This is a genomic window from Streptomyces gossypii (assembly GCF_025165795.1).
In the GTDB taxonomy this organism is placed as follows: Bacteria; Actinomycetota; Actinomycetes; order Streptomycetales; family Streptomycetaceae; genus Streptomyces; species Streptomyces gossypii.
The window spans coordinates 54,651-169,121 of the sequence record NZ_JAJAGO010000013.1; the positions used below are offsets into that span (position 1 = coordinate 54,651).

At 70.9% G+C, this 114,471-nt stretch carries 101 protein-coding genes, 2 pseudogenes and 1 riboswitch (2 of these 104 running past the window's edge); of the genes and pseudogenes, 52 read left to right on the forward strand and 51 right to left on the reverse strand.

The features are described from left to right. The 7 genes from aceE to LHJ74_RS25755 all read right to left on the reverse strand — a co-directional run. Positions 1-2,012 carry the 5' portion of a pyruvate dehydrogenase (acetyl-transferring), homodimeric type gene (aceE, locus tag LHJ74_RS25725; RefSeq protein ID WP_260220612.1) on the reverse strand. Its footprint begins 712 nt before the window's first position, so 2,012 of the gene's 2,724 nt are visible here — the first part of the coding sequence; the start codon lies at positions 2,010-2,012; its stop codon lies off the left edge, out of view. Positions 2,013-2,257: 245 nt separating this feature from the next. Then, the gene (locus tag LHJ74_RS25730; RefSeq protein WP_260220613.1) at positions 2,258-2,881 is read right to left on the reverse strand and encodes a GntR family transcriptional regulator; all 624 of its coding nucleotides are present in this window, start codon (positions 2,879-2,881) and stop codon (positions 2,258-2,260) included. Positions 2,882-2,980: 99 nt separating this feature from the next. Beyond that, positions 2,981-4,786, reverse strand: a complete 1,806-nt coding sequence (sucB, locus tag LHJ74_RS25735; RefSeq protein ID WP_260220614.1) for a 2-oxoglutarate dehydrogenase, E2 component, dihydrolipoamide succinyltransferase — start codon at positions 4,784-4,786, stop codon at positions 2,981-2,983. Positions 4,787-4,838: 52 nt separating this feature from the next. Further along, positions 4,839-6,227: a dihydrolipoyl dehydrogenase gene (gene lpdA / locus LHJ74_RS25740; protein WP_260220615.1), complete on the reverse strand. Its 1,389-nt coding sequence runs from the start codon at positions 6,225-6,227 to the stop codon at positions 4,839-4,841. A gap of 336 nt (positions 6,228-6,563) precedes the next feature. Continuing rightward, positions 6,564-8,150 (reverse strand): leucyl aminopeptidase, encoded by a 1,587-nt coding sequence (locus tag LHJ74_RS25745; RefSeq protein WP_260220616.1) that lies wholly within the window; start codon positions 8,148-8,150, stop codon positions 6,564-6,566. Between the two features lie 143 nt (positions 8,151-8,293). After that, positions 8,294-9,109: an adenosylcobinamide-GDP ribazoletransferase gene (locus tag LHJ74_RS25750; RefSeq protein ID WP_260220617.1), complete on the reverse strand. Its 816-nt coding sequence runs from the start codon at positions 9,107-9,109 to the stop codon at positions 8,294-8,296. A 97-nt stretch (positions 9,110-9,206) separates the two neighbouring features. Continuing rightward, positions 9,207-10,346 (reverse strand): nicotinate-nucleotide--dimethylbenzimidazole phosphoribosyltransferase, encoded by a 1,140-nt coding sequence (locus LHJ74_RS25755; RefSeq protein WP_260220618.1) that lies wholly within the window; start codon positions 10,344-10,346, stop codon positions 9,207-9,209. A 281-nt stretch (positions 10,347-10,627) separates the two neighbouring features. Here LHJ74_RS25755 and LHJ74_RS25760 point away from each other — a divergent pair, with 281 nt between their 5' ends. Then, positions 10,628-11,224, forward strand: coding sequence for a hypothetical protein (locus LHJ74_RS25760; protein WP_260220619.1), 597 nt, complete (start codon positions 10,628-10,630; stop codon positions 11,222-11,224). A gap of 607 nt (positions 11,225-11,831) precedes the next feature. On the opposite strand, the gene LHJ74_RS25765 is transcribed toward LHJ74_RS25760, so the two are convergent. Genes LHJ74_RS25765 through LHJ74_RS25800 form a run of 8 tightly spaced genes read right to left on the reverse strand, consistent with a single transcriptional unit; the run spans position 11,832 to position 20,430 of the window. Beyond that, positions 11,832-12,998: a nucleotide disphospho-sugar-binding domain-containing protein gene (locus LHJ74_RS25765; protein ID WP_260220620.1), complete on the reverse strand. Its 1,167-nt coding sequence runs from the start codon at positions 12,996-12,998 to the stop codon at positions 11,832-11,834. Between the two features lie 26 nt (positions 12,999-13,024). Next, positions 13,025-14,179 (reverse strand): nucleotide disphospho-sugar-binding domain-containing protein, encoded by a 1,155-nt coding sequence (locus LHJ74_RS25770; RefSeq protein ID WP_260220621.1) that lies wholly within the window; start codon positions 14,177-14,179, stop codon positions 13,025-13,027. A 17-nt stretch (positions 14,180-14,196) separates the two neighbouring features. After that, positions 14,197-15,219 (reverse strand): dTDP-glucose 4,6-dehydratase, encoded by a 1,023-nt coding sequence (rfbB, locus tag LHJ74_RS25775; RefSeq protein ID WP_260220622.1) that lies wholly within the window; start codon positions 15,217-15,219, stop codon positions 14,197-14,199. Then, the gene (rfbA, locus tag LHJ74_RS25780; RefSeq protein WP_260220623.1) at positions 15,216-16,103 is read right to left on the reverse strand and encodes a glucose-1-phosphate thymidylyltransferase RfbA; all 888 of its coding nucleotides are present in this window, start codon (positions 16,101-16,103) and stop codon (positions 15,216-15,218) included. Before rfbA ends, rfbB begins: the two co-directional genes overlap by 4 nt. After that, positions 16,100-16,726, reverse strand: a complete 627-nt coding sequence (locus tag LHJ74_RS25785) for a dTDP-4-dehydrorhamnose 3,5-epimerase family protein (protein WP_260220624.1) — start codon at positions 16,724-16,726, stop codon at positions 16,100-16,102. Before LHJ74_RS25785 ends, rfbA begins: the two co-directional genes overlap by 4 nt. A gap of 31 nt (positions 16,727-16,757) precedes the next feature. Next, complete coding sequence (locus LHJ74_RS25790; protein ID WP_260220625.1) at positions 16,758-17,867, reverse strand: DegT/DnrJ/EryC1/StrS family aminotransferase; 1,110 nt, start codon at positions 17,865-17,867, stop codon at positions 16,758-16,760. Between the two features lie 30 nt (positions 17,868-17,897). Further along, positions 17,898-18,914 carry an NAD-dependent epimerase/dehydratase family protein gene (locus LHJ74_RS25795; RefSeq protein WP_260220626.1) on the reverse strand — a complete coding sequence of 339 codons (1,017 nt, stop codon included), beginning with the start codon at positions 18,912-18,914 and terminating at the stop codon, positions 17,898-17,900. Between the two features lie 37 nt (positions 18,915-18,951). After that, complete coding sequence (locus LHJ74_RS25800) at positions 18,952-20,430, reverse strand: NDP-hexose 2,3-dehydratase family protein (protein WP_260220627.1); 1,479 nt, start codon at positions 20,428-20,430, stop codon at positions 18,952-18,954. Between the two features lie 402 nt (positions 20,431-20,832). Between LHJ74_RS25800 and LHJ74_RS25805 the strand changes: the two genes are divergently transcribed. Then, positions 20,833-22,083: an IS701 family transposase gene (locus LHJ74_RS25805; RefSeq protein ID WP_260220628.1), complete on the forward strand. Its 1,251-nt coding sequence runs from the start codon at positions 20,833-20,835 to the stop codon at positions 22,081-22,083. On the opposite strand, the gene LHJ74_RS25810 is transcribed toward LHJ74_RS25805, so the two are convergent. From LHJ74_RS25810 to LHJ74_RS25825, 4 genes are all read right to left on the reverse strand, one after another. After that, complete coding sequence (locus tag LHJ74_RS25810) at positions 22,009-22,629, reverse strand: response regulator transcription factor (RefSeq protein WP_260220629.1); 621 nt, start codon at positions 22,627-22,629, stop codon at positions 22,009-22,011. The two genes, LHJ74_RS25805 and LHJ74_RS25810, sit on opposite strands and share 75 nt — an antisense overlap. Beyond that, positions 22,626-23,765, reverse strand: a complete 1,140-nt coding sequence (locus LHJ74_RS25815) for a sensor histidine kinase (RefSeq protein ID WP_260220630.1) — start codon at positions 23,763-23,765, stop codon at positions 22,626-22,628. The genes LHJ74_RS25810 and LHJ74_RS25815 overlap by 4 nt, the downstream gene beginning before the upstream one ends. Before the next feature lie 208 nt (positions 23,766-23,973). Further along, complete coding sequence (locus LHJ74_RS25820; RefSeq protein ID WP_260220631.1) at positions 23,974-25,434, reverse strand: vanadium-dependent haloperoxidase; 1,461 nt, start codon at positions 25,432-25,434, stop codon at positions 23,974-23,976. 173 nt (positions 25,435-25,607) lie between these two features. Then, on the reverse strand, positions 25,608-27,887 hold the full coding sequence (locus LHJ74_RS25825) for an ATP-binding protein (protein WP_260220632.1): 2,280 nt from the start codon (positions 27,885-27,887) through the stop codon (positions 25,608-25,610). A 19-nt stretch (positions 27,888-27,906) separates the two neighbouring features. Here LHJ74_RS25825 and LHJ74_RS25830 point away from each other — a divergent pair. After that, a pseudogene (locus LHJ74_RS25830) lies at positions 27,907-28,248 on the forward strand (MMPL family transporter); the annotation flags it as partial. 104 nt (positions 28,249-28,352) lie between these two features. Here the strand turns inward: LHJ74_RS25830 and LHJ74_RS25835 are convergent. Further along, positions 28,353-28,562 (reverse strand): hypothetical protein, encoded by a 210-nt coding sequence (locus tag LHJ74_RS25835; RefSeq protein ID WP_260220633.1) that lies wholly within the window; start codon positions 28,560-28,562, stop codon positions 28,353-28,355. A gap of 85 nt (positions 28,563-28,647) precedes the next feature. Here LHJ74_RS25835 and LHJ74_RS25840 point away from each other — a divergent pair, with 85 nt between their 5' ends. Continuing rightward, positions 28,648-29,850, forward strand: coding sequence for a bifunctional adenosylcobinamide kinase/adenosylcobinamide-phosphate guanylyltransferase (locus LHJ74_RS25840; protein WP_260220634.1), 1,203 nt, complete (start codon positions 28,648-28,650; stop codon positions 29,848-29,850). A 50-nt stretch (positions 29,851-29,900) separates the two neighbouring features. Here LHJ74_RS25840 and LHJ74_RS25845 read toward each other — a convergent pair whose 3' ends face one another. Together LHJ74_RS25845 and LHJ74_RS25850 are read right to left on the reverse strand one after the other, a co-directional pair. Beyond that, positions 29,901-30,566, reverse strand: coding sequence for a class I SAM-dependent methyltransferase (locus tag LHJ74_RS25845; protein ID WP_260220779.1), 666 nt, complete (start codon positions 30,564-30,566; stop codon positions 29,901-29,903). 11 nt (positions 30,567-30,577) lie between these two features. Next, positions 30,578-31,171, reverse strand: a complete 594-nt coding sequence (locus LHJ74_RS25850; protein WP_260220635.1) for a DUF3043 domain-containing protein — start codon at positions 31,169-31,171, stop codon at positions 30,578-30,580. 260 nt (positions 31,172-31,431) lie between these two features. Between LHJ74_RS25850 and LHJ74_RS25855 the strand changes: the two genes are divergently transcribed. From LHJ74_RS25855 to LHJ74_RS25915, 13 genes are all read left to right on the forward strand, one after another. Next, positions 31,432-32,235 carry a PspA/IM30 family protein gene (locus LHJ74_RS25855; RefSeq protein ID WP_260220636.1) on the forward strand — a complete coding sequence of 268 codons (804 nt, stop codon included), beginning with the start codon at positions 31,432-31,434 and terminating at the stop codon, positions 32,233-32,235. A gap of 57 nt (positions 32,236-32,292) precedes the next feature. Then, the gene (pspAA, locus tag LHJ74_RS25860; protein WP_260220637.1) at positions 32,293-32,580 is read left to right on the forward strand and encodes a PspA-associated protein PspAA; all 288 of its coding nucleotides are present in this window, start codon (positions 32,293-32,295) and stop codon (positions 32,578-32,580) included. Between the two features lie 158 nt (positions 32,581-32,738). Next, positions 32,739-34,013 (forward strand): sensor histidine kinase, encoded by a 1,275-nt coding sequence (locus LHJ74_RS25865; RefSeq protein WP_446033491.1) that lies wholly within the window; start codon positions 32,739-32,741, stop codon positions 34,011-34,013. 93 nt (positions 34,014-34,106) lie between these two features. Continuing rightward, positions 34,107-34,784 (forward strand): response regulator transcription factor, encoded by a 678-nt coding sequence (locus tag LHJ74_RS25870; RefSeq protein WP_260220638.1) that lies wholly within the window; start codon positions 34,107-34,109, stop codon positions 34,782-34,784. Between the two features lie 200 nt (positions 34,785-34,984). After that, complete coding sequence (locus LHJ74_RS25875; protein WP_260220639.1) at positions 34,985-36,238, forward strand: cytochrome P450; 1,254 nt, start codon at positions 34,985-34,987, stop codon at positions 36,236-36,238. A 109-nt stretch (positions 36,239-36,347) separates the two neighbouring features. Further along, positions 36,348-37,703, forward strand: a complete 1,356-nt coding sequence (locus tag LHJ74_RS25880) for a cytochrome P450 (protein WP_260220640.1) — start codon at positions 36,348-36,350, stop codon at positions 37,701-37,703. Next, entirely contained in the window at positions 37,700-38,770 is a 1,071-nt protein-coding gene (locus LHJ74_RS25885; RefSeq protein ID WP_260220641.1) for a polyprenyl synthetase family protein, read from the forward strand. Before LHJ74_RS25880 ends, LHJ74_RS25885 begins: the two co-directional genes overlap by 4 nt. Positions 38,771-38,779: 9 nt before the next feature. Next, positions 38,780-39,952, forward strand: coding sequence for a terpene synthase family protein (locus LHJ74_RS25890; protein ID WP_260220642.1), 1,173 nt, complete (start codon positions 38,780-38,782; stop codon positions 39,950-39,952). Then, complete coding sequence (locus tag LHJ74_RS25895; protein WP_260220643.1) at positions 39,949-41,325, forward strand: cytochrome P450; 1,377 nt, start codon at positions 39,949-39,951, stop codon at positions 41,323-41,325. Before LHJ74_RS25890 ends, LHJ74_RS25895 begins: the two co-directional genes overlap by 4 nt. Continuing rightward, on the forward strand, positions 41,306-41,503 hold the full coding sequence (locus LHJ74_RS25900) for a ferredoxin (RefSeq protein ID WP_260220644.1): 198 nt from the start codon (positions 41,306-41,308) through the stop codon (positions 41,501-41,503). The genes LHJ74_RS25895 and LHJ74_RS25900 overlap by 20 nt, the downstream gene beginning before the upstream one ends. A gap of 384 nt (positions 41,504-41,887) precedes the next feature. Then, complete coding sequence (locus tag LHJ74_RS25905; protein ID WP_260220645.1) at positions 41,888-42,400, forward strand: response regulator transcription factor; 513 nt, start codon at positions 41,888-41,890, stop codon at positions 42,398-42,400. 152 nt (positions 42,401-42,552) lie between these two features. After that, positions 42,553-43,794, forward strand: a complete 1,242-nt coding sequence (locus LHJ74_RS25910) for a phthiocerol/phthiodiolone dimycocerosyl transferase family protein (RefSeq protein WP_260220646.1) — start codon at positions 42,553-42,555, stop codon at positions 43,792-43,794. Between the two features lie 70 nt (positions 43,795-43,864). After that, positions 43,865-45,073, forward strand: coding sequence for a cytochrome P450 (locus LHJ74_RS25915; protein ID WP_260220647.1), 1,209 nt, complete (start codon positions 43,865-43,867; stop codon positions 45,071-45,073). Positions 45,074-45,090: 17 nt separating this feature from the next. Here the strand turns inward: LHJ74_RS25915 and LHJ74_RS25920 are convergent, their stop codons facing one another. Further along, positions 45,091-45,852 carry an SDR family NAD(P)-dependent oxidoreductase gene (locus LHJ74_RS25920; protein ID WP_260220648.1) on the reverse strand — a complete coding sequence of 254 codons (762 nt, stop codon included), beginning with the start codon at positions 45,850-45,852 and terminating at the stop codon, positions 45,091-45,093. A 126-nt stretch (positions 45,853-45,978) separates the two neighbouring features. Here LHJ74_RS25920 and LHJ74_RS25925 point away from each other — a divergent pair, with 126 nt between their 5' ends. Then, the gene (locus LHJ74_RS25925; RefSeq protein WP_260220649.1) at positions 45,979-47,034 is read left to right on the forward strand and encodes a 3-oxoacyl-ACP synthase III family protein; all 1,056 of its coding nucleotides are present in this window, start codon (positions 45,979-45,981) and stop codon (positions 47,032-47,034) included. Between the two features lie 56 nt (positions 47,035-47,090). Then, entirely contained in the window at positions 47,091-47,873 is a 783-nt protein-coding gene (locus LHJ74_RS25930) for an SDR family oxidoreductase (protein ID WP_260220650.1), read from the forward strand. A gap of 58 nt (positions 47,874-47,931) precedes the next feature. On the opposite strand, the gene nadA is transcribed toward LHJ74_RS25930, so the two are convergent. Further along, a complete protein-coding gene (nadA, locus tag LHJ74_RS25935; RefSeq protein ID WP_260220651.1) occupies positions 47,932-49,122 on the reverse strand; it encodes a quinolinate synthase NadA in 1,191 nt (396 codons plus the stop codon). Positions 49,123-49,414: 292 nt separating this feature from the next. On the opposite strand from nadA, the gene LHJ74_RS25940 reads away from it, so the two are divergent. Beyond that, the gene (locus LHJ74_RS25940) at positions 49,415-49,768 is read left to right on the forward strand and encodes a HesB/IscA family protein (protein WP_260220652.1); all 354 of its coding nucleotides are present in this window, start codon (positions 49,415-49,417) and stop codon (positions 49,766-49,768) included. Between the two features lie 153 nt (positions 49,769-49,921). Here the strand turns inward: LHJ74_RS25940 and LHJ74_RS25945 are convergent, their stop codons facing one another. Then, the gene (locus LHJ74_RS25945) at positions 49,922-51,421 is read right to left on the reverse strand and encodes a hypothetical protein (RefSeq protein WP_260220653.1); all 1,500 of its coding nucleotides are present in this window, start codon (positions 51,419-51,421) and stop codon (positions 49,922-49,924) included. 105 nt (positions 51,422-51,526) lie between these two features. Continuing rightward, a complete protein-coding gene (locus tag LHJ74_RS25950; protein WP_260220654.1) occupies positions 51,527-51,760 on the reverse strand; it encodes a hypothetical protein in 234 nt (77 codons plus the stop codon). Between the two features lie 138 nt (positions 51,761-51,898). Here LHJ74_RS25950 and LHJ74_RS25955 point away from each other — a divergent pair, with 138 nt between their 5' ends. Then, on the forward strand, positions 51,899-52,873 hold the full coding sequence (locus LHJ74_RS25955; RefSeq protein WP_260220655.1) for a carbohydrate kinase family protein: 975 nt from the start codon (positions 51,899-51,901) through the stop codon (positions 52,871-52,873). 81 nt (positions 52,874-52,954) lie between these two features. Here LHJ74_RS25955 and LHJ74_RS25960 read toward each other — a convergent pair whose 3' ends face one another. Then, positions 52,955-54,367, reverse strand: coding sequence for a cysteine desulfurase/sulfurtransferase TusA family protein (locus LHJ74_RS25960; protein WP_260220656.1), 1,413 nt, complete (start codon positions 54,365-54,367; stop codon positions 52,955-52,957). A 281-nt stretch (positions 54,368-54,648) separates the two neighbouring features. Here LHJ74_RS25960 and ctaC point away from each other — a divergent pair, with 281 nt between their 5' ends. From ctaC to LHJ74_RS25980, 4 genes are all read left to right on the forward strand, one after another. Further along, positions 54,649-55,611, forward strand: coding sequence for an aa3-type cytochrome oxidase subunit II (ctaC, locus tag LHJ74_RS25965; RefSeq protein ID WP_260220657.1), 963 nt, complete (start codon positions 54,649-54,651; stop codon positions 55,609-55,611). Beyond that, complete coding sequence (ctaD, locus tag LHJ74_RS25970) at positions 55,608-57,353, forward strand: aa3-type cytochrome oxidase subunit I (RefSeq protein WP_260220659.1); 1,746 nt, start codon at positions 55,608-55,610, stop codon at positions 57,351-57,353. The genes ctaC and ctaD overlap by 4 nt, the downstream gene beginning before the upstream one ends. Then, a complete protein-coding gene (locus LHJ74_RS25975; RefSeq protein ID WP_260220660.1) occupies positions 57,350-57,748 on the forward strand; it encodes a cytochrome c oxidase subunit 4 in 399 nt (132 codons plus the stop codon). The genes ctaD and LHJ74_RS25975 overlap by 4 nt, the downstream gene beginning before the upstream one ends. Before the next feature lie 117 nt (positions 57,749-57,865). After that, the gene (locus LHJ74_RS25980; RefSeq protein WP_260220661.1) at positions 57,866-59,119 is read left to right on the forward strand and encodes a L,D-transpeptidase; all 1,254 of its coding nucleotides are present in this window, start codon (positions 57,866-57,868) and stop codon (positions 59,117-59,119) included. 162 nt (positions 59,120-59,281) lie between these two features. Here the strand turns inward: LHJ74_RS25980 and LHJ74_RS25985 are convergent, their stop codons facing one another. Further along, positions 59,282-59,695: a hypothetical protein gene (locus LHJ74_RS25985; protein WP_260220662.1), complete on the reverse strand. Its 414-nt coding sequence runs from the start codon at positions 59,693-59,695 to the stop codon at positions 59,282-59,284. A 180-nt stretch (positions 59,696-59,875) separates the two neighbouring features. On the opposite strand from LHJ74_RS25985, the gene ctaE reads away from it, so the two are divergent. The 6 genes from ctaE (at position 59,876) to LHJ74_RS26015 (ending at position 67,524) form a co-directional block, all read left to right on the forward strand. Beyond that, complete coding sequence (gene ctaE, locus LHJ74_RS25990; protein WP_260220663.1) at positions 59,876-60,496, forward strand: aa3-type cytochrome oxidase subunit III; 621 nt, start codon at positions 59,876-59,878, stop codon at positions 60,494-60,496. A gap of 74 nt (positions 60,497-60,570) precedes the next feature. After that, entirely contained in the window at positions 60,571-61,383 is an 813-nt protein-coding gene (gene qcrC, locus LHJ74_RS25995; protein WP_260220664.1) for a cytochrome bc1 complex diheme cytochrome c subunit, read from the forward strand. Continuing rightward, positions 61,380-62,468, forward strand: coding sequence for a cytochrome bc1 complex Rieske iron-sulfur subunit (qcrA, locus tag LHJ74_RS26000; protein WP_260220665.1), 1,089 nt, complete (start codon positions 61,380-61,382; stop codon positions 62,466-62,468). Before qcrC ends, qcrA begins: the two co-directional genes overlap by 4 nt. Then, the gene (qcrB, locus tag LHJ74_RS26005; protein WP_260220666.1) at positions 62,465-64,117 is read left to right on the forward strand and encodes a cytochrome bc1 complex cytochrome b subunit; all 1,653 of its coding nucleotides are present in this window, start codon (positions 62,465-62,467) and stop codon (positions 64,115-64,117) included. Before qcrA ends, qcrB begins: the two co-directional genes overlap by 4 nt. Positions 64,118-64,428: 311 nt before the next feature. Beyond that, positions 64,429-65,493 carry an anthranilate phosphoribosyltransferase gene (gene trpD / locus LHJ74_RS26010; RefSeq protein WP_260220667.1) on the forward strand — a complete coding sequence of 355 codons (1,065 nt, stop codon included), beginning with the start codon at positions 64,429-64,431 and terminating at the stop codon, positions 65,491-65,493. Positions 65,494-65,573: 80 nt separating this feature from the next. Further along, a riboswitch (SAM riboswitch) is annotated at positions 65,574-65,691 on the forward strand. 339 nt (positions 65,692-66,030) lie between these two features. Further along, positions 66,031-67,524, forward strand: a complete 1,494-nt coding sequence (locus LHJ74_RS26015; RefSeq protein WP_260220668.1) for an aminotransferase class V-fold PLP-dependent enzyme — start codon at positions 66,031-66,033, stop codon at positions 67,522-67,524. On the opposite strand, the gene LHJ74_RS26020 is transcribed toward LHJ74_RS26015, so the two are convergent. The 6 genes from LHJ74_RS26020 to LHJ74_RS26045 form a co-directional block, all read right to left on the reverse strand. Beyond that, the gene (locus LHJ74_RS26020; RefSeq protein ID WP_260220669.1) at positions 67,455-68,768 is read right to left on the reverse strand and encodes a glycerate kinase; all 1,314 of its coding nucleotides are present in this window, start codon (positions 68,766-68,768) and stop codon (positions 67,455-67,457) included. The genes LHJ74_RS26015 and LHJ74_RS26020 overlap by 70 nt on opposite strands. 11 nt (positions 68,769-68,779) lie before the next feature. After that, positions 68,780-70,213 (reverse strand): SLC13 family permease, encoded by a 1,434-nt coding sequence (locus LHJ74_RS26025; protein WP_260220670.1) that lies wholly within the window; start codon positions 70,211-70,213, stop codon positions 68,780-68,782. 57 nt (positions 70,214-70,270) lie between these two features. Continuing rightward, complete coding sequence (locus tag LHJ74_RS26030) at positions 70,271-70,933, reverse strand: response regulator transcription factor (RefSeq protein ID WP_260220672.1); 663 nt, start codon at positions 70,931-70,933, stop codon at positions 70,271-70,273. Then, entirely contained in the window at positions 70,930-72,573 is a 1,644-nt protein-coding gene (locus LHJ74_RS26035) for a sensor histidine kinase (protein WP_375546841.1), read from the reverse strand. The genes LHJ74_RS26030 and LHJ74_RS26035 overlap by 4 nt, the downstream gene beginning before the upstream one ends. Continuing rightward, the gene (locus LHJ74_RS26040) at positions 72,518-72,832 is read right to left on the reverse strand and encodes a small secreted hydrophilic protein (RefSeq protein WP_260220673.1); all 315 of its coding nucleotides are present in this window, start codon (positions 72,830-72,832) and stop codon (positions 72,518-72,520) included. The genes LHJ74_RS26035 and LHJ74_RS26040 overlap by 56 nt, the downstream gene beginning before the upstream one ends. A 106-nt stretch (positions 72,833-72,938) precedes the next feature. Further along, complete coding sequence (locus tag LHJ74_RS26045) at positions 72,939-73,220, reverse strand: Lrp/AsnC family transcriptional regulator (RefSeq protein ID WP_260220674.1); 282 nt, start codon at positions 73,218-73,220, stop codon at positions 72,939-72,941. Between the two features lie 435 nt (positions 73,221-73,655). Here LHJ74_RS26045 and LHJ74_RS26050 point away from each other — a divergent pair, with 435 nt between their 5' ends. The 5 genes from LHJ74_RS26050 (at position 73,656) to LHJ74_RS26070 (ending at position 79,231) form a co-directional block, all read left to right on the forward strand. Then, on the forward strand, positions 73,656-73,895 hold the full coding sequence (locus LHJ74_RS26050; RefSeq protein ID WP_260220675.1) for a hypothetical protein: 240 nt from the start codon (positions 73,656-73,658) through the stop codon (positions 73,893-73,895). Between the two features lie 21 nt (positions 73,896-73,916). Further along, a complete protein-coding gene (locus LHJ74_RS26055) occupies positions 73,917-75,275 on the forward strand; it encodes an NYN domain-containing protein (protein ID WP_260220676.1) in 1,359 nt (452 codons plus the stop codon). A 343-nt stretch (positions 75,276-75,618) separates the two neighbouring features. After that, positions 75,619-76,668, forward strand: coding sequence for a C40 family peptidase (locus LHJ74_RS26060; protein WP_260220677.1), 1,050 nt, complete (start codon positions 75,619-75,621; stop codon positions 76,666-76,668). 276 nt (positions 76,669-76,944) lie between these two features. Continuing rightward, complete coding sequence (locus tag LHJ74_RS26065) at positions 76,945-77,934, forward strand: C40 family peptidase (RefSeq protein WP_260220678.1); 990 nt, start codon at positions 76,945-76,947, stop codon at positions 77,932-77,934. Between the two features lie 28 nt (positions 77,935-77,962). After that, the gene (locus tag LHJ74_RS26070) at positions 77,963-79,231 is read left to right on the forward strand and encodes a Cif family virulence factor (RefSeq protein ID WP_260220679.1); all 1,269 of its coding nucleotides are present in this window, start codon (positions 77,963-77,965) and stop codon (positions 79,229-79,231) included. Positions 79,232-79,355: 124 nt separating this feature from the next. On the opposite strand, the gene LHJ74_RS26075 is transcribed toward LHJ74_RS26070, so the two are convergent. Further along, positions 79,356-80,591 carry a glycosyltransferase 87 family protein gene (locus tag LHJ74_RS26075; RefSeq protein WP_260220680.1) on the reverse strand — a complete coding sequence of 412 codons (1,236 nt, stop codon included), beginning with the start codon at positions 80,589-80,591 and terminating at the stop codon, positions 79,356-79,358. Positions 80,592-80,641: 50 nt separating this feature from the next. On the opposite strand from LHJ74_RS26075, the gene LHJ74_RS26080 reads away from it, so the two are divergent. The 3 genes from LHJ74_RS26080 to LHJ74_RS26085 all read left to right on the forward strand — a co-directional run bounded on the left by LHJ74_RS26080 (position 80,642) and on the right by LHJ74_RS26085 (position 84,074). Then, on the forward strand, positions 80,642-81,793 hold the full coding sequence (locus LHJ74_RS26080) for a glycosyltransferase family 4 protein (RefSeq protein WP_260220681.1): 1,152 nt from the start codon (positions 80,642-80,644) through the stop codon (positions 81,791-81,793). A 72-nt stretch (positions 81,794-81,865) separates the two neighbouring features. After that, positions 81,866-81,925 (forward strand): trp operon leader peptide, encoded by a 60-nt coding sequence (locus LHJ74_RS34505; protein ID WP_375546845.1) that lies wholly within the window; start codon positions 81,866-81,868, stop codon positions 81,923-81,925. 103 nt (positions 81,926-82,028) lie between these two features. Beyond that, complete coding sequence (locus tag LHJ74_RS26085) at positions 82,029-84,074, forward strand: anthranilate synthase family protein (protein ID WP_260220682.1); 2,046 nt, start codon at positions 82,029-82,031, stop codon at positions 84,072-84,074. Positions 84,075-84,156: 82 nt separating this feature from the next. On the opposite strand, the gene LHJ74_RS26090 is transcribed toward LHJ74_RS26085, so the two are convergent. Together LHJ74_RS26090 and LHJ74_RS34510 are read right to left on the reverse strand one after the other, a co-directional pair. Beyond that, entirely contained in the window at positions 84,157-85,185 is a 1,029-nt protein-coding gene (locus LHJ74_RS26090) for a 6-phosphofructokinase (RefSeq protein WP_260220683.1), read from the reverse strand. Between the two features lie 447 nt (positions 85,186-85,632). After that, positions 85,633-85,848, reverse strand: a complete 216-nt coding sequence (locus LHJ74_RS34510) for a hypothetical protein (RefSeq protein ID WP_375546842.1) — start codon at positions 85,846-85,848, stop codon at positions 85,633-85,635. Between the two features lie 23 nt (positions 85,849-85,871). Here LHJ74_RS34510 and LHJ74_RS26105 point away from each other — a divergent pair, with 23 nt between their 5' ends. Beyond that, positions 85,872-86,111 carry a DUF397 domain-containing protein gene (locus LHJ74_RS26105; RefSeq protein WP_260220685.1) on the forward strand — a complete coding sequence of 80 codons (240 nt, stop codon included), beginning with the start codon at positions 85,872-85,874 and terminating at the stop codon, positions 86,109-86,111. A 184-nt stretch (positions 86,112-86,295) separates the two neighbouring features. Here LHJ74_RS26105 and LHJ74_RS26110 read toward each other — a convergent pair whose 3' ends face one another. Continuing rightward, the gene (locus LHJ74_RS26110) at positions 86,296-87,816 is read right to left on the reverse strand and encodes an MFS transporter (RefSeq protein WP_260220686.1); all 1,521 of its coding nucleotides are present in this window, start codon (positions 87,814-87,816) and stop codon (positions 86,296-86,298) included. Between the two features lie 258 nt (positions 87,817-88,074). On the opposite strand from LHJ74_RS26110, the gene LHJ74_RS26115 reads away from it, so the two are divergent. Continuing rightward, positions 88,075-88,956, forward strand: coding sequence for an RNA polymerase sigma-70 factor (locus LHJ74_RS26115; RefSeq protein ID WP_260220688.1), 882 nt, complete (start codon positions 88,075-88,077; stop codon positions 88,954-88,956). A 32-nt stretch (positions 88,957-88,988) separates the two neighbouring features. Here the strand turns inward: LHJ74_RS26115 and LHJ74_RS26120 are convergent, their stop codons facing one another. The 3 genes from LHJ74_RS26120 to LHJ74_RS26130 are packed head-to-tail and all read right to left on the reverse strand — an operon-like array spanning position 88,989 to position 91,677. Next, on the reverse strand, positions 88,989-89,678 hold the full coding sequence (locus tag LHJ74_RS26120) for a response regulator (protein WP_260220689.1): 690 nt from the start codon (positions 89,676-89,678) through the stop codon (positions 88,989-88,991). After that, positions 89,671-90,855: a MacS family sensor histidine kinase gene (macS, locus tag LHJ74_RS26125; RefSeq protein ID WP_260220690.1), complete on the reverse strand. Its 1,185-nt coding sequence runs from the start codon at positions 90,853-90,855 to the stop codon at positions 89,671-89,673. The genes LHJ74_RS26120 and macS overlap by 8 nt, the downstream gene beginning before the upstream one ends. A gap of 36 nt (positions 90,856-90,891) precedes the next feature. Beyond that, positions 90,892-91,677 (reverse strand): lysophospholipid acyltransferase family protein, encoded by a 786-nt coding sequence (locus LHJ74_RS26130; protein ID WP_260220691.1) that lies wholly within the window; start codon positions 91,675-91,677, stop codon positions 90,892-90,894. A 182-nt stretch (positions 91,678-91,859) separates the two neighbouring features. Here LHJ74_RS26130 and LHJ74_RS26135 point away from each other — a divergent pair, with 182 nt between their 5' ends. Both LHJ74_RS26135 and LHJ74_RS26140 read left to right on the forward strand, forming a co-directional pair. Further along, positions 91,860-92,630, forward strand: coding sequence for an alpha/beta hydrolase (locus LHJ74_RS26135; protein WP_260220692.1), 771 nt, complete (start codon positions 91,860-91,862; stop codon positions 92,628-92,630). Then, on the forward strand, positions 92,617-93,261 hold the full coding sequence (locus LHJ74_RS26140; RefSeq protein WP_260220693.1) for a hypothetical protein: 645 nt from the start codon (positions 92,617-92,619) through the stop codon (positions 93,259-93,261). The genes LHJ74_RS26135 and LHJ74_RS26140 overlap by 14 nt, the downstream gene beginning before the upstream one ends. Before the next feature lie 6 nt (positions 93,262-93,267). Here LHJ74_RS26140 and LHJ74_RS26145 read toward each other — a convergent pair whose 3' ends face one another. Next, entirely contained in the window at positions 93,268-94,029 is a 762-nt protein-coding gene (locus tag LHJ74_RS26145; RefSeq protein ID WP_260220694.1) for an endonuclease/exonuclease/phosphatase family protein, read from the reverse strand. A 193-nt stretch (positions 94,030-94,222) separates the two neighbouring features. Between LHJ74_RS26145 and LHJ74_RS26150 the strand changes: the two genes are divergently transcribed. After that, positions 94,223-94,945: a L,D-transpeptidase gene (locus LHJ74_RS26150; RefSeq protein ID WP_375546843.1), complete on the forward strand. Its 723-nt coding sequence runs from the start codon at positions 94,223-94,225 to the stop codon at positions 94,943-94,945. Between the two features lie 89 nt (positions 94,946-95,034). Here LHJ74_RS26150 and LHJ74_RS34580 read toward each other — a convergent pair. From LHJ74_RS34580 to LHJ74_RS26160, 3 genes and pseudogenes are all read right to left on the reverse strand, one after another. After that, positions 95,035-95,169: pseudogene (locus tag LHJ74_RS34580) on the reverse strand (C39 family peptidase); the annotation flags it as partial. A gap of 213 nt (positions 95,170-95,382) precedes the next feature. Beyond that, on the reverse strand, positions 95,383-96,036 hold the full coding sequence (locus LHJ74_RS26155) for an ArsR/SmtB family transcription factor (RefSeq protein WP_260220695.1): 654 nt from the start codon (positions 96,034-96,036) through the stop codon (positions 95,383-95,385). A gap of 137 nt (positions 96,037-96,173) precedes the next feature. Then, positions 96,174-96,809 carry a TetR/AcrR family transcriptional regulator gene (locus LHJ74_RS26160; RefSeq protein WP_260220696.1) on the reverse strand — a complete coding sequence of 212 codons (636 nt, stop codon included), beginning with the start codon at positions 96,807-96,809 and terminating at the stop codon, positions 96,174-96,176. A gap of 125 nt (positions 96,810-96,934) precedes the next feature. Here LHJ74_RS26160 and LHJ74_RS26165 point away from each other — a divergent pair, with 125 nt between their 5' ends. The 3 genes from LHJ74_RS26165 (at position 96,935) to LHJ74_RS26175 (ending at position 99,503) form a co-directional block, all read left to right on the forward strand. After that, positions 96,935-97,810 carry an SDR family oxidoreductase gene (locus tag LHJ74_RS26165; protein WP_260220783.1) on the forward strand — a complete coding sequence of 292 codons (876 nt, stop codon included), beginning with the start codon at positions 96,935-96,937 and terminating at the stop codon, positions 97,808-97,810. Continuing rightward, positions 97,807-98,391 carry a carboxymuconolactone decarboxylase family protein gene (locus tag LHJ74_RS26170; RefSeq protein WP_260220697.1) on the forward strand — a complete coding sequence of 195 codons (585 nt, stop codon included), beginning with the start codon at positions 97,807-97,809 and terminating at the stop codon, positions 98,389-98,391. The genes LHJ74_RS26165 and LHJ74_RS26170 overlap by 4 nt, the downstream gene beginning before the upstream one ends. A 122-nt stretch (positions 98,392-98,513) precedes the next feature. Further along, positions 98,514-99,503 carry an alpha/beta hydrolase gene (locus LHJ74_RS26175; RefSeq protein ID WP_375546844.1) on the forward strand — a complete coding sequence of 330 codons (990 nt, stop codon included), beginning with the start codon at positions 98,514-98,516 and terminating at the stop codon, positions 99,501-99,503. A 160-nt stretch (positions 99,504-99,663) separates the two neighbouring features. On the opposite strand, the gene LHJ74_RS26180 is transcribed toward LHJ74_RS26175, so the two are convergent. Further along, positions 99,664-100,395 carry a GntR family transcriptional regulator gene (locus tag LHJ74_RS26180; protein WP_260220698.1) on the reverse strand — a complete coding sequence of 244 codons (732 nt, stop codon included), beginning with the start codon at positions 100,393-100,395 and terminating at the stop codon, positions 99,664-99,666. A gap of 154 nt (positions 100,396-100,549) precedes the next feature. On the opposite strand from LHJ74_RS26180, the gene LHJ74_RS26185 reads away from it, so the two are divergent. From LHJ74_RS26185 to LHJ74_RS26195, 3 genes are read left to right on the forward strand one after another with little or no spacing between them, the layout of a single operon-like run. Beyond that, the gene (locus tag LHJ74_RS26185; protein WP_260220699.1) at positions 100,550-103,915 is read left to right on the forward strand and encodes a molybdopterin-dependent oxidoreductase; all 3,366 of its coding nucleotides are present in this window, start codon (positions 100,550-100,552) and stop codon (positions 103,913-103,915) included. Positions 103,916-103,949: 34 nt separating this feature from the next. After that, positions 103,950-104,897 carry a bifunctional Delta(1)-pyrroline-2-carboxylate/Delta(1)-piperideine-2-carboxylate reductase gene (lhpI, locus tag LHJ74_RS26190; protein ID WP_260220700.1) on the forward strand — a complete coding sequence of 316 codons (948 nt, stop codon included), beginning with the start codon at positions 103,950-103,952 and terminating at the stop codon, positions 104,895-104,897. Then, positions 104,897-106,354 (forward strand): short-chain fatty acid transporter, encoded by a 1,458-nt coding sequence (locus tag LHJ74_RS26195; RefSeq protein WP_260220701.1) that lies wholly within the window; start codon positions 104,897-104,899, stop codon positions 106,352-106,354. Before lhpI ends, LHJ74_RS26195 begins: the two co-directional genes overlap by 1 nt. Before the next feature lie 196 nt (positions 106,355-106,550). On the opposite strand, the gene LHJ74_RS26200 is transcribed toward LHJ74_RS26195, so the two are convergent. The 5 genes from LHJ74_RS26200 to LHJ74_RS26220 all read right to left on the reverse strand — a co-directional run bounded on the left by LHJ74_RS26200 (position 106,551) and on the right by LHJ74_RS26220 (position 110,857). Beyond that, positions 106,551-107,492: an ROK family glucokinase gene (locus LHJ74_RS26200; protein WP_260220702.1), complete on the reverse strand. Its 942-nt coding sequence runs from the start codon at positions 107,490-107,492 to the stop codon at positions 106,551-106,553. 92 nt (positions 107,493-107,584) lie between these two features. Then, positions 107,585-108,085, reverse strand: coding sequence for a DUF5304 family protein (locus tag LHJ74_RS26205; RefSeq protein WP_260220703.1), 501 nt, complete (start codon positions 108,083-108,085; stop codon positions 107,585-107,587). Positions 108,086-108,152: 67 nt separating this feature from the next. Further along, positions 108,153-109,502 carry an ArsA family ATPase gene (locus LHJ74_RS26210; protein WP_260220704.1) on the reverse strand — a complete coding sequence of 450 codons (1,350 nt, stop codon included), beginning with the start codon at positions 109,500-109,502 and terminating at the stop codon, positions 108,153-108,155. A 5-nt stretch (positions 109,503-109,507) separates the two neighbouring features. Then, positions 109,508-109,990, reverse strand: coding sequence for an SRPBCC family protein (locus LHJ74_RS26215; RefSeq protein WP_260220705.1), 483 nt, complete (start codon positions 109,988-109,990; stop codon positions 109,508-109,510). Between the two features lie 105 nt (positions 109,991-110,095). After that, positions 110,096-110,857 carry a metallophosphoesterase family protein gene (locus tag LHJ74_RS26220; RefSeq protein WP_260220706.1) on the reverse strand — a complete coding sequence of 254 codons (762 nt, stop codon included), beginning with the start codon at positions 110,855-110,857 and terminating at the stop codon, positions 110,096-110,098. Positions 110,858-111,203: 346 nt separating this feature from the next. Here LHJ74_RS26220 and LHJ74_RS26225 point away from each other — a divergent pair, with 346 nt between their 5' ends. Together LHJ74_RS26225 and LHJ74_RS26230 are read left to right on the forward strand one after the other, a co-directional pair. Next, on the forward strand, positions 111,204-113,012 hold the full coding sequence (locus LHJ74_RS26225) for an AMP-dependent synthetase/ligase (protein ID WP_260220707.1): 1,809 nt from the start codon (positions 111,204-111,206) through the stop codon (positions 113,010-113,012). Between the two features lie 171 nt (positions 113,013-113,183). Further along, positions 113,184-114,471 carry the 5' portion of a class II 3-deoxy-7-phosphoheptulonate synthase gene (locus LHJ74_RS26230; protein ID WP_260220708.1) on the forward strand. The gene runs 65 nt beyond the window's last position, so only the first 1,288 of its 1,353 coding nucleotides appear in the window; the start codon lies at positions 113,184-113,186; its stop codon lies off the right edge, out of view.

A 114,471-nucleotide genomic window follows, 5' to 3' on the forward strand; every position in this document is an offset into this window, starting at 1 on the left:
GGGTTCGTCGAGGCGATCAGCGGTGAGTGCCCGTCGGCGTGCTGGAGACCCTCACCGGTCATCGTCGTACGGCCCGCGGTGGCACCGATCAGGAAGCCGCGGCCGAGCTGGTCGGCGAGCGCCCACATCTGGTCGGCGGTGCGCTGCCAGCCGAACATCGAGTAGAAGATGTAGAAGGGGATCATCGGCTCGCCGTGGGTGGCGTAGGCCGACGCGGCGGCGGTGAAGTCCGCCATCGAACCGGCCTCGGTGATCCCCTCGTTGAGGATCTGGCCGTTCTCCGCTTCCTTGTAGTACAGCAGCTGGTCGCGGTCGACCGGGTCGTAGGTCTGGCCGAGCGGCGAGTAGATGCCCGCCGACGGGAACAGCGACTCCATGCCGAAGGTCCGGGCCTCGTCCGGCACGATCGGGACCCAGCGCTTGCCGCTCTCCTTGTCCCGCATCAGATCCTTGATCAGGCGGACGAAGGCCATCGTGGTCGCGATCTCCTGCGAACCAGAGCCCTTGGCCAGCGCCTCGAAGGGCTTCGCGGCGGGCTCGGGCAGCCCGACCGGGTGCACCCGGCGGGCCGGAGCGGGGCCGCCGAGAGCGGCCCGGCGGTCCTGGAGGTAACGCACCTCGGGCGAGTCGGCGCCGGGATGCACGTACGGCACCAGCTCGCCGTCCAGCTTGCTGTCCGGGATGGGCAGCTCCAGCAAGTCCCGCATGGTGCGGAACTGCGCGCCGTCCAGCTTCTTCATCTGGTGGTTGGCGTTGCGCGACTCGAAGCCCGCACCCAGCGTCCAGCCCTTGACGGTCTGCGCCAGGATGACCGTCGGCGCGCCCTTGTGCGCGAGGGCGGCACGGTAGGCGGCGTACACCTTGCGGGGCTCGTGGCCGCCGCGTGAGGTGTGGAAGCACTCGGCGATCTTCGCGTCGGTCAGGAGCCTGGCCATCTCGGCGAGGGCCGGGTCCGCACCGAAGAAGTGCTCCCGGATGTAGGCGACCTCGCGCGTCGCGTACGTCTGGAACTGCGCGTCGGGCACCTCGCGGAGGCGCCGGACCAGGGCGCCGGTGGTGTCGAGTGCCAGCAGTTCGTCCCAGGCCGAGCCCCACAGCGACTTGACGACGTTCCAGCCCGCCGCGCGGAACTGGGCCTCCAGCTCCTGCACGATCTTGAAGTTCGCGCGGACCGGGCCGTCGAGGCGCTGCAGGTTGCAGTTGATGACGAAGGTGAGGTTGTCGAGCCCCTCACGCCCGGCGAGGGCGAGTGCGGCCGTCGACTCCGGCTCGTCCATCTCGCCGTCGCCGAGGAAGGCCCAGACGTGCGAGGTGGAGGTGTCCTTGATGCCCCGGCTGGTCAGATACCGGTTGAAGCGGGCCTGATAGATCGCGGAGAGCGGACCGAGGCCCATCGAGACGGTGGGGAACTCCCACAGCCACGGCATCCGCCTCGGGTGCGGGTAGGAAGGGAGCCCCTGGCCACCGGCCTCCTGGCGGAACCGGTCGAGGTCGCCCTCGCTGAGGCGTCCGTCCAGGAAGGCGCGGGCGTAGATGCCGGGTGAGGCGTGGCCCTGGAGATAGAGCTGATCGCCTGCCTCGGGGGAACCGTCGGAGCCGACGGTCTCCTTGCCGCGGAAGAAGTGCTGGAAGCCGGTCTCGTAGAGCCAGGCGGCGGAAGCGAACGTCGCGATGTGTCCGCCGAGGCCGAAGCGGCTGCCGCGGGTGACCATCGCGGCGGCGTTCCAGCGGTTCCAGGCGGTGATCCGCGCCTCCATCGCCTCGTCGCCGGGTATCTCCGGCTCGGCGGCGGTGGGGATCGTGTTGACGTAGTCCGTCTCCAGCAGCTTCGGCAGGGCGAGGCCGCTGTGTTCGGCGTGCTCAAGGGTGCGGCGCATCAGGTAGGTGGCCCGGTGGGCGCCGGCGTGCTGCGCGACGGAGTCCAGGGACTCGCGCCACTCGGCGGTCTCCTGCGGGTCGCGGTCCGGGAGCTGGTCGAGCTCGCTCGGATGGGGACGTACGGGTTCGGGCATGGTGGCCACCTTCCGGACGGGCGGACAGATGAGCTGGGGGTGTGTGCGGGATGGTCCCGATGACTGGGCAGGACAGGGGGACTCCCCAACGAGCCGACTGTACGCCTGCGATCGATGATCGATCAAAGCTTCCACTGAAATTGGCATTCCGTGCCATGGAAAGGGGCACGGGGTGCCCCGTATCAGGGGTGAAAGCCAGGGCTGAGCCCAGGGCCCGGGACCAGGGCCGGGGACCAGGGCCGGGGTCAAGGGCGGGGGGCGCAGCCCAGGACGTGGGACTTGACCAGGTCGCCGATGCGGGGATCGCGATGGCGGAAGGCTTCGAGGACGGCCTCGTGCTCCTCCGCGTAGGACTCCTGCACCGTGCCCAGCCAGCGGATGGAGAGCGCCGTCCACACCTCGATGCCCAGCGACTCCCAGGTGTGCAGCAGCACGCTGTTCCCGGAGGCGCGCACCAGCTCCCGGTGGAAGGCGACGGTGTGCCGGACCTGGGCCTCGCCGTCGCCCTTGCGGTCGGCCTCGTACAGGGCGTCGACATGGGGCGCCAAGCGGGAGACGTCGCCCGCGAGGTGGGGGGCGGCCAGCTCCGCGGCGATCTGCTCCAGTCCGGCGCGGACTGGGTAGATCTCCTCCAGGTCGGCGGCCGACAGCTCACGTACCCGTACGCCCTTGTTCGGCGCCGACTCGATCAGCCGCAGCGCCTCCAGCTCACGCAGCGCCTCCCGTACGGGCGTCTGGCTGACCTTGAGCTCCACCGCGATGCGTCGCTCCACGATGCGTTCCCCCGGCTTCCAGCGCCCGCTGACGATCCCTCCGACGATGTGCTCGCGGATCTGTTCACGCAGCGAATGGATGACGGGTGGGGTCATGCGCATGCTCCTCCGGGCCGGTTGGTCTCTCGACGATACGGCGACGACCCCCGCCCGGAAGGATCCGAAGCGGGGGTCGTCGTGCCTGCTGGGTGGTCCCTACAGGCCGAGCTCGCCCTCGAACTCGCCTGCTTCGAGACGCGTCTTCAGGTCTCCCAGGTAGCGGGCCGCGTCCGCGCCGTCGACCAGCTGGTGGTCGTAGGACAGGGTCAGGTAGACCATGTCGCGGACGGCGATGGTCTCGCCCAGCTCCGGGTGGTCGATGACCACCGGACGCCGCACGGTGGCGCCGATGCCCAGCTCAGCGACCTGCGGGTAGTTCACGATCACCGTGTCGAACAGCGCACCGCGGGAACCGGTGTTGCTGATCGTGAACGTGCCGCCGGACATGTCGTCCGGGCTCAGGCCGCCGCTGCGGACCTTCTTCGCCAGGTCGGCGGTCTTGCGGGCGATGCCCGCCAGGTTGAGGTTTCCGGCCTCCTTGATGACCGGGACCATCAGGCCCTTCTCCGAGTCCACCGCGATGCCGACGTTCTCGACATCGTGGTAGGTGACCGTGCCGTCGTCGTTGATCTTGGCGTTGACGGACGGGTTCGTCTTCAGCGCCTCGGCGGCGGCCTGCACGAAGAACGGCATCGGGGAGAGCTTGACGCCCTCCCGCGCGAGGAATGCCTCCTTCGCCCGGGCGCGCAGCTTCATGACCCGGGTGACGTCCACCTCGATCACGGTGGACAGCTGCGCCTGGCTGTGCAGCGCCCGCATCATGTTCTCGCCGATGACCTTGCGGATGCGGGGCATCTTGATGGTCTGCCCACGCAGCGGCGACGGCTCCGCCTTGGCAGCCGGGGCCCGCTTCGGGGCGGCTGCGGCCGGTGCGGGCGCCTGGGCGGCTGCCCGCTTGGCGGCCTCGGCGGCCTCCACGACGTCCTGCTTGCGGATCCGGCCACCGACGCCGGTGCCCTTGACGTCCGCCAGCCGCACACCCTGCTCGGCCGCGAGCTTGCGGACGAGGGGGGTGACGTACGCGCCGTCACCGGTGCCGGGGGGCTCCGTTGCGGCGGGTGCGCTGGGCTGCGCGCTGGGGGCGGGTGCGCTGGGTGCGGCGGGTGCGCTCGGGGCCGGAGCAGGAGCAGGAGCCGGGGCGGGAGCAGGAGCCGGGGCGGGTGCCTGGGTGGGCTCGGCCGGGGCCGGGGCGGGAGCCGCCGCCGGAGCGGCGGCACCGGTGCCGATCACGGCCAGCTTGGCGCCGACCTCCGCCGTCTCGTCCTCGCCCACCACGATCTCCTGCAGGGTGCCGGAGGCGGGGGCGGGGATCTCGGTGTCCACCTTGTCGGTCGAGACCTCCAGCAGCGGCTCGTCGGCCTCGACCGACTCGCCGACCGCCTTGAGCCAGCGGGTGACGGTGCCCTCGGTGACGGACTCGCCCAGTGCGGGCAGTACGACATCGGTGCCCCCCGAGGCGCCACCGGTGGGGGCGGCCTCGGGCTGAGCCGGCTGAGCAGGCTCTGTGGGCTGGGCGGGCTGCTCTGCGGCTGCCGGCGCCGGGGCGGGTGCCGCGGGCTGGGCCGCGGCCTGAGGTGCGGGCTCCGGCTGGGCCGCGGCTGGGGCCTGAGGCGCGGGCTCCGGCTGGGCCGCGGCCTCCGGCTGGGCCGGTGCCGGGGCGCCGCTGCCGTCATCGATGACGGCCAGCTCGGCGCCGACCTCCACGGTCTCGTCCTCGGCCACCTTGATGGAGGCCAGGGTGCCCGCCGCGGGGGCGGGGATCTCGGTGTCTACCTTGTCGGTCGAGACCTCGAGCAACGGCTCGTCGGCCTCGACATGCTCACCCTCGGCTTTGAGCCAACGGGTGACGGTGCCCTCGGTCACGCTCTCGCCGAGCGCCGGCAGGGTTACGGAAACCGCCATGGCTTCTGTTGCTCCTTACGAATGTGCGGATGCGGTCGCGCCCGGGTGAATGTCAGTCGTGTGAGTGCAGGGGCTTGCCCGCGAGGGCCAGGTGGGCCTCGCCGAGCGCCTCGTTCTGCGTCGGGTGGGCATGGATGAGCTGCGCGACCTCTGCCGGCAGCGCTTCCCAGTTGTAGATCAGCTGGGCTTCGCCCACCTGCTCACCGATCCGGTCACCGACCATGTGGACGCCGACCACGGCACCGTCACGGACCTGGACGAGCTTGATCTCGCCCGCGGTCTTCAGAATCCTGCTCCTGCCGTTCCCGGCGAGGTTGTACTTGAGGGTCACGACCTTGTCCGCGCCGTAGAGCTCCTTGGCCCTCTCCTCGGAGACACCCACCGACGCCACCTCGGGGTGGCAGTACGTCACCCGCGGCACGCCGTCGTAGTCAACCGGCACGGGGCTGAGCCCGGCCAGGCGCTCGGCGACCAGGATGCCCTCGGCGAAGCCGACGTGCGCGAGCTGGAGGGTGGGGATGAGGTCGCCGACCGCGGAGATCGTCGGCACGTTGGTGCGGCAGTACTCGTCGGCCACCACGAAGCCGCGGTCGATGGCGACCCCGGCCTCCTCGTACCCCAGCCCCTGCGAGACCGGGCCGCGGCCGATGGCCACGAGCAGCACCTCGGCCTCGTAGGTCTTGCCGTTGGCCAGCGAGACCTTGACACCGCCGTCGGTGTACTCGGCCTTCTCGAAGAAGGAGCCCAGCGAGAAGCCGATACCGCGCTTGCGGAAGGCGCGCTCCAGCAGCTTGGAGCTGTTCTCGTCCTCGGCGGGCACCAGGTGGGGGAGACCCTCCACGATGGTGACGTCCGTACCGAAGGACTTCCAGGCGGAGGCGAACTCGACCCCGATCACGCCGCCGCCCAGGATGATCGCGGACTGGGGCACCCGGTCCATGACCAGCGCGTGGTCGGACGAGATGATGCGGTTGCCGTCGATCTCCAGACCGGGCAGCGACTTCGGCACGGAGCCCGTCGCCAGCAGGATGTGCCGGCCTTCGTAGCGCTGGCCGTTCACCTCGATGGAGGTGGGGGAGGAGAGCCTGCCCTCGCCCTCCACATAGGTGACCTTGCGGCTGGCCACCAGGCCCTGGAGCCCCTTGTACAGCCCGGCGACGACGCCGTCCTTGTACTTGTGGACCCCGGCGATGTCGATGCCCTCGAAGGTCGCCTTGACGCCGAATTCTTCGCTCTCACGGGCTTGGTCGGCGATTTCACCCGCGTGCAGCAGTGCCTTGGTGGGGATACATCCGTTGTGCAGACAGGTGCCGCCGAGCTTGTTCTTCTCGATCAGGGCGACGTCCAGACCCAGCTGAGCGGCACGCAGGGCAGCGGCATAACCGCCACTGCCGCCACCGAGGATCACTAGGTCGAAAACGGTGCTGGCGTCGTTCGCCACGTCACGTCCTCCATGCATGGGTGCGCCAAGACCGGTCTCGACCGGCCGGGGCGGCTGTACGTTCGGCCGCTTGTGTGTGTCGGCCCTGGACTCGACTTCGGTGGAAGTCGCGGGGCCCCTGTCCTGCCGAGGATCCATCTTGTCACTTGTTGGCCGAAGACGGGACGCGGGGCCGGGTCAAGCAGACGTACGGCCCCGTTCGCCGGGAGCGATCGGGGCCGGGCCGGCTTCGTCGGAGAGCGGGCGGGATCTGGTGCGTGCGCTCGCAACGCCGCGAGCAGGGGGCCTCCCCAGGCCCGCAGGGCCGAGGGGACGCGTGCCAGATCCCGCGCCCGCTCAGCCCAGATCGCCTGCGGCGGTGCGCTCGGCCAGCCCCAGCAGGGTGCGTACGGCCGCGCCGGTGCCGCCCTTCGGGGTGTAGCCGAAGGGGCTGCCCTCGTTGAAGCCCGGACCGGCGATGTCCAGGTGGGCCCAGGTGGTGCCCTCCGCGACGAACTCCTCCAGGAAGAGGCCCGCGACCAGGCCGCCGCCCATCCGCTCGCCCATGTTGGCGAGGTCGGCGATGGGCGAGTCCATGCCCTTGCGCAGGTGCTGCGGGGCGGGCATCGGCCAGGACGCCTCGCCGGCCTCGCCCGCGATCTCGTGCATGGTGGCGCGGAAGGCGTCGTCGTTCGCCATGATGCCGAAGGTGCGGTTGCCCAGTGCCATCACCATGGCGCCGGTGAGGGTGGCGACGTCCACGAGCGCGTCCGGCGACTCCTCACAGGCGCGGGCAAGCGCGTCGGCCAGCACCAGACGGCCTTCGGCGTCGGTGTTCAGCACCTCGACGGTCTTGCCGCTGTACATGCTCAGCACGTCGCCGGGGCGGGTGGCGGCACCGGAGGGCATGTTCTCGGCGAGCGCCAGCCAGCCGGTGACATTGACGGGCAGGCCCAGCCGCGCGCTGGCGACGACCGCGCCGAAGACGGCCGCGGCGCCCGCCATGTCGCACTTCATCGTCTCGTTGTGACCGGCGGGCTTGAGCGAGATGCCGCCCGAGTCGTAGGTGATGCCCTTGCCGACGAAGGCGAGCGACTTCTTCGCCTTGGGGTGCGTGTAGGTGAGCCGCACCAGCCGGGGCGGGCTGTCCGAGCCCTGGCCGACGCCCAGGATGCCGCCGTAGCCGCCCTTGGCGAGCGCCTTCTCATCCAGCACCTCGACCTTGAGGCCGTGCTCCTTGGCCGCCGCCTGGACGTGCGCGGCGAAGGTCTTCGGGTTCAGAGCGTTGGGGGGCAGGTTCACCAGGTCGCGTGCGCGGCGCACCTCGGCGGCCAGCACCTCGGCACGGTCGGCCGCGGCCTTGTGGTCCTTGTCACGGGGCTTCGCGCCGAGCAGTGCGATCTCCGCGAGCGGGGCGCTGCCGTCCTTCTTGCTCTTCTTGTTCTTGCCGGGCTTGCCGTCCTTGCCGGCGGTGGCGTCCTTGGCGGACGCGTCGTTCTTGTCCGTCCCCCGGTACGAGGTGAACGCGTACGCGCCCAGCAGCGCGCCCTCGGCCACCGCCGCCACCGTCTCCGGTCCGCCGAGCGGCAGCGCGAAGCCCGCCTTCTTGGTGCCGGTCAGCGCGCGGGCGGCGGCACCGGCCGCGCGGCGCAGCGTCTCCGGCTCGTAGTCCGCGTTCTTCTTCGGGACGTCACCCAGCCCGACCACCAGCACGACCGGCGCCTTGAGACCGCTGGACGGGGCGGGCAGCTTGGTGAGCTCGCCCTCGCCGGTGCTCGCGTCGAGGGCGTCCAGGGTGGCGGCCAGCTTCCCGCCGAACGCCTTGTCCACGGCCTCGCCGCCCGGGGCGACGACGAGTCCCTTGGCGCCCTGGGCGACGCCGACGACGACGGCGTCCGCGCGCAGCGTCGCGGCGGACGAGGTGCTGAGAGTCAGAGCAGACACGGTGGAAGGGACCTGCTTTCGTTTGTGGAGCCGTCTGGGTGTGCACGGCCTTGGACACTTCGGGCATCGTATGCCCGTCTGTGCCCGTGTTTTTCGGCGACCCTACGCCTCCGCGCCCGCCGCGCGCGATGCCCGTCGGGGGGTCAGCCCAGCGCAAGAACGACAAGGACGCCGGTGGTTGCCGTTTCCGACAGTGCGCCGAACACGTCACCGGTCACCCCGCCGAAGCGTCGTCGGCAGTGCCGCAGCAGGAGTTCACCGGCGGCGAGCGCCAGGACGGCCGCGGCGGCCGCCAGCACCGGCCCGTACGGTGCACGCACCGTGCCCGCTCCCGCGGCCAGCAGGACGACGGCCGCCGCGGTCGCACCGGCGGCCCGTACGCCGACGACTCCGGCGACGGCCGCGCCCAGCCCCTGTGGCCGTGCCGCCGGTACGCCGGCGCGGGCGGCGAGAGTGAGGGCGGCGCGGGAGACGAGTCCGGCGACGGCCGCCGCCGCGGCACCGGTGGCCCAGTCGCGGGCGTACAGCTCGCTCAGCGCGGCGACTTGCGCCAGCAGGACGAGGACGAGGGTCAGCACGCCGAAGGGGCCGATGTCGGACTGCTTCATGATCCGCAGCGCGTCGTCGGCGGGCTTACCGCTGCCGAGCCCGTCGGCGACGTCCGCGAGCCCGTCCAGATGCAGCCCTCGGGTCAGTGCGGCGGGCACGGCGACCGCGGCGACGGCGGCGAGCAGCGGGCCCGCACCGAGCAGCAGAAGTACGGCGCCGAGCGTGCCGGCCGCCAGACCCACCACGGCGCCCGCGAGCGGGGCGCACACCATGCCGCGCCGGGCGGCGGGCCGGTCCCACCGGGTCAGCGCCACCGGCAGCGCGGTGAGGGTGCCGAAGGCGAAGCGCAGTCCGTCACCCAGTGTCGCCGCGCCGCGGGCAGCCGCGTCCGTGCTCTCCGTCCGTTCCATGGGCGAGGAGGCTACCCGTGACCGGCCGACCGGCCGACCCGTGACGGGCGACGGGTGCCGGGTCACGGATGGCTGCGGCAGTGGGACGGGGAGGCGGTCAGGTCGCGTCGAGGGCGCTCGGGGTGTCAGAGGTGCCGGTGCCGGTGCCGGTGGCGTCCGGGTCGGTGTCGTCGGCCGGGTCCGGTTCGGTGACCTCGGGCAGTTCCGCCGCGAGTTCCGCCGCCGCCCGTACCAGCGGGAGTGCGAGCAGCGCGCCGGTGCCCTCGCCTGCCGAGACGTGGTGGTCGGCAAGCGGCTCCAGCGCCATCCGGTCCAGGGCCTTGGCCTGGGCCGGTTCGCCGGTCGACTGTCCGGCGAGCCACCAGTCCGGGGCGCGGAACGCGACGCGCTGCGCGACGAGGGCGCACGCCGCGGAGACGACGCCGTCCAGGATGACCGGCGTACGGCGCACCGCGCACTGGAGCAGAAAGCCGGTGAGCGCCGTGAGGTCGGCACCGGCGACGGCGGCGAGCAGCCGGAGCTGGTCGCCCTGCGCGGGGCGGGCGCGGCGCAGCCCGTCCCGGATGGCCGCGCACTTGCGCATCCACACCAGATCGTCGATCCCGCCGCCGCCCCTGCCGGTGACCACCGACGCGTCGGTGCCGCAGAGGGCGGCGATCAGGGTGCCCGCGGCCGTCGTGCCGCCGACGGACAGGTCACCGAGCACGATCAGATCCGTGCCGCCGTCGGCCTCCTCGTCGGCGACGGCCATACCAGCCCGGAAGGCCTGCTCCGTCTCGTCGGCGGTGAGGCTGTCCTCCGTGTCGAGCCGGCCTGAGGAGCGGCGCACCCGGTGCCGGGTGACCTCGGCGGGCAGTTCACCGGCCGGGCAGTCGACCGACATGTCGACGACGCGCAGCGGTACGCCGAACTCGCGGGCCAGGATCGCCGCGGGGCTGTGGCCGTCGAGCGTCGCCCGTACGAGGGTGTGCGCCGTGCCCGCCGGGCGGGCCGAGACACCGAGCCCGGCAACGCCGTGGTCGCCCGCGAAGAGGACCATCCGGGGACTGCGGACCGGCTTCACCGGCACCTGGGCCTGGGCGGCCGCCAGCCACTCGCCGAGCTCGTCGAGCCGCCCGAGCGCACCGGGCGGCAGGCCGGTCCTGAGCCGCCGTTCCTCGGCGTCCCGGCGGATGCCGCTGTGCGGGCGCTCGATGAGATCGTCGAAGTCGTCCAGATTCAGGCTGCCGTCACGCATGCCGCGAAGGTTACGTCACCCCGTCACCCGGTCGCGCGCGGTGGGGCCGCACTTCCGCACTCCCGCTCCGCCCACCGCACTTAGGGAATTGTTCCGCACTTCCGTGTGCCCGCTCCGGCGCATCGGTGAGGCTGGGCGGGACCGGCGGCGCGCCGGAGCGACGACGCCCCGGGCGCACGCTTTCACCACGGTAGGTACGCGGATCGGGGAGCAGAAGCATGCCAGGGACGCACTGTGCGGTATCGGCCTGCCCGAAGAACCGGAGCTGCGGCGGGCCACCCATGGAAGAGCGCGGGAAGCTGTGCGCGGACTGCCGCGCACGGGTCCGGACCCAACTGGGGGACCTGCCCTTCCTCTACGGTGAATGCGCTCCCGCGCTCGCCCGCTCTTCGGCGGGCAACACCACCAGGGTGAGCGGTACCCGTGGCGTTCCCTCACCCGTCGGCGACGCGGGTCTCGCGGTCCGTTCGCGGATGCTCAGCGCCCTCGCCTCCTGGTCCGGGCTGGCGGCCCGCGCGCTCGGCGTCGAAGAGCCGCAACGGAGCGATGTGGCGAGCCTCTCGGGATTTCTCACCAGACATCTGGACTGGCTCGCCGGACACCGGAGCGCCGCCGGCATCGCCGCCGAACTGGCGGAGTTGACGCGGGACGGATACCGGGCGGCCGACCCCGACAGCGCCTCGCCGGAGCCCTCGCTGGAACTGGGGCTCTGCGTGCATCCCGGCTGCCGAAGCAAGCTCTCGGTGCCAGCCGCGGGTGACGGTGCGGCGGCCCGGCCGCCACGGGTGTGCTGTGGGGCGGGGCATGCGTGGGAGCCGCAGCAGTGGCTGGTGCTGGCCCGGGGGATGCGGCAGCGGGGAGGGGCCGGTACCCGGTGACGAGTGGGGCGTCGGGCGGTACGGCGGGGGGTCGTACGGGTGCGGGGCGGCGTACGGGTGCGGGGCGGCGTACGGATGTGGGGCGGCGCACGGTTCCCACGGAGTTGGCCGCCGTGGCGGCAGGGGTTTCCGAGGCGACGATTCGCAAGTGGGCGAGTCGTGGGCGCATTACGCGGTACGGGAGCGCGCGGCGGGCGCGGTATGACCTTGAGGAGCTCATCGAGATAGTGGCGCGGCGGTAGGTGGGTGCGGTGGGGGTCTTGCCCCTGGCCCGCCCTTTCACCGTTTCTTGTCCTCAATCGCCGGACGGGCTGTGGGGGTGCGCCGAGTGGTGGGGTGGTCCTCAATCGCCGGACGGGCTGGAGGCGCGCCGGACCGGCTGGAGGTGGGTCAGCTGGGGTGGGGGTGCGCCGGACCGGCTGGAGGTGGGCCAGCTGGATGGGGGCGCGCCGGATGGGATGTGTGCGGGGCCGGGTGGGGGTGCGCCGGGCCGGCTGGGGCGCGCCGGACGCGCCGGACGGGCCGGAGGGGCGCCGGGGCGGGTGCGGGTGGCTCGGGTGGGGCAGGGGCGGCCCGCGGCCCCGGCAGCAGGGCCGCGGGGTGTGGGTCAGGTCAGTAATGCCGTGAGGTGGGAGACCGCCTCCGGGGGGCTCGGCATGGTGCGCATTTCGGCCGAGACCTCCTCGCTCACCTTTCGGTAGGAGGGCGTCGAGAGCACCGCGCGCAGGGCGCCGGATGCCTCGTCGCCGGTCAGGCCCACGGGGTCCAGCGTCAGCCCGGCGCCGCGCTGCTCGGTGACCTGGGAGTTGGTCAGCGCGTCCCCCTTGGTGGTCGGCAGGCACACCTGCGGCAGTCCGGCGGCGAGTGCGGCGAACATCGTGCCCATCCCGCCGTGGTGGACGACGGCGTCGCAGGTCGGCAGCAGCGTGCTCAGCGGTACGAAGTCCACCGGCCGGACGTGTTCCGGCAGTGGACCCAGCAGTGCGGGCAGGTCCGCGCCGCCGGAGGTCACCAGCACCTCGACCTCCAGGTCGGCCGTGGCCGTCATCAGGGTGGACAGCAGTTCGCGCTGGCCGCTGTGTTCGGGGACGGACCCCATGGTCACGACGATGCGCGGTCTGTCCTCGTCCAGTGCCCAGCCGGGGATCTCACCGCCGCCGTTGTACGGGCTGGGGTACATGGGCACCAGGGGCGGGGCCGTCCCGTCGTCCTCGGGCGCGGTCGGGTTGATCTTCTCCAGCGAGTCCGGGCCCAGGCTGAGTTCGGCGTCCGGGTGCCTCGGCAGCTCCGTGACGCCGTACCGTCGCGCCGCGGCGGCGAATCGTTCCTCCGGCCAGGGGAAGACGGGGTGCCGCAGCCCGATGCCGTGCAGCACGGCACCGCAGCCGGCCGCCCGTGCGGCGAGCAGCGCGGCGGGCAGCATCGGTGGGTAGACCACGGCGTCGGCCCGCCACTCGCGGGCGGTCTCCACCAGCCCGTCCAGCATCAGTTCGCCGATGGTGCCGAAGGCGCTGAAGAGCAGACGCTCTGTCTCCTGGACGGAGAGGTCCGTCCCTCCGGCCGTCGCGGCGAGCTCGGCGTAGGGCTGGGTGAGGTCCGCGCCGGGCGCGACGTCGACGGCCGGGAGCCCCGCCCCGACCCCCGCCCGCAGGGCCGGTCCGCCGGCGGCGAACAGCACTTGGTGCCCGGCCAGCTGCGCAGCGTACGCCAGCGGCACCATCGGGGTGGTGTGGGAGAAGCCGGGTGTCGTGGTGAACAGGTACCGCATGGTCATCACTTCCTTGTCGTCAGCCGGGCCGCTCAGCCGGCCAGTTCGGTGAGCCGGGACACGACCTCGGTCGGGCTGGGCATGGCCGCCATCTCGGCGGCGACCTCCGCGCTCGCGGTCCGGTAGGACGGGGTCGAGAGCAGGGTCCGCAGCGTCGTGGCCAGGCCGTCCGGCGTGAGGTCGGACGGGTATACGGTCAGGCCCGCCCCGCGCTGCTCGGTGACGTCGTGGGCGGCGGGCGATCCGCCGCTGGGCGGCACGGTGATCTGCGGCGTGCCGGTGGCGAAGGCGGTGGACATGGTGCCCATGCCGCCGTGGTGGATCACGGCGTCGCAGGTGGGGAGCAGCTCGCTCAGCGGTATCCAGCCGACGAGCCGTACGTGCTCGGGCAACGGGTCGGGCAGTGCTGACAGTTCGGCGTCCCCGGCGGTGATGATCAGCTCGACGCCCAGCTCTGCGGTGCCGTGCACGATGTCGGTCAGCAGGAAGCCTTCGCCGCTGGTGCTCGGTGCCGAGCCCATGGTGGCGACGACGCGCGGGCGCCGGCCCTCGCGCAGTGCCCAGGCTGGCAGTTGGGCGGACCCGTTGTACGGACGCGGCCGCATCGGCAGCACCTGGACGACCGCCTCGTCCTCGCCGGGCGCGTCGTTGAGCGCCTCCAGTGAGTCGGGGCTGATGTTGACCTCGGCGTCCGGGTGCGTCGGCGGCCCGTCCAGGCCCAGCCGCTTCGCGGTCGCGCCCATCCGCGTCATCGCCCAGTAGGTGGGGTGCCGCAGGCCGACGCCGTGCACGATGCCCGGCACGCCGAGTGCGCGGGCCACGATCAGCCCGGGGGCGAGGCCGGGCTCGAAGACGATCGCCTCGGCGCGCCAGTCGCGGGCGACCCGGGCGATTCCGTCCGCCATCCGGTCACCGATCTCCGCGTATCCGTCGACCATGAGTGCCATCAGGGCCTCGTCGGGAAGTCCCGGCTCCAGGATGTCCGTCATCAGCTTGTCGTAGCGTTCCCCGGTGCCCTGCCCGGCGGCGATGTCGACGACGGGCAGGCCGGACTCGGCGGCCGGGCGTACGACCGAACCGCTGGTGGCGACCAGCACCTGGTGGCCTGCCAGACGGACGGCTCGGATCAGCGGGACCATCGGGTACAGGTGTGAGCGGCCAGGCAACATCGTGAACAGAAATCGCACGGCTCCTCCTCTCGTTGTCACTTCTCTGGGTGGCTCTCGGCTGCGGGTTCGCCGGCCGGGCGTTTCAGGGGCTCCCACCACGCGCGGTTCTCGCGGTACCAGCGGACGGTGTCCGCCAGGCCCTTGCCGAAGGGGACACGGGGCGCGTAGCCCAGTTCGGCGGCGCTCTTGGAGATGTCGACCGAGTAGCGGCGGTCGTGCCCCTTGCGGTCGGCAACCGGACGTACGGCGGACCAGTCGGCGCCGCACAGGTCGAGCACCCGGGCGGTCAGCTCACGGTTCGTCAGCTCCACGCCACCGCCGAGGTGGTAGACCTCACCGGCACGACCGTGCTGCGCGGCCAGGGCGATGCCGCGGCAGTGGTCGTCCACGTGCAGCCACTCCCGGACGTTGCCGCCGTCCCCGTAGAGCGGAACCGGCAGGCCGTCCAGCAGGTTCGAGACGAACAGCGGCAGCAGCTTCTCCGGATACTGGTAGGGGCCGTAGTTGTTGGAGCAGCGGGTGACGCACACGTCCATCCGGTGGGTGCGGTGGTAGGCCAGCGCCAGCAGGTCGGAAGCGGCCTTGGCGGCGGCGTAGGGCGAGTTGGGCGCCAGCGGGTGGTCCTCGGGCCAGGAACCCTTGTCGATGGAGCCGTAGACCTCGTCGGTGGAGACATGGACGAACCGGCCGACGCCTGCCGCCAGCGCGGCATCGAGCAGCGTGTGGGTGCCCAGCACATTCGTCCGTACGAAGCGCCCGGCGTCGTCGATCGACCGGTCCACGTGGGACTCGGCAGCGAAGTGCACGATCAGGTCCGTGCCGCGTGCAAGCTCCGCCACCAGCGGGGCGTCGCCGATGTCGCCGTGCACGAACTCCAGCCGCGGATGGTCCGCCACGGGCGCGAGGTTCTCCCGGTTTCCCGCGTAGGTCAGCTTGTCCAGGACCACGGCGCGGGAGCCGGCCAGCGCCGGGTAGGCACCGCCCAGCAGTTCCCTGGTGAAGTGGGAGCCGATGAAGCCCGCTCCGCCGGTCACCAGCACACGCGTCGGGGCGCTCACCGGGCCGCCACCTTCATTCCGCGGGCCGCGACGTCCAGCAGGTAGCTGCCGTATGCGGAACTCGCCATTTCATGGCCGAGCCGCCGGCATTCCTCGGCGCTGATGAAGCCCATGTGCAGCGCGATCTCCTCGATACAGGCGATCCATTCGCCCTGCCGCTGCTCCAGCAGCTGCACGTACTGGCCGGCCTGGAGCAGCGCGTCGTGGGTGCCCATGTCGAGCCAGGCGAATCCCCGCCCCAACTGGGTGAGCCGCGCCCGCTTCTGCTCCACGTACACCTTGTTGACGTCGGTGATCTCCAGTTCACCGCGCGCGGACGGCACGATGTTCTCGGCGATGTCCACCACGTCGTTGTCGTAGAGGTAGAGCCCGGTGACGGCGAGGTTCGAGCGGGGCGTTTCGGGCTTCTCCTCGATCGAGAGCAGCCTTCCCGAGTCGTCCACCTCGCCCACGCCGTAGCGCTGCGGGTCCTTCACCGGATAGCCGAACAGTGCGCAGCCGTCCAGGTTCTTCACGCTTTCCTGTAGCAGGCTGGAGAATCCGGGCCCGTGGAACATGTTGTCCCCGAGGGTGAGTGCCACCTGGTCGTCGCCGATGAAATCGGCGCCTATGAGCAGCGCCTCGGCTATTCCGTTCGGTTTCTCCTGCTCTCCGTAGGCGATATGGATGCCGATGCGTGAGCCGTCTCCGAGCAGGGAGTGGAACATCTCGGTGTGCCGGTCGTCGGAGATGATGAGGATGTCCCGTACTCCGGCCAGCATGAGAACGGAAAGCGGGTAGTAGATCATGGGCTTGTCGTAGACGGGCAGCAGCTGTTTCGACAGCGTGCCGGTCAGCGGGCGAAGACGGGTACCGCTTCCCCCGGCGAGGATGATTCCCTTCAACGGACACCCTCCGGCCGGAGCTGTCCGCCTGCCGCCTCGTCGAGTTCGCGGCACCGCCCGTACTCGGGCAGCAGGCCCTGGCGCCGGGCTTCGGCGAGGGTCGGCGCCGCACGGTCGCGGCTGGACAGGATCGGTTCGACGTCCTCGGGCAGGGGCAGACGCAGCTCCGGGTCCAGTGGGGAGACGGCCAGTTCGTGCTCCGCCACATAGCCTCCGGAGAGCATGTAGGACATGACCGTGTCGTCCTCGAGGGCCACGAAGGCGTGCCCCACTCCGGTGGGGAAGTACATCGCACGGAAGTCGCGCTGATCCATCCGGACGGCGTCCCACTGTCCGAAGGTGGGTGAGCCGACCCGGATGTCGACGACGATGTCCAGGGCTTCACCGCGGGCGCAGTAGACGTACTTGGAGTTTCCCGGAGGCGTCACGGTGAAGTGCAGTCCGCGCACCACGCCGCGCTGCGACGTGCTGTGGTTGGTCTGCGCGACGCGGAACAGCGGTGTGCCGTTCGCGGTGCTGAACGCCTCCCCCTGGAACGGCGAGACGAACAGGCCGCGCTCGTCCGGGAAGACCTTCGGCGTGAATTCCAGCGCACCCTCGACTGCGAGTTTTCGGGCTTCCATCGGATCTCCCTTTCTCGGTCTTCTCTGCTTCTCACAGCGCTGCCAGCACCTCGCATACGGCGCTGATCACCTTTTCCTGCCGGTCCGCCTGAAGCGCGGGGTACATGGGGAGCGAGAAGATCTCGCCCGCGAGTTTCCCGGTGACCGGGAAGTCGTCCGGCCCGTAGCCGAGATGTGCGAATCCGGACATGGTGTGCACCGGCCACGGATAGCTGATGTTCAGCTGGATTCCGTATGCTTTGAGCGCCTCGATGATGTCGTCGCGGCGCGGATGTCGGACCACGTAGACGTAGTAGACGTGCTCGTTTCCCGGCACCGTCGCGGGGAGCGTGAGTCCGGTGTCCCCCAGCCCTTCGGCATAGCGTTCCGCGACGGCGCGGCGTCCCGCGGTGTAGGCGTCGAGCCGGGTGAGCTTGCGGCGCAGGATTTCGGCGTGCACCTCGTCCAGCCGGCTGTTGTGGGCCGGTGTGGAGACGGTGTAGTACTGCTTTTCCATGCCGTAGTAGCGCAGCTGGCGCAGTTTCGCCTCGACCTCGTCGGTGGAGGTGAGGACCGCGCCGCCGTCCCCGTAGGCCCCGAGCACCTTGGTGGGGTAGAAGGAGAACGCGGCGGCGTCGCCCATGGTCCCGGCGATCGCGTCGCCGTGCCGTGCGCCGTGTGCCTGTGCGCAGTCCTCCAGGATGGACAGGCCGTGTTCGGCCGCGAGCTCCCGCAGGGGCGCCATGTCCACGCACTGTCCGTAGAGGTGCACCGGCAGCAGGCACTTGGTGCGGCTGGTGATCGCCGCGGCCACCTGGGCGGTGTCCATCAGGAAGTCGTCCTCGCGCACATCGACGAAGACGGGGGTGGCACCGGTCGAGTGGACGGCGATCACCGTGGGCGCCGCGGTGTTCGACACGGTGATCACTTCGTCGCCGGGGCCGACGTCCAGTGCCTGGAGCCCGAGCTTGACGGCGTTGGTGCCGTTGTCCACGCCCACGCAGTGGGCCGCTCCGTGGTAGGCGGCGAACTCCTCCTCGAATCCGCGCACGCTGCTCCCGAGGACCAACTGGCCGGAGCGGAAGACGGTGTCGACGGCTTCGAGGATCTCCGCCCGCTCGTTCTCGTACTCCGCGAGGTAGTCCCATACCCGAGTGGTCATGCGTGCTCCTTCGATGTGTGTGGTGTGTCGTCAGACGGGACTGGGCGAGGGCGGCCCGGCCATGTCCCCCACGGTCCGGACCACCCCGTTGTGGATCGATACGCGCGGACGCCAGCCGGTCGCCGCGCGGAACTTCGAGGAGTTGATGGTCACGCTCCGGAAGTCCGTCACCGGGGCGTGCGCGGGCGGGGGGACGGAGACCACCGGCACCGGCGGTGCACCGGTGCGCTCGGAGACGGCCTGGGCGATCGTCCGGAAGACGTCGCCGAGCGGGTCGCCGCGGCCCGCGCCGATCGGCCAGTGCCCGCCGATCAGCTCCTCGGGGTGGTCGAGGGCCGAGAGGAACGCGCTCGCCACGTCGTCGATATGGACCAGGTCGCGCCGCACCGTGCCGTCGTGCCACATGGTGAGCTCCTGGCCGCCCAGCGCACGACGGACCATGGCGCTCACCACGCCGCGGTCGGAGACCCCCGGCACGGCGGGCTGTCCGAAGACCGTCGGCAGCCGCAGGCTGATCCCGCGGACGACACCTTCGGCCGTCGCCGCCAGCAGGGCACGCTCGGCGGCGAGCTTCTGGCGGTCGTACGCGGTCTCCGGCGCGTCCCGCTCCGTGCCGTCCAGCGGCCGCTCGGGCGGCACGCCGACCTGGGAGGCCGCTCCGCTGTAGAGGACGAGCGGCGGCGGCTGGCCGCCGGGACGATTCCGCAGGACGTCGACGAGGTCCCGCATGACGCCCACGTTCACCCGCTCGCTGCCGGGGTCCTCCTCGGCGGCCCGCCAGCCGCCGCTGCACAGCAGCAGATGGATCACCGCGTCCGAACCCTCGACCGCCGCGGCGAGGGCGTCCCGGTCGGTCAGGTCCGCCGTACGGATCTCGACCCGGGCCCCGCGGCTCAGCGGGACGGTGCTGCGGCCGCGTGCCACCGCGCGCAGCCGGATGTCCCGGCGGGCGAGCGCCGCGGTGACCGCGGAGCCGATGAACCCGGAGGCGCCGAGCACCGTGATCAGCGGTACTGAAGGTCTCGGAGTGGCTGAAGTGGCTGTCATTCTGTGGATCTCCTGTCGTCTCGTGGGACCCGACCGGCTACGACGCCGACGCCGACGCCGACGCCGTGAGCGTGTGCAGGCAGGCCAGCAGGCTGCGCGCCTGCACATTGAGGTAGTGGCTGTGCCGCAGCAGTCCGGTGAGCTGGTGGACCGTCATCCAGCGGTAGCCGGGATGCTCCGGCCGCTCGTCGGTCTCGACGATCAGATGACGGTTGCTGACGTGATGGAAGCGACCGCCCTCGTCGGAGAGCATGGTGTCGAACAGGACAGAGCGGCGGCCGCCCCCGGGACCGGCACCCAGCACCAGGTCGAGGAACGGCGGCCGTGCCTCGGCGGGCAGTTCGGTGTAGTTCTCCGGCGTGCACTGCACGGTGGGCGCGAGCTCCGCGACATCCCGCAGACCCGGTTCGACCCGCAGCTGCATCAGCGCGTGCAGTACGCCGTCGAAGCGGGTGACGAGGAGCGCGAGCAGACCCGGCGCGGGGGCGGCGATCATGGGCTGGCTCCACCGCCCGACCTCGCGCCCCGCCGCTTCCACCCGTACGCCGATCACCTCGAAGAAGCGGCCGCTGCGGTGGGAAATGCCGTCGGGACCGCGCCGCCACTGCGTCAGTTCGGACAACGGGACGCTCTCGACCTCGACCTGGGCCCGGGTGCGTCCCTCGGTGATCCAGCTCAGCAGCTGCGAAGTCCGGTGCAGACTGCCCTCGTCCGCGTCGCACGAGCGCAGCAGCGCCGCGGCGAGACCGCCGCGACCAGGAGCGAACCGCTCCAGCAGCCGGGGTGCGGCGAACGGCAGACAGGACAGGACGGTGCGCGCGTCCATGTTGACCAGGTCGTCACCGGCCAGCAGCCGATGAATCTGGGCGAGCGTCAGCCAGTGGAATCCGTCCAGCACCTCGACGTCCTCGCCGGTCTCCACGACGATGTTCCGGTTGTGTTTCCGCAGGAACCACGCGCCCTGCTCCGACTGCCGCACATCGGCGAGCACACGGTCCGGCGGGGCCTTCCGGAAATACTCCAGGTACGGAACGGCCTTGCCGCGGTGTACGCCGGTGTAATTGCTCCGGGTCGCCTGCACAGTGGGGGAGAGCTGCAGTCCGTCACGGTTTCCCGGCTCCGCCTTCAGCTGCACCAGGAAATGCGCTATCCCGTCGAAGTCCTTCATCAGCATTCCGAGAACGCCCACCTCGGGCTGATGGATGATCGGCTGATCCCATGCCGGCACCGCGGCTCCGGCAACCCGCACCGAAATACCCTCGACGGCGAAGAACCTGCCGCTCCGGTGGCGGACCGCGTCCTCGTCCGGGCTGGTCCGCCAGTCCGCCAGACTCGTCAGCGGCACACGTTCGGCGTGCGTGTAGATACGGTCCTGCGCGGCTTCGCGCGCACGGTGGAAAGCGGATACGTCTGTGGCGGCAGGTCCGGTGGCGAGCACGGATTCGGCGATACGGGCGGCGCTGACGTGCTCGGACCCGGCCGGTGACCGCAGTGGACGAAGAAAGTCAGATCTCATGTGTTCCTCTCGGACCGCTCGCGCGGGGAAACGACTGGAAGCCGCGACGAGGCGCCCCGTCAAAGAGGGGGGCCGCATCAGGAAAGGGACGGAATCGGCGGTCCCGGGAAAGAGGACGCCGTGCCGGGGGCGAATCAGCGCACACCTCGGCCGCCGAATTAGCGTGACACGCAGGGAGCGGCAAGTCAACCACTCCCGGAATCCGGGCGGTTGTGCGAAATTCCGTCCGGCTGCGCCCATGACAAATGTAATGGGTCGCCGGCGGAAAAAACTCATGGGAAGGCATGGGTGGCGAGGAGAGGATTTCCTGCTGTCCTGTCCATGGCCTCTCTCCGTTCTCGCTTCTAGAGTGGCGATGCCCTTGAGAGATCTCTTTGGCAGGGGCTCGTGGGAGGGGGATCCATGACGCGTACACAGGGAATCGCCGTGCGGCGGGACGGCCGGGGGCCGACGGGGCCGGCAGGGCCGGCAGGGCTGATGGGGCCTGCGGGCGCGGCAGGGCCGGTGAGCCGGGGCAGACCGGGGGCGGCTTCGCTCCGCCGGTTCTGCCGCAGGCTGGAGGGCCAGTTCACCCGTGCCGAGCCTCGCGAGCACGCGTACGCCTATCTCTGCTCGCTGTTGTCGCAGACCACCGGCACGCCGACGGGCTGGGCGGACGGGCGCAACCGGCTGCTGACGACCACCCGTTGGGATGAGGACCAGGTGCGCGACATGGTCCGTGACGTGGTGGTGGAACATCTGGGCTCTCCGGATGCCGTACTCGTGCTCGCCGAGGAGGGATTCGTCAAGAAGGGCGACCACTCGGCCGGGGTGGAGCGCCAGTACTGTGCCTCCACCGGCCGGGCCGACAACTACCAGATCGGCCTCTTCCTGCTGTACGCCGACAGCCCCGGAACGGTCTCCGTGATCGACCGCGAGCTGTTGCTGCCGTCCTCCTGGCGGGAGGGGACGCCACGCTGCGAACGGGCAGGCATCCCTCCGGGGCTCCACCGGGGCGACCGGGGTGAACCGGCCGCGGCCATGGTGGAACGGGCCCTCGACGCGGGCGTCCCCGCCCGCTGGGTGGTGACCGACACGCCCGGCTTTGGTGACAGCCCGCGACTGCGTGCGGCGCTGGAAGCACGGCGGATGCCGTACGTGCTCTCCAGCGCGGAGAGTGCCTCCTTTGGGCGCACGGCCGGGATCGACGGGTTCGAACGCTGGCGGGTGGCCCGCTGGGACGGCGGCTCCTACGTGTGCTTCGCCCCGCGCGGCACCGAATGCGGGGCACTTCGCGAGGCGATGGGCCGGGCCGCCCTGGCCGCGCCCTGTCTGGCCGCGGCCCGCCGCGAGGCGGCGCTGGACCGCTACGCGGTGCGGCAGTGGCGGGCCTGGTACCGGCACATGACACTCGCGATGTTCGCCCACGCCTTCCTCACGGTGGGACGCGGCGGCCAGCTCTGGCAGCGCGGCACGGGGCGGACCCATCCGGTGCGCGGCGGAACGGTCGGCGCGAGTGCGTACGCCCTGCCCTTCACCGACGCGTCGTTCCTTGCGGGCCTCGCCGGCGTGCGCGGTGTGGGTGCCGCCGCGCGGCGTTCAGATCCAGCCCGCCTGCGCGGCCTGGCGGCAGGCGGTGGCCCTGTTGCTCACACCGAGCTTGCGGATGGCTGAGGAGATGTGATTGCGGACGGTGCCCTCGCTCACGTTGACCTCGTCGGCGACGTCCCTGACCGGGCGGCCGTCCTCCAGGCACCGGAGGATCTGGACCTCGCGGGGGGTGAGCGGGTTGTGTCCGGCGGACAGCGCGTCGGTGGCCAGCTCCTGGTCGATGTACCGGCCGCCGCCGTGTACCTCGCGGATCACCCGCACCAGTTTGTCGGCCGAGGTCTCCTTGGTGAGGAAGCCGCGCACTCCGGATCCGAGCGCCCGCTGCACCTCGCCGGGGCGGCCGTGGCTGGTGAGGACGACCACCGGGAAGCCGGTGCGCTCGCGGTGCAGTTCCTCGGCGACTTCGAGCCCGGTCATCCCCGGCATCGTGAGGTCGAGGACGACGAGGTCCGCCCGGTGACTCTCGATCAGTTCCCTTACCCGGTCCCCGCGGCCGGTGCTCGCGACGACGTCGATGGCAGCCTCCAGTCCGAGCAGGGCGGTGAGGGCCTCCCTGGTGATCGCCTCGTCCTCGGCGATGACGACCCTGATCACACTGGCCTCGATCATGCGGACCTCGCCTCCGACAGGTAGAGGGGAACGGCGGTCTCGACGCAGTAGGTGTCCTCGGGGCCGAAGCCGCAGGACAGCTTGCCGCCCACGGCACCCATTCGCTCCTCGAGCCCGGCCAGGCCGTTCCCGCCGCCGTGGCTCTCCCGCCGGGCGCCGTCGTTGGTCACCCGGAGCCACGCGCGGCACTCGTCGCTCCAGAGGGTCAGCGTGCAGTTCTCCGCGGCGCTGTGCTGGAGGATGTTCGTGCTCGCCTCACGCAGCATCCAGGCGAACGCCTCCTGGACGTGCCGCGGCAGCGTCCGCCGAGAGGTGTCGGAGACGGTGACACGCACCCCGGCCGTCTCGAGTGCGGCGCGTAGGCCTTCGATCTCACCGGCCACGGTGGTCATCTGGTAACCGCGCACCACCTCCCGGATGTCCGAGATGGAGCGACGGGAGAGATCGGATACCGACTCGACCTCGCTGCGGGCGCGCTCCGGCTGCTCGTTGCTGAGGAGGCGGACCGCCAGTTCACTCTTCAGGGTGATGACCGAGAGGCTGTGCCCGAAGATGTCGTGCAGGTCGCGGGCGAAGCGTGTGCGTTCCTCCAGTACGGCTGAGGAGGTGACGCGTGCGCAGGTGTCGAGGACGTTGCGGTAGGCCGCCCCGAGCGCGCCGACAGAGAAATAGAGGAAAACGACCCCGGTGCCGCCCATGGCGAGGCTGGCGACTTCTTCGAGAGCGGCGCCTTCGGCCAGCAGGACGGCGGAGCAGAGGGTAAGCAGCGCGGTGTTGAGCGGCACCGCCAGTTTTGCCGTGAGAGACAGCGAGATCAGTCCCGCGAAGGGAATGGAAAGATTCACCCAGTAGCCGCCGAGAAGCACGGCGAGGGCGATTGCCATGGCACCGCAGGTAAAGAGGCTGATCGGTCGTGCGCAGCGCCCCAAGGAGCCGCGGACCGCATCCCAGCTGGCGCGGTAGTAGGCGTAGAAGAAGAGAGGCGTGCCGCCCAGCGCGAGTAGCAGATGGGCCAGCGGCGGTTCGTTCTGAAACCAGATGGCTTTCCCGTAGAACCCTACGGCGAGACCGACGAAGAGGCCGATCCCCAGAATGACGGATCCGGTCAGGCGGGATATGGCGTCAGCGGATCTCAAGCCATCGCTTTTCCCTAAAAGTGGCATACATCCCCCCATGCATCCACGGTAAAGCTTGGGCCAAGACTAGCACAGGAAGATTCCGCCTGATTGGTCTTTTATACCTGTATGGAGTGCTATCGTCCGGAGGCCGGGCCCGGCCGCACGGAAGGTGCCCGGATGCGTGGGATCACGCCTCCGGGCACCTTCGCTCGCCGTGTGTCCGAGGTCAGCCGCGTCCGCCCTTCCGGTCACCCGCCACGTGCTTCTTGACGAAGTCGTAGGCGCGCTCTGAGACCTGTTCACCGATCTTCTGGCCCGCGGTGATCGAGTCCTGGAAGTGGACTCCGCCCCACATGCGGCTCTGCCCGCAGTCGTCGACGTACTTGTCCCAGCTGTTCCAGCGCAGTGTGGTGTCCTTCGCGGGCACCACCCCGGGCTCTCCCTCCGAACTCCCCTTCTCGACGGGGAATTCCACCCTCATCCTGTCCGTGCCGGAGTACTGCTTCCCGACACTGCCGGCCGCCGCGCAGATGCTGGCCGTCGCCGACGGGTACTCCGGGTGGTCCGCGGTCGCCAGGTACGAGCGCCACTGGTCGGCCGGCAGGTCGTCGACCGTCCCCTCGCCGGCTCCGCCCCAGGCGGTGACCGGACGCTTGCCGTACAGGTGGCCGATCGCGCTGAACGGACGGACGCTGTCGAACTTCGCCTTGTAGTGCCACACGGCGATCGCGGTGTCGAACGTCGCGATATGGATGCTGAACGCCGACTCGACCAGCTCCTGGACGCTCCCGCCCGAGTCGTCGACGGGGAAGCCCTCGCCGAGGAAGAGCAGCTTGTCGTCGAAGAACTCCGCCTTCAGCTTCTTCTCGTCGTTCAGCTCGGCGGAGACCTCCAGCACCTCGTTTGCCTGCCGCTTGTAGGCCCTGCGGTTGTGGTGGTTGCTGGCCTTCGGCGGCTTGACGTCGAACATCGCCGGGTTGTCGAAGGTGTACGCGTCCACCCGGCCCATCTGGGGCGTCACGAACCGCTGGGCGGTGTAGATCCCGTTGTCCTCGGTGCTGATGTCGGGCTGCCAGCGAGACGGGTCTCGCAGCCTGTCCGGCGTGTTCTTCGGCTGGTAGCCCGTGTAGTCCCGGTAGGGCTTCCGGTGGTACTTCCGGCCGCCCTCGTTGCCGAGCTGGTTCATGCCGTCGTTCTCGCGGGCCCTGACGACGGCCTTCCCGGCGAGATTGCCCAGTCCGACGGGCGAGGTCTTGTCCGTGCTCGCGTCGTCCGGGTCGAGACCGACCGAGGTCAGCATCTCGCGCCACACCTCGGAGTGCTTCGGAAGCAGGCTGTTGAGCGTGTGGTAGGAGGAGTAGAGAATCGCGGTGTTCAGCTTCTTCTCGGTTCTGCTCTCACTCGCGGGCCGACGGCCCAGATCCGAGTGAACGCCCTTTGCGGTCTTGTGGTACGGCGCGATGGCGTCGAACCAGCCGTTCTCCAGAACGGTGACGATGCGCAGGACGATGGTGGCGTCCATCGCACCCGGAGATATGTCCTCGCGCACGACCTGGTGAACTGTCGGGTAGACGATTTCCAGCGGGGAGTTACCCGTCTCGAAATCGAATTCCTGCGATGCCGTCCCGTGCTTGCCCGGAACATCATCGCGCTGCCCCTCGGCCACCGCGTATCCTGTGCTCGTCACCGTGAGGAGCAGCACGCTCGTCAGTGCGAGCCGCTTACGGAAACGAGAGGTCCCTTTTCTCTCTTTGCCCCGAATGAATTGCATGGTCCCGGACTTTAACGGCGCGGGGCGGGGCGGTCTGCCCAAGTGCGGCGCCAGCACCCCAAGTGCGGAACTCGCCCGACCGCACCGGCTCACAGCAGCCAGGGAACGCCCTCGGTCTCCCGGTAGCAGCACGTCGTACCGGTCGAGACGGTGGCGCGCAGATGCCCGGCCAGCTCGGGATGGTGCTCGTCGAGGCGCCGCAGTGTATGGCGGATACGGGCCGTGACGGTCTTGCGGACCCGCTCCGCCTCGTCGCCGAGCCGCCGGGGGCGCCCGGCGAGCCCCGCCGCGCTGCGCAGTTCGTCGAGCAGTGTCGCGCGTTCGCGGTCCAGCCGGGCTGCCCGGCGGTCGTCCCCGGCGTTCAGCGCACGCTCGGTCTCCTCGTCCAGCCGCGCCAGATGACGCCGGTAGTTGACCTCGGCCTCCCGGTCCAGGACGGTGTCGCTGCCCATCCGCCCGGCGGCGGCCACGACCTCGTCACCCCCGGGCGCGAGCAGGCGCACCGCCGCTATCCGGCTGCCGGGCGCTCCGAGCAGCACATGCAGGTCGTGCAGGCCCTTGGCGTCGGGCAGATGGACGGTGCGGCCCGCGAAGCCGAGCGTCCACACCGAACCGTCGAACCGGAAGACGGAGGCGGCACCGGACTCCGCACCCCGACCAGAGCCAGGCCCGATGTCAGGAGCCGCACCGGTACCCGCGCTTCCCGTCCCGCCCACCCGGGCGAGCAGTTGGAGCTTGCCGAGCTCGCCCGCCTCGGCCGCCACCTCGTCGAGAAGCGCGCCGGCGGCCGCCGCGTCTCCGGCCGCACCGCGGCGAGCCAGGGCTTCGGCCAGACCGGCCCGCGCCTCCAGCGACCACGGCCGGGCCCGTAGCAGGTCGGCGGACCGCCGGGCGGCGCTGAAGCCCTCGACCGCCGCCTCCCAGCGCCCCTGCGCGGCGTCCAGCCGGGCGGACCACAGGACGAACGGGCCGTGGATGTCGAAGCCCGCGATCGACACCGCCCACTGCCCGAGGAAGGGCTTGATGGCGGCCCGCGCCGTCTCGCAGAGCTGCGGGTCCCCGGAGGCCGCCGCGGTCTGCGCCTGGAACCTCAGCCACAGCGGCAGGAGCCAGGGGACGCAGGCATCACTCGCGTCACTGGCGGCGCGGAGGTATCGCAAGGCGACCTCGACGTCCCCGCGCTGCACCGCCGTTGTCGCGTGGATGAGCCGCGGGTCCAGGTGGCCGTCCTCGCCGATCTCCTGGAGCAGTTCGTCCGCCTGGTCGAATCTGCCCCGCAGCTGGCACAGGGCCCAGCGCTGGTGGTTCCAGATGTCCACATGGTCGATATGGGCCTGCTCACCGAGCGCGTACGCCTCGTCGATGAACGCCTGTGCCTCGTCGAACCGGCCCTGGAGGGTGGCGACCGAGCCCTGACTGGACAGCGCCTCGTGCCGGCAGCGCGGCAGCGCCGTGCTCTGCGCGCGAGTGACCAGTGAGCGGTGCCCGTCCAGGCAGCGGGGGTCGCCCTGTTCGAGGAGCGCGCCCAGGCGCAGCGTGGAGGCCCGCACCTCCAGCTCCGGGTCCGCCGCCCGTCGGGCCACGGCCGCCAGCTCCTCGATGAGGCCCTGCCGCTCCCGCAAGGTGCCCGGTGTCCAGATGGCGTCGTGCCGGGCGAGCAGGCTGAAGCCGAGCTCGTGGTCGTCCTGGCTGCGCCGGGCCAGCGCGACGGCCCGCACGCTCAGTTCCCGCGCCGCCGTCGCCGGTACGGCGGGCCGCGCCGCGCGGCCCGCCAGCGTCCGGTGGGCCTCGTCGATCAGGTCGACCTGGAGCTGTTCCGGCCGGCCCGGGTGCACCAGGCCGTGCAGGGTGAGCGCCGCGCGTGCCAGCAGCTGGTGGTCCCCCAGCTCCCGTGCGAGCGCGACGACCTCCTCGAAGGTCTGCCTGCCCCGGACCTCGTCCCTTGTCTGGTACTCGGCGGTGCCCAGGGCGAGTCCGATGGTGGCCCGCCTGCCGGGGTCGTCACGGGGGACCAGTTCCAGTGCCCTGCGGTAGTGCTCCGCGGCTTCCTCCAGCGCCAGCCGCCCGGAGGCGTCGCGCGCGGCGGCCAGCAGGTGCTCCACCGCGGCGGCGGGATCCAGCTCGCCCACCGCGAGATACGCGTGCCGGGCCAGATCGGAGGACTCGAGGTGCTCGGCGAGCGCGGGGGAGCGCTCCAGCGCCCGTACGACGGACCGATGGCGGCGCCGGGCCTCCTCCGCCGGCAGCCCCGCGCACAGCGACGCGCGGACCAGGTCGTGTGCGAACGCGTACCGGCCGTCTCCGAGCGGTGTCACCAGGCGTGCCCTCACCGCCTGGCCGAGCCGCTGCTCCAGCTGCGGCAGAGCCACCCCGGCGCAGGCGCCCAGCCTGATGCACCGGGTACGGGAGGAGGCGCAGGTCCACGGGACCAGGGCCGGGCTGGCACGGGGGCTCACCGTCACCGGCGGGGTGATCACCTCGGCCGGACTCGTGCTCGCGGGCACGTTCGCCGCGATGGCGACCCTGCCGCTGGTCAATCTCGCCGAGATGGGCTTCGTCGTCGCCTTCGGCGTCCTGCTGGACACCTTCATCGTCCGCTCGCTGCTGCTGCCCGCCCTGGCGCACGACGTCGGCGCGCGGATCTGGTGGCCCAGCAGGCTCGCGGCGGTCCGCGAGGCGCCGGCGGAAGGGCCGAGGTCCACGGACGAGGACCTCACGCCGGTCGGCTGAACCGGCTCGGCTGAACCGGGGGCTCGGCTGAACCGGGTCGCACCCCGCCGTACGGATGCGTACGGCGGGGCGCGACCGCCCCGCCCCGCCTCAGCCCTGCTCGCTCAGCCCTGCTCGCCGTGCAGGCTCATCGGCCCGTACACCTGTGAGCCGTCCTCCAGCAGGGTCACCTGGTCGGCGCCGCCCTCGAGCAGCTCCTTCCAGACCTCCCCGATCCAGGACTCCGCGTCCCCCTGGGTGGGGAACTCCTCGGGCTCAACGGCAGGAGCCGTCTCACTGCCGTCGGACTTCTCGAACCGCCACGTCCACGCCATGTCGTCTCCCGGATCAGCTGTCGTGTACTGCTCGCACAGTAGTGCCGGGTGCGCGCCCGCCGAAGCGGCACGAGACGATCGGTGGGTGGAACTCACCCTGCTCGGCACCGGCGCACCCGCCGGACTGCCACGCCCCGGTTGTCCCTGCGCGGCCTGCGCGACCGCAGTCGGCGGCGAGGCGCGCGCCGCCACGTCCGTCCTCGTGGACGGCACCCTGCTGCTCGACCTCACCCCCGGGCCCGCTTTCGCGGCGGCGCGCGCGGGCCGGACGCTGCACGGCGTACGGCATGTGCTGCTCTCCCATCCGCACGACGGGCCCGCCCTGGAGATCCCGGCCGGGCTGCCCGCGCCCGTGCGCGTGCCCGACGGCCAGGAGCTGACGCTGATAAGCGGCCACCGGCTGCGCGCCGTGGCGCTGGACGCGCCCGGCACCGGCTACCAGGTCACCGGACCGGACGGCGAACGGCTGCTCTATCTGCCGCCGGGCACCGCGCCCGCCGGGCAGGCAGCCCCGCCGGAGCCGTACGGGGCAGTGCTGCTCGACGTGCTGGGCCGGCCCGACGCCCTGGCCCGGCTCCGTTCCGGCGGGGCGGCCGGGCCGGACACCGACGTGCTCGCCGTCCATCTCGACCACGACGTGCCGCCCGGCGCCGAGCTGCGCCGCCGGGTCGCCGCGGCGGGCGCCCGCAGCGAGCCGGACGGCACCACGCTGTCGGTCGGCGCCTACCGCGAGACCCCGGCCCCGCCGCGCCGCACCCTCGTGCTCGGCGGGGCCCGCTCCGGCAAGTCGGTGGAGGCCGAACGCCGCCTGGCCGCCTTCCCCGGCGTCGAGTACGCCGCCACCGGCGGCACCCGCGGAGACGACGCCGAGTGGGCGGACCGGGTCGCCCGGCACCAGGAGCGGCGCCCCGCCTCCTGGCGTACCTCGGAGACCTGCGAGCTGGTGCCGCTGCTCGCCGAGCAGGACGCCGGACCGCTGCTGATCGACTGCCTCGCGCTCTGGCTCACCGACGCGATGGACTCGGTGGGCGCCTGGGACGACGCACGGTGGGCGAGCGGCGGCTCACGGGCGCTTGCGGACCGGGTCACGGAGCTGGTGGCCGCGCTGCGGGCCACCGGGCGCACGGTCGTCGCGGTCAGCAACGAAGTCGGCTCCGGGGTGGTCCCCGGCACGGCGGCGGGGCGCCGCTTCCGGGACGAGCTGGGGCGCCTGAACGCCCAGGTGGCGGGCGAGTGCGAGGAGGTGCTGCTGGTCGTCGCCGGTACGGCCCTGCCACTGCGCGGCTGACCCGGCGGAGGACTCGGCGGAGGACTCGGCGAAGGGTTCGAAGCGAAGGTTCAGCCGCGTACGGCGCACAGGTGCAGCAGGGCCGCGACCGAGCGGTAGGGATCGGTGCGGCCCGCACGCTCCTCAGCGGCGATCAGCCGCGCGTCGTCGGCGGGTGTCGCGCTGCCCGTGGTGAGGACCTGCACCCCGTACCACTCGGTGAGCGGGGTGCCGATCCCCGAAAGCACCGTGCTGAGGCTGTCCAGCAGAAAGGCACGCTCGGGGAAGTCGAACGCGGAGAGCGCCGCCTCCCAGTCGCCGCCGCGTGCGGCCTGCAGGGCCAGCGCCGCGTCGTTGCGGACGAGCAGGGAGAGGAGGCCGCCCGGCGCCAGCACCCGGGCGAGCCCGGCCAGGGTGCTCGCCGGGTCGCGGGCCTCCGTCAGCACGCCGTGGCAGAGCACGAGGTCGAACGCACCGGGCAGGAAGTGCGCGCCGGTGTCCCCTCCGCCGCCCGCCACGATGCGGACCCGGGCGCGTACCCCCGCGTCCTCTCCGGCCAGCGAGTCCGCCGCCAGTGAGCGCAGCGCGGGGTCCGGCTCCAGGCCGGTCACCCGGTGGCCCGCACGGGCCAGCCGCAGCGCCTGGGCGCCCCGGCCGAAGCCCGCGTCGAGCACCCGCAACGTGTGGTCCGGCCCGAAGTGCGACGCGAGCTGCTCGTCGAGCTGCCGGGCGACCAGCTCCTGCCGGATCAGGGCCGCTCGCCGCGTGCGACCTGCGGCTTCGGCAGGCGCATCCGGCGCATCTGGAGAGTGCGCATCAGGGCGTAGCCGACGACACCCTTCCGGCTTTCGTCCGGGAAGCGCTCGCGCAGCGCCTTCTTCAGCCGGAACGCGGTGCTGAACGAGTCGAGCACGATCATCACGATCACGCCGAGCCACAGCAGCAGTGAGATGTTCTTGATCTGGAGCGAGGGCATCAGGCTCAGGATCAGGATCGTCACGGCGATGGGCAGGAAGAACTCGGCAACGCACCACTTCGAGTCCACGAAGTCGCGGGTGAAGCGCCTCACCGGGCCCTTGTCGCGGGCAGGCAGATAGCGCTCGTCGCCACTGGCCAGCGCCTCGCGCTGGCGGGAGAGAGCGGTGCGCCGTGTCTCACGGGCGCGCTTGGCCGCCTCCTTACGGCCGGCCGGTGGCGTCGCGAGGGTGCGTCGCTGGGACTGCGCCTCGCTTCGCTTCGGCGTGGGGCGGCCCTTGGGGGCCTGCGGGTCACGGGACTGGGGCTCGGCGTCGGCCACCTGAGTGGCGGAATCCTGCCCATCCTTCGAACGGCTTCGGAACACACTCCAAGAATACGGTGCTCTCCGGTGTGGGCCCCACCCTTGGGGGGAACGATCCCGCAACACCTGGCATGAGCCTGGCGCCATCGGGGTTCCCACCGGGCCCCGCCTACTCCCTGCGCTGGAGGCTGCGGCAGCGCGATCGTCCTCCAGGATGAGCGGATCCGCACCCGAACAGTGCGGTAATGGAACCAGGCCCCTTACTCTGGGGTCTCAAGGTGTGCCGAGGTTCGAGTCCGTTACGAAGGGGGCGCGCGAGGCCCATGAGCGGTGTCATGAAGCGTATGGGAATGATTTTCCGCGCGAAGGCCAACAAGGCCCTGGACCGGGCCGAGGATCCGCGCGAGACGCTGGACTACTCGTACCAGAAGCAGCTCGAACTGCTGCAGAAGGTGCGGCGCGGAGTCGCCGACGTGGCGACGTCCCGTAAGCGGCTGGAACTCCAGCTCAACCAGCTGCAGGGCCAGTCCTCCAAGCTCGAGGACCAGGGCAAGAAGGCCCTGGCGCTGGGCCGCGAGGATCTGGCGCGCGAGGCGCTCACCCGCCGCGCCGCCCTCCAGCAGCAGGTCACCGATCTGGAGACTCAGCACCAGACGCTGCAGGGCGAGGAGGAGAAGCTCACTCTCGCCTCCCAGCGGCTGCAGGCCAAGGTGGACGCCTTCCGTACGAAGAAGGAGACCATCAAGGCCACCTACACGGCTGCGCAGGCGCAGACCCAGATCGGCGAGGCGTTCACCGGCATCTCCGAGGAGATGGGCGACGTCGGTATGGCGATCCAGCGGGCCGAGGACAAGACGCAGCAGTTGCAGGCCCGTTCCGGGGCGATCGACGAGCTGCTCGCCTCCGGCGCCCTGGAAGACCCGTCCGGCACCGCCAGGGACGACATCTCGGCGGAGCTGGACCGCCTTTCGGGCGGCAGCGACGTCGAGCTGGAGCTCCAGCGGATGAAGGCCGAGCTGGCCGGTCCGAGTGCGGAGGGGCAGCCGGCGATCGAGGGTGGCAATAGCAACAGCAAGCAGGTGAGCCCGCAGGAGCCGAAGGACACGCCCCGGTTCGACAAGCAGTGACAGCGTCCGGACGCAGGTCCACCAGCAGCCGCGCGGCCCTTTGAGAAGGAGAGCGTCGTGATCGTACGGATCATGGGGGAAGGGCAGGTGAAGCTGGACGACAGCCACTTCACCGAGTTGAACAAGCTCGACGACGAGCTGCTGGCGGAGATGGAGTCCGGTGATCACCCAGGCTTCCGCCGGACTCTCAGCGCGCTGCTCAGCGCCGTACGGTCGATGGGCACGGCGCTGCCCGACGACTCCCTGGAGCCGTCCGAGCTGATCCTCCCCGCACCCGACGCCTCGCTCGAAGAGGTGCGCGGGATGCTCACGGAGGACGGGCTCATTCCCGGTTCCGTGGGCTGACGGCCCACACCCGGCCAGTAGCCGCCGAAGCCGGCCGACAGCATCAGCGGAAGAGGGGCCTCGTGCGTGCAGGCGTCCGTGCCCGGGAAACCGGATGCTCACATTCCGGCCCGCCGCACCGCGCGCCCGGCGGGAGCCGTAACGTGCAACCTGTGACGATCAGCCCGATCAGCCCTGGTACCGAGCGCCTCACGGAGCTGCGCTGCTGGCAGAAGTGTCACCCGCACCTGGTGGACACGCTGATCGCGATGGCCGCCTTCCTGATGGTCGTCATAGGTTCGGCGACGCAGCCGAACACCATGGACGGGCGTCCGCACATCGGTGAGCGCGAGCTGAACTCGCAGACGGTGGTCCTGGCCATGATCGGCTGCGCCGCGCTGATCCTGCGCCGCCGCGCGCCGCTCCCCGTGCTCTGCCTGACCACGACGGTCACCGTCGTCGGCCTGATGCTGGCCCCCAACACGGGCGCACCCTCCGACAGCCGGGCGCCGCTCGCGGTGGCCTCGGTCATCGCCCTCTACACCGTCTGCGCGCACACCGACCGCAGCATGTCCTGGCGGGCGGGCGCGGCCACCGTCGTGGCCGTCACGACCGCCGGGATGCTCTTCGGCGCCCGGCCCTGGTTCGCCCAGGAGAACCTCGGCATATTCGCCTGGACAGGGCTCGCCGCCGCCGTGGGAGAGGCGGTACGCAGCCGCCGCGCGTTCGTCGACGCCATAAGGGAGCGGGCCGAGCGCGCCGAGCGCACCCGCGAGGAGGAGGCGCGGCGCCGGGTCGCCGAGGAGCGGATGCGGATCGCCCGCGAACTGCACGACGTGGTCGCGCACCACATCGCGCTGGTCAACGTGCAGGCCGGGGTCGCCTCACATGTCATGGACAAGCGCCCCGACCAGGCGAAACAGGCACTGGCACATGTCCGGGAAGCCAGCCGGCACGCGCTGGACGAGCTTCAGTCCACCGTGGGGCTGCTGCGCCAGTCCGGTGACCCGGCCGCGCCCACCGAACCCGCCCCGGGCCTGGGGGTACTGGACGAACTGGTCGACAGCTTCCACCGGGCGGGGATGGATCTCGAGGTCCAGGGCCCCGAGCCCGGCGCTCCGCTGCCGTCCGCCGTGGACCTGACCGCCTACCGGGTGGTGCAGGAGGCCCTGACCAACGTGCAGAAGCACGTCGGCGTCAGGGCCCATGCGCGGGTGCGAATCGAACGCAGCAGGCAGGCGCTGGAGATCACGGTCCTGGACGACGGCGCGGGCGAGTGCGTCCCGCCCGTGGAGAGCGGCGGCGGGCACGGGCTCATCGGCATGCGGGAGCGGGCCGCGGCGCTGCACGGGCACTGCGAGGCGGGCCCTCAGGAGGACGGCGGCTTCCGGGTGCGGGTGGTGCTGCCGCTGCAACCCGGCGCGCAGAAGGACGCGCGGGACGGACTGCCGTAGCAGCCGGCAGGGACCGCAGGCGGTGAGCACAGCAGTAGGCACAGCAGGCAGCGCAGCAGGCAGCACGAAGGAAGCACAGAGGAGAAATGCCGTATGACCATCCGAGTGGTGCTCGCCGACGACCAGGCGCTGCTGCGCAGCGCCTTCCGGGTGCTGGTGGACTCGGAGGCGGACATGGAGGTGGTCGGGGAGGCGTCCGACGGCGCGGAGGCGGTCACCGTCACCCGTGAGCAGGGTGCGGACGTGGTCCTGATGGACATCCGGATGCCCGGCACCGACGGCATCGCCGCGACGCGTGAGATCGGCGCGGACCCCACGCTCTCCGAGGTCAAGGTGGTCATCCTGACGACCTTCGAGCAGGACGAGTACGTGCTCCAGTCGCTGCGCGCGGGCGCCTCAGGGTTTCTGGGCAAGGGGGCCGAGCCCAGTGAGCTGCTGGCCGCGATCCGGATCGCGGCCCAGGGCGAGGCGCTGCTCTCACCGTCCGCGACCAAGGGCCTGATCACGAAGTTCCTGGCGCAGGGCGGCACCGGGGCGGGGCCGGACGGGCCGGGCATCGAGGCGATGGACGTGCTCACCGTGCGCGAGCGCGAAGTGCTCGTCCTCGTCGCGGCGGGGCTCTCCAACGACGAGATCGCCAAACGGCTGGCCGTCAGCCCGCTGACGGTCAAGACCCATGTGAACCGCACCATGTCCAAGCTGCACGCCCGTGACCGGGCCCAGCTGGTGGTGGCGGCGTACGAGAGCGGCCTGGTGCGGCCGGGGGTGTAGCGGGCTGTCGCTTGGATCGGGCCGGGGCGCACACCCAAGGGCCAGGTTTGGCTTCTGTCAGGACTTCGGCCCGGTACGGGGACCCTGGTCTCCTGGCAGAAGACAGCGTGATCACCTGTCGACGATGCTGACCACAGTGCGAGTGCAACTTCCTCGCGCAGCAGGTGGTGACGAATCGCGGCAGGAGACAGGTACCCAGCATGTCGACACAGCCCCCGGCGCCTTCGGGCACAGACCAGGCAGAACTCCTCGATCCGCAGGCCGAGAGCTTCCTCGCGTGTCCGTACGCGGCGTACGCCGACGCCAGGAAGAGCGCGCCGGTTGTGCACCAGTCGGCCCTCGACGAGTGGATCGTGGTCGGACGGGACGAGATCGAGAGCGTCCAGCGCGAGCACGGAGTCTTCACCAGCCGCTACAACCTCGACGGGTCGTACCCGTTCAGCCCCGAGGCCCGGGCGATTCTCGACGACTCCCTCTTCTTCCGGGTCGCGCTCTACAATGTGGAGCCGCCCGCCCACACCCGTTTCCGTACGCTCATCAGCGAATACTTCTCGCCCAGGAACCTTCGCGCGCTCGAACCGGCGGTCCGCCGCACGGCGGACCGGCTGGCCGGAGGGATCCTCGGTTCCGGACGGGCGGATCTGCTCCAGGAGTTCGCCTACCCGCTGCCCATGACCGTGATCTGCGACATCATCGGCATCCCGGAAGAGGACCGCGCCCAGGTCAAGGAGTGGAACAACCAGTGGCTCGCGCTCCAGGTCGTGCCGCTGCCCGTGGAACAGCAGGTGCACTGCGCGAAGAGCGTTGTCGAGTACGAGAACTACGTTCTGCGGCTGCTCCGGGAGCGCCGTGACGAACCTGCCGACGACCTGCTGACGGTGCTGGGCGATGCCGCGGCCGAGGAGGATCCCGTCTGCGCGGCGGAGGACGTCGTCGTCGCCCTCCGCGTCATGATCGCCGCCGGGCACGAGACGACGACCAACCTGATCGGCAACACCGTGTGGCACCTTCTGGAGGACCGCGGGCTGTGGGAGTCGCTGGTCCGGGACCCCGCGCTGATTCCCGCCGCGGTGGAGGAGGGCCTCCGCTTCGACTCCTCCGTGCAGGGAGCCCCGCGAGTGGCGACGGAGGCGGTGCGGGTCGGCGGGGCGCAGATCCCTGCCGGAGGACAGGTCCGCGTGATGTTCGCCGCCGCCGGGCGGGACCCGGAGTGGGTCGAGGACCCGGACACCTTCCGTCTCGACCGCCAGGGGCCGCCCCGCCATCTCGGGTTCGGGCACGGGATCCACTTCTGTGTCGGGGCCGGCCTGGCACGGCTGGAGACCCGCATCGCGCTGGAGACGCTCACCGGGCGGTTTCCGTCGCTGCGGCTCGAGGAGGGGTTCACCCCCCAGCACCTGCCGGGCGGCTTCGTCTTCCGCGGTATGAGCGCACTTCCCGTCATCCGGGCCTGAGAGGCGGTCGGCTCCGCCCGGTCGCTCAAAGCTGTCGTCCGGACCCCGCTGCTCAGCGGGGGCGGACACCGGTCTCCCAGCCCCAGCGAGTACTCAATGGAGATTCACCATGGCACTTGCAACCGCCGCACCGCCCGTCCCGCCGATGCCGGGGCGGCTGCCGCTCGCCGGGCACGCCGTCCAGATGTTCCGCAACCCCCTGAAGTTCTTCCAGTCCGTCAGCGAGCGGGGCGGTCTCGTACGCATCTGGCTCGGTACGAAGCAGGCATACGTCGTCAGTGACCACGACATGCTGTACGACATCCTCGTCCGCAAGGCGAAGTCCTTCGAGAAGGGGATGCAGTTCGACCAGGCGCGGCCTCTGCTGGGCAACGGCATCCTGCTGTCCGAGGGCGACTTCCACCGAAGGCAGCGGCTGCTGATGCAGCCGGCCTTCCACCACACACGCGTCGCCGCCTACGTCGAGGTCATGCGGGAATCCGCGTCGGAGGTGTTCGACGGCTGGCGGGACGGCCAGGAAGTCACGATGTACGACATGTTCTACGAGCTGGCGGTGCGCATCGTCATCAAGGCGCTGTTCTCCACCGACATGGTCGAGCAGGACGTCGCGCAGGTGTACCGGTCCATGCCGATCGTGATCTCCGGCGTCGAGAAGCGGGCAGCGATCCCGCCGGCCCTGCTCGACCGGCTCCCGACCAGGTCGAGCCGTGAGTTCCACAGCTCTGTCGCACGCCTGTACGCGATGGGCCGGCGCATCATCGCGGACTACCGGGCCCAGGGCCGCAAGCCGGACCAGGACGACCTGATGACCCTCCTGTTCGCGGCGCAGGACGGCGGCAACAAGGAGATGACGGACAAGCAGATCCAGGACGAGTTCATGACCCTGCTCACCGCCGGGTCCGAGACCACCCCCAGCGCGATGAGCTGGAGCGCGATGCTGCTGGGACGGCACCCCGAGGTGCAGCGCAGGCTTCAGGAGGAAGTCGACACCGTGGTCGGCGACCGTCCGGTGGCCGCGGAGGACCTGCGCGCGCTCGACTACACCCGCCGGGTGATCCAGGAGGCGCTGCGGCTCTACCCGCCGGTCTGGGCACTGGGCCGCAAGTGCGTGCAGGACGTCGAGCTCGGCGGGCACCACATAGCCGCCGGCACCGAGGTGCTGTACTCGATCTACGCGGTGCACCACGACCCGAAGCTGTACGAGAATCCGGAGGCGTTCGACCCGGACCGGTGGCTGCCGGAACGCGCGAAGGGCGTGCCGAGGAGTGCCTTCATGCCCTTCGGCGCGGGCGTGCGCAACTGCATCGGCGAGTCGTTCTCCTGGTTCGAGACCCAGACCGTGCTCGCCACGATGGCGCAGCAGTGGACCGTGCAGCCCGTCAGCGCCGAACCGGTCAAGCCGGTCGCGATGGGCGCGCTGGTCCCGGGACCACTTCCCATGAAGGTCGTGAGGCGCGCGAAATGAGCGTGCTGGCGGAGGAGCTGGCCGAAGGGCGCGTCGGACTCAGGGCGCAGATCGACGGCCGGCTCGACTCCTTCCTGCGCGGGCGGCTGGACGCGGAGTCGAACCCCGAGGCCAGGCAGGCGCTGCAGCTCCTCCACACGTTCGCGCTCCGCGGGGGGAAGCGGGTCCGGCCGCTGTTCTGCTACTGGGGCTGGCGCGGTGCGGGCGGGGAGGCCGGTGACCCGGAGGTACTGGGCGCGGCCGCCGCCCTGGAGCTCTTCCACACGGCGGCCCTGATCCACGACGACATCATCGACGAGAGCGATCTGCGCCGCGGCCGGGCGACGATGCACATGTCGATGGGGCAGTTGCACGCCTCCGAATGGCGCGGTGAGCAAAGGAGGTTCGGGCTCTGCAGCGCCCTGCTCGCCGGGAACGCGTGCCTGGTGTGGTCGGAGGACCTGTTCCAGGAGAGTCCGCTCGTCGTCCGGAGCGCCAGGGCGCGGGCGCTCTTCGGCCGGCTGCGGAGTTCCGCCGTGTACGGGGAGTTCCTCGACCTCGTGGGCGAGGCCCGCGACAGCACGATGGACGAGGCGCTGAAGATCGTCCGGCACAAGACGGCGAGCTACACCGTCCGCTATCCGCTCCAGATCGGCGGTGCGCTGGCCGGGGCCGACGAGGAGCTGCTGGCCGCGTACGACCGGTTCGGGCTGCTCATCGGTGAGGCGTTCCAGCTGCGCGACGACCTCGTCGGCTTCCTGGGCACGGCGGGCGTCTCCGGTAAGGCGGCTGCCGACGACGCCCGCAAGGGCAAGCCGACGGCGCTGATCGCCGCCGCCCGTGAACTGGCCGACAACGGACAGCGAGACTGCCTCGACCACCTGTACGGAGCCCCGTGGATCGGCGACGCAGAGGTCGCCCGACTGCGCGAGACCGTCGAGAAGACAGGTGCGCCCGCCGTCATCGAGCGGATGATCCACGAGCGCCATGACGGCGCCCTCAGCCAGTTGCGCGAGGCGTCCCTGCATCCCACCGCACGGGCCGAGCTGGAGCTGCTGGCGACGGCCTCGTTGAACCGCGACAGTTGAAGGAGCACCATGCCGAAGCCTCCCGCACCCTATGCACCCGGTACCGAGATCTACCTGCCGGAATTCCCGTACCTGCTCCCCGCACGCTGCCATCCCCGGACCGATTCCATACGTGCGGAGTCCGACGCCTGGACGCGCGAGAGCATGGGCTTCGCGCTGGACGGGGAACGGGAGATGGCGCTCCTCATGGAGGAGACCGCCTCCTTGTGGACCTGCTATGTCCTGCCGACGGCGCGGCACGAGCGGCTGCGGCTGCTGTGCAAGTACACGGAGTACCTGTCCGTCTTCGACAACGCGATGGTGGACCGCCGCCGGATCGGGAAGGACCCCCAGGCGGCCAAGGAACTCTTCGGCCGGGTGATGAACATCCTGAACGACCAGGCCGACGCCGCCGACTTCGCGTGGGGCCGGGCACTCCAGGGGCTGTGGAAGGAGATGCGGGCCGATGCCTCGGACGCTCTGTGGGGCCGCTTCATGACGGAGGTGCAGCGATTCCTCTCCGGCTGCGTCTCCGAGATCACCTCCCGGTCCGAGGACCAGGTCTTCGACTACGACACCTACATCAAGGTGCGCCGGGACAGCGTCGGCATGGGCATGTACTTCGTGCTCGGTGAGTACGGTCTCGGTATCGATCTGAGCGAGGACCTGGAGCGCCACCCGGAGCTTCGCGGCATCATCGACACGGCGCTGGTCCACATCATGCTCACCAACGACCTGTTCTCCTTCCGTGCCGAGGCCGAGATGGACGACTACGTCAACGCCCTCTCGGTGCTGCGGATCAGCGAGGGCCTCGGTCTCCAGGCCGCCGTGGACCGGCTGTTCGCCGTGATCGACGGTCTGCGGTCCGATTTCATGGCGGCACGGTCCGCCATCGAGGCGGGCCCGCTCGGCTCCCGGGCGGAGATCAGGGCGTATCTGGACGCGCTGTGGCACATGATGGCGGGCAACCTCCAGTGGTCCTACCTCACCTCCCGCTACAACGGCCCCGGGCACACCTGGAACGGCGCGCGGTCCGGGGTACTGAAGCTGTATCCGGACCGGACCGAGTTCACCGGACGGGCCTACTGGACTCTGGGTGCCGGTGCCGGTGCCGGTGCCGGTGCCGGTGCCGGTGCCGGTGCCGAACGGGGCAGCCGTCCGGCGGACTCCGCGTCCGCGGCGGAACTGCCGGTGCGGGCATGAGCACCACATACGCGACCGCACCCGGCCGGGCGCCGGGCGTGGGACACGCCCTCGCGCTGATGCGCGGCCCGCTGGGTTTCATCCAGTCGCTGCGCAGCCACGGCGACCTGGTCCGTGTGGATCTGGGACCCATGCCCGCCCTGTTCGTCACCGAGCCTGAACTGATCCACGCGCTGCTCACCGACCGCAAGGACCTCCTCGACAAGGGGCGGTTCTACGACAAGGTGCGTCCGCTCACCGGGAACGGCGTCATCCATGCCTACGGGGATGAGCACCGCCGCCAGCGGGCCATGATCAAACCCTCCTTCCACCGGGAGCAGATCGCCCGCTACGCGACGGTCATGCACGAGGTCACCACCCGGAAGACCGCCGACTGGCGCGCCGGTGAGCAGCTTCCGCTCGACAAGGCGATGCGTGACATCACCTTCAACATCCTGGCCTCCACCATGTTCGGGTCGGCGGTCGGGAAGGAGGCGCACCAGGAGCTGGCGGACCTGCTTCCCGTCGTCCTGGAAGCGATCATGTGGCGCACCGTGTCCCCGGGCGACCTGCTGGAGAAGCTGCCGCTGCCGATGAACCGCCGCTTCGACCGGGCGTTCGCCGACCTGCGTGCGGCGATCAGCCGGGTGATGCTGGAGTACCGGCGCAGTGAGGACGGGGAGCGGCGCGCGGACATGCTCTCCATGCTGCTCGGCGCCAAGGACGAGGACACCGGCCTGCCCATGACCGACGAGGAGATCTGCAACCAGATCGTCTCGATCACCATGGCCGGCTCGGAGACCGCGGCGACGGCGATGGCCTGGATGTTCTACGAACTCGACCGTCACCCGGACATCGAGCGGCGGGTCCGTGCGGAGGTTCTCGAGGTCCTGGGGGACCGGGACTTCGAGGTGGCGGACGCGGGGCGGCTGCCGTACTGCAGGACAGTGCTGCAGGAGGTCCTGCGGGTGCGTCAGCCGATCCTGGTCATCTCCCGGCGGGCCGTGCAGGACTTCCCGCTGGGCTCGGGCACGGTCCGGGCCGGTACCGAGCTGTTCTACAGCCCGTACGCGGTGCACCGGGATCCGGAGTTCTTCCCCGACCCGCTGCGGTTCGATCCCGACCGCTGGGTCTCGCGCCCGGCCGCGGTCCTGCCGAAGGGGGCGTACACACCGTTCGGTGCCGGTCCGAGGCACTGCATCGGGGAGCAGTTCGCCTGGGCCATGATGCACGCGGTGCTGGCCATCGTCGTACGGCGCTGGCGTCTGGTCCTGCCGGACGGGGTGAAGGTGCGGGAGATGCCCTGGGCAACCGTCAACCCCCATCACATGCCGATGGTGCCCGTCCCGGTCGGGCGCGAGGAGAGCGTGCACGGTGAAGATCAACATCGATGAGGAGAAATGCTGCGGCTCCGGAATGTGCGCACTTTCGGCCCCTGGGGTGTTCGACCAGGGGCCGGACGGCCGGGTAGTCGTGCTGGATCCGTCTCCGCCGACAGAAGCGGAACATCTCGTTCAGGTCGCGGTCTTCAACTGCCCTTGCGAAGTGATCACGCTGGACGAAGAGCAGTGAGTGCCTTTGCCGAAGATTTACCGGAAACTGGTCTTCGGAATTACTGTAATCGTTTGGTTACCAAGTGCACACGTCTTGTGTATGCCTTGTGCAGGATAGTGCCGATCGTTACCCTGGATCCACATCTCGGCTGGTGCCGGGGAGTGCGGATTGTTTTCCACCGGAGTCCTGCCGTGGAGTCTCGCCGCACCACCTTTCGCTAGTCGGCCGGATGGCCAGCGCGAAGGGGGAGCCATGGCTTTAATTTCGGACGCGATTCCGGTCAGTGTCATTATCTGTGACGGAAACCCACATGCCAGGCTCGGACTCCAGGTAATCCTCGGCCGCGACGCAAATATATCGGTCATAGCCGATGTGCCGGACGAAGCCGGTGTGCTCTGCCGGATGGCTGAATTTCCGGTGGATGTCGTAGTGCTGGATGCCGTGTTCGCCCATCTGCTCGGGGAGATCGCCCGGTCCCGCAGCGGCCGGCTGCCCGCCACGGTCGTCTACGGCGTGGCGGAGACGACGCCGGAAGGACTGGCGGCGCTCATCCGGGCCAACGTGACCTGCCTCGTCCACCATGACGCACCGCAGTCGGATTTGCTTCACGCGGTGCATGCCGCCGCCACCGGCGAAGGGTTCGCCTCGCAGGCCCTGACCGGGCCGCTGCTGGAGGCCGTCCGTCGGCGCGGGCAGTGCGAGCGGGCCGAGCTCCCGATCGCCGCACAGTTGACCGAACGGGAACGGGAGGTCGTCCAGGTGCTCTGCCAGGGACTCTCGAACAGGGCCATCGCCGACGCTCTGTCACTCAGCGAGAAGACGGTCAAGTTCCATGTGTCCAATGTGCTGGCCAAGGCGGGCCTGCGCAGCCGGGCCCAGTTGATCGCCTCTTCCGGGATGCTTTCGGTTTCCTGAAGCCGTGCCGGCGGGCGCCCGCCGGCACGACCCAGTATTTCCTGCCCGGTCTTTCGTCCAGGGTGTCCATCAGCCCTCGGGCGGAAGACAGGCCATCCTTTCCTGGGAATACTTTCCCCGAGTCGCAGTTCTTTTCGGTCGAAAGAGTGCACATGTCGCAACAGCGTTATCTGGAGCCGAGCGAGGCGTATCACGCTTTTGTCAACTGGTCGGGATCGTATTCCGTGGCATACACGGGACGCATCGATGCGGAACTGCTGGTCGAGGCTTTCAATTTACTTTGCAAGGGCAATCCGCTACTGCGTGCCAGGCTGTGCCGGGAAGAGGACGGGTTCGCTTTCCTTCTCCCCGCCGGGCAGGGAGCTGAGACGACGGTCCGTGACGGCGGCGAACCGGTCTACCTGGAGGAGATGGGTCGCCCGCTCGACTCCAGGAGGGCGCTGTGCCGGCTCGTGCTCGTCCGGGGCGCGGAGCAGGGCGGTCACCTCATCCTGGTACTGCACCACAGCATGATCGACGGCCGAGGCGGCGTCACCCTGCTGGAGCAGCTGCTCCGCCACTACACGGCCCTCACCAAGGGCGAGACGCCGCTGGTGCCCGCCGACGCCCCGCTGCCTTCGCCCGCCGAGGACCTGCTGCGCACCCGAGGCGGTGCCGGGGCCCCGGACGGCGCCACCGTGGGTGACCAGGTGGACCGGGCCGCTCTGCGGATCGCCCTGGCAGGCGCCCCGTCCCCCGGTCACCTGGAGGTGGCGGCGGACCGGATCCGGCTGGACGCACGGACCACGGCCGAGCTGATCGGCCGGCTGCGCGCCGAGCGGCTCTCGGTCCACGCGTACCTCTGCGGCGCGGCGACCGTCGCCCTGCGGGACGAGCTGGAGACCGGCGGCGCCCCGCGGCCGATGGTGTGCGGCTGCCCGGTCGATCTCCGGGACCGCGTCCGGCCACCGGTGACCGTGGCGGAATCGACGAACTTCGTGAGCGGCGTCGAGGCCCGCGTCGTCGTCCCCTACGGCGGTGACCCGCGATCCGTCGGCCGTCGGATCAAGGAGCGGCTGGACTCCGCGGTGGCCGAAGGGGAGGCGGAGCGCGCCATTCTCGAAGCACAGCAGTTCACCGCGGCGGAACCCACCGCTGTCGACCTCGTGGTCACGAACCTGGGAGCCATACCCGGCTTCACCGCTCCGGACGGGGTACGCGTCACCGACTTCCGCGGCTACACCACGACGACGATGACGGGTCTGCTGCTCTTCGTCGTCACCAGCTACGGCGACCGGCTGAGCGTGGAGATCACCTCACCGGCGGGCCACCTCACCGGGGAGCAGCGAGCCGGACTCGTCCGGCGGATGGGTGACCTGCTGCGTGCCCCCGCCGCCGCCCCCGCCGGGACCTGAGCGCTGCCGGACAGGACCTCGCGCCCCGGCGCCGCATCCCGCCCGCTCCATGGACGTCTCAGGAGGACGTATGCCCGATCCCGATTCCCGGCCGCCCAGGATTCCCACCGAGCGGCAGAGCGTACTGGACCCGCCCGCGTCCCTCGCCGAACTGCGCAAACGCTGTCCGGTGGCGCCGCTGAGCTACGCCGACGGTCATCTGGGCTGGCTCGTGACCAGTCACGAACTGGCACGCAAGGTGCTGTCCGACTCCCGCTTCAGCTCCCGGCCGGAGCTGCGGCATTCGGCCGTGCACGAGGTCCTCGGCGACGGCCAGCCGCCGGAGGAGGACGTGCCGGGGATGTTCGTCGGCATGGACCCCCCCGACCACACCAAGTACCGCCGGCTGCTGACCGGCGAGCTGAGCGTGCGCAGGATGCGGCAGCTCGAGCCGAAGATCGCCGACACCGCCCACGAACTGATCGACCGGATGCTGGCGGAGAATCCGTCCGGCTCCGCGGATCTCGTCACGTCCTTCGCCATCGCCCTGCCGTCCCGGGTGATCTGCGAACTGCTCGGCATCCCGTACGACCGGTGGGAGGGGATCCAGCCGGTGTCCGAGAAGATGCTGCGCATCGACTCCACGGCCGACGAGGTCAAGGAGTGCTACCGCGTCATCTTCGAGTTCCTCGCGGACGTCGTCGCCGGGAAACAGCGGAAGCCCACGGACGATCTGCTGGGCGGACTGGTCGAGAGTGCCGAGCTCAGCGCGGAGGAACTCACCAGCGTGGCGTTCCAGTTGTTCACCGCGGGCCACGAGACCACCGCCAACATGCTCTCGCTGGGTGTCTACACCCTGCTGACGCACCCGCGGCAACTGGCCGCTCTGCGGGAGGACCCCGCCCAGCTGGACAACGCGGTGGAGGAACTGCTGCGCTACCTCACCGTGATCCAGTTCGGCATCTCCCGGGGTGCGCTGGAGGACGTGGAAATGGGCGGCGAGGTCGTGCGGAAGGGCCAGACGGTGACCGTGTCGCTGCCCGCGGCAAACCGTGACCCCGCCCGCTTCACGGACCCCGACACCTTCGACATCACCCGGCAGCCCACCGGCAACCTGGCCTTCGGCTTCGGCGTCCACCAGTGCGTGGCGCAGCAGCTCGCCCGCAGCGAGATGCGCACGGGGTACGGGGTGCTGCTGGAGCGGCTGCCGGAGCTGCGGCTCGCCGTGCCGGCGGCGGACGTCGCGATGCGGGACGGCGCGATCGTTTACGGCGTCCAGACACTGCCGGTCAGGTGGTGACCGGGCCCGGCGCAGCACTAGCGGGCCGGCATGCGCAGGCCGCCGTCCAGCCGGATGGTCTCGCCGTTCAGCATCCGGTTCCCGATGATCTGGCCGACCAGCTCGGCGAACTCGTCGGGGCGGCCCCACCGGCGCGGGTGCGGGACCTGCGCCTCCAGCGCCGTGCGTGTCTCGGCGGGGAGCCCCTCGGCCGCAGGGGTGTCGAAGAGCCCCGGTGCCACCGTGACGACCCGTATCAGCAAGCCGGCCAGGTCACGGGCGAGCGGCAGTGTCATGCCGGCCACCCCCGCCTTGGCGGCGGCGTAGGCGGCCTGGCCCACCTGGCCGTCGAAGGCGGCGATGGAAGCGGTGTTGACGATGACTCCGCGCTCGCCGGTGACCGGTTCGAGGGCGGCCATGCGCTCCGCCGCGAGGCGTACGACATTGAACGTGCCGATGAGGTTCGACGTCACGACGGCCACGAAGTCCTTCAGCGCGTGCGGCCCCGAGCGGTTCACCACCCGGGCGGCATGCGCCGTCCCCGCGCAGTTGACGACGACCCGCAGCTCGCCCCGCTGCGCCCCGGCGTCCAGCGCACGGGTGACATCGAGCTCGTCGGCGACATCGCCCTGGACGAAGACGGCGCCGCCGCCCAGGTGTTCCTGCGCGGCCAGCCCGCGCTCCTTCGACCGGCCGAACAGGATCGGCACCGTGCCCGAGGAGAGCAGTCGGCCGGCCGTCGCCAGTCCGAGCCCGGAGGTGCCTCCGGTTACCAGCGCGAGGGTGGGGGAGAGGGGCATAACGGCCTTCCAGGAGAAGGGAATTGCGCACGGGGAGGGACGGGGCGAAGCGTGCGGCGCCGCTGAGTATGCCTTTTATCCGGCTATGTTGCAATTGTTTGGATTTTTCCAGCTGGGAGGGAAACAGTGCGTCACAGCGTCAATTCGGAGCGACCGACTGCCGGAATCCGCGCGGTGGGGCGTTTCGTGCCCCGAACCGAGATAACCAACGAAGATCTCGTGGCCCGGTTCGACACGAGTGACGCCTGGATCCGGGAAAAGCTGGGTATGCACACCCGCCGGGTGGCCACCGCGGACCAGTGGACCTCGGACCTGGCGGTGCTGGCACTGCACGACGCCTGCGCGCGCGGGGGCGTGGACCCGGGCAGCATAGATCTGCTGATCTGCTGCACAGGTACCCCGGACCACATGCTGCCGGCCACGGCCGCCGCGATTCTTCGCAAGGCGGACCTCCACGGCATCCGGGGCTTCGACATCAACGCGGGCGGCTGCGCCGGCGGTGTCTTCGCGCTGGATGTCGGCGCCAAGTACATAGCCTCCGGTGAGTATCAGCGGATCGCCGTGGTCATCGCCGACACGGTGGCCCAGGCGCTGGACCCGGCCGACCGTACGGCGCATGCCCTCTTCGGCGACGGCGCGGGCTGTTACCTGCTGGAGCCGTGCGCCACCGGACCCGCGCTGAGCCCCACGCTGCTGCGCACCCGCCCCGACCTCTACTACACCGCCCACACCGAGCGCCTCCCGCCCGCCGACGGTGTGCCGAACCGCTTCAGCGGCGCCAACTACATGCGCATGGTGGGCGGGGGCGTGCGGGACTTCGCGCTGGAAGTCATCCCCGAGTTCGCGCTGGAGGTGGTGAAGGCCGCGGAGACCACCCTGGAGGACGTCGACCTGATCGTGTCCCACCAGGCGAATCCCGCGCTGCTGCTGCGGCTGATGGACGTCCTCGGCCAGCCGAGGGACAAGACGGTGGTGGTGGCGGACCGCTTCGGCAACACCAGCGGATCGAGTGTGATCCTGGCGCTGGTGGAGGCCGTGGACACCGGGCGGCTGGGGCCCGGCGACCACGTGTTGCTGCTCGCCTTCGGCTCCGGGATGAGTTACGGCGGAACCGTCGTCCGCTGGTGCGGCCCCCGGGACTTCGGACCGGTACTTCCCGCCCGCGCCTCGGCGACGTATTGAGTCCGGCTGAGTCCGGTGGCCGGAGGACCCCCACACGTTTCCCGGAAGGCGCATCCATGACGCGAACACCCCCGCCCGCGGCCGTGGCGGTCGTCACCGGCTCGTCACGCGGCATCGGACGGGCCGTTGCCCGCACCCTCGCCGCGCGAGGCGCCCAGGTGGTGATCAACTACAAGCGGGACACCGAAGCGGCCGAGCGCACGCTGGCCGAGATCGAGGAGGCCGGCGGACACGGCCTCGTGTGCCGGGCCGACGTGGAGAGCCCCGAGGAGATGCGGGCACTCTTCGACACGGTGCGGCGGGTGCACGGGCGCCTGGACTTCTTCGTCGCCAACGCGGCGGCCGGTCCCGCGAAGGGCTCTCGCGAGCTGGAGCTGCACCATCTCCAGCGGTCCCACGCCACGAACTCGCAGTCCTTCGTCCTGGCGGCCCAGCAGGCGGCCGGGCTGATGGACGGCGGCGGCCGGATCGTCGCGCTGTCCTCCCTCGCGGCCGTCCGTGCCTTCCCGGGCTATGCCGCCATCGGTGCGGAGAAGGCGGCGCTGGAGGCATGGGTCCGGTACTTCGCCTGTGAGCTGGCCCCCGCCGGCATCAACGTGAACGCCGTGACCGGGGGGATGATCGAGACTTCCTCACTGACCCACTACCTGCGGGCGCTCGACCTGGGGCCGGAGGCCGTGATCGCCCACATACCCAAGCGGCGTCCGGGAACACCGCAGGAAGTCGCGGACGCGGTCGCCTTCCTGCTCTCACCCGCCGCCGAGTACATCACCGGTCAGAATCTCGTCGTCGACGGCGGGCTCAGCGTCACGGCGCCGCTCTCCATGAGCCCGCCCTGAGGAGCTGTCGTCCTGCCCCGCGACCGGGACAGGACAATGGCTTCTGAGCGGGGCCGGGTCAGGGCAGGGCGAGCATCTGCTCCAGGGCCAGCTTCGCGAACTTCTCGGTCTCCTTGTCGACCTCGATCCGGTTGACCACCGTGCCCTCGGCCAGCGACTCGAGCGCCCAGACGAGATGGGGCAGGTCGATCCGGTTCATCGTCGAGCAGAAGCAGACCGTCCGGTCCAGGAAGACGACCTCCTTGTCCTGGTCGGCGTAGCGGTTGGCGAGGCGCCGTACGAGGTTCAGCTCGGTGCCGATGGCCCACTTGGATCCGGCGGGCGCGGCGTCCAGAGTCCTGATGATGTACTCGGTGGAGCCGACGTAGTCGGCCGCCTCCACCACCTCGTTCCGGCACTCGGGATGGACCAGCACGTTGACGCCGGGCACCCGCTCCCGCACCTCGGCGACCGAGTCCAGCGAGAAGCGGCCGTGCACCGAGCAGTGGCCGCGCCACAGGATCACCCTGGCGTCGCGCAGCTGGGCCGCCGTCAGCCCGCCGTTGGGCTTGTGCGGGTTGTAGACGACGCAGTCACCGAGCGACATCCCCAGGTCACGGACGGCCGTGTTGCGGCCCAGGTGCTGGTCGGGGAGGAAGAGCACCTTCTGCTGGGCGCCGTCGCCCTGGGCGAAGGCCCACCGCAGGGCGCGCTCGGCGTTGGAGGAGGTGCAGATAGTGCCGCCGTGACGACCGGTGAACGCCTTGATGTCGGCGGAGGAGTTCATGTACGAGACGGGCACGGTGACGTCGGCTATCCCCGCCTCGGTGAGCACGTCCCAGCACTCGGCGACCTGCTCCGCCGAGGCCATGTCCGCCATCGAGCAGCCTGCCGCCAGGTCCGGCAGGACGACCTGCTGCCGGCCGGAGGTGAGGATGTCGGCGGATTCGGCCATGAAGTGCACACCGCAGAAGACGATGTACTCCGCCTCCGGACGGTCCGCGGCGTCCCGGGCCAGCTTGAAGGAGTCACCGGTGACGTCCGCGAACTCGATGACCTCGTCGCGCTGGTAGTGGTGGCCGAGCACGAAGACCTTGTCCCCGAGCTTCGCCTTGGCCGCCCGGGCGCGCTCGACCAGATGCGGGTCGGAGGGGGCGGGCAGATCGCCGGGACACTCCACGCCGCGCTCACTCTTCGGGTCCGCGGCACGGCCGAGCAGAAGCAGGGCGAGCGGCGTCGGCTGTACGTCCAGGGGTTGGGCGGTGGTCACGTCACGCACCCTTTCTGTTCCAGAACACGAGAGTTATCGTCTCATTGACGTTATCTATCATAGCTCCTTTACGTCACTTTGACGATGGCGATCGTGTCGATGTGACGCATTCCCGGGGCGAGGTGATGGCAGGGCGGTCGCGGGCGGCGGCCGCAGCCGATGAGTGACCTTCCGCCCCCCGGTGTGCGAGCATGAGAAGCGCGAAAACGACCTGTCATACCTGGAATGAATCCGGGATGCCACTGGTTAGAGCCGGTGGCAGAGCAGTCCGTACAACCCGGGAGAGAAGCAGATGTCCGTTTCGGACGAGACCGCTGTGAGCGAGGGCATCATCCTGTCCGACACCGCCGCGGCGAAGGTCAAGGCCCTGCTCGAGCAAGAGGGCCGAGACGATCTGGCGCTGCGCGTGGCCGTCCAGCCCGGCGGCTGTTCCGGCCTGCGATACCAGCTCTTCTTCGACGAGCGATCGCTTGACGGCGACGTGGTGAAGGACTTCGACGGCGTCAAGGTCGTCACCGACCGGATGAGCGCCCCGTACCTGGGCGGCGCCTCCATCGACTTCGTCGACACCATCGAGAAGCAGGGCTTCACGATCGACAACCCGAACGCCACGGGCTCCTGCGCCTGCGGCGACTCCTTCAACTGAGCCACCGGCCCGAGCGACACCGTCCCGACGGCAGCCGCGAACGGCACCAGCTGTGTGGCACGACGAAGGCGGCGGACCAGCAACGGTCCGCCGCCTTCGTCATGCTGCCGTGTCGTGCTGCCGGGTCTGCCGATCGGGTGTCCGCCCGCGTGTCTACTTCCGGGGCAGCTGCTCGCCATCGCGCCCGTCCACGACCTTGCGGTCGCCGAGCGGCTCATCCAGCTCCACCTTGACGGTCTGCTCCTTGGCCATCGCGATGCAGGGCCCCTTCGGGCGCGGCTCGCGTGGCTCGACCGAGACCGTCACCTTCTCCTTGGCCGCCTTCGCCTCGCCCCGGTAGGTGTCGCAGACACCGCCGTAGAAGGTGACGGTCAGCGTCCGGCCGTCCGCGCGGTAGGAGGTGAGTGCCTGGCGCGTGGTGTCCTCGGAACCGGTGCCCGGCGGGGTCTCCGGCTGTGTGCCCGTACCCGAGGTCCCGTCCTTGCCGGCCACGAGATAATCCGGCCGCACCGCCGGGTAGGTCACCTCATGGGTGCCCCCGCCGCCCTTCCGCTCGATCTCGAAGATCCAGCTGGGTACGAGGAGCGGCCCGGTGTCCGAGGGCTGCATGGCCAGCCCGAACTCCGCATCCGTCACCGAGGTGACTCCCAGCGGCCCCGGCGCGGCACAAGGGGGCCCGGCGTCCGTCGTCCCCGCGTCGCCGCCGCTCGGGTTCGGCGTCTGCGCCTTGCCGGGCTGCTCTGGGGAGGCGCAGCTCGCGAGGTTGGAGCTGCTGCCACGCTGGTGCTTGTTCAGCTCCTTCAGCGTCTTTGCGGCCGACAGCACCGGGTACTCGGCACCCTTGGTCATCTCGGCCAACTGGCCCCGGCCGCTCACAAGCTGCCCGTCCGCGCCCACCGTGAAGACCGCGCCCCAGTGGCGCACCGGCAGCCCGCCCACCTGCGGCTCGGCGCTGACCTCACGCAGGGCGCCGTCGACCGCGCTCGCGTCCAGCCGCGCGCCGTCCAGATTCATGGCCTTCAGCGCGGGCCGGACCGCCGCCTTCGCCTCCTCGGGAGAGACAGGATCGGTCGTGCTCGCTTCGCCCGGCTCGCCCCCGCAGGAGCGGGTGGACCGCGGCTCACCGGGCTTCTGCGGCGCCGCGCACACGCTGTCACGCTGGGGCATGTAGCGGGAGAAGCGCCAGCTGCCCGCGGCGCGCTCGTCGGAGACCGTGAGCGACGGGCCGGAGCCGTCCTTGCTGTCCCGCACCGTCCACCCGCCGTGCTCCCGCTTCGGATTCCCGGCCATGCCCAGGACCTCGGCGACGGCCGCCACCTCGGACTCGGTGACCCGCCCCTCCGTACGGAAGACGGACGCGGTGCCCGGCCCCTTCGGCAGCTCGCCCTGGGCGCGGTAGGCGCCCCCCGCCGGGTCGGGCTCGCCCGGTGCGATGTCCGAGCGGCTGCCGGTGGCGGCCTCCGTCTGGCGGAGGTGGTCGAGTGCCAGCGGCGCGGGCTTGGAGCCGCCACCATCGGCGGTGGGCGCGTCGTCGTCGGCGGTGGCCGATGACCAGTAGGCCGCACCGCCTCCGGCCACCAGGACGGCCGCCGCCACCGCGACGACGGTCAGCCGGCGCCGCCGGGGTCGCTCGGGGGTCTCTTCGGTACTCACCGCATCGCTCCTTCGGCTCCGCTCATCACTGGGATTCGCCTTCCCCCTCGGGGGATGTCCCTTGGACGGGGCGCGGGAGCGAGCGGTTCCCTGTCGGGACAGCCCTCAGTCGCCGTACTCGGACATGCCATCCACGAGGCGCGCGGAGCGCGGCGGCACCCGCACCCCGTGCGGCTCGGGGCTCGCGGGGGAGCGGGAGGAGCCCGGGGAGTCGGCGGAGGCGGCCCCGCCGTCCGCCGCGGGCCAGCGCTGCGCCATCCGCGCGCAGTCGCCGCGCAGCTGGGCCAGGGACTCGGGCTCGGCCGGAGGAAAGCCCGGGGTGCGGGTCTGCTTCGTCATGAAGTTGACGTTACCCAGGGCAGGGGGTGCCGGGAAGGCCCTACTATTTGGTAGTTATGCCCTGTTCGGTTGTGGCCGAGGAGCGGGTAGCTTGTTCAGGCCCGCCTAACTTCTTCTCCTTCAGGAGCAGATCTCGTCGTGCGTATCGCAGTCACCGGCTCTATTGCCACCGATCATCTGATGACCTTTCCCGGCCGCTTCGCCGACATGCTGGTCGCCGAGCAGCTGCACACCGTCTCCCTCTCCTTCCTCGTCGACAGGCTCGACGTCCGCCGCGGCGGCGTCGCCGCCAACATCTGCTTCGGCATGGGCCAGCTCGGCGCCCGGCCGATCCTGGTCGGCGCCGCAGGCGAGGACTTCGACGAATACCGCGCCTGGCTGGACCGCCACGGGGTGGACACCGAATCGGTCCACATCTCCGAGACCGCCCACACCGCGCGCTTCGTGTGCACGACCGACGCCGATCACAACCAGATCGGTTCGTTCTACACCGGCGCCATGAGCGAAGCCCGGCTGATCGAGCTCCAGACCGTCGCCGAACGCGTCGGCGGCCTCGATTTGGTCAGCATCGGCGCGGACGATCCCGAAGCGATGACCCGCCACACCGAGGAGTGCCGAACCCGCGGCATCCCCTTCGCCGCGGACTTCTCCCAGCAGATCGCCCGGATGGAGGGCGAGGACATCCGCGTACTGCTGGACGGCGCGAAGTACCTCTTCTCGAACGAGTACGAGAAGGGGCTCATCGAATCCAAGACCGGCTGGTCCGACGAGGAGATCCTCGACCGCGTCGGCGCCCGTGTCACGACACTGGGCGCCAAGGGCGTGCGGATCGACCGCAAGGGCCAGGAGCCCGTCATCGTCGGCTGTGCCGAGGAGGAGCGGAAGGCCGACCCCACCGGCGTCGGCGATGCCTTCCGGGCCGGCTTCCTCACCGGCCTCGCCTGGGGCGTCAGCCTGGAACGCGCCGCGCAGCTCGGCTGCATGCTGGCCACCCTGGTCATCGAGACCGTGGGCACTCAGGAGTACGAGCTGAGCCGCACCCACTTCATGGAGCGCTTCACCAAGGCGTACGGCGACGACGCCGCCACCGAGGTGCGGGCCTTCCTGCCCTGACCGGCCGCCGTCCGGCCCCGACCCGTGCGCCACAGTGCGGGAGCGGGGCCGGAGGCACCCGGTCCCGTGGCCCCAGCGGGTTCAGTGGCGCCGCCGGATCCGGTACGCGGTGCCGCGTGCGCCCAGGTACTCGTGATCCCGCATCCCGCACCAGGCGGGGATGTCCAGGAGCGCCGCCTCGTCGTCGGCGAGCACCGTCACGACACCGCCGACGGGCACGTCGGAGATCACCTTGGACAGCTCGATGACGGGCAGCGGGCACCGCTTGCCCAGCGCGTCGACGGTCAGCCCGGCCCCGTTACCCGCCTCGCCCGCGGCCCCGCCCCCGTTCTCGGAAGTCTCCGCCGCCGTGCCGGTCTCCCGTCCGCCCGCTCCGAGCTGGGCCCGTACCGAACGCACCGCCTCCGGCAGCACCGAGAGGAAACGGTCGACCTCCTCCGCCTCCGTCCCGGCGGGCAGCGACACCCGGACGTTGCCTTCCGAGAGCACCCCCATCGCCTTGAGCACATGGCTCGGCGTCAGCGTGCTCGAAGTGCAGGACGAACCGGAGGACACCGAGAAGCCAGCCAGGTCCAGGGCATGGAGCAGCGCCTCCCCGTCCGCGTAGAGGCAGGAGAAGGTGACCAGCTGCGGCAGTCTGCGCACCGGGTCCCCGACAACCTCGGTGTCCGGCACCAGCTCGGGTACCCGCGCGCGGATCCGGTCCACCAGAGCGCGCAGCCGTACGTCCTCCGCGGCGGCCTCCGTACGTACCGCACGCAGGGACGCGGCCGCAGCCACGATCGCCGGGATGTTCTCGAAGCCGGGCGCCCGCCCCGACTCCCGCTCGTCCGCCGGGCGCGGCGCGGCGAACCGCACGCCCTTGCGGACGGCCAGCAGTCCCACGCCACCGGGGCCACCCCACTTGTGCGCACTGCCCGCCAGCAGCGACCAGCCGCCGGGAACGGCGGCGCGGCCCAGCGACTGGGCGGCGTCCACCAGAAGCGGCACTCCGGCAGCGGCGCACGCCTCGGCCACCTCCGCCACCGGCTGTTCCGTGCCGACCTCGTGGTTCGCGCTCTGCAGGCATGCCAGGGCGGTGCCCTCCACCAGTGCCTCCGCGTAGCCCCCTTCCGCCACCCGGCCCGTACGGTCCACCGCGACGCGGGTGACGGTGCCGCCGTCGGCCTCGTGCGCCTCGGCCGCGTGCAGCACGGCGGAGTGCTCCACCGCGGAGACCACCAGATGGCGGCCCAGCCGCCGACGCCCGGCCAGCGCACCCGCGATGCCGGTGTGCAGGGCGCGGGTGCCCGAGGTGGTGAAGGCCAGTTCGTCGGGGCGGCAGCCGACCGCCTCCGCCGCGGTCTCGCGCGCGGCGTCCAGCAGCATCCGCGCACGGCGCCCCTCCCGGTGCAGGCGGGAGGGATCGGCCCACCCCTCGTCCAGCGCGGCGAGCAGCGCCTGCCGGGCGACGGGATGAAGGGGGGCGGAGGACGCGGTGTCGAAATAGGGCACACATGTACGGTATGCCGAGGGCAGCGGATCGGGCGAGCGAGAAAGCCTCACGCGGGAGGCGCGCCCGGCGGACGCGGCGTCAGCCGGGCCCACACACCCGGTGATTCCACCCCTTCGGGGTGTGACGCGCCGCGATACCCACCCTCCCCGCGCGACCCCGATTGGCGTCCAGTAGGGTTTGGTCCGCATAAACATCCAAACCCTGCCCGCGCCAGGGCCGGCGCCCGCCCATAAGACGGCCGTGCCCGGCTGAGCGGGCGAGACTCTCGGGAAGGCGCTACGTGAGTCCCAACGGCTCCGACCGCTCGTCGCGGCGCCCGATGCGGCGGAAGCTGCCGCAGGCGCTGATTGCGGGCTTGGTCCTGGCGACCGCCACTGGTTGCACATCAAAGGACTTCCCTCGGCTCGGCATGCCCACTCCGGTCACGGAAGAGGCGCCTCGGATCCTCTCCCTGTGGCAAGGCTCGTGGGCGGCGGCCATCGCCACGGGCGTGCTGGTGTGGGGCCTGATCCTGTGGAGTGTGATCTTCCACAGGCGGTCCCGCACCAAGGTGGAGGTACCTGCCCAGACCAGGTACAACATGCCCATCGAGGCCCTCTACACCGTCGTTCCGATCATCATGGTGGCGGTGCTCTTCTACTTCACCGCGCGTGATGAGGCGGAGCTTCTGGAGACCTCCGAAAAGCCCGACCACGTCGTCAACGTGGTGGGCTACACATGGAGCTGGGGCTTCAACTACATCGAGAACGTGGACGGCAAGGCGAAGACCTCAGCCACGGACGGCAAGGATCTGGCCGCCATCCCGGACCGGATGAAGAAGGCGTTCCCGGAAGGCGCGGAGGGCGTCCACACCGCCGGCACCCCCTCGGACCGGAACCCGCAGAACAACAACCCGGGTCCGACTCTGTGGCTGCCCAAGGGCGAGACGGTTCAGTTCATCCTGACCTCCCGCGACGTCATCCACTCGTTCTGGGTTGTGCCGTTCCTGATGAAGCAGGACGTCATCCCCGGCCACACGAACCGCTTTGAGGTGACTCCCACCAAGGAGGGCACCTACATGGGCAAGTGTGCCGAGCTGTGTGGCGTGGACCATTCCCGGATGCTCTTCAACGTCAAGGTCGTCTCTCCCGAGCGTTACCAGAAGCATCTGGAGGACCTGGCGGAAAAGGGCCAGACCGGCTACATCCCGGCGGGCGTTCCCACAACTGGTGACGCCAGGAACGCGGAGACGAATAACCCGTGAGCATCCTCAACGAATCTCAGGGTGCCGCCGCAGCAGACGACTCGTACGAGAACGAGCTGCCCGTGCGCCGAAAAGAACCCGGCAACGTCGTCGTGAAGTGGATGACGACCACCGATCACAAGACGATCGGCTCGCTCTACCTGATCACGTCGTTCGCGTTCTTCTGTATCGGCGGAGTCATGGCGCTCTTCATGCGCGCCGAACTGGCCCGGCCGGGCACGCAGATCATGTCGAACGAGCAGTTCAACCAGGCGTTCACGATGCATGGCACGGTCATGCTGCTGATGTTCGCCACTCCGCTGTTCGCAGGTTTCGCGAACTGGATCATGCCGCTCCAGATCGGTGCTCCCGATGTGGCGTTCCCGCGGCTGAACATGTTCGCCTACTGGCTCTACCTGTTCGGTTCGCTGATCGCCGTCGGCGGCTTCCTCACCCCGCAGGGTGCGGCGGACTTCGGCTGGTTCGCGTACTCGCCGCTCTCCAGCGAGGTCTACTCGCCTGGTGTGGGCGCCGACATGTGGATCATGGGTCTCGCGTTCTCCGGCTTCGGTACGATCCTCGGCTCGGTCAACTTCATCACCACCATCATCTGCATGCGCGCGCCCGGCATGACGATGTTCCGGATGCCGATCTTCACCTGGAACGTACTGCTGACCGGCGTGCTGGTGCTGCTGGCCTTCCCCGTACTGGCTGCCGCGCTCTTCGCGCTGGAAGCGGACCGACAATTCGGGGCACATATCTTCGATGCCGCCAATGGCGGGCCATTGCTCTGGCAGCATCTGTTCTGGTTCTTCGGGCATCCAGAGGTGTACATCATCGCGCTGCCGTTCTTCGGCATCGTCTCCGAGATCATCCCGGTCTTCAGCCGCAAGCCGATGTTCGGCTACATCAGCCTTATCGGCGCGACGATCTCCATCGCGGGCCTCTCGGTGACCGTCTGGGCGCACCACATGTATGTGACGGGCGGGGTGCTTCTGCCGTTCTTCTCCTTCATGACCTTCCTGATCGCGGTGCCGACCGGTGTGAAGTTCTTCAACTGGCTCGGCACGATGTGGAAGGGGTCGCTGTCCTTCGAGACACCGATGCTCTGGACGATCGGCTTCCTGGTGACCTTCCTCTTCGGTGGTCTGACCGGCGTCATCCTGGCCTCGCCACCGATGGACTTCCACGTCTCCGACTCGTACTTCGTGGTCGCGCACTTCCACTACGTCGTCTTCGGCACGGTCGTCTTCGCGATGTTCGCGGGATTCCACTTCTGGTGGCCCAAGTTCACCGGCAAGATGCTCGACGAGCGGCTCGGGAAGATCACCTTCTGGACGCTGTTCATCGGCTTCCACGGCACCTTCCTCGTCCAGCACTGGCTGGGTGCCGAGGGCATGCCGCGCCGGTACGCGGACTATCTGGAAGCCGACGGGTTCACCTTCCTCAACACCGTGTCCACCGTCAGTTCGTTCCTGCTCGGACTGTCGCTGCTGCCCTTCCTCTACAACATCTGGAAGACGGCGAAGCACGGCAAGAAGATCGAGGTCGACGACCCGTGGGGCTACGGACGTTCACTCGAATGGGCGACTTCGTGCCCGCCGCCGCGGCATAACTTCCTCACGCTGCCGCGTATCCGGTCCGAATCCCCGGCGTTCGATCTGCACCACCCTGAGATCACGGCGCTCGAGCAGCTCGAGGCGCGCGGCGAGGAGACGGTTCTGGCAGGCAGCGCTGCCGCGGGAAAGGGTGACGGCAAGTGAAGGCCCAGGGACGTATGTTCATCTGGCTCGCCGTTTTCCTTCTCGGCGTGGCCCTGGTCTACGGGCTCTGGTCGAAGGAGCCGGTCGGTACCACGGCGCTCTTCCTGGCCTTCGGCCTGGCGGTGATGATCGGCTACTACCTGGCCTTCACCGCCCGGCGGGTGGACACCGGAGCGCAGGACAACAAGGACGCGGACGTGGCGGACGACGCCGGTGAGGTGGGCTTCTTCAGCCCGCACAGCTGGCAGCCGCTGTTCCTCGGTATCGGTGGGGCCCTGGCCTTCCTCGGTATCGCCGTCGGCTGGTGGCTGCTTTTCTTCTCGCTGCCACTGCTGCTGGTGGGCCTCTTCGGCTGGGTTTTCGAGTACTACCACGGCGAGGCGCAGAACCAGTAGGCGTTCGTGTAGTCAGCGGTACGTGCAGTCAAGGGTCGGCCCCCGGATGCTCCGGGGGCCGACCCGTTTGCATGAATCCAGCAGGCCCAAGCTGACTAATCTTCATATTTTGGTCTTATGACAAATCGACCGAATCGCCGTGTGGCGCTCAGTTGCGCACTGATACTCGTGCCCCTGGCGGTGGGGCTCACCGCCTGCGGTGAGGACGCCAGCCCGTTCGCCGCCGCCCCCTACGACGCCAGCGACCAGATAGCCGTCAACATCGGGGAGGACGGCGGCACCGTCGACCACCGCAAGCCCCTCGAAGTGACGACGACAGGCAGCGAGAGCAGGATCACCGACGTCATAGCCAGCGACGGGTCGGGGCGCCGGGTGCGCGGTGAACTCTCCGCCGACGGCTCCCGCTGGCACAGCACCGCCCCGCTGACGGCCGGAGTGCGCTACACGGTGCTGATCAGCACGGAGAAGGCCGGCGGCGCCCCCGGCAGCCGCACCGTGCGCTTCGAGACCAAGCCCGCCAACGGCAGAAAGCTCGACGTCACCCTCGGCCCGGACAAGGGCGTCTACGGCGTAGGGCAGCCCCTGGTGGCCGAGCTCAGCCACCGGATCAAGGATCCGGGCCAGCGCAGGACGGTGGAGCACGCGCTCCTCGTCGACTCGAGCCCCGGAGTCGAGGGCGCCTGGCACTGGGCGGACAGCAAGACGCTGCACTACCGGCCCAAGGAGTACTGGCCCGAGAACGCGACGATAACGGCCCGTGCGGCGCTCAAGGGCGTCAGCATCCGCGACGGTCTGAGCGGCGGGAACTCGGCGCGGCTGAGCATCCGTACGGGGGACCGGGTCGAGGCGCTGGTGGACATAGGCGCCCACCGCATGACGGTGCGGAAGAACGGCAAGAAGCTGCGCACCGTCCCGGTCACCACCGGCAAACCCGGCTTCCAGACACGCAACGGCGTCAAGGTGGTCCTCGGGAAGCAGCAGTTCATACGGATGCGCGGCACCAGCATCGGCATACCGGAGGGCAGCTCGGAGTCGTACGACCTGCCGGTGCACTGGAACACCCAGGTCACCGGAAGCGGTGAGTTCGTGCACGCCGCGCCCTGGTCGGCCGGCTCGCACGGCTCCGCCAACGTCAGCCACGGCTGCACGGGGATGAGCACGGACAACGCCCGGTGGTTCTTCCAGCTGGTGCGAAAGGGCGACATCGTGAAGTACGTCAACGGCGGCGGGGAGCGAATGCCCGTCTTCGGCAACGGCTTCGGCGACTGGAACATGAGCTGGCAGAAGTGGCGGGAAGGCAGCGCACTGCGCGGGGGCACCCAGGAGCGCGGCACCGGCGGGGACGCGGCCAGGCTGCGCTTCGAGGTGTGAGTTCCGAGGTGCGGGTGAGCCGAGGAGCGGGCCTGGTGGTGCGGGCCCGGCCCGGCGCGCGGTGGTGCGGCCCTCTGGCAGGGCTGTGCGGCCCGTGTGGCGTCGCGGCCGGGCCCGACTGCGGACCCGTACGGCTGACGCGTCAGGATGCCGCGAGGCGCCTCAGGCGGCGCCGGAGTTCACGGCCGGGCCCACACCGCGCAGCAGTCCGGCGAGCGCGTCCGCCAGCGCCACCGGGTCGACCGGGTGGGACACCGCGGCCTCGGCCCGGCTCCAGGTCGCCAGCCAGGCGTCCTGCGGGCGGCCGATCAGAAGCAGCACGGGCGGGCAGCGGAAGATCTCGTCCTTGATCTGCCGGCACACGCCCATGCCGCCCGCCGGGGCCGTCTCGCCGTCAAGCACGCAGACGTCCACCACGCGCTCTTCCAGGGCGGTCAGCAGCGCGGGGAGCGTGGCGCATTCGAGGTACTGGACCTGGGGCACGTCGGAGGCGGGCCGGCGCCCGGCGGCGAGCCGCACCTGCTCGCGGGTGTTGGCGTCGTCGCTGTAGACCAGCACCGTGGCGGTCGCCTTCATCGTTCCTCCGCGTGGGGATCTCGTCGAACTGTGAACGCTGCTGGGCCGGATGCTACTCCTTCCGCCGCCTGGTCAACACTGTTCCGGGCACCGTCGCGGTGGCCTGTTTGAGCAGCGCAGGGCACCGTGACACACCGAACGGCACCCCCGGAGGTGAGGCCGGGATAAGGGACCGACATAATGTCGGTCGTGGCGACAGCAACAGCAGTAGATACCGGGCACGCGCACCCATCGGTCAACCGGCCGAACCTCACCAGCGTCGGAACCATCATCTGGCTGAGTTCCGAGCTGATGTTCTTCGCGGCCCTCTTCGCGATGTACTTCACCCTGCGATCAGTGACGGGCGCCGACTTCTGGAAGGGACACGCGGAGACGCTGAACCTTCCCTTCGCGGCGACGAACACCACGATCCTGGTGCTCTCCTCACTCACCTGCCAGCTCGGCGTGTTCGCCGCCGAGCGCGGGGACGTGAAGAAGCTCAGGAGCTGGTTCATCGTCACGTTCGTGATGGGTGCCGTCTTCGTAGGCGGCCAGATCTTCGAGTACACGGAGCTGGTCAAGAAGGACGGGATGACGCTGTCCTCGGATGCCTACGGGTCGGCGTTCTACCTGACCACCGGCTTCCACGGGTTGCATGTGACGGGCGGATTGATCGCCTTCCTGCTCGTGCTGGGCAGGACGTACGCGGCGAAGCGGTTCACCCACGAGCAGGCCACAGCCGCCATCGTCGTGTCCTATTACTGGCACTTCGTCGATGTCGTCTGGATCGGCCTCTTCGCCACGATCTACCTGATCCAGTGATCCGCGCACGGGTCCTTCACTCTCAGACATAGCCATAAGCATCGACGCTGAAGATCCTGACACCGGGGTAATCCGTGAAAAAGCTCTCCGCACGACGGCGCCATCCGCTGGCGGCGCTGGTCGTCCTACTCTTCGCGCTGGCGGCTACCGGGGGGCTGTACACCGCTTTCGCTCCTGCGGATGAGGCCAAGGCCAACCAGGCTTCCAGCTCCTCCCTCGCCATCAAGGAGGGGAAGGAGCTGTACGCCGTGGGCTGTGCCAGCTGCCATGGCACCGGCGGCAAGGGCACGACCGACGGTCCCAGCCTGGTCGGCGTAGGCGCGGCAGCCGTGGACTTCCAGGTCGGCACCGGCCGGATGCCCGCAGCGCAGCCGGGTGCCCAGGCGCCGAAGAAGAAGCCGAAGTACACGCAGGCCGAGACCGACCAGCTCGCGGCGTACGTCGCCTCGCTGGGCCCCGGCCCGAGCGTGCCCACCAAGGATCAGTACAGCCCGAACGGCGCGGATCTCGCCAACGGTGGCGAGCTGTTCCGTACGAACTGCGCGCAGTGCCACAACTTCACCGGCGAGGGCGGTGCCCTGACCGAGGGCAAGTACGCGCCCGACCTGGGGGGCGTCGACGAGAAGCACATCTACGAGGCCATGCAGACCGGCCCGCAGGCGATGCCGTCGTTCCCCGACACGCTGGTCACCGCAAAGGACAAGAAGGACATTGTCGCGTACCTGAAGACCGTCAACAGCGACGAGGCGCATACCCCCGGCGGCTACAAGCTCGGTGGGACCGGCCCCGTCAGTGAGGGTCTGTTCGCCTGGGTGTTCGGTCTCGGTGCCATGATCGCCACTGCCGTATGGGTCGCGGCTCGGAGCACGAAGGCCAAGAAGTCATGAGTAGCGAGACTGGACCACACGAAGACGTGCCAGACGACCACAACCTGCCTGAGCAGGGTCACCCCCAGGGGCGGGAGCCGGGCGAGGGCTCGGTCTCCCTGCCGGAGCAGGACCCGTTCGCGAATCCCGGGCTCCCGGCGCACCAGCACCGCGTCCAGGACGTGGACGAGGCGGCGGCCAAGCGCTCCGAGCGCACCGTCGCCATGCTCTTCACGCTGTCGATGCTGGCCACCGTCGGCTTCATCGCCTCCTTCGTGGCGTTCCCGGCCGACAAGATCGTCTACATCTGGCCGGCCGGTCACATCAGTGCGCTCAACTTCTCGCTGGGCATGACGCTGGGCATCGCGCTGCTCGGCATCGGCGCCGGTGCGGTCCACTGGGCCCGCACGCTGATGACCGACACGGAGCTCATCCAGGAGCGCCACTCGATCTCCGCCGAGCCCGAGGTCAGGGCGCAGGTCATCGAGGAGTTCAAACAGGGCGCCACGGAGTCCCAGTTCGGGCGCCGCAGGCTGGTCCGGAACACCCTGTACGGTGCGATGGCGCTGCTGCCGCTCTCCGGCGTCGTGCTGCTGCGTGACCTCGGGCCGCTGCCCGAGGACAAGCTGCGGAAGACGGCGTGGAAGAAGGGCAAGGTGCTCGTCAACGAGAACACCGGCCTGAAGCTGAAGCCCGAGGACATCACGGTCGGGTCGCTCGCCTTCGCCAAGCCCGAGGGTCTGGATCACGGCGAGCACGGATGGGCGAACGAGATCGCCAAGGCCGCCCTGATGCTGGTGCGTATCGAACCGGCCGACATCAAGGACAAGCAGTCGCTGGACTGGTCGCACGAGGGCATCCTCGCCTACTCTAAAATCTGTACTCACATCGGCTGTGCGGTCAGCCTGTACGAGCAGCAGACGCACCATGTCCTGTGCCCGTGCCACCAGTCGACTTTTGACCTCGCCGATGGCGCGCGTGTGCTCTTCGGTCCCGCGGGGCACCCGCTGCCACAACTGAAAATCAGCGTCAACAAGGACGGATTCCTCGAAGCGCAGGGCGACTTCGCGGAGCCGGTCGGTCCGGCCTTCTGGGAGCGCGGATGAGTATTTCAACGTCGAACCGTACTGAGGCTGAGACGTCGGACAGGCGGAAGGCCCCTGCGGGAGAGCGTGTCGCCGACTGGGCGGACGGCCGGCTGAGCATCTATGGCGCGGCCAAGGCCACGATGCGCAAGATCTTCCCGGACCACTGGTCCTTCATGCTCGGTGAAGTCGCGCTCTACAGCTTCATCGTCATCATCCTCACCGGCGTCTACCTGACGATGTTCTTCACCCCGAGCATGGCCGAGGTCGAATACCACGGCTCCTATGTGCCGATGCAGGGTGTCGTGATGTCCGAGGCGTACGCCTCGACGCTGGACATCAGCTTCGACGTCCGCGGCGGTCTGCTCATAAGGCAGATCCACCACTGGGGCGCGCTGATCTTCCTCGCGGCGATGTTCGTGCACATGATGCGGGTGTTCTTCACGGGCGCCTTCCGCAAGCCGCGCGAGCTCAACTGGGTGTTCGGCTTCACGCTGCTGGTGCTCGGCATGTTCACCGGACTCACCGGTTACTCACTGCCGGACGACCTGCTCTCCGGCACCGGCCTCCGCTTCCTGCACGGCGCCATCCTGGCCACGCCGGTGATCGGCACGTATCTGGCGATGTTCCTGTTCGGGGGTGAGTTCCCCGGGACCGAGATCATCCCGCGCTTCTTCGCCTTCCACATCCTGTTGTTGCCGGGAATCATGCTGGCCCTCGTCGTCACGCACGTGACTCTGGTCTTCTACCAGAAGCACACGCAGTTCGCGGGCGCGGGCAAGACCAACAAGAACGTCGTCGGCACGCCTCTGCTGCCGGTCTACACGGCCAAGGCGGGCGGCTTCTTCTTCCTGGTCTTCGGCGTCATCTCGGTCATCGCCGCGACGTTCACCATCAACCCCGTCTGGACGATCGGCCCGTACCGGCCGGACCAGGTGTCGACGAACGCGCAACCAGACTGGTATCTGGGATTCCCCGAGGGCCTGGTCCGGATCATGCCGGGCTGGGAGATCAACGTCTTGGGCCATACGCTGGTGATGGACCTCATCATCCCGCTCATGGTGGTGTTCCCAGTGGTGCTGGGGGCCATCGCGGCCTATCCGTTCATCGAATCCTGGGTCACCGGAGACAAACGCGAGCACCATATTCTCGACCGGCCGCGCAACGTGCCGACGCGTACGGCGTTCGGCATGGCCTGGGTCTCCTGGTACTTCGTGTTGCTCATCGGTGGCGGAAACGACCTGTGGGCCACCTATCTGCATCTGTCGATCAACTCGATCACCTGGTTCGTCCGCATCGGGTTCTTCGTGGTGCCGATTCTGACCTTCATCGTGACCAAACGCATCTGTCTGGGACTCCAGCGAGCGGACAGAGAGAAAGTGCTGCACGGGCGGGAGTCCGGGATCATCAAACGGCTGCCGCACGGCGAGTTCGTGGAGGTGCACGAGCCTCTGTCGCAGGAGGAGCTGCACGTCCTCGCCGGGCACGAGCAGTACCAGCCGCTGGAGATCGGCCCCGAGACCGACGAGCACGGTGTCGTGCGCAAGGTCAACCCGGTCGAGAGGGTGCGGGTATCGCTCTCGAAGGGGTACTACGGCGAAGGTGGCCAGATTCCGAAGCCGACGGCGGAGGAGTACCGGGAGCTGACGAGTGGCCACGGCCATCACTGATCCCCTCGTCACGCTCGACTGAGCTTCGCTGAACAGCCCACCGGAGGGCCCCGGTCCCGCACAGGGACCGGGGCCCTCCTGCTGTCTCCCTGGAATCCGCCGTCTTGAGGGGGCTCTGCCCATGCGGTCTCGGGCGGATGGGCCCGAGGGGGTTCCGGAGGGGTTCCCGGGGGGAGCCTTCGAGGAGTTGTCACCGGGGTGTCCGCAGTGCGGGCGCGGTCCTGTCACAGGGGCCCGGCGCCGATAGGCTGGCGCCGGACCGCGCCGTCGTGGCGTGTGCGCCCCGCCGAATCCATGCCAGGAGTGATCCCATGAGCGCTGCGACCCCCGCTGGAGGCGACACCATGGCGGTCCGCTCATGGCCGGACGTGCTCACTTCCCTGCTCGCCGGTGAGGACCTCTCGGCCGATGCCACGGCCTGGGCGATGGACCGCATCATGCGCGGCGAGGCCACCGACGCGCAGATCGCCGGCTTCGCCGTCGCGCTGCGCGCCAAGGGTGAGACGGTGGCGGAGATCTCCGGCCTGGTGCGCACGATGTACGAGCACGCGAAGGTGATCGAGGTCCCCGGCCCCACGGTCGACATCGTCGGCACCGGCGGCGACCGGGCAAGGACCGTCAACATCTCCACCATGTCCGCGATCGTGGTGGCCGGCGCGGGCGCGCGAGTCGTCAAACACGGCAGCCGAGCGTCCTCCTCGGCCAGCGGTGCCTCGGACGTACTGGAGAAGCTCGGCGTCAATCTGGAACTCTCGCCGGACCGGGTCGCCGAGGTCGCGGCGGAGGCCGGGATCACCTTCTGCTTCGCGGTGAAGTTCCATCCGTCACTGCGGCATGTGGCGAACGCCCGCAAGGAGTTGGGCATCCCGACGTCCTTCAACTTCCTCGGTCCGCTGACCAACCCGGCCCGCGTGCGGGCGCAGGCGACAGGCGTCGCCGATGCGCGGATGGCGCCGATCATGGCGGGCGTGCTCGCCGCGCGCGGCTCGTCGGCGCTGGTCTTCCGTGGGGACGACGGGCTGGACGAACTGACGACGACCGCCACCTCCACGGTCTGGACGGTGCGGCACGGCGAGGTGCGCGAGGAGACCTTCGACCCGCGCGACGTGGGGCTCGAACTGGTGCCGGTGGAGGCGCTGCGCGGCGCGGACGCCGCGTACAACGCGGACGTCGCACGCCGCCTGCTGGACGGCGTCCACGGCCCGGTGCGGGACGCGGTGCTGCTCAACTCGGCGGCGGCGCTGGTCGCCCTCGAACCAGGCGAGGGCCCTCTGGCGGAGCAGATCACGGCGGGGATGCGGCGGGCGGCCACGGCCATCGACTCGGGCGCGGCGAAGGCGGCCCTGGCGGCATGGGTGACGGCGAGCAACGCCTAGGCCTGTCCGGGGGCGGGGCCTCGGCCCCGCCCCCGGCGGTCACTTTTCCGTCTCGGGGCGGTATGGCATACTCCCGTGCAGGTCACGAGTGACAGCGACCAAGGCCCCGGCCCGCTGTCCGGCAACCCTCCTTCCGTGGCGGGGTGCCCCGGGTGATGACCAGGCCGCAGGCAGCGAGGTCTGCGGCAAGCGCGGGTCCCTCATTCCAGGGGTCCCTGGTCTTCGAGGGAGTTTTTTTCGTGAGTCAGCGAATGCGTTAGGGCCTGTCCGGTGGATCTTTGAGGATCAGCTCGCGGCTGCCGGTGCCGTAGTTCGCACGGCGGAGGAGTGCTCTCTTACTGGGCGTACTCGGGCGCCTGAGACAACGCGGCGAGGCGCGGTGCCGGCCCACGCGGGCCCGAGAGGATCCACCGGACAAGCCCCGGGGCGTTGCGCCCTGGGGCTCCGGCCCCGTCAGCCGAGCAGTTCCGCGCACGGCGCGCCGTGCGCCGTCCGCCTGTCACGTGCCGCACGCGCCAGCCCTCAGGAGATGCCGCCATGTCTGTGGATACCTCTGCCTTCGACCTGCCCGCTTCCGCCGCCGGTCCCGCCGCCGGTCCCACCCCTGCTCCCGTCCTCCGGAGCGTCCCGGACGTCGCCGGGCCGCTGCTGCCCGTGCTCGGGAACGACGTCCTCGTCCCTCTGGTCACCGGGGGAGAGGTGCCCTACGCGGCACTCGACCACGCCGCCAGCGCGCCCGTACTGCGCAAGGTGTGGGACGACCTCGCCGCGTATGCCCCGCACTACGGCAGCGTGCACCGGGGTGCCGGGCATCTGTCGCAGATCTCCACCGACCTGTACGAGCGGAGCAGGGCGACCGTGGCCCGGTTCCTGGGCTGTCGTGCGGATGACGAGGTCGTCTTCACCCGGGCGACGACCGACTCGCTGAACCTCCTCGCACGTGCCCTTCCGGACGGCACCCGGGTGTTCGTGTTCGAGACCGAGCACCATGCCTCGCTGCTGCCGTGGCGCGGCCGTGCCACCACCTGCCTGTCCGCCCCGCGTTCTCCGGAGCAGGCCGTCGAAGCTCTGGACACGGCGCTGCGCACGGCGCCCGCGGGGCCGAAGCTGGTGTGTGTCACGGGGGCTTCCAACGTGACGGGGGAGGTCTGGCCCGTACGGGAGCTGGCGGCCGTCGCCCACCGGCACGGGGCGCGGATCGTGCTGGACGCGGCGCAGCTCGCTCCGCATCACCCCGTCGACCTCGCGGCGCTGGACGCCGACTGGGTCGCCTTCTCCGGGCACAAGCTCTACGCGCCCTTCGGTGCCGGAGTGCTCGCGGGCCGGGCGGACTGGCTGCGCGACGCCGAACCGTATCTCGCGGGCGGCGGCGCGAGCCGCACCGTGGCACGCGGGGCGGACGGACGGCTGGAGGTCGAGTGGCACACCGGCTCGGCCCGGCACGAGGCCGGTTCGCCGAACGTCATCGGTGCCTACGCGGTGGCCTCGGCCTGCCGCGCCCTGGAGGAGGCCGGTTTCGAGCGCCTGGTGCGGCGGGAGCGCGAACTGCTCGCCCACCTGCTGGCGGGGCTGGCCGCGGTGCCGGGCGTACGGGTGCTCTCGCTGTTCGGCGAGGAGGCGGAGCGGGTCGGCGTCGTCTCCTTCGTCGTCGAGGGATGGCACAGCTCGCATCTGGCGGCGGCGCTGTCCGCCGAGTACGGCATCGGAGTGCGGGACGGCCTCTTCTGCGCCCACCCCCTCCTGCGCGCCCTGCTGGGCCGAGAGCCGGACGAGCCCGGCGAGTGCGGTGCGGGCGAGTCCTCGTCCGGGGCCGGGCAGCGTCCGCTCAACGCGGTGCGGGTGAGCTTCGGGGTGGGTACCCCGGACGAGCACATTGAGCGGTTCCTCGGGGCGGTCCGGGAGCTGGTGGCCTGCGGCTCCCGGTGGAACTACCGGACGGAGGCCGGGCGCTGCCTTCCCGATCACGACGCGGGGGCAGCGGGCACGGCGGGCAGGGAAGGCCGAGCGGGCACGGCCACCCCTGCCCGATGACCGTCCGTCCGCCCCGCGCCCCGGCCGAGGCCGTCGCCCGCCGTCATCCGGGTGCCGAGCAGCACCATGCGCAGTGCCCGCTCGGCCGCGTCAGCGAGGTACTCGGCGCCCCGGCTCAGGGCCTCGGCCAGCGCGACGGGTGCGGGCAGGATACCGCTGTACGCGTCCACCCCGGAGGCCCGTACGGTGTGCGCGCCCTCGCCGAGGGTGCCTGCCAGGGCGATGACGGGCTTGTCCAGGGCCTTGGCCCGCCGCGCCACCTCGGCGGGTACCTTGCCGCGCACCGTCTGCCTGTCCAGCGCGCCCTCGGCCGTGATCACCAGATGGGCGGGGGCCAGCCTGGCATCCAGGTCGAGGTGGTCGAGGAGTACGTCGAACCGGGGCAGCAGCCGGGCGCCCAGCGCGGCCATCCCCGCGCCGAGTCCTCCGGAGGCGCCGGTGCCGGGCGCGTGCCGCAGGTCGTCGGAGAGCAGCGGGACGGAGGAGCCGTCCGGCGTCCTCTGCCGGGGTCGCAGATCGCGGGCGAGGACGTCCGCCCAGTGTTCGAGCGCGCCCGCCAGCAGTTCGACCTGGGCGGGGCTCGCCCCCTTCTGCGGGCCGTAGACGCGTGCGACCCCGCGTTCTCCGGCCAGCACGTTGAAGGGATTGCAGGCCAGCAGCAGTTCGGTGGCGCGCAGGCGCGGCTCCAGGGTCCGTACGTCGATGCGGTCCAGCCGGGTCAGGGCACCGCCGCCGTGCGGCAGCTCCCGGCCTTCCGCGTCCAGGAGCCGGGCGCCCAGGGCCCGCAGCGCGCCGGCGCCGCCGTCGGAGGTGCCGGAGTCGCCGCAGCCCACGAGGATGCGGCGGGCGCCGGAGTCCAGGGCTGCGCGGATCAGTTCACCCACGCCGTGGGTCGTGGTGGCGGACGGGTCGCGTCGTCCGGCCGGCACGAGGGACAGCCCGGCGACGGCGGCCATCTCGACCAGGGCGGTGCGCGGGGTGCCGGGGTCCGGGCCGAGCAGCGCGAAGTGGGTGCGCACGGGTGCGCCGACGGGGCCGGTTGCCGTACGGCTGACGAGCCTCCCGCCGGTCGCGGCGGCGAGCGCCTCGGCCGTACCCTCGCCGCCGTCCACGATGGGGATCAGATCGAGGAAGGCGTCGGGGACGACCCGGCGGACGCCGCGCGCGATGGCGTCGGCGGCCTGCCCGGCGGACAGTGATCCCTTGAAACCGCTGGGGGCGATGGCGAAACGGTAGTGCGGCACGAAGGATCTCCTCAGAGGACGGGCACGCCGAGCAGTGGCCAGACGGCGAGAGCGAAGAACAGCACCAGCGCGGCGGTCACCGGCGCCAGTACGGCGGAGAGGCGCAGCAGGTCGCGCGGGGTGTAGGTGGTGACACCGGGCACGTCGGAGAAGAGTGTGACCGGCTTGGCGGAGGCGGGCAGCGTGTGGCAGAAGCCCGCGGCGGCGGTCGAGGCCAGCGCGGCGGTCACCGGGTTGACCCCGGCGCCGGCGGCCGCGGCCACCACCAGCGGCACGAGCACGCTGGAGCGGGCGGAGCGGGACTGGAGCACCAGATGCGCCGCGGTGCTCACCGCCACCACGACCGAGAGGAAGAGCCAGGGGGGCACCCGGGTGTCTCCGGACGACGTCAGTCCGCCCACCAGCCAGGAGGCCGCGCCGGAGGTGGAGAGGGCACCGCCCATGGCCATGGTCGCCGCCATGAACAGCAGCAGCGACCAGGGCACGGTGCGCAGCGCGTCCCCCAGCCGTACGGTGCCCAGCACCGGTGAGGCCGCGACGACCGCGCCGATGAGGGCGACGACCGCCGGGGTGACGCCGTGCAGCGGTTCGGCGCACCACAGGGTGACGACGGTGAACAGCAGGAGCAGGCACCGGACCTCGACGGAGGAGAGGGGCCCGGTGACCGTGAGCGCGGAGTCCTCGTTCTGCTCCTGGATGTCTGCCGCGCTGATCCGTACGGGCTGCCGCCGGTCGGCGCGGTCCGTCGTCGTGAGCAGCACGGTCTCCGCGCCCAGGTGCGAGGAGGCCAGCGCCAGCGGCAGCCCCAGCAGCAGCCACTGGGTGAAGCCGATCTGTTCACCGGTCGCCTCCCACAGCACGCTGACGGTGATCAGGTGCGCGCCCGCGCCGATGAGGGTGGCCACGGCGGACAGCAGGATCACGGTGGGGAAGAGCAGCGCCAGCATCACGACCAGACGGGTACGTTCCGCGAGCGCCTTGGCCAGTGCGAGGAACACCGGGAGAGCCAGGGCGGCACGGCCGGAGGTGGCGGGTATGGCGAAGGCGGTCACCACGAGTGCCGCAGTCGTGAGGTGCACCAGCTGCCGCACCGTGCGGGCGCCGCTGACCAGGAAGACCGCCGCCCGTCCGGCCAGCCCGGTCCGGGCGACCGCTGCGGCCAGCACGAAGGCGCAGATCAGCAGCCAGACAGTCGAGTCACCCAAAGTGCCGAACAGGGTGTCGCTGCTGATCACGCCCGTCGCCGCGAGCGCGAGCCCGGCACTCAGCGCGACATAGGTGTCGTCGATGGGGGTGGCGATCCAGGCGCAGGTGGCCAGCGTGAAGATGGCGAGGGTGATGCGGGCGTCCGCGCCGAGCCCGGGGAAGTTAGCGGGTACGGCGAGGAGGGCGCAGAAGCTGAGCGCGGCGCACAGGGCGGCGGACTGTCTGATGGAGATCGGCACGGTGATGAGTCTTCGACGTCACCGTGAGCGCCGGGTGAGCGGATGATGAAGGAGGTTTCATCCGGGCAGCCGATACCCCATCCCGCGCACCGTGTCCAGCTGGGCGGCGCCCAGCTTCTTCCGCAGCGCCCGTACGTAGACGTCGACGATGTTCGAGCCGGGGTCGAAGTCGTAGCCCCAGACGTGCGAGAGGATCTGCTCCCGCGAGAGCACCTGCCCGGGATGGCGCAGGAAGAGCTCCAGGAGCACGAACTCACGGGCCGTCAGGTCCACGGTGCGCTCGCCGGCACGGGCCCGGCGGGTCCGCAGGTCCAGCGAGAGGCTGCCGCTGCGCAGCACGGTCACCTCGGGAGTGTGCGTCGCGGTGCGCAGCCGCAGCCGTACCCGGGCCAGCAGCTCCTCGAAGCGGAACGGCTTGGTCATCCAGTCGTCGGCGCCGCCTTCGAGCCCGGCCACGGTGTCCCGTACGGAGTCGCGCGCGGTCAGCACGATCACCGGCATCGTCACGCGGGCCTCGCGCAGTTCGCGCAGCACGCTGAAGCCGTCCCGGAAGGGGAGCCCGATGTCGAGGATGACCAGGTCGAAGCCGCCGTTGCGGGCATAGCCGAAGGCGGTTGTGCCGTCGGCGGCGATGGTGGTGGTGAAGCCGTTGGCGCGCAGTCCCTTCTCGACGAAGGAGGCGATCCGCTCCTCGTCCTCGGCGATGAGAATCCGGTTCATGGCGCTGTCACCTCTCCGGCCTGCGGGGCCTGCCCTGTACGTCCGGCTTGCCAGGTCCCGCCGGTCCCGCCGGTCCCGCCGGGTCCGTCTGCCTCATCCGCCCCGTCCGCCTCGTCATCCGCCTCGTCGGTTTCGGCCGACCGGTCCGTCTGCACCGCGAGGACGAAGGTGGCGCCCCCACCCGGCGTCTCGCGCAGCGCGACGTGTCCGCCCGGGTGTCCCTCGGCGATCGCCTTGACGATCGAGAGCCCCAGGCCCGCGCCGCCGGAACCCCGGGCGCCGCGCCGGACGGTGCCCCTGCGGAAGCGTTCGAAGATCAGTCCGGCGTCCTCCGCCCGGATGCCCGTCCCGCTGTCGGCCACCCAGAGCTCGACCACGCGGCCGGTCAGGCGGGATCCGATCCGTACGGCGTCGTCCTCCGTTGTGTGCTGCACGGCGTTCTGCGCGAGCTGCACCATGGCCTGGGTGATGCGCTGCGGGTCGACCCGGACGGTGCCCGCGCCCACCGCGTCCAGCTTCCAGTGCCGACGGCCGATCGTGCGCGCCTTGTCGAAGACGTCGGCGGTCAGCTCGGCCAGCTCCACCGGCTCCACCGAGACGAAGTCGGGCCGCTCGGCCTTGGCGAGCAGCAGCAGATCCTCCACTATCCGGCTCATCCGGTCCAGCTCGTCGGTCACCAGGCGCACGGTCTCCTCGCGCTCGACCGGGTCATCGCCCATCAGCTCCAGGTGGCCCCGCACGATCGTGATGGGCGTACGGAGCTCGTGCCCCGCGTCGTCGACGAAGTGCCGCTGGGCGGCGAAGGCGCGCTCCAGCCGGTCGAGCATGGCGTTGAAGGTCTCCGCGAGTGCCGCGATGTCGTCCCGGCCGTGCACGGGGATGCGCCGTGTGAGGTCCTGCTCGGTGAGCTGGGCGGCGGTGGTGCGCACGAGGCGTACCGGTGCGAGGATCCGGCCCGCGACCGCCCAGCCGATGACACAGATCATCAGCAGTGCCACTCCTGAGATGGCGAGCAGGGTGCGGAAGACGTCATCGGCCCTGCCCTGTTCGCGGTCGGAGTGGACGGCGACGACGAAGGCTCCCCCGGGGGTGTCCCGGGCCGGTTCGATCAGGACCCGGGCCCAGCGGATCTCCCCCTGCGGGCGGTCCAGGGTGCCGCTGCGCGCCTTGCTCTCCATGACGTGGCGCAGCGACTCCCGGTCACGGTGCAGCGGCAGGGCGGAGGGTATGTCCCGCCGCTGGCGCAGCACGGACTCGCCTACGACGCCCAGCAGCTCCTCGTCGGGGTCGGAGTACTGCCGTTGCAGGAAGAGTTCGAGCAGCCGCCGCGAGGTGCTGAACCGGGCGCCGGTGTCCGGGTCCTTGCCGTGCTCGACGAAGTTGGCGAACTCGCCCGTCTCCTGGGCCAGCAGCTGGGCGATGCGGTGGTCGGCGTCGCGCTGCAGGATGGAACGGGTGGTCGTGGCGACCGCGGCAAGCGCGACCGCCATGATGACCAGCAGCCACAGCAGGATGCGGACCCGCGCGGTTACCTGCGGGCGGCGGCGCGGCGCGCCACCGGGCCCGGGATGCGGCCCCACCGGGTCAGCCGTCGTCCCCGGCGTCGTCTCCGCCGTCGTCGTCCTGATCGTCGTCGTCATCGCTCCCGCCGCTGCCGTCGGTCGGGGACGGCGGCGGCACGGCCGTGTCGCCGGGGGACTGGGCGGGCCCGCCGGACGGAGTGGTGGGCGGGGCGGTGGGCGGGGACGTGGTGGGCTGCGGGCTTTCGCTCTCCAGGTCCACTTTCGCGGGAGAACGGGGCGGATCCGGGTCGTCGCTCAGCGCGTAGCTGGTGGCGGCGATGCCGAGCGGGATCGCCACGACGGCGACCAGGGTCGCCATGCGGTGTGAGAAGGCCATGAGCGTCAGCCTGCGGCAGGGGGTGTGGTGCGTACATGAGTGCGGGATGAAGAAGTCTTCATCGGCGGGACCGTGCGCCCCGCCGATGCTCCCGAGGTCACAGCCCTCAGGCATCCAGCCCGATGGCGAACGCCGCCTCGAGGTCATGCTGGGAGTACGTGCGGAAGGCGATGTGCGTCTCGGTCGCGACGACGCCCGGGACCTTGCTGATGCGGCCGGGGATGACGTCCGCGAGGTCGTCGTGCCGGGCCACCCGCACCATGGCGATCAGGTTGTGCGCGCCGGTCACGGAGTAGACCTCACTGACACCTTCCAGGGCCGCGATCTGCTCGGCGATCTCCGGAATACGGTCCGTGCTGGTCCTGATGAGCACGATCGAGGTGATCATGGTGCGGTCCCTTCATCGCGGGTACGGCCCGCGTCGGAGCCGCTGCCGTTGCGGGCGCCCCTCGGGTGGCCGCGGCACTCTGCCGCGGCTGCGGGCCCGCCCACTCTAACGGTCAGCTGGGCGGCGCGGCGTTGCCGGCGATGACAGGGAGGAACGTGCACGCCGTCACAGGGTGCCCGGCCGCTCAGCGGGTAGGGGTTGGGTGCCGGCATGGCGTGAATCACGACGGGCCGGCCGTGGGACGCGCTTCCCGCACACGCGGCCGTCGGTCAGGTCGTAGGGTGACCGGCAGTGCTCCCGTGAAGACGAAGTGACACCGAGGTGACGTGAAGCCGCGCCCCTCAGCCGCGGCGGGGAACCGCCGAGCAGGGCAGCGGACAGAAGCAGCAGACGCACCGGAAACACGAGACGTACGAGAAGGATGTGGACGCAACCATGACGCTCCCCCAGCCCACGGCGGACACTCGCTGGCGCTGCACCCTCTGCGGGAACCTCACCCGGTTCGACGTGACGCGTTCCAGCAAGGTGGTGGAGTACGTCCATCTGGACCTGGCCGGTGAGCCGAAGGTGGAGGAGCGCGAGGTTCTCAGTGAGACCATCGAGTCCGTGCGGTGTCGCTGGTGCAACGCGGTGGACCAGATCGAACTGGTGGACCGGCCGGGCGCACAGGTCTGACGGAACGGGCGGGTGTGAGCGGTGGTGGAAGATGCGGGCGGTGAGGGCGGACGGGAGCGTGAGCTGCCGGAGGAGACGCTCGACCGCCCGCTGCCCGAAAAGGTGCGCCACCGGGTGGTGGCACTGACCGGTGAGGCCATCGGTGGCCTGACCGTCGCCGAGCTCCCACTCCCACTGCGGCAGTACGCCCGCTTCACCCCGCAGCGCAGGGCGAAGTTCGGGGGGAACGCGATGGCGGCGTCGCTGGAGGGCGACGCCGCCTTCCGGCAGCGCATCGCGGTCCGGCTGCGGGAGCTGCTGCCGGAGCTGACCGCCGCGCTGGAGAGCGGTACGCCGCCTGCCGCCGCCGATCCGGTCGATGTCGCCGCGGCGGCCTACGTGCTGCGCCCGGCGGGCTGGGCGAAGCTCGTCACGGCGGCGGGCGAGGAGGCCCAGCGGGCCCAGGCGGAGCGCGCGGGTGAGGACGCCCAGCGTGAACTCGTCGGGCTGCGCGAGGAGTTGGCGCAGGTGCGGGCCGCGGCGCGCGCGGAGGCGGCCGGCGGGCGCTCCGACCTGGAGGCTGCCCGCAAGGAAACCGAGGTGGTGCAGCGGAAGCTGCGCAGCGCGCAGAGCGACGTCAAGCGGCGCGAGGCGGCGCTGCGCAAGGTGCGCGAGGAACTGGAGTCGCTGCGGTCTGCCGCCTCGGTGGAGAAGGGGGCGGCGGAGGGTGAACTGCGGCGGCTGAAGGCCCGGCTCACGGAGGCGGAGTCGGCGCTGGAGGCCGGGCGGCGGGCGGCACGCGAGGGGCGCAGCGTCGAGGACATGCGGGTGCGGCTGCTGCTGGACACGGTGCTGGACGCCGCCCAGGGTCTGCGCCGGGAGCTGGCGTTGCCGCCCGCCGGGGGGCGTCCGGCGGACACCGTGGACGCGGTCGCGCCGGGCCGGATGAGCCCCAAGGACATCGCCGCGCGTGCGCTCTCCGAGAGCGATCCCGCCCTGCTGGACCAGCTGTTGGCGCTGCCGCAGGCGCATCTGGTCGTCGACGGCTACAACGTGACGAAGACCGGCTATCCGACGATGCCGCTGGACAAGCAGCGACTGCGGCTGCTGGGCGGTCTGGCGGTGCTGGCTGCGCAGACGGGCGCGGAGATGACCTGCGTCTTCGACGGCGCGGAACTGGCGGCCCCGGTGCTGCTGGCGCCACCACGCGGGGTGCGGGTGCTGTTCAGCAAGCCGGGTCAGACGGCGGACGAGCTGATCCGCCGGCTGGTGCGGGCGGAGCCGGAGGGGCGGCCCGTGGTGGTCGTCTCCTCGGACCGCGAAGTCGCCGACGGCTGCGCGGCGGCGGGAGCCCGGCCGGTGGCTTCGGTGCTGCTTCTCAAGCGGCTCGCCCGGACTTGAGGGTCCGCGGGTGGCGATGAATCCTGCCTGCATCCCTGAGGGAGGCCATGTCCGTCTTGCCGGTAATGCTCCTACGGAGCGTCAAGTTGCCGTTGCTGCGCGTGTGGTGAGGGTAAAGAATGTGGCTTCGGGGAAGGTTTTTTCCCGGGAGGATTTGATCCGATCAGATGCGCCTCGCTAGTGTCTGGGCTCGAACCCTCGCGCGGTTGATCGTTCATCCGGAACGACAGCGGGGGTACCGCCTAGTTCCACGGAGCCCGAGCGCCGAGTCTTCCTCGGAGCGCGAGTGACGCGGAGCCGGCTGACCACCGGCAGGCGGCTGAGGAAGAAGGAGCTCGCCCCAGTGGCGTCCCACCGTCGTCCCAAGCAGCCGAACCGCGCCCGCATCACTGTGCTCACCGCGACCGCTGCCGCTGCAGTAGCCATGACGTCCCAGTCCGCCCAGGCTGACGAACCCTCCAAGGAGGAGGTCAAGTCGCAGGTCGACAAGCTCTATGAGGATGCCGAGGCGGCGACGGAGACGTACAACGGCGCCAAGGAGAAGCAGACCAAGCTCCAGAAGCAGGTCAGCACCCTCCAGGACTCCGTCGCGAGCGGTCAGGGTGACCTGAACAAGCTGCGCAACGGCCTCGGTTCGATGGCCACCGCGCAGTACCGCAGTGGCGGCATCGACCCCTCCCTCCAGCTGTTCCTCTCCTCGGACCCGGACGGCTACCTGGACAAGGCGGCAACGCTGGACCAGTTGAGCACCAAGCAGACCGAGGCCCTGTCGAAGATCAAGAGCAAGCAGCGCAGCCTCGCGCAGCAGCGCACCGAGGCCAAGGGCAAGCTCACGGACCTGGCCGAGACCCGCAAGGGCCTCGGTGAGAAGAAGAAGAAGATCCAGGGCAAGCTCTCCAAGGCGCAGACGCTGCTCAACACGCTCTCCGCCAAGGAGCGCGCCGCCCTCGCCGAGAAGGAGGAGCGCGCCAACCGCGCGTCGAGCGAGCGGGCCGAACTGGGGGACAAGAAGGAGGAGAAGACTCCTGACTCCGCCCCCACCTCCGGCCGTGCGGGTGCCGCACTCGCGGCGGCGAAGGGCAAGGTCGGCGCCCCGTACGTGTGGAGCGCGACCGGCCCCAACTCCTTCGACTGCTCCGGGCTGACCTCCTGGGCGTACGGCCAGGCCGGTGTCTCGCTGCCGCGCACCTCGCAGGCGCAGGCCAGTTCCGGCACCCAGGTGTCGCGGAGCGCTCTCCAGCCCGGTGACCTGGTGCTCTTCTACGGCGACCTGCACCACATCGGCCTCTACGCGGGCAACGGCCAGGTCCTGCACGCCCCGAAGCCGGGTGCGAACGTCCGCTTCGAGTCGATGGACAACATGCCCTTCCAGTACGGCGTGCGAGTCGGCTGACCACTCGCCGGGTGACGACGCGCCGGGGTCTCTCCGGGCGTCGTCCGTCCGGGTGATTCCCGGCGGCCCGTGCATCCCGCCGCTCCCGTCGGTGACCTGCGTCTCGGCGGGGCTTCGGATGTATGTGCGGGGCGCTCGGCGGACTGAGAGCCTGGACCCTCCGTAGCGGCGCGATTACATTCTGTGGGCGCAGTTCGCCTAGCGGAAGGGCCCACCGTGGTCTCGCACTGGTCCCACAGACGCCTCCCGTCACCTCGACGCACCCTGGGCTGGCCCTTGCGGGCCACCGTGCTCACCGCTGCGGCCGGTGTCGTCGCGGCGCTCGCCACCGCCCCCGCCGGAGCGGAGCCCGACGACCTCTCCGCCGCACAGGCCGGGGTACGCGTGGACCGCCTCTACGCCCAGGCCGAGCGGGTCACCGAGAAGTACAACGGCGCCGCGGAGCAGGTGGCCGAGCTCCGCGAGGAGCTCAGCCGCGTGCAGGAGCGCGCGGCCAGGGGCCAGCAGCGGGTCAATCGCCTGCGCGGCGACCTCGGAGCCCTCGCCGGTGCGCAGTACCGCTCCGGCGGCCTGCACCCGACGCTCGCCCTGCTGCTGTCCGAGGATCCGGGCGCCTATCTCTCCAGGGCCGCCGCCCTCGAGCGGATCAGCGGCAGCCAGAGCGAGAAGCTGCGTCAGTTCGAAGGAGCCCGGCGCACCCTGGGCCAGGCCCGGGAGGAGGGCGACCGGAAGCTGGAGCGGCTGGAGCGCCAGCGCGGCACGCTGCGGGCCCACAAGAAGACCGTACAGACGAAGCTCGCCTCGGCCCGGAGGCTCCTCCACCAGCTCTCGCCCCAGGAGCGCGCGGAGCGGGAGCGCACCACCGCACGCGGCACCAGCGGCCCGCAGCCCGGCGCACAGGGCGGTCCCGGGGCATCCTCAGCCCGCGCGGCGGCTGCCGTGGCGGCGGCCCGCGGTGCCCTCGGGTCCCCGTACGCCTGGGGGCAGGCGGGGCCGGGCGCCTTCGACTGCTCCGGGCTCACCCAGTGGGCCTACCGTCAGGCCGGGGTCTCCCTCCCGCGCACCTCCCAGGCCCAGGCGTCGGCCGGGCGGCGCGTGCCGCTGTCCGAAGCCAGGCCAGGTGATCTCGTCATCTACCGGGCCGACGCCAGCCATGTCGGGATGTACGTGGGCGGCGGCCAGGTGGTTCACGCCCCGTACCCGGGCGCGCAGGTGCGGTATGAGGCGGTGGGCATGCTCCCCGTCTCGGCGGTGGCCCGCCCTTGACCATGCGACTGACCGTACGATCACTCATGTGGGTGGTCGGGCGGTAGGCGGGCGACGGCCGGGCGGCAAGGTGCCGGTCCCGCCGGCCGCCGTATGCGCGGCGCTCGCCCTGCTCGCGGCGCTGTCCGCCTGCGGCGGCCCCTCCGAGGGGCAGGGTGACGCGCGTTCGGAGATCCGCCGACTGCTCGCCCGGCAGGCGGAGGCCGTCATCGCGGGCGACGAGGGCGGCTATCTCGCGGCCGTCGACCCTCACAGGGGCGCCGCCGACTACCGCGCCGCGCAGCGCCGCGCGTTCGGGAACCTGCGCGAGCTGCCGCTCGCCGAATGGACGGCCCGCGTCACCGAGGTGGAGGTCCAGGGCAGTCGCGCCGAGGCCGAGGTACGGCTGCGCTACCGCATCCGCGGCTACGACGAGGCTCCGCTCACGGCCACCGAGCAGCTGGTCCTCACCCGGCGGGACGACGGCTGGTTCGTCACCCAGGAGCGCGGCGGCAGCCCCCGGCAGCTGTGGGAACAGGGCAAGGTCACGGTGCTGCGCGGCGAGCGCAGCCTGGTGCTGGGGGTCGGCGCCGGTACGGAGGCGGAGCGCGGCACACTGCGCGGGATCGCCGCCGCCGCCGAACGCGCCGTGCCCGCCGTGTCCCAGGAGTGGCCGCACCCGTGGGCGGAGCGCGTGATCGTCGAAGTGCCGGGCAGCCTGCGGGGGATGGGCGAGCTGCTGGGGGCGCCCCCTGAGTCGTACGAGGGGACGGCGGCGGTGACCAGGGGAGAGGGCGGTCGCGCCGAGGAGGCACCCGCGGACCGGATCGTCGTCAACCCGGAGGCGTACGGGCTGCTGAACGAGGACGGCCGGCAGCTCGTCATGACGCACGAGACACTTCATGTCGCCACCCGCGCACACACCAGCGGGTCCACTCCGCTGTGGCTCTCCGAAGGGCTCGCCGACTGGTTCGGCTACCGGGGCACCGGGCGTACGCCCCGCGAGGCCGCACCGGAACTGGCCCGTGCCGTACCGGACGGCAGGGTGCCGGACGCGCTGCCACGGGACCGGGACTTCCGCTTCGGGGGCGGCCCCGAGGAGCTGGGGCGCGCCTACGAGGGCGGCTGGCTCGCCTGCCGGATGATCGAGGAACGCTGGGGCCAGGAGCGGCTGATGGCGTTCTATTCGGCGGTCGGCGGGCAGGGGAAGGCGGAGCGGGACGCGGCGGTCGAACGGGCGCTGCGGGACGTGCTCGGAGTGAGCCCGGCGGAGTTCACCGCGCAGTGGCGCGCGTATCTGCGCGCCGAACTCTCCTGAGCGTCTGAGCCTGTCGGCCCTGACCCGCGCTGCCGGTTCCCGCTCCCGCGTCGGGCGGCGCCTGCCCCCTTCACCGTCCTGGCACGGACATGCGTCGCGTCACCCGATCGCCCGAGCAGGCCCGCTACGGGGCTGATCCGGCGCTTTGCCGCTGGCCGCGCCGGGACGCCTCGCTTCCGGGCGGACCCTGCCCGACGCGGCACTGGCTGACCGTCGTGCGCCACAGCACCCGGCAGGCCAGCAGCGACGCGGCGACCAGCAGGCCGTTGCGTGCGAGGAGCAGCCCGATGCCCAGCCGGTCGCTGGCGACCACATGGCCGAACCAGATGGGGAACTCCAGCAGCGTCACGGCCGTCGCCGCCAGGACCAGCAGGGCGGGCACCCCCTGGCGGCTGGACCGCAGCGTCACGCACACCGCCGCCAGACCGACCAGCCAGACCAGGTACTGCGGGCTGATGACCCGGCTGGTCGTGGTGAAGACCAGCACCGCGGCGAACGCCGCGTCAGCCGGTGTGCTCGCCGTCCATTCCACGGCGCGCAGCCGCCACCACACGAGCCAGCCGAGGGCCGCCGCCGAGAGCAGGAGCGAGGCGTCGGCGACCACGCCCACATGCGGGCCGAGGAACTCTATCGACCCGTAGTTGAGCCGCACCTCCCCTTCCCAGCCGTAGTGCCGGGCGATGTGGAAGACCAGCGAGCCGAGCGACTCCACCTCGATCCCGCGGTCCCGCTGGGCGGTGAGAAAGCCGAACGCGCCGGGCATCGTCGCCGCGAAGAGCACCCCCAGCAGCGCGGCCACCCCGACCGCGGTGGCCCACACCGTGCGGGTGACCCGGCCGCGCGGGGTGCCCAGGAGCAGCAGCGCGGGCCACACCTTCAGCATCGCCCCGAACGCCGCCAGCCCCGCCGCCACCCGAGGATGGCGGGGCAGCGCCAGCAGCGCGGCGACGGCGACGGCGACCACCATCAGGTCGTAGCGCGAGTAGACCGTCGGCCCCAGCAGCGGCACCCCGGCCACCCAGCACCACGCGCCCGCCAGGCGGCCCTCCGTGCGGGTGCCCGCGCGCAGCAGCAGCGCGAACGCCGCCGCGTCGGCGGCGCACGCCAGGAGGAAGAACGCCGTCGTGTAGTCGAGGAAGGGCAGCGCGCCCGGTGAGAGCACCGCGAGGGCGGCACCGGGCGGGTACTGCCAGGTGACGTCGTCCAGCGGGAAGGAGCCGGTCCGCAGCACCTCGGACCAGCCCTGGTAGATCACCGTGACATCGGAGGTGACGTCGGGGCCCTGCAGCGTGAACACCTTGAAGACGAACAGCAGCAGCAGAGCCCGGGTCGCGAGCCAGACGGCTACGGGGAGGCGCATGACAAGGACAGTACCTTTCCGGTCACGGCCGCCCGGTACTGTCGTCAGCGATGCACAAGACCCTGATCGTCACGAACGATTTTCCGCCCCGCCCCGGGGGGATCCAGGCGTTCCTGCACAGCATGGCGCTCCGCCTCGACCCCGCCCGGGTCGTCGTCTACGCCTCCACCTGGAAGCGCGGCCGAGAGGGCGCCGAGGCCACCGCGCGCTTCGACGCCGAGCAGCCCTTCACCGTCGTACGCGACCGCGCGACCATGCTGCTGCCCACACCGGCCGTCACCCGCCGGGCGGCGGCGCTGCTGCGCGCGCACGACTGCCGTTCCGTGTGGTTCGGGGCGGCGGCGCCGCTCGGGCTGATGGCACCGGCGCTGCGCGAGGCCGGGGCGGAGCGGCTGGTGGCCACCACACACGGGCACGAGGCGGGCTGGGCGCAGCTCCCGGGCGCCCGGCTGCTGCTGCGCAGGATCGGGGACGGCACCGACACCCTCACCTATCTGGGGGAGTACACGCGCTCCCGGATCGCGGGTGCGCTGAGCGCCCCCGCAGCGGCCCGGATGGTGCAACTGCCGCCCGGTGTCGACGAGAAGACCTTCCGGCCCGGCCATCCGGGCTCCCCCGGCGCTCTGGTGCGGGAACGGCTGGGGCTGAGCGACCGGCCGGTGGTGGTCTGTGTCTCGCGGCTCGTCCGGCGCAAGGGACAGGACACGCTCATCGCGGCGATGCCGCGTGTGCTGGCCGCCGTGCCCGACGCCGTCCTGCTGATCGTCGGGGACGGCCCCTACCGTACGGACCTGGTGAAGCTGGCCGCCGCGACCGGGGTCTCCGCATCCGTGCGCTTCACCGGCGCCGTTCCCTGGGAGGAACTGGCCGCGCACCACGGCGCGGGCGACGTCTTCGCCATGCCGTGCCGGACGCGCCGGGGCGGGCTGGACGTGGAGGGTCTGGGCATCGTCTACCTGGAGGCGTCGGCCAGCGGACTGCCCGTCGTCGCCGGTGACTCGGGGGGCGCACCGGACGCGGTGCTGGACGGCGAGACCGGCTGGGTGGTGCCCGGCGGCGCGCCCGAGCACGCGGCCGACCGTATCGTCACGCTGCTGCGAGACCCGGAGCTGCGGGCCCGGATGGGGGCGCGGGGGCGGGCGTGGGTGGAGGAGAAGTGGTCCTGGGACCTGCTGGCGGGGCGCCTGCGGGAGTTGCTGTAGCCGTACGCGCGCTGAGCAGGAGGCCGACCGGACCCGGAACGAACGCGACGGGCTTGAGGTAGGGTGCCGTACATGTTCGCGCAGACGACAACCGGTAACTGGTGGTGGACCGCTCACCCGGCGGCCCACTGACTGCGCGCACCCCAGACCGACGCGAGGCCGCCCGAGGGGCGGCCTTCCGTATGTCCGGGCAGGACACGGGTCGTTCCTCCGCATCATTCCGGAAGGAACCCGCATGTCCCAGCCCACACCGCAGCCCACACCCCGGCCCACACTCCAGCCCGTCCCCGGCCCGTTCAGCCTCGACCGGCTGCGCGCCGAGGACGGTCCGCCTTTCGCGCTGCTGCGCAGGCGCACCCCCGGCAGGGACGGCAACACCGTCGAGGTGCTCGTCGGCGAGGTGCGGGAGGTCTCCCGGCTCGCCGACCTCCCGACCGGTGACGAGGGCCGTGGCGCGCTGGCCCTGGTGCCCTTCCGGCAGATCGCGGAGCGCGGCTTCGCCACGCGCGACGACGGCACCCCGCTCGCGGTCCTGGTACCGGACGAGACGTACGAACTGCCGCTCCAGGACGTGCTGCACGAGCTGCCCCAACACCGCGTGCAGGTGTCCGAAGGCGCCTTCGACGTGGACGACGCGGCCTACGAGGAGATCGTGCGTCGCGTCGTGACGGAGGAGATCGGCGCGGGGGAGGGCGCCAACTTCGTCATCCGGCGGAACTTCGAGGGCGTCGTCCACGGCTTCTCCCGCGCCGACGCCCTCGCGCTCTTCCGCCGGCTGCTCAGCGAGGAGCAGGGCGCCTACTGGACCTTCCTGGTGCACACCGGAGACCGGGTGCTGGTCGGTGCCAGCCCGGAGGTGCACGTACGGATGAGCGGCGGCACCGCCGTCATGAACCCGATCAGCGGCACCTACCGCTATCCGCCGGAGGGCCCGTCCACCGAGGGCCTGCTGGAGTTCCTCGCCGACCGCAAGGAGAGCGAGGAGCTGTCCATGGTCGTCGACGAGGAGCTCAAGATGATGAGCGTCATCGGTGACCACGGCGGCGTCGTCGTCGGCCCCCGCCTGCGGGAGATGGCCCATCTGGCGCACACCGAGTACGAGTTGCGCGGCCAGAGCTCGCTGGACGTACGCGAGGTGCTCCGCGAGACGATGTTCGCCGCGACCGTCACCGGCTCACCCGTCGAGAACGCCTGCCGGGTGATCAAGCGGTACGAGCCGACGGGGCGGGGCTACTACGCGGGTGCGCTGGCGCTGCTCGGTGAGTCGGACGGGGCGCAGACCCTCGACTCACCGATCCTCATCCGCACCGCCCACATCGACACCGCCGACGGCAGACTGCGGGTGCCGGTCGGGGCCACCCTCGTACGCGCCTCGGACCCGGCGGCCGAGGTCGCCGAGACCCATGCCAAGGCCGCCGGGGTGCTCACCGCGCTGGGCGTACGGGAGGCGCCCGCGGGCGGCGTGCGGCCGCGTGCACGGCTTGCCGGCGACCCGCGGGTGCAGGCGGCGCTGGCTGCCCGCCGCACCGGACTCGCCCCGTTCTGGCTGCGGATGCAGGAGCACAGCGCCGAGCGGCACGGGCACGCCCTCGTGGTGGACGCCGAGGACACCTTCACCTCGATGCTCGCCCATCTCCTGCGGGTGTGCGGGTTCGGGGTGACGGTCCGCCGCTATGACGAGCCGGGGCTGCGCGAGGCGGCGCTCGCGCATCCGGGCCCCGTGGTGCTCGGGCCCGGGCCGGGCGATCCGCGCGATGTGGCCGACCCGAAGATGCGGTTCCTGCGCGGGCTGACGCGGGAGCTGCTCGCCGGGCACCGGCAGGGGGTGCTCGGGGTGTGCCTGGGGCACGAGCTGATCGCCGCCGAGATGGGGTCCGCCGAGCTGCCGTTCGCCGGGTCGGGGTCGGGGTCCGCAGGAGCGGTGCCGGGGCTGGAGCTGGTGCGGAAGGCACGGCCGTACCAGGGGGCGCAGGAGCGGATCGACCTCTTCGGGCAGCCGGAGACCGTCGGCTTCTACAACTCCTTCACCGCACGCTGCGACGAGGCGGCTGTCACCGAACTCGCGCCGCTCGGGGTCGAACTGAGCCGCGACCCGGACAGCGGCGAGGTGTACGCGCTGCGCGGGCCCGGCTTCGCGGGCGTGCAGTTCCACCCCGAGTCCGTCCTGACGCTGAACGGCGCCCGGGTGACGGCCGGGCTGCTGGGGCGTGTTGCGAACGTACCGCCTGGCCCGCGGCACCCTGCGCGGACCCTCGCAGCGTTGTCGGAATCGCCCGAGTAACCCATGACGACGGTCTGACCGGTCGCGCCGCCGGTTCGGGGGCCGGGGGCGGCCGGCCCCCGGCCCCCGAACCGGCAGACTCTCAGCCGAAGAACACCCCCGCTTCCTCGTACAGCTCGGGGGAGACCGTCTTGAGCTTCTCCGTCGCCTCCCGGAGCGGCACCCGCACGATGTCGGTGCCCTGGAGCGCGACCATCGTGCCCCAGTCGCCGTCGTGCACCGCGTCGATCGCGTGCAGCCCGAAGCGGGTGGCGAGCCAGCGGTCGAACGCGCTGGGGGTGCCGCCCCGCTGGACGTGCCCGAGCACCGTCGTGCGGGCCTCCTTGCCGGTGCGCTGCTCCACCTCCTTGGCCAGCCACTCGCCGATGCCCGACAGCCGGACATGCCCGAAGGAGTCCGTCGAGCCGTCCTTGAGCACCATCTGGCCGTCCAGCGGCATCGCGCCCTCGGCGACCACGACGATGGGCGCGTAACTCGCCTTGAACCGGGACTCCACCCAGCCGCACACCTTCTCGATGTCGAAGCGCTGCTCGGGGATGAGGATGCAGTTCGCGCCGCCCGCGAGCCCGGAGTGCAGCGCGATCCATCCGGCGTGCCGCCCCATCACCTCCACGACCAGCACTCTCATATGGGATTCGGCGGTGGTGTGCAGGCGGTCGATGGCCTCGGTGGCCACTTGGACGGCGGTGTCGAAGCCGAAGGTGTAGTCCGTGGCCGAGAGGTCGTTGTCGATGGTCTTGGGGACGCCGACGCACTTGATGCCGACCTCGGAAGTCAGCTTCGCGGCGACGCCGAGGGTGTCCTCCCCGCCGATCGCGATCAGCGCGTCCACCTCGTGCTTGGCAAGGTTCTCCCGGATCCGCCGCACCCCGTCCTCCTCCTTGAACGGGTTGGTGCGCGAGGAGCCCAGGATCGTGCCGCCGCGCGGCAGCGTGCCGCGCACCGTCGGGATGTCGAGTGGCATGGCGTCGCCCTCCAGAGGACCGCGCCAGCCGTCCCGGAAGCCGAGGAAGCTGTAGTCGTACCGCTGGACTCCCTTACGGACGACGGCCCGCATGACCGCGTTGAGACCGGGGCAGTCGCCGCCACCGGTCAGCACTCCGACCCGCATGGGATCTCCCTTCTCCGCGTGGACGCAACAGCGGCCACGCTAGCGGTGATCCACGTCACACGGGGATGGTCAGGATGGACGGAATTCCGGGAAGATGGCGGAAATCAAACGGAGTTGGTGCGCCCGACCCCCACGCCCGCTCACTCGTACGAGCGACCGCCGACCGGAGTCAGGCGCACCGGGCCCAGGCCGAGGCGGGAGATCTGCTTGTCCGCCAGGATCAATACACCTCCGGCAGCGGTTGGTTCGGTGGTCACCACAGGGTGGGGTCCTCTTCCGGCTCGGGTGCTCCGGGCAGCCCCGGCGGTACGGCGGCCTGTGCCAGTGCGTCCCAGGTGTCGTAGCGGCCTGCCATGCGCAGCAGGAGCAGTGCGGTGGCATAGGCGTCGAACGTGGCGCGGTGCCGGTGGGCGGGGGCGCCGGTCAGGTCCAGACCGGCGTGCTCGATCAGGGCGTCGAGGTGGTGTCTGGGGTGTCGGTGTAGGTCGCGCGGGCCAGGCGCAGGGTGTCGAGGACTCCGGCCGGTTCCCATCCGGGCAGGTGCCGGGTGAGGACCCGGTAGTCGACGCCGGCGTGCCGCGCGAGGTCGGGCGGTTCTCCCGCATGTTCGACGCGATGGTGGCCTCGGCCCTTCCTCCCGGCGACACCCCGAAGTTCCTGCACCAGCTATCGCGAGAGAGCTCAGAATGACCCCTCACAACCGCAACCTCATGGCCCCTGACCTCGCCGGAGTTGCTGACTGGTTCACGTCGTCCTACAGCAACGGCGGGGGAAACTGCGTGGAGGCTGCCGACCTGATCCAGACGACCTACGGTGCAGTCGCCCTGCGTGACTCCAAGGACCCTGCCGGTCCGGCCCTGCTCTTTCCGTCGGACGCGTTCGCCTCGTTCGTCGCCGATGTGCGCGAGGGCCGTTTCGACGGCTGACCCTTGGCAGCACGGCAGCGGACAGGCCGCTCTTCCCGGGCAGACCGGGAACAAGGCCCTGACCGCCGGTTCGAGCGAGCCTTCGGTGGCGGGGCGGAGAAGGACGGCGTGATCAAGGAATCTCTCGGCGGAGAACTCCTTGATCACGCCCGATGGGTCATGCGGGGATGGATCCCCCGAGGGATCAGGAGTGTGCGAGCAGCGGTTCGCCGTCCCCCGTGCCTCCGGCGCTTCCCGCCTTCTCGGCGGCCGCCGGCTGCCTGGGGCGCGGGGTGTTCATCAGGACGGCGACGAGCAGCGCGCCGGCCACGAGGATCCCCGCGGCCCAGGCGCCGGCCGTCGCGAAGCCTTCCACAGCCGCCTGCTTGAGGAGGTCCGGGTCCGGGCTGCCGTGCGAGGCATGCGAGGCCAGGTAGTCGGCGGTCGTGCTGGCGGCGAGGGTGTTGAGCAGCGCCGTGCCGAGTGAGGTGCCGATCTGCTGCGCGGTGTTGACGCTGGCCGAGGCCACGCCCGCGTCGTCCGGGTCGACGCCGTGGGTGGCGTAGTTGAGGGCGACCGGCATGATCAGGCCCGCTCCGAAGCCGAGGAGGAGCTGCGTGACCAGCACGCCGCCGGCGTAGCCGGTGTCAGGCTCCAGGGTGAGTATCCACAGCATGCCGACGGAGCTGATGAGCATGCCGGGCACGATGAGCACCCGTGGCGGCACCCTGGGCAGCAGCCGGGTGGTGAGTCCGCCGGCCGAGACCAGGACCGCCGTGACCATCGGGAGGAAGGCCACGCCCGTCCTGATCGGCGAGTATCCCTTGACGACCTGCATGTAGTACGTCAGGAAGAGGAACGCCGCGAACATTCCGATGACGGTCATTCCCACGGCCAGGTAGGCGCCGCCGCGGGTGCGGCTGGCGATCACGCGCAGCGGCAGCAGCGGCTGCGGCACCCGGCTTTCGACGAAGATGAACGCGCAGAGCAGCACCGCGCCGGCAGCCAGCAGGCCGACCACCTTCCCCGAGTCCCAGCCGTCGGACTCGGCCCGGCCGGTGCCGTAGACGACGGCGACCAGCCCGCCGGTCACCAGCAGTACACCGGGGATGTCGAAGCGCGCCCTGCCCTCGTGCCGCGACTCGGTCAGCAGTGCGTACCCGCCGATGGCCGCGATCAGGGCGATCGGGATGTTGATGTAGAGGCACCAGCGCCAGTCCAGATACTCGGTCAGCGCTCCGCCGGCGAGCAGTCCTGCCCCGCCGCCCGCGGCGCTGATGGCCCCCCAGATCCCGAACGCCTTGGCGCGGTCCTTCGGTTCGGTGAACATCACGGTCAGCAGCGACAGCGCGGACGGCCCGAGCAGCGCGGCGAACCCGCCCTGCAGGGCGCGGGCGGTCAGAAGCAGCTCGAAGTTGCCCGCCGCGCCGCCGAGCGCCGACGCGCCGGTGAAGCCGAGCAGCGCGACGAGGAAGGTCCGCTTGCGCCCGGTGTAGTCGGCGATCCGGCCGCCGAGCAGCAGCAGGCTGCCGAACGCCAGCGTGTACGCGGTGATGATCCATTGCCGGTCGCCGTCGGAGATCCCCAGGTCCTGCTGGAGGGACGGCAGCGCGATGTTCACGACGGTGGCGTCCAGAACAATCATGAGCTGGGCCAACCCGATGAAGAGCAGTGCGGCCCAGCGGCGCGAGGTTCCCGGCGGGTCCTGCGCCTTCGTGGTTGCCATGACTTCGTCCTCACTGGTGGTGCTGTGCCGTGCGGATCGTTTGCGCGGCGTCCTGACGAGCACGAGACGTCGGAGGTCCGATCCCTGTGACAGCACCGGTCATGTGAGGAGCGCCACCCCCGGCGGGCGTCACAGAGCGGCGGGGACCGGCGTCTTGTGCGTGTGGCAGGAGTGAGAGCGAACAGGTGGGAGCCGGAGATGGGTGAGGGCAGCGGGCAGGCACAGGACAGGCGCGGACGGACCGCTGGAGACGGCGGCATGGACTCCGCCACCGAGGCGTTCGTCGCCCATCGCAACCTGCTGTTCACCGTCGCCTACGAGATGCTCGGCTCGGCCGCCGACGCCGAGGACGTCCTGCAGGAGACCTGGCTGCGCTGGGCGGGCGTCGACCTGGAGGCGGTGCGGGACCAGCGCGCCTATCTGGTGCGGATCACCACGCGCAAGGCGCTGGACCGGCTGCGCGCGCTCGGCCGGCGCAGGGAGTCGTATGTCGGCTCCTGGCTGCCCGAGCCGCTGCTGACCGCGCCCGACGTGGCCGAGGACGTCGAGCTGGCCGACAGCGTCTCGATGGCGATGCTGTTGGTCATGGAGACGCTCACACCGACCGAGCGGGCCGTGTTCGTGCTGCGCGAGGTGTTCGATCTGGGGTACGAGGAGATCGCGGGCGCCGTCGACAAGAGCCCGTCCGCGGTCCGCCAGATCGCCCACCGGGCGCGGGCGCACGTCGCCGCGCGGCGGCCGCGTGACGCCGTCTCCCAGGCCGATACCCGGCACGCGCTCGCGGCGTTCCAGCGGGCCGTCGAGACCGGCGACCTGCAGAACCTGTTGGACATCCTCGCTCCGGATGTCGTCGTCCTGAGCGACGGCGGCGGAGTCGTACAGACTGTGCGGTACCCCGTCGTGGGGGCCGACAAGGTGGCTCGCCTGCTGACCATCGGTCTGGCGAAGTTGGACCGTGCCGGGAGGTCGATCGAGCCGGTCTGGGTCAACGGCTGCCCGGGGCTCATTCTGCGGTACGACGGAGAGGTCGACACCGTCGTGGCGATGCGGGTCGAGGACGGCCTCATCACCGGGGTGTACATCGTGCGCAATCCCGAGAAGCTGTCGCGCGTGCAGCAGAAGACCGTGCTGAGCCGCTGAGTTGTGGCGCCGCTGAGGCGGGTACGGCGGAGTCAGTCGAGGTCGTCGAGACCGCGCTCGATCGCGTAGCGGACCAGTTCGACCCGGTTGTGCAGCTGGAGCTTGCCCAGCGTGTTCTGCACGTGGTTCTGCACCGTGCGGTGCGAGATGACCAGCCGCTCGGCTATCTGCCGGTAGCTGAGCCCCTTCGCCACCAGCCGCAGCACCTCCGTCTCGCGGTCCGTCAGCTGCGGGACGCCCGGCGCCTCCGCCGCCGCGGGCACCGGCTCGGTGGCCAGCCGCCGGTACTCGCCGAGCACCAGCCCGGCCAGCCCGGGGGTGAAGACCGGATCGCCCTCGGCAGTCCGGTGTACCGCGTCCACCAGCTCCTCGGTGCTCGCGGACTTCACGAGGTAGCCGGTGGCGCCGGACTTCACCGCCTCCAGCACATCCGCGTGCTCGCCGCTCGCGGACAGCACCAGCACCCGGAACTCGTCACCCGCGCCGACCAGCGTCCGGCACACCTCGGCCCCCGGCATCCCCGGCAGATTGAGATCCAGCACCAGGACGTCGGGCCGCGCCGCCCGCGCACGGCGTACGGCCTGCTCACCGTCGCCCGCCGTCGCCACGACCTCGAAACCCGCCTCGCCCAGATCCCGGGCGACCGCGTCCCGCCACATCGGGTGGTCGTCAACGACCATCACCTTCAGCGGCTGCCGCCCCCGCTGCTCCTGCTCAGACATCCTTCGGCATCCTCAATTCCACTTCGGTCCCCTGTCCCGGCACCGACACCAGTTCGGCCGTGCCGCCCAGATCGCGCAGCCGCCCGCGCATCGACAGCGCGACGCCCATACGGCCCTCCGCCTCCGCGTCCGCCAGCCGCCCGGCCGGAATGCCTGGGCCGTCGTCCCGCACACTCACCAGTACCGCGTCCGGTTCTTCCTCCAGCAGGATCCATGCCCGGGCGCCCTCCCCGGCGTGCCGCCGCACGTTGTCCAGGGCGGCACCGACAGCCGAGGCCAGTTCGCGGGCCCGTCCAGGCGCCAGAGGTACCGGGGCACCCGGTCCGGAGAAGGTCACCCGGGATCCGGCCAGCCCGGCGAGCAGCCCCCGCAGATCGCTGCTCTCCGCCCCGTCCGCCCCGCTCACCTCGCCTGCCCCGCCCGCCCCGCTCGATTCTCCCGGGGCCCGTCCCGGCCGCGGCTCGGACGGTCCGGCCGCTACCAGCGCCCGCAGCGCCGACTCCTGCTCACCCGCGAGCCTGCCCAGCTCCGCCGCGTCGCCGCCCAGCGCCGTGCCGCGCCGCATCACCATGGCGAGCACCTGGAGCACGCTGTCGTGGATGTCACGGGCGAGCCGCTCCCGCTCGCGGGTGGCCGCCTCGATCTGCAGGGCACGGGAGAGCGTGCGCTCGCTGGCCCGCGCGACCTCGACGACATAGCCGATGGCGATGCTGGCCACGCACACCAGCAGCACGTTGTGCAGAGTGTCACCGGAGACGCTGCCCCGTTCGACGACATTGGCGACACCTACCGCCGCGGCGGCGGACAGGCCCCAGCGCCAGCCGCCCTTCAGGGCGAAACCGAGCACGGCACCCGCCGTCCATATCGACGGCAGCGTGCTGACACCGCCCTCCACCCTGTCGAGGTACTCGACATGGCGGGTGAGGAGGATGCCGGTCAGCGCCACGATGAGGTCACCGGCGAGGAAGAGGGGTGTGCAGCGCTCCGCCGACTGCACCTTCCGCACGGTGCCCAGGGACCAGAGCGTGAGCACGGCGACATACACGCTCGCGACGAGCGGGTGCTCATACCGGCCGTGCGCCACGAGATGCAGGGCGACCGCGTAGACCAGGGTTCCCACCCGGTAGACCGTCAGCGCGCGCCACAGCGGCTGTTCGACCGAAATCCTCGCGGACATCTCTCCCCCGACCCGGGCGGCGCCACTGCCCGTACGCTACGCCTCTCTGCCCTTGCCGTCCCCGCCGTCGCCGCCGGCCTGCTCACCCTTCTCGGCCTGCTCACCCTTCTCGGCCTTCTCGGCTTTCTCCGCCTTCTCGGCTTCGGCCAGCTGACGCTTCGCGGCCGTCGCGTACACGTCCACGTACTCCTGACCGGAGAGCCGCATGATCTCGTACATCACCTCGTCGGTCACCGAGCGCTGGATGAAGCGGTCGGTGTCCATGCCCTGGTAACGGCTGAAGTCCAGCGGCCGCCCGACCCGGATGCCCGGCCGCATCAGCTTCGGCACCACCTTGCCGGGCGGCTGGATCTTCTCCGTGTCGATCATGGCCACCGGGATCACCGGGGCACCGGAGCGCAGCGCGAGCCGGGCCAGACCGCCGGGCTTGCCCCGGTAGAGCCTCCCGTCGGGGGAGCGGGTGCCCTCCGGATAGATACCGAACAGCTCACCGCGCTCCAGCACCTCCAGCCCGCTCCTGATCGCCGCCTCACCCGCGCCCCGCACGCCCGACCGGTCCACCGGAAGCTGCCCGACGCCCTTGAAGAACGCGGCCGTCAGCCTGCCCTTCACCCCGGGCGAGGTGAAGTACTCGGCCTTGGCGATGAAGGTGACCTTGCGGTCCAGCATGGCGGGGAGGAAGAAGGAGTCCGAGAACGAGAGGTGGTTGCTTGCCAGAATGGCGGGGCCGGCCTCGGGAATGTTCTCCAGGCCCTCCGCCCATGGCCGGAAGACCAGTTTCAGCGAGCTGCCGACAGACAGCTTCATCGCGCCGTAGAACAACCGGGACCTCCTGATGACCGATGTGCACGAGCCTATCTCGCCATGCCCGTAGGCTCCCCCCGCGGTGCGGCGGGCGCTACCGGGTCGCCGAACGCACGCGTAGGGTGGCCGAAGGAGTGGTTCCCGGCGGGGCCACGCCTGGACCAGGACTCCCGCTCCGTCCGTGCGAATGGAGATTCACGGTGCCGCTCATGCCCGGAGCCGAGCCAATGCGCCATGAGGGCTCTGACATCGGTGTGCTGCTCTGCCACGGCTTCACCGGCTCACCGCAGTCGCTGCGCCCCTGGGCCCGCTACTTGGCTGACCAGGGCCTCACCGTCTCCCTGCCGCTGCTGCCGGGCCACGGCAGCCGCTGGGAAGACCTCCAGGTGACCGGATGGCAGGACTGGTACGCCACCGTCGACCGCGAGCTGCGCCTGCTGAGTGAGAGCTGTGCGCGGGTCTTCGTCTGCGGGCTGTCCATGGGCGGCGCTCTGGCGCTGCGCCTGGCGGCCCGGCACGGGGCCGCGGTGAGCGGCATCGTGGTGGTCAATCCGGCGAGCACCTTCCCGCGCGCGGCCGGATACGCGCTGCCCGTCCTGCGCCACCTGGTCCCCACGTCATCGGGCCTGACCGACGACATCGCCAAGGAGGGCAGCCATGAGCTGGGTTACGACCGGGTGCCGCTGCACGCCGCCCACTCGCTGCGCAGCTTCTTCCGGGTGGTGCGCGGTGAGCTGCCGCAGGTCACCCAACCCCTGATGGTGCTGCGCAGCCGGTCGGACCATGTGGTGCCGGCCACGGACTCGGCGCTGATCCTCTCCAGGGTCTCCTCCACCGAGGTGACGGAGACGGTGCTGGAGCGCAGCTACCACGTCGCCACGCTGGACTTCGACGCGGAGCGGATCTTCGAGGACAGCCACATGTTCATCTCCCGTATCGCGGCAAGGGAGACGGCACGTGACAGAGCGTAACCCCGATGGCGGGCCGGGCGACGAGCCGGAATCCACGCTGCCCCCGGACGAGGAGGCGGCTTGGGCGGCCATCGTTGCCGGATACGGCGAGGAGCCCGACGTCGCCTCCCGCGAGGCCGACGGCATCGACGGCACACCGGAGGCGGACGGCACACCCGAGGCGGACGCCAAGTCCGAGACCGACGGCACGCCCGAGGCAGACGACTACCCGGAGCCCGACGGCGACACCCTGACCCGGCCTGACGACGGGGCACGTCCCGGCGAGGAGCCGGGCGAGGGCGGCGCGGGCGGCGGCGCGGGCGAACCTCCGGTGCGCAGCGTGACGGTCTACGCCGCCGGTACCGGCCCGCGCGACTGGGACCTTCCCGAGGGCGCGGACGACGAGGGCCACTTCGTCCCCCCGGAGCCGCCGCCGCTCCCCGAGACCGACATGACCACCAGGTTCGCCTGGCTCGCGGTGCTGGGCGGCCCGCTGCTGCTGATCGCGGGGGTGGTGTTGCAGTTCGAGATGACGTGGTGGGTCATCACCCTGGGCGTCGGCGGATTCCTCGGTGGCTTCGGCACGCTGGTGGCCCGCATGCGGGACGACCATGACGACTTCGACGACCCCGGGCGCGGTGCGGTGGTCTGACCGGGATCACACCGGGTGCGGCGGCACCCGGAGGGCCGCGAGCACGGGCAGATGATCAGTGGCCGCGCGCAGGTCCTGGTCGCTGACGCCCGGCAGTCCGGCAGGCACACCGCAGCCGAGGACCTCCACCCCGTCCGAGGCGAACACCGCGTCGATGCGCTGATGCGGACGGTCCGGTGTGGAGGTGAACTCCTCGCCCCAGGGCTTGCTGACCCAGGCGTCCCGCAGCGTGTCCGTGAGGCGGCGGAAACTGCGCCCCTCGGGGCGCTCGTTGAGGTCGCCCGCCACCACGCTGTGCGGGGTGCCAGGGTGCGGCAGCCGGTCCAGCAGCAGACCGGCCTGCGCGTAGCGTTCCTCGCTCCGCAGGCTCAGATGGCAGCTGACCACCGAGAGCCGTGCCGACGGTCCGAACCGCAGTACGGCGGTGGCCAGTCCGCGCCGGTGCAGGCCGGGGGTCAGCGGCAGCAGCACGTCCTCGGTGTGCTCGACGTACGCGCGCAGCGAGGCGAGGATCATCGGGCCGCTGGCCGTCGCCCCGCCCGTGACATACGTCAGGTCGGTCGCGTGGGCCAGCCGCGAGGCGTACTTGCGCCAGCGGAAGAAGCGCGGGGCCTCCTGCACACACACGACATCGGGTGCGCAGGCCCGGATCACCCGGGCGAGCGCCGCCGTATCGTCACGCATGGAGCGGATGTTGTAGCTCAGGAGGCGGACCACGGCGGAGCCGTCGGGCTCGGTCTTCGACTCAGGAAGATCCGCAAGTGTCATGGGAGCAAGCTTACGACCTGGCCGGAGCCTCGAAGGTCCCGGCGCCCGGTCACCTGTGAGGGGTAAATGCCCGGTAATCGCGCGTGGCGGCGACGTGAGCGGACTACCGTGGCAAGTCGATGGAGCGTACTGGGCCTTGGGGAGCCGCCGCCGTCCGGCGCGCGGTGCCCTTCCGGGACGAAAGTGGTGACCCATGTCAGGAAGTGGAAGAGGAACAGGCAGTCGGCGTCGTGCCGTCGTCGGGCTGGCGACCGCCGGGTTACTGGCGCCGCCGGCGATGATCGGCCTCGCCGCGGCACCGGCTCAGGCGGCGGGCTCGTGGTGCGGGGGGCTGCAAGGTCCGTATCAGAAGCAGGCGGAACGGTTCCTGGGGCTGCCGGCCGACGGCGTGCAGACGGCCGCCGACTGCCGGGAGATCCGGTCGTTCCAGGCGTCGCACGGCATCCAGCCGCAGTACGGCTATGCGGGGCCGGTCACCTGGAAGGTGATGAAGACGGTGAAGCGGCAGGAGGCAGCGGGGCGGCAGCCGAACCAGGCCGGAAGCTGTCCGGTGAACAAGGGCCGCATCGCGTGTGTGGACCTGACCCGGCAGATCAGCTGGATCCAGGACGGGGCCGAACTGCGCAAGGGGCCCGTACCGGTACGGACGGGCCGGAACGGCCATGAGACCCGCACCGGGCTGTACAAGATCTACTGGCGGAACAGGCACCATGTGTCGACGCTGTACGACTCGAAGATGCCCTACAGCCAGTTCTTCGACGGCGGCGAGGCGTTCCACGCGATCAGCGGGAGCGTGTGGTCGGAGCCGGGCTCCCACGGCTGCGTCAACATGCGTACCGCGGACGCCAAGGCGTACTGGAAGCTGCTCCGCCACGCGGACGACGTGTACGTGTACGGGCGCAAGCCCGGCACATGAGGCCCTGACCGCCGCGGTGCCCCGCCGCCCATGACGTGGCCGGCGGGGCGTGAAGGCGCGCACCGCCGGCCCTGCGGGCCGGCGGCTGGTCAGGCCGCGTAGCCCTTCGGCGGGATGAGGCTGGCGAGCTGGTCGAAGGACAGCCAGTAGATCTGGTTGCCGCCGAAGGAGGCGGGGGCGGCGATGAGTACGGTGCGGTTCGCGTCGTCATAGCCGATGACCGTGGGGCTTTCCTGGGCCGAACAGGGCGCTTACGGCGACAACGGCGGTGGCCAGAGCTGCGGGGCGGGTGAGAGTGCGGGAAGTACGCAACGCGGTGGGGATGCGGGTGCAACAGCCCGCCCAGTTTCCGTGCATGCCCATGACAGTTGCAAGCGATGACAGCCCAGACTTACGGCGGCCCGACCGGCGGGCGGCGCGGGAAGCCGCCCCTCCTGCTACGGAATTTCGCCCCGCTCACCGCTGCGCAGCAGCGCACGCCCTTCCGCGGTCGCGACGTGGAACGACCGTCCGGCCTTCCGGACCGTGATCACGAGTCCTGCCGCGCGCAGCACCTTCAGGTGCTGGCTGATGGCCGGGTGTGTCACCGCCTGCATGCGGGCGAGCTCCACGGTGGAGGCGCCGGTCGGGGTCGCCCCGAGCACGGCCGCGCGCGTGTGCCCGAGCAGCGGGCCCAGCGGAACGTCGTCCGTACGGGCCGTGGGTGTGGGGCGGGCCCAGTCCACGGCGTGGTTGACGGGGTAATCGGCCTCCAGCACCGGCTGGCGCCAGCGGAACCGGGGACCGAGGCCGGACAACAGGCCATCGGTACCACCGCGGAGGAGCCTGTGCAGGCGGATGACGCGGTCGGCGTCGCCGTGGGCGTGGATGCGTTGCCAGAACGGGGCGAGGGTCTCGAGGTGGTACGTGCGGAGGGCGTCCCCCAGCCGCTGGAGCGCGTCGCCGTCGCCGCCCGCCAGCGACTCCGTCCAGGTCGGGAGTCGGCGTGACGCGGCAACCCGCGTCAGATGGGTGCGCAGGCGCGGTGGCGGTGTGTGGACGAGGGTGTCGACGGCGGCCTGGAGCGTCTCGCAGTCGCCTGTCCGCAGCACTAGGCGACCCTCGCGGGAGACCACTGTCAAGACGCTGACCGGTGCCTGCCGCAGCCTGGGGGAGCGGAGGAGTGGGCGGCCGGGGTCGTCGTTGAGGTGCCGGAGTGCCGATCCAGCACCACGCCGGGGCTGGTCCGTCAGCTGTGCGGCATGTAACGGGCGAATGCCGCGGTGGCGTTCGCCAGCCGCTCCGGGGTGAACTTTTCGGGCTGTTCGAGCAGCAGGCGTGCGAGGAGTTCGGCGTTGCCCCGTACGAGGTGGGCGATCAGGTGGGCGTCGACGTTCGCCGCGCCCTCGCGGTCGATCCGAGCCTCGATGACGTCCTCGATCTGCTGGAGTACTCGTTCGCGTCCGTCACGAATGGCCTCGTGCACGCTGGCCGGTGCTCCTTCGATCGGCAGGAGAACGAGCCTGGAGATGTCCGGTTCGCGGACGACGTGCTCCAGGTACACCACCAGGCCTGTGCTGAACGCCGCGACGAACCCGTCCGCCTCTCGTGCGGCCGCGAGAGCCTTGGCGACGCGGGCCTGGGTGACCTCCTGGGCACGCAGCATCACGGCGCGCTGCAGTCCTGCCTGCGACCCGAAGATCGCGTAACTGACGGACTTGGCGACGCCGGCCGCGGCGGCGACACGTTCCATCGTCATCCCTCTCCAGCCGTGCTCGGCAAGCAGCTGCGCCGCGGCGTCGATGATCTGCGCACTGCGCTCCTCGCGTGGCCGACGTGGGGCATAGCGACGTCGCTGCGTACCGGAGTCTGGAGAACGAGTCACCCCCTAGTTATACCCAATCGAATGTTCTTGTTGGTACATTCGCCGGGCCGTCGCCCGCACTGGTGCCTGTGCACCGAGCCGTGGCTCCATCCCCCAGCCCCCGAGGTGAGCCGGTCGTGAGCGGAATGCAGGACCTTACGGGCCGCCGCGTGTTCATCACCGGCGCGGCCAGCGGCATCGGTCGCGCCACCGCCGCGCGGGCTGCGGCCAAGGGCGCGGTGCTGTTCCTGACCGATCTGGACGCCGACGGCCTGGGCGCCACCGTCGAGGAAGTACGCGCCGCGGGTGGCAGGGTCGCCTACGCGAAGGCCGCGGACATCTCCTCGTACGAGAAGGTCAGGGCCATGGCCGACGAGGTCCACGCCGACGGTGGGCCAGTGGACGTCGTGATGAACATCGCCGGGATATCGATCTGGGGCACCGTGCAGTCCCTGCAACACCGGCACTGGCGCGCCCTGGTGGAGGTGGACCTCATGGGGCCGATCCACGTCATCGAATCATTCGTGCCCGCCATGATCGCGGCAGGGCGCGGCGGCCACCTGGTGAACGTCTCCTCCGCCGCCGGACTCGTCGGCCTGCCCTGGCACGCGCCCTACAGTGCCGCCAAGTTCGGGCTGCGCGGCGTCAGTGAGGTGCTCCGCTTCGATCTCCGCCTGCACCGCATCGGAGTGACCCTGGTGTGCCCCGGCGCGGTCGCCACACCGCTCACGGAAACCGTGGAGATCGTCGGCGTGGACCAGGACAGCCCGGCGATACGGCGGCTGCGCGCCAACTTCCGCGCGCGGGCCGCCAGTCCTGAGCAGGTCGCCACCAAGATCCTCTACGGCGTTCACAGTGGACGTTACCTCGTGCACACCTCACGGGGTGTCCGCCTGCTGCACGCCCTGCAGCGCGTGGCTCCGCCGCTGTACGTGCTCGCCATGCGGGCCGCGAACCGGGCCATGACCCGCTTGCTGCGCCCGGCCCCGCTTCCCCCGCAGGCCGGCGGAGACACCCCGTGACCCCGCCGGGGCGGGACCGGCCCGCCGCGAGTGCGCCCCGTATCACCCCCGGTAGCCGGAAGGAAGTCGGCGCCCTCGTCTGGCTGTTCAGCCACCTAGCCGGGTTCGTCTCCAGGACCCGCGCACCCGCCCTCTTCCTGACCCTCGGGCGGCACCGCAAGCTGTTCCGCGGCTGGCTCCGCTTCGCCGGCCGGCTGATGCCGGGAGGGACACTGCCGCGTCGCGAAACCGAACTCGTCATCCTGCGCGTCGCCCATCTGCGCGGCTGTTCCTACGAGTTCGAGCACCACAAGCGCCTCGGCCGCAGAGCCGGAGTCACCCGCGCCGACCTCGACCGCATCGTCGACGGTTCCGACGACGCGGCATGGACCACACGCGAACGGGCGCTGCTCGCGGCGACGGACATGCTGCACGAGCGCCAGGACCTCGACGACACCGCGTGGCAGGACCTGCGCGCACATCTGGACGAGAACGCCGCGATCGAGCTCCTGCTCCTGGTGGGCCACTACCAGATGCTTGCCACCACCATCACCGCCCTGCGCCTGTCACCTGATGCTCCACGGGGAGAACCTCGTGGCTGAGAGGCCGGCACCCTCACGAGCCACGGCCGGGCAGACGCGGCGGCGACCAGTCACGGTCGCACATCCCGTCGCAGCCCGGCCGCGCACCCCCACACACAGGAATCCCCCACCAGGAGGTCATCTTGAAGGAGCAGGCTCCCACCCGCAGGCGCATCCTGAAGACCGCGGGCGGCTTGTCCGCCGCGGCGGCTCTCGGAGGCGCGGGCGTCGTCGCGGCCGGGTCACCGGCCGGCGCGGCCGGCAACGGCTTCGGGCTGCGCATCGTGGAACGCGGCGAGGGCAATCCCCGCATGTGGTACTACCGGTTCGCGACCGACGCGATCGGCTGGGACCCTGCCGTCAACGTCCTGCTGCCTGAGGACTACCACAGCAGCGGACGCACGTACCCGGTGCTGTACCTGCTGCACGGCGGCGGCCTCGACCAGGACTTCATGACGTTCGACAGGGGCGGCATCCGCGACCTGGTCGGCGGCAGGCCGATCATCGTGGTGATGCCCGACGGCGGGCACACCGGCTGGTACGGCAACCCGGTCAGCTCCCGCGTCGGGCCACGCAACTGGGAAACGTTCCACATGAACCAGCTGCTGCCGTGGATCGACGCGAACTTCCGCACGTACGCGGAGTACGACGGCCGCGCCGTCTCCGGGTTCTCCATGGGCGGCTTCGGCGCGCTGAAGTACACGGCCAAGTACTACGGCCACTTCGCCTCGGTCAGCTCGCATTCCGGCCCGGCAAGCCTGCGCCGCGACCTCGGGGCGGTCGTCCACTGGGCCAACGTCTCGGCCGCGGCTGTGGACCTGGCCGGCGGCACCATCTACGGCGCGCCGCTGTGGGACGAGGCCAGGGTGAGCGCCGACAACCCGGTGGAGCGCGTCGAAAGCTACCGGAACAAGCGCGTCTTCATGGTTGCCGGGACCAGCCGCTCCCCGGTCAGCTGGTTCGAGCAGATCACGGAGGGCGAGGTGCTCGCCGGACAGCGGGAGTTCCGCGGTCTCCTCGACGGCGCCGGCATCAGGCACGAGGCGCACGAGGCGCCCGGCGGACACGTCTTCCGGCACGATATGTTCCAGCGCGACCTCGACGGCATGATCGGCCGGCTCCGCAAGGCGTAGCCGGCCGGCTGCCTCCGGTGTACGCGGAGGGCCCGTCGGGCGGACCGAGCCGACCCGACGGACCCTCCCCGGTTCCCCCGGTGCGCGGCTTCCGTACGGCGGAGGAGCGCGGTGAGCGGCAGCGCCGCAGGACCCCGCCGTGAGCGGCGGGGCACGGCCTTCAGGGCGTGCCGACGGCGGGCCGGTCTGCCTGGACGGTGGGGGCGGCGGGGGCGCTGGAAGCGGTGGAGGCGGCGGGGGCGGAGTCAGGCGCCTCCCCGGCCCACTCACCCCTGATGTGGTCGAGATGGCGTGCCATGACCCGCTCGACGGCCGCCGCGTCGCGGGCGAGCAGGGAGTCGAGGATCTCGAAGTGTTCGGGCGCGGTCTGCTGGAGGGTTCCCTGCTCGGCGAGGGTGCTGACGCCGTAGAGCCGCGTCTGGTCCCGGAGCTGCGCGACGGTCTTGACCAGGCGGCCGTTGCCGCCCAGTGCCAGCAGGTCCAGGTGGAAACGGCGGTCGGCCTCGAGGAAGGCGGAGACGTCGCCGGAACGGGCGGCGGTGTCGATCTCCTCGGCGACGGGGCGGAGCGCTTCGATGTCCTCGTCGCGCGCCCGTTCGATCAGCGCGACGACGCCCGGGATCTCCAGCATCCGGCGCATCTCGCCGATCTCGTCGAGGTCGTGCTCGCTGATCGGCACGATGCGGAAGCCGCGGTTGCGCACCGGCTCCATGATGCCCTGATTGACCAGCGTGAGCATGGCCTCCCGTACGGGGCTGTTGGACACCCCCAGGCGCGTTGCCAGCGCTGAGGCCGAATAGATCTCATTCGGACCGATCTGCCCGGAGACGATGGCCTGCCGCACGATCATCAGTGCCTGCTCGCCGAGACTCACCCGCTGTAGTCGCTGCACGTCCACTGCCTCCCCTTTCGTGTGGAGCCCTTGACGCCGAGATGCTGCGGTTCGCATACTACCGGGCATCGCTGAGCGGTAATCGATTACCCATTACTACCCTCCCCGTTATCGAGAGTTTCCTCTTTCTCCTCCGCACGCAAGGGAGCCGGCCGTGCCAGCTGAGACCAAGCGCGGGTACTGCACGCTGTGCCGATCACGTTGTGGCGCGGTCTACACCATCGAGTCCGGACGGATGACGAAGGTCGAGCCCGACACCGGCCATCCGACGGGCACGGCGCTGTGCCCGAAGGGCCGCGCTGCCCCGGAGATCGTGCACAGCACCCGCAGGCTGACGAGCCCCCTGCGGCGTACGCGCCCCAAGGACGACGACGACCCGGGCTGGGAGGAGATCAGCTGGGAGGAGGCGATGGCCACCATCGCCGAGCGGTTCTCCACGATCCAGGCGGAGAGCGGGGCGGAGGCCATCGCGTTCGCGGTCACCTCGCCCAGCGCCACGCCGATGTCGGACTCCATCGAGTGGGTCGAGCGCTTCATCCGCCGCTTCGGTGCGTCGAACACCTGCTACTCCACGGAGATCTGCAACTGGCACAAGGACTTCGCGCACGCCTTCACCTACGGAAGCGGCCTGCCCACCGCCGACTACAGCGCCACCGACCTGGCCGTGCTGTGGGGGCACAACCCCGCGAAGACCTGGCTCGCCCAGGCGGTCGCCCTGCGCGACGGGCAGGAACGGGGCGCCCGCCTCGCGGTCGTCGACCCCCGGCGCTCGACCAGCGCCCGGGACGCCGACCACTGGATGCGGATACGCCCCGGCGCGGACGCCGCACTCGCCCTGGGCGTTGCCCGCCACCTCCTGCACAGCGACCGCTACGACGCGGACTTCGTCCGGTCGTGGACCAACGGTCCGCTGCTGGTCCGCGACGACACGGGAGAGCTGCTGACAGCGCGAGAGCTGGATCCCGGCGCACCGGACGGCTTCGCCGTCTGGGATCTCGCCGCCGGCCGCCCCCGCTGCTACGACACCCGCGCGCAGGCCGAGCGTCCCGGGGACTTCGCGCTGCGCGGGGAGTACACCGTGGCCCTCGGCGGCGGGCTGTCCGTGGGGGTACGACCCGCGTTCGACCTCTACTTCCAGGCCTGCGAGCCGTGGACCCTGGCGCGAACCGCCCGCCGCACCTGGATCCCGGAGGACGAACTCCGCGCCTTCGCTGAGGAGTTCGCCGCAGCCCGCAGCGTGGCCTATCACTCCTGGACGGGCGTGGGTCAGCACGGCAACGCGACGCAGACCGAGCGGGCGATCGCCACGCTGTACGCGCTCAAGGGCTGTTATGACGCCCCGGGCGGCAACGTCGTCCTGCCCAAGGTCCCCGTCAACGCCGTGACCACGCTCGACCAGATGGAGCCCGGCCAGCGCGCCAAGACCCTGGGGCTGCGCGAACGCCCGCTCGGCCCTCCGGCCACCGGCTGGGTCACCGCACACGACCTGTACGGCGCGATGCTGGACCACGACCCCTACCGGGTACGGGCGCTGATGGGGTTCGGCGCCAACCTGCTGGTCTCCCAGCCCGCCCCGGAACGCGGCCGCCGCGCCCTGCGTGCCCTGGACTTCTACGTGCACTGCGACCTGTTCATGAACCCCACGGCGCAGCAGGCAGACATCGTGCTGCCGGTGAACAGTCCGTGGGAACGCGAGGCCCTCAAGATCGGCTTCGAGATCAACGAGCGTGCCCAGGAACTGGTGCAGCTCCGCCAGCGGATGGTCGAGCCGGTCGGCGCGTCCCGCTCCGACACGGAGATCGTCTTCGACCTGGCCTGCCGGCTGGGCATGGGCGAGGACTTCTTCGACGGCGACATCGAGGCCGCCTGGAACCACGTCCTCCAGCCCACCGGGCTGACGGCACAGGAGTTGCGCCGCGCACCGGGCGGAATCCGGATCCCGCTGCGGACCGTGTACCGCAAATACAGTGAGCTGGAGGCCGACGGCACCGTCACGGGATTCGCCACTCCCAGCCGCCGCGTCGAGCTGTACTCCGCCCGGCTCGCCCGGATGGGGCACCCGGGCGTACCCGACGCGGGGCCGGGAGAGGCGGAGTCGCTGCCGTTCCTGCTGACCAGCGCGAAGAGCGGCTACTACTGCCACAGCCAGCACCGCTCCCTCTCCTCACTCCGGCGCAAGCACCCGGAGCCCACCGTCGAGGTCGCGCCCGAGCTCGCGCGGCGGCGCGGGTTCGCCGCCGGTGACCAGGTGAAGGTGGCGACCGCTCACGGGACGCTCCGGATGCGTGCCGCCGTCGATCCGGACCTCGACCCGCGTGTGGTGGTTGCCGACTACGGCTGGTGGGAGGCGGCACCGGACCTCGGACTGCCCGGAGCCGACCCCGTCCGGGGGGACGTCAACTTCAACGCGGCCGTGCCCGGCACGCCCGCCGACCCGGTGAGCGGATCACTCCAGCTGCGCGGCGTCGCCTGCGATGTACAGGCCGAAGCGGGAGCGCGGCACCAGGATCCGGACGGCACACGTCCGTTCACCGTCGTCGAGATGAACGAGCGCGGCAGGGACGTGGTCGAGCTGCGGCTGCGTCCGGCTGATGACGCTCCCGTCCCGCCGCACCGGCCCGGCCAGTACATCGGTGTGGCCCTCAGCGGTGTGCAGGACGCGGCCGAGGTCACCCGGTCCTACTCCCTCACCGGCTCTCCGGGCGATGAACACTCCATCGCCGTACGCCTGTTGCCCGACGGGGCCGTCTCCACGTACGTCCATACGACCCTGCGGGTGGGGGACACCGTGGCCGTCAGTCCGCCGGCGGGCAGCTTCACCCTGCCCGTCGACGCGCCGTTCCCCGTCGTGATCATGGCGGCCGGAGTCGGCATCACCCCGTTCCTGAGCCAGCTCACCCAGATCACCCGCGAAAGCGGCGGGGGCGGACGGATCACCGTCCACAAGGGAGACCGCAGCGGCGCCGACACGTGCTTCGGACCGCGGCTGGAGCGCCTGTCCGCCGAGATCCCCAGGCTGCGTCTCGTGCGGCACCTGAGCAGCCCGGGACCTGCCGACCGGCTCCGCCGCGACTATGAACGCATCGGACGGGTGTCGGCCGAATCCGTCGCGCAGGCGGACATCGACGGACGGGCCCGCTTCTACCTCTGCGGCCCGGACACGATGATCCGCGAGGTGACGGAGGGGCTCGTGGCCCGCGGCGTACCGCGCTTCGAGATCTTCGCCGAGCGGTTCGCGCCGCCGCCCCGGACCATGCCCGCGGGCGACGCACAGCACGCGGTCACCTTCCGGGCCTCGGGCACGACCCTGACGTGGCGCCCGCAGGACGGTCCGCTGCTCGACCTCGCCCAGCGCAACGGGGTGCGCCTGCCCAGCGGATGCCGCGTCGGCCAGTGCGAGAGCTGCGCCGTACGGGTGCTCTCCGGATCCGTCGCGCACTTCACCGACCCGCCCGACACCGGCGACACCTGCCTCACCTGCCAGGCCGTCCCGGCGACCGACGTCGTACTGGACGCCTGACCGGACCTGATGAACCACCAAGGAGAGCCCACCTGTGCAGTACTTCGATGCCGCCCAGACAGCGCGACGGCTGGACTACGAGTCCCTGATCCCGGCCCTGCGGTCCGGGATGACCGCCGACGCCGTCGTGCCGCCCCGGCAGCACTACTCCCTCGATGACGGGAAGGAGGCGACGCTGCTGGTGATGCCCGCCTGGAACCGCGAGTTCCTGGGGGTGAAGCTGGTGGACGTCTTCCCCCGCAACGCCGAGCGGGGAATGCCCGCGCTGTCCTCCGCCTACGTGCTGGCCGAAGGCGCTACGGGCACGCACCTCGCCCTCATCGACGGAGGTGAGCTGACCCGCCGGCGCACGGTCGGGACGGCCGCGCTGGGTGCTTCCCTGCTGTCACGGGAGGACTCGCGTGTCCATCTGATCGTCGGAACCGGACACATCGGCAGTGCCGTGCACGACGCCTACGCCGCCGTACGCGGCGGGATCGAGACCACGCTCGTCGCCGACCCTTACAACCCCGAGGGCGCACGGGCACTCGCCCGTGCGCTGGCCGAACGGGGAGTGAACGCCGTCGCGGCCGGCGACCTGCAAGCGGCAGCGGGCCAGGCGGACATCATCACCACCTGCACCCTCGCCCGCGAACCAGTCCTCCGCGACGCGTGGATAGCGCCAGGAACCCACCTGGACCTGATCGGCAGTTTCCGCCCGGACATGCACGAGGTCGAATCCTCACTGCTGGGCCGCTCCACCGTCTTCATCGATCACGACGCCGCTCGCACCGAAGCGGGCGAGCTCGTCTCCGGCTTCGCGGAAGGCGTACTGACCGGCGAGGACATCGCCGCGACCCTGCCTGAGCTGTGCCCGCGGACCAACCCCCGTCCTCGCGCGGATGACGAGATCACCGTTTTCAAGACGGTCGGCACCGGCCTGGCCGATCTGATCGCCGCCGTCACCGTGTACGTGAGCACCGACCCCCCTCTGGAGCGCTGATGCTGGCAAGCAAAGCTCAACCCGACCCGGGCAAGGACCCGGCCACGGATGACGACACCGGAAAGCTGTCACGTCTCGCGGTCCGGATGTCGAACTTCTCCGAACGGTGGTTCCCCGAGGCGTTCGTCTTCGCGCTGATCGCGCTGGTCGTCGTGACCGTCAGCGCTTTGGGGATCGGCGCTTCCCCCGCCACGGTCACCCGCGAGTTCGGGGACGGGTTCTGGGACCTGATCCCGTTCGCCATGCAGATGGCGTTCGTGGCGATCGGCGGCTATGTGGTGGCCACCGCGCCGGTGGCCCGCGCGCTGATCGTCCGCATCGCGTCGCTGCCCGCGAGCGGGCCAGGGGCCGTCGCGCTGATCGCGAGCGTGAGCACCGTCAGCGCACTCTTCAACTGGGGCTTCAGCCTCATCTTCTCCGGTCTCCTCGCGCGTGAGGTGGCCCGCAGGGACGAGCTGAAGGTCGACTACCGGGCAGCCGGGGCCGCGGCCTTCATGGGCATGGGCAGCGTATGGGCGCTGGGGCTCAGCTCCTCGGCCGCGCAGCTGCAGGCCAACCCCGACAGCATCCCCAGTGGCCTGATGCCCATCACCGGCGTCATCCCCTTCCGCGACACCATCTTCCTCTGGCAGTCCCTGCTGGTGGCCGCGGTCCTGATCGTCGTGGTGGTCACGGTCGCCTACTTCTCCGCGCCCCGGGGGCGGCAGGTACGCAGCGCTCGTGATCTCGGTGTCGATCTCGAGACCGGCGAGGAGCAGCTGCCGCCCCGCTCGCGGCCCGGTGACTGGCTGGAGTACAGCCCGCTGCTGACCATTCTGGTCGTGGCGATGGGTGGGGGATGGGCGGTGCAGACGTTCGCCGACGGGGACCCGATCGTGGCCATCTCCGGGCTGAACACCTACAACCTGCTGTTCCTGATGCTCGGCATGCTGCTGCACTGGAAGCCCCGCAGTTTCCTCACCGCCGTGGGCAAGGCCGTACCCTCCACCAGCGGCGTGCTGATCCAGTTCCCGATCTACGCGGCGATCGCCGCCGTCATGACCCGCGCGACCAACGCGTCGGGCAACTCGGTCGCCGACTACATCACCCAGGCCTTCACGTCGCTCTCATCCGTCGTGCCCTTCGCCCTGGTCGTCGCCGTCTACTCGGCGGTGCTCGGCTTGTTCATCCCTTCCGGAGGCGGAAAATGGCTCATCGAAGCGCCTTATGTAATGGACTCGGCGAACGAGACGGAGTCCAACCTCGGCTGGACCGTGCAGGTCTACAACGTCGCGGAGACGCTGCCGAACCTCATCAACCCCTTCTGGATGCTGCCTCTGCTCGGAATCCTGTCGCTGCGTGCACGCCACCTCATCGGGTTCACGTTCCTGCAGTTGCTGTTCATCGGACCAGTCGCGCTGGTGCTGCTGACGGTGTTCTCCTACACGCTGGGTTACACACCACCCGTCGTTCCCTGACGGAGCACGAAGCACGGAGCACGGCACAAACACAGCACAGCACAGCACAGCACGGGCATACGACGGGCCCGGTGCGCCGTCCCGCGCACCGGGCCCCGTCTGTGGCCACCGTCACCCGGAGTGGCCCCGCCCCCGGTGGCCCTGCGAGCGCACGGACCAGGCGCCGCGGCCCCTACCGCTGCTTTCGCAACAGGCCCTAGCCCTGGCGGGCGAGGTCGGCCGCGCCGACCAGCCCCGCCTCACCGCCCAGTTGAGCCGCCAGCACCTGTGCGTGCGGGCGCCACTTGCCGCCGACCAGCCAGCGCCGGAACGACTTGCGGATCGGGTCCAGGACCAGATCGCCCTCGTCCGAGACGCCGCCGCCGACGATGAAGGCGGAGGGGTCGAAGAGCGAGGCCAGATCGGCCAGACCGGCACCCGCCCAGCGCGCGAGCTCGCGGAAGGCGTCGACGGAGACCGGGTCGCCCTGCCGTGCCGCCTGGCTGATGTGCCGCCCCTGGATGCCCGGCGTGGTGCCGTCACCGAGGGCCAGCAGGATCTCCGCGTTCTCCGGCGTGGCGGCGGCGCGTTGCTGTGCGTACCGGACGAGGGCGCGGCCGGAGGCGTACTGCTCCCAGCACCCCTGGCTCCCGCAACCGCACAGCAGGCCGTCCGGTACCACCCGGATGTGGCCGAACTCCGCCGCGACGCCGAAGCGACCGCGATGCAGCTTGCCGCCGATGACGATGCCGCCGCCGAGGCCGGTGCCGAGGGTGATGCACACGACGTCGTCGTGGCCCTGGCCCGCGCCGAAGCGGTACTCGCCCCAGGCCGCCGCGTTCGCGTCGTTCTCCACGACGACCGGAAGTCCGACGCGCTGCTCGACCTTGTCCTTCAGCGCCTCGTGACGCCAGGCGATGTTGGGGGCGAAGAGGACGGTGGCACGCTTGTCGTCGACATATCCGGCGGCTCCGATGCCGACGGCCTCCACCGGGTGCTGGGCGCTGACCGTACGAACCGCCTCCGCGAGGGCGTCGACAACGCCCTCCGGGGTGGGCGGGGTCGGCACCTTGCTCGTCTCCAGGATCGTGCCGGCCTCGTCGACCACCCCGGCCGCGATCTTGGTGCCACCGATGTCGACGCCGATGGTGAGTCCCATATGTCCCTCAGTTTTCGGTCGATCCCCGCTGCGCACGAGGGTACCGGAGGGGAACGGCGGCCACGGCTAACGACCTCGGCCCGCCGCGGGGCTCAGTCCAGATCGATGCGCTCGGGCCCCTGCGGCCCTTCGTCGTCGCCGTCCCGGCGCTTGTCCGAGCCGTCCGGGCGCTTGTCGGAGGGCATTTCGGCGTCCTCGGGCCGTACCGACCCCGTCCAGCGGCGCTCCTCGCCCTGCACGGCGGAGCGGTAGGCGGCGAGCAGCTCGCCTCCCGCAGCGGCGAGATGGTCGAAGAACTGCGGATTGCGCTCGACGACCGGCTCCACGACGGACCGGGCCTGTGCGATGAACTGCCGCGCGGCACCCTGCACGGCCGCCTGCCCGGCCGGACCGGCCAGCGGCTTGCCGAGCTGACCCACCTTGTCGGCGACGGTGTCGGCGAGCCGCCGCAGTTCGTCGGCGGCGCTGACCGGCTGCGGTCCGTAGGCCGCGCGGCGGCGGGCCTTCTCCGCGGCGAGGTCCTCTTCACAGGCCGTCGCCCAGGCGTCGGGATCTGTGTCGGCCGCGGGCTGCTCAGCTGCGGCATCGCTCATGGCGGGCTCCTGGAGGAGAGGGGCTTTCTCACGACGGTACCCGAACGGCGCTCGACGGGGGAGGCCGCTACGACGGCCACAGGCCCGGCTCGGGGGCGAACCGCACCCGCAGCACGCCCTCCGCCAGCGCGGCGCCCACGACGCGGCACCGGCGCAGCGCGGAGGGCAGCGGAAGCAGCCGGCGGTACGGGCCGACGCCGACGATCAACTCGTCCCCGCGCCGCACCAGCTCCAGGGTCTCGCGCGCCGCACCGGGCAGCGGCAGCAGCCAGTGCAGCAGACCGTCCTCGGCGATCTGGTCGGTGACCTCACCGAGGACGGCACCGCCCGGAAGCGGTCGCACGACGGGGCCGGGCGGCACGGCAGGAGCGGATGGCTCGGCCGGGGCCGCCGGTCCGCACGGGCCGTACGGGAGGTCCGGCGGCGGGGCGAGCAGCGCCAGGTCGGCGGGCCCTCGCGGATCGCGGCCCAGGTGCGGCAGTTCGCACAGCGCCGCGCCGTACGCCGCCCCGTCCGCCGCGCGCAGGTCCTTCAGCACGGACTGCTGCTGGCCGGAGAGGCCGGCCAGCCAGTCGTCGGTGGAGCCGGTGGGCAGCACGCGGTTCGCGAGGACCGCGTCCACGCGCAGCCCGTAGAGCGCGCACCCCGCCCGCGCGGCGCGTACGGCGTCCGGGGCGCCCGATCCGGGCTCGGTGACCAGCCGTACGGAGGTGCCCGGCGCGCCGATCACCCGCTGCGCCCGCGCCAGTTCGGCATCCCACCGGGCGGCCGTGGCGTAGAGCACCTGCGCGGGTATGGGCACGCCCGCGAGCTGCGCAAGCAAGGGCCGCAGCGCCCGCGCGGCCTGCTTCTCCGGCGGCAGCAGACGCCGCAGATATCTGCGCAGCTGCTCGGGGAGCGCGAGCAGGCCGAGCGCCTGCCGGACCGGTGGCAGGTCCGCGACGACGAGGTCCCATGGCGCGCCGAGCGGGGAGCGGGCGGCGTGCGCGGCGCCGTCCAAGCGGTCCCCGCACAGGGCGCGCAGCAGGGCGAATGCCTCGGCTCCCGGCAGCGGGGTCAGCTCGTCGGCGTCCAGCGGTTCCGCGCCGGTGAGTTCCAGGGCCGCGCGTCCGCGCTCCTGCAGTTGGGTCACCTGGGCGCGGAACTCCTCGTCCGCGTCGGCCCGGGTCACCCACAGGCCCCCGGCTCCCGCCACGGGAACGCGGGAAGTCCCGGCCGGATCGAGCGGTGTTCCGAGCACGGCCTCCAGCACGCTTCGGGGCTCCGCGCTCAGCAGCAGCACCCGTGACCCCTGCCGGGCGGCGGCGAGCGCGGTCGCGGCCGCCACCGTCGTACGGCCCGCGCCGCCCGAGCCCGTGACGAGCAGGGTGCGGGTGCCGGGACCGGCGGCGGTGCCGGTGTCGGCTTCGTCGTTCACCCCGGTCAGGACTTGCCGCCCTCCGCGGCGCCCGGCGCTTCGGCGGGGCCGCCCGACTCGACGCGCTTCTTCAGACCGTCCAGCGCGCGGTCGATGATGACCTTCTCCGCCTTGCGCTTGATCATCCCGAGCATCGGCATCTTGACGTCGACGGTCAGCTGGTAGGTCACCTCGGTACGGGCGCCCCCGGAGACCGGTGCCAGCAGATAGGAACCGTCCAGGGCACGCAGCATCTGCGACTTCACCAGCGACCAGCGCACCTCGCGCTCGCCCACCCACTCGTACGCCAGGGTGTGCTCGTCCTTGATCGCGCCCGCGTCCAGCAGCAGCCGGACCTGTTCCGCGCGGCCCGCGGGGTCGGAGCTGAGGATCTCCGCCTCCTTCACCTCACCCGTCCAGTCCGGGTAGCGGGCGAAGTCGGAGATCACCCCCATGACATCCGTGGGTGCCGCCTCGATGGTGATGCTTGAGCTCGTGTGTTCCGCCATCGACGTGGCTCCTCCGCTTACCCCGTTGCCGCTGTTGCCGCAGCCGCTGTCGCCGAACTGCTGCCGTCTGCGCTGGAAGGCTACCGCGCGGCGCGGCGCGAGCCGTCACCACTCCAGGACCCAGGGCTTGCCGGTCGCGTTGAAGTGCCCGACGTTCACGCACTCCGTGGTGCCGATGCGCATCCTCCGTGCGAGCGGCTGGTGGACGTGGCCGAAGAGGTGGTATCGGGGGCGGGCCGCGTGTATCGCCTCCAGCAGCGCCGTGCTGCCGCGCTCGAAGCGCCGGGCGACGGTGTCGTAGCACAGCTCCGGCACCTCGGGCGGTATGTGCGAGCAGAGGACGTCGATTTCGCCCAGTGCCGCGATCTTCGCCGCGTACGTCTCCTCGTCGATCTCGAACGGGGTGCGCATCGGAGTCGGCAGGCCGCCTCCCACGAAGCCGAAGCGGAGCCCGCCGATCTCGGCCGTCTCGCCGTCCAGGACGGTGGTGCCCGGCCTGGCGTACTCCGGCCACAGGGAAGGCATGTCGACATTGCCGTAGGTGGCGTAGGTCGGCGTGGGGAAGGCGGCGAAGAGTTCGGCGTACTGGCTGCGCACCGCTTCCTCGGTGGCTGCCTGGCGGTCCACCGTCGCCCACAGCCGTGCGGACAGCTCGCGGGACTCGGTGAAGCGCCGCGCGTCCCGCAGCGCGACGATCCGGTCGGCGTTCTCGACGCCGAAGAGCTCCGGGAAGATACCGCGGGAGTGGTCGGCGTAGTCGAGGAACAGGATGAGGTCGCCGAGGCATACCAGGGCGTCCGCGCCGTCCCCCGCCTGTGCGAGATCCTCACTGTTGCCGTGCACGTCACTCACCACATGGACTCGCATGGCCATACCCTAAGGGCTGTCCCGTGATCCCTGGCGGGCGCACGACGACAGCTGCGGCACCTCGCTGCGTTGCCGGAACGCCCGGGATACGCCCGGTATGAGGAAGCCCCTCCGCCTTGCGAAGCACCGCATCTGACGCCGCGCGCTGATCCACCAGGGATTACGGGACAGCCCTCAGGGCCTGGTGTGACGCAGCGAACATCTGGCCGTCACCCCCTATCCCGCGGGCTTTACCAATGGGTAACGTCCGGGCCGTCATCTTTGAGGGTTCCTGCCCGGGATCCTGGACCGAGCCGCCGGAGGGCACCCCGCCCGGCCCCCGTTCGGCGCCGACGAGGAGCAGCAGTTGCGCGAGTTCAGTCTTCCGGCACTCTATGAGGTTCCCGCGGACGGAAACCTCACCGACCTCATCCGCCGCAACGCCGCGCTCCATCCCGAGGTAGCCGTCATCGCCCGCAAGCGCGCCGGAGACTGGGAGGACGTCACGGCCGCCGCGTTCCTGGAGGAGGTCCGCACAGCCGCCAAGGGCCTGCTCGCGGCCGGGGTGCGGGCGGGCGACCGCGTGGTGCTGATGTCCCGCACGCGCTATGAGTGGACGCTTCTCGACTTCGCGATCTGGAGCGCGGGCGCGATCACCGTCCCGGTGTACGAGACCAGCTCGCCGGAGCAGATCGCCTGGATCCTCAGCGACTCGGGCGCGGTCGCCTGCCTGCTCGAGACAGAGGCGCACAGCGGGGCACTGGAGTCCGTACGCGACGGGCTGCCGGAGCTCTCCCACGTATGGCAAATCGATCCTTCACCGGCCGGACCGGGTGCCCTCGCCGAGCTGGCCGCCGCGGGCGCGGGGATCACCGACGCGGAGGTGGACACCCGCAGTTCGGTCGCCGACGCCGACTCACCGGCCACCATCGTCTACACCTCGGGCACCACCGGCCGCCCCAAGGGCTGCGTGCTCACCCACCGCAGCTTCTTCGCCGAGTGCGGCAACGTGGTGGAGCGGCTGGGCCCGCTCTTCCGTACGGGCGAGGCCTCGGTGCTGCTCTTCCTCCCCGTCGCCCACGTCTTCGGACGGCTGGTACAGGTAGCCGCCGTGATGGCGCCGATCAAGCTGGGCCACGTGTCCGATGTCAAGACCCTCACCGACGAGCTGGCCTCCTTCCGGCCGACGCTGCTCCTGGGGGTGCCCCGGGTCTTCGAGAAGGTCTACAACGCGGCGCGTGCCCAGGCGAGTGCCGGGGGCAAGGGCCGGATCTTCGACAAGGCCGCCGACACGGCAATCGCGTACAGCCGCGCGCTGGAGCACCCCTCCGGCCCGTCCCTGGCACTGCGGCTCCGGCACCGGGTCTTCGACCGGCTGGTCTACGGGAAACTGCGCGGGGTCCTCGGCGGCCGGGCCACCCACGCGATCTCCGGTGGCGCTCCGCTGGGCGAGCGCCTCGGCCACTTCTACCGGGGCATCGGTTTCACCGTGCTGGAGGGCTATGGCCTCAGCGAGTCCTGTGCCGCGACGGCCTTCAACCCCAGTGACCGGCCCAAGATCGGCACGGTCGGCCAGCCGCTGCCCGGCTCGACGATCCGGATCGCCGACGACGGCGAGGTGCTGCTGCATGGCGAGCACCTCTTCACCGGCTACTGGAACAACGAGCAGGCGACCAGCGAGGCCCTGGCGGACGGCTGGTTCCGCACCGGTGACCTCGGCTCGCTCGACGCGGAAGGCTACCTCTCCCTCACCGGGCGCAAGAAGGAGATCCTGGTCACGGCGGGCGGCAAGAATGTCGCCCCGGCGGTCATCGAGGACCGGATCCGGGCGCACGCGCTGGTCGCCGAGTGCATGGTCGTCGGCGACGGCCGCCCGTTCATCGGCGCACTGCTCACGGTGGACGCGGAGTTCCTGCCCCGCTGGGCCTCCGGGCACGGCAAGGAGGGCCTCAGCCACCCGGAGCTGCTCGCCGACCCGGAGCTGCTGGCCGAGCTGCAGGGCGCGGTCGACCACGGGAACGCGGCGGTCTCCAAGGCGGAGTCGGTGCGGAAGTTCCGGGTCCTCCCCACACAGTTCAGCGAGGATTCCGGCCATGTCACGCCGTCGCTGAAGCTCAGGCGAAACGTGGTCGCCAAGGACTTCGCCGACGAGATCGAGTCACTCTACGAGCGCTGAGCGGGGCACTGCGGGCGCTGCGGGCGCTCCGGGCGCTGCGAGGCGTTGCGAGCGCGGTGCGCGAGCGCCGGAGTGCGCCGGGTGAGGCGCTACGCCCTGCAACCGGCCCTTCACGTCTCATCCATCGGTACGCCGGGTGATCCCGCCCGATGACCACGTAATCTGGGCTGTGTGACTGCCAACGCCAATGCCCCCAAAAACGGTGCCCATTCCTGGAGAGACCTGCCCGCCGCGCAGCAGCCCGACTGGCCGGACGGCGAGGCGCTGAGCGAGGTGATTGCCGAGCTCGAGTCCTATCCGCCGCTCGTCTTCGCCGGCGAGTGCGACCTCCTGAAGGACCGCCTGGCCGCTGTGGCCAGGGGCGACGCGTTCCTGCTCCAGGGCGGTGACTGCGCCGAGGCGTTCGACGCCGTCTCCGCGGAGCACATCCGGAACAAACTCAAGACGCTGCTGCAGATGGGAGCAGTGCTGACCTACGCGGGCTCCGTCCCGGTGGTGAAGGTCGGCCGGATCGCAGGGCAGTACAGCAAGCCCCGCTCCAAGCCGATGGAGACGCGGGACGGCGTGACGCTGCCCGTCTACCGGGGCGACTCGGTCAACGGCTTCGAGTTCACCCCGGAGACCCGGCGGCCAGACCCGCAGCGGCTCAAGCGGATGTACCACGCCTCGGCGTCCACGCTGAACCTGGTGCGCGCCTTCACCACCGGCGGCTACGCCGACCTGCGCCAGGTGCACGCCTGGAACCAGGACTTCGTGCGCAGCTCCCCGTCCGGCCAGCGGTACGAGGCGCTGGCGCGGGAGATCGACCAGGCCATGAAGTTCATGCACGCCTGCGGCACGGACCCGGAGGAGCTGAAGACCGTCGAGTTCTACGCCTCGCACGAGGCGCTGCTGCTCGACTACGAGGGCCCGCTGACGCGTACGGACTCCCGTAGCGGCGCCCTGTACGACGTGTCCGCGCACATGCTGTGGATCGGTGAGCGGACCAGGCAGCTGGACGGGGCGCACATCGAGTTCGCCTCCAGGGTGCGCAACCCGATCGGGGTGAAGCTCGGGCCGACGACGACGCCGGAGGAGGCTCTGACGCTGGTCGAGAGGCTCGACCCGGAGCGGGAGCCGGGCCGACTCACCTTCATCACCCGGATGGGAGCGGACAAGGTCCGCGACCGGCTGCCCACGCTGGTGGAGAAGGTCACCGCCTCCGGAGCCCAGGTCGCCTGGGTGTGCGACCCGATGCACGGCAACACCTTCGAGGCGGCCAGCGGGCACAAGACCCGGCGCTTCGACGACGTGCTGGACGAGGTCAAGGGCTTCTTCGAGGTGCACAAGGCGCTGGGCACGCACCCGGGCGGCATCCATGTGGAGCTGACCGGCGACGACGTGACCGAGTGCGTCGGCGGCGGCGACGAGATCTTCGTGGACGATCTGCACCAGCGGTACGAGACGGCCTGCGACCCGA

Bases quoted from the DNA above. Each gene is read 5' to 3' on its own strand.
- LHJ74_RS25730 (WP_260220613.1), bottom strand. From the start codon at position 2,881: ATGACCCCACCCGTCATCCATTCGCTGCGTGAACAGATCCGCGAGCAC.
- sucB (WP_260220614.1), bottom strand. From the start codon at position 4,786: ATGGCGGTTTCCGTAACCCTGCCGGCGCTCGGCGAGAGCGTGACCGAG.
- LHJ74_RS25750 (WP_260220617.1), bottom strand. From the start codon at position 9,109: ATGGAACGGACGGAGAGCACGGACGCGGCTGCCCGCGGCGCGGCGACA.
- LHJ74_RS25755 (WP_260220618.1), bottom strand. From the start codon at position 10,346: ATGCGTGACGGCAGCCTGAATCTGGACGACTTCGACGATCTCATCGAG.
- LHJ74_RS25760 (WP_260220619.1), top strand. From the start codon at position 10,628: ATGGAAGAGCGCGGGAAGCTGTGCGCGGACTGCCGCGCACGGGTCCGG.
- LHJ74_RS25765 (WP_260220620.1), bottom strand. From the start codon at position 12,998: ATGACCATGCGGTACCTGTTCACCACGACACCCGGCTTCTCCCACACC.
- LHJ74_RS25785 (WP_260220624.1), bottom strand. From the start codon at position 16,726: ATGGAAGCCCGAAAACTCGCAGTCGAGGGTGCGCTGGAATTCACGCCG.
- LHJ74_RS25790 (WP_260220625.1), bottom strand. From the start codon at position 17,867: ATGACCACTCGGGTATGGGACTACCTCGCGGAGTACGAGAACGAGCGG.
- LHJ74_RS25795 (WP_260220626.1), bottom strand. From the start codon at position 18,914: ATGACAGCCACTTCAGCCACTCCGAGACCTTCAGTACCGCTGATCACG.
- LHJ74_RS25800 (WP_260220627.1), bottom strand. From the start codon at position 20,430: ATGAGATCTGACTTTCTTCGTCCACTGCGGTCACCGGCCGGGTCCGAG.
- LHJ74_RS25805 (WP_260220628.1), top strand. From the start codon at position 20,833: ATGACGCGTACACAGGGAATCGCCGTGCGGCGGGACGGCCGGGGGCCG.
- LHJ74_RS25810 (WP_260220629.1), bottom strand. From the start codon at position 22,629: ATGATCGAGGCCAGTGTGATCAGGGTCGTCATCGCCGAGGACGAGGCG.
- LHJ74_RS25835 (WP_260220633.1), bottom strand. From the start codon at position 28,562: ATGGCGTGGACGTGGCGGTTCGAGAAGTCCGACGGCAGTGAGACGGCT.
- LHJ74_RS25855 (WP_260220636.1), top strand. From the start codon at position 31,432: ATGAGCGGTGTCATGAAGCGTATGGGAATGATTTTCCGCGCGAAGGCC.
- LHJ74_RS25870 (WP_260220638.1), top strand. From the start codon at position 34,107: ATGACCATCCGAGTGGTGCTCGCCGACGACCAGGCGCTGCTGCGCAGC.
- LHJ74_RS25875 (WP_260220639.1), top strand. From the start codon at position 34,985: ATGTCGACACAGCCCCCGGCGCCTTCGGGCACAGACCAGGCAGAACTC.
- LHJ74_RS25880 (WP_260220640.1), top strand. From the start codon at position 36,348: ATGGCACTTGCAACCGCCGCACCGCCCGTCCCGCCGATGCCGGGGCGG.
- LHJ74_RS25885 (WP_260220641.1), top strand. From the start codon at position 37,700: ATGAGCGTGCTGGCGGAGGAGCTGGCCGAAGGGCGCGTCGGACTCAGG.
- LHJ74_RS25890 (WP_260220642.1), top strand. From the start codon at position 38,780: ATGCCGAAGCCTCCCGCACCCTATGCACCCGGTACCGAGATCTACCTG.
- LHJ74_RS25895 (WP_260220643.1), top strand. From the start codon at position 39,949: ATGAGCACCACATACGCGACCGCACCCGGCCGGGCGCCGGGCGTGGGA.
- LHJ74_RS25905 (WP_260220645.1), top strand. From the start codon at position 41,888: ATGGCTGAATTTCCGGTGGATGTCGTAGTGCTGGATGCCGTGTTCGCC.
- LHJ74_RS25910 (WP_260220646.1), top strand. From the start codon at position 42,553: ATGTCGCAACAGCGTTATCTGGAGCCGAGCGAGGCGTATCACGCTTTT.
- LHJ74_RS25915 (WP_260220647.1), top strand. From the start codon at position 43,865: ATGCCCGATCCCGATTCCCGGCCGCCCAGGATTCCCACCGAGCGGCAG.
- LHJ74_RS25920 (WP_260220648.1), bottom strand. From the start codon at position 45,852: ATGCCCCTCTCCCCCACCCTCGCGCTGGTAACCGGAGGCACCTCCGGG.
- LHJ74_RS25930 (WP_260220650.1), top strand. From the start codon at position 47,091: ATGACGCGAACACCCCCGCCCGCGGCCGTGGCGGTCGTCACCGGCTCG.
- LHJ74_RS25940 (WP_260220652.1), top strand. From the start codon at position 49,415: ATGTCCGTTTCGGACGAGACCGCTGTGAGCGAGGGCATCATCCTGTCC.
- LHJ74_RS25950 (WP_260220654.1), bottom strand. From the start codon at position 51,760: ATGACGAAGCAGACCCGCACCCCGGGCTTTCCTCCGGCCGAGCCCGAG.
- LHJ74_RS25980 (WP_260220661.1), top strand. From the start codon at position 57,866: ATGACAAATCGACCGAATCGCCGTGTGGCGCTCAGTTGCGCACTGATA.
- LHJ74_RS25985 (WP_260220662.1), bottom strand. From the start codon at position 59,695: ATGAAGGCGACCGCCACGGTGCTGGTCTACAGCGACGACGCCAACACC.
- ctaE (WP_260220663.1), top strand. From the start codon at position 59,876: ATGTCGGTCGTGGCGACAGCAACAGCAGTAGATACCGGGCACGCGCAC.
- qcrA (WP_260220665.1), top strand. From the start codon at position 61,380: ATGAGTAGCGAGACTGGACCACACGAAGACGTGCCAGACGACCACAAC.
- qcrB (WP_260220666.1), top strand. From the start codon at position 62,465: ATGAGTATTTCAACGTCGAACCGTACTGAGGCTGAGACGTCGGACAGG.
- trpD (WP_260220667.1), top strand. From the start codon at position 64,429: ATGAGCGCTGCGACCCCCGCTGGAGGCGACACCATGGCGGTCCGCTCA.
- LHJ74_RS26015 (WP_260220668.1), top strand. From the start codon at position 66,031: ATGTCTGTGGATACCTCTGCCTTCGACCTGCCCGCTTCCGCCGCCGGT.
- LHJ74_RS26030 (WP_260220672.1), bottom strand. From the start codon at position 70,933: ATGAACCGGATTCTCATCGCCGAGGACGAGGAGCGGATCGCCTCCTTC.
- LHJ74_RS26035 (WP_375546841.1), bottom strand. From the start codon at position 72,573: ATGACGACGACGATCAGGACGACGACGGCGGAGACGACGCCGGGGACG.
- LHJ74_RS26040 (WP_260220673.1), bottom strand. From the start codon at position 72,832: ATGGCCTTCTCACACCGCATGGCGACCCTGGTCGCCGTCGTGGCGATC.
- LHJ74_RS26045 (WP_260220674.1), bottom strand. From the start codon at position 73,220: ATGATCACCTCGATCGTGCTCATCAGGACCAGCACGGACCGTATTCCG.
- LHJ74_RS26050 (WP_260220675.1), top strand. From the start codon at position 73,656: ATGACGCTCCCCCAGCCCACGGCGGACACTCGCTGGCGCTGCACCCTC.
- LHJ74_RS26075 (WP_260220680.1), bottom strand. From the start codon at position 80,591: ATGCGCCTCCCCGTAGCCGTCTGGCTCGCGACCCGGGCTCTGCTGCTG.
- LHJ74_RS26080 (WP_260220681.1), top strand. From the start codon at position 80,642: ATGCACAAGACCCTGATCGTCACGAACGATTTTCCGCCCCGCCCCGGG.
- LHJ74_RS26085 (WP_260220682.1), top strand. From the start codon at position 82,029: ATGTCCCAGCCCACACCGCAGCCCACACCCCGGCCCACACTCCAGCCC.
- LHJ74_RS26090 (WP_260220683.1), bottom strand. From the start codon at position 85,185: ATGCGGGTCGGAGTGCTGACCGGTGGCGGCGACTGCCCCGGTCTCAAC.
- LHJ74_RS26105 (WP_260220685.1), top strand. From the start codon at position 85,872: ATGACCCCTCACAACCGCAACCTCATGGCCCCTGACCTCGCCGGAGTT.
- LHJ74_RS26110 (WP_260220686.1), bottom strand. From the start codon at position 87,816: ATGGCAACCACGAAGGCGCAGGACCCGCCGGGAACCTCGCGCCGCTGG.
- LHJ74_RS26115 (WP_260220688.1), top strand. From the start codon at position 88,075: ATGGACTCCGCCACCGAGGCGTTCGTCGCCCATCGCAACCTGCTGTTC.
- LHJ74_RS26120 (WP_260220689.1), bottom strand. From the start codon at position 89,678: ATGTCTGAGCAGGAGCAGCGGGGGCGGCAGCCGCTGAAGGTGATGGTC.
- macS (WP_260220690.1), bottom strand. From the start codon at position 90,855: ATGTCCGCGAGGATTTCGGTCGAACAGCCGCTGTGGCGCGCGCTGACG.
- LHJ74_RS26145 (WP_260220694.1), bottom strand. From the start codon at position 94,029: ATGACACTTGCGGATCTTCCTGAGTCGAAGACCGAGCCCGACGGCTCC.
- LHJ74_RS26150 (WP_375546843.1), top strand. From the start codon at position 94,223: ATGTCAGGAAGTGGAAGAGGAACAGGCAGTCGGCGTCGTGCCGTCGTC.
- LHJ74_RS26165 (WP_260220783.1), top strand. From the start codon at position 96,935: ATGCAGGACCTTACGGGCCGCCGCGTGTTCATCACCGGCGCGGCCAGC.
- LHJ74_RS26195 (WP_260220701.1), top strand. From the start codon at position 104,897: ATGCTGGCAAGCAAAGCTCAACCCGACCCGGGCAAGGACCCGGCCACG.
- LHJ74_RS26200 (WP_260220702.1), bottom strand. From the start codon at position 107,492: ATGGGACTCACCATCGGCGTCGACATCGGTGGCACCAAGATCGCGGCC.
- LHJ74_RS26205 (WP_260220703.1), bottom strand. From the start codon at position 108,085: ATGAGCGATGCCGCAGCTGAGCAGCCCGCGGCCGACACAGATCCCGAC.
- LHJ74_RS26215 (WP_260220705.1), bottom strand. From the start codon at position 109,990: ATGGCGGAACACACGAGCTCAAGCATCACCATCGAGGCGGCACCCACG.
- LHJ74_RS26220 (WP_260220706.1), bottom strand. From the start codon at position 110,857: ATGCGAGTCCATGTGGTGAGTGACGTGCACGGCAACAGTGAGGATCTC.